At 43.1% G+C, this 115,343-nt stretch carries 93 protein-coding genes (2 of these 93 only partly in view); 48 read left to right on the top strand and 45 right to left on the bottom strand.

The annotated features are described in order from the left end of the window. Positions 1–47, bottom strand: the start of a protein-coding gene (locus DWW91_RS01755; protein WP_122326752.1) for a nucleotide sugar dehydrogenase. The gene continues 1,246 nt to the left of window position 1, outside the view; only the first 47 of its 1,293 coding nucleotides appear in the window; its start codon is at positions 45–47; its stop codon lies beyond the left edge, outside the window. 209 nt (positions 48–256) lie between these two features. Here DWW91_RS01755 and DWW91_RS01750 point away from each other — a divergent pair, with 209 nt between their 5' ends. Genes DWW91_RS01750 through DWW91_RS01735 form a run of 4 tightly spaced genes read left to right on the top strand, consistent with a single transcriptional unit; the run spans position 257 to position 3,775 of the window. Next, on the top strand, positions 257–982 hold the full coding sequence (locus tag DWW91_RS01750) for a glycosyltransferase (protein WP_046145733.1): 726 nt from the start codon (positions 257–259) through the stop codon (positions 980–982). Then, a complete protein-coding gene (locus DWW91_RS01745; protein ID WP_009860685.1) occupies positions 963–1,748 on the top strand; it encodes a polysaccharide deacetylase family protein in 786 nt (261 codons plus the stop codon). The genes DWW91_RS01750 and DWW91_RS01745 overlap by 20 nt, the downstream gene beginning before the upstream one ends. Continuing rightward, positions 1,732–2,949: a glycosyltransferase family 87 protein gene (locus DWW91_RS01740; RefSeq protein ID WP_233584378.1), complete on the top strand. Its 1,218-nt coding sequence runs from the start codon at positions 1,732–1,734 to the stop codon at positions 2,947–2,949. Before DWW91_RS01745 ends, DWW91_RS01740 begins: the two co-directional genes overlap by 17 nt. 58 nt (positions 2,950–3,007) lie before the next feature. Beyond that, entirely contained in the window at positions 3,008–3,775 is a 768-nt protein-coding gene (locus tag DWW91_RS01735; RefSeq protein WP_009860683.1) for a DUF5672 family protein, read from the top strand. Between the two features lie 51 nt (positions 3,776–3,826). Here DWW91_RS01735 and DWW91_RS01730 read toward each other — a convergent pair whose 3' ends face one another. Next, positions 3,827–4,525, bottom strand: coding sequence for a glycosyltransferase family 32 protein (locus DWW91_RS01730; RefSeq protein ID WP_122326751.1), 699 nt, complete (start codon positions 4,523–4,525; stop codon positions 3,827–3,829). 222 nt (positions 4,526–4,747) lie between these two features. Between DWW91_RS01730 and DWW91_RS01725 the strand changes: the two genes are divergently transcribed. Then, a complete protein-coding gene (locus tag DWW91_RS01725; protein ID WP_009860681.1) occupies positions 4,748–5,620 on the top strand; it encodes an FkbM family methyltransferase in 873 nt (290 codons plus the stop codon). A gap of 13 nt (positions 5,621–5,633) precedes the next feature. Then, positions 5,634–6,395 (top strand): glycosyltransferase, encoded by a 762-nt coding sequence (locus DWW91_RS01720; protein ID WP_009860680.1) that lies wholly within the window; start codon positions 5,634–5,636, stop codon positions 6,393–6,395. Here the strand turns inward: DWW91_RS01720 and DWW91_RS01715 are convergent. The 4 genes from DWW91_RS01715 to DWW91_RS01700 form a co-directional block, all read right to left on the bottom strand. Continuing rightward, positions 6,383–7,300 (bottom strand): lipopolysaccharide kinase InaA family protein, encoded by a 918-nt coding sequence (locus DWW91_RS01715; RefSeq protein ID WP_122326750.1) that lies wholly within the window; start codon positions 7,298–7,300, stop codon positions 6,383–6,385. The genes DWW91_RS01720 and DWW91_RS01715 overlap by 13 nt on opposite strands. Then, positions 7,297–8,328 (bottom strand): glycosyltransferase family 9 protein, encoded by a 1,032-nt coding sequence (locus DWW91_RS01710; RefSeq protein WP_009860678.1) that lies wholly within the window; start codon positions 8,326–8,328, stop codon positions 7,297–7,299. Before DWW91_RS01710 ends, DWW91_RS01715 begins: the two co-directional genes overlap by 4 nt. Positions 8,329–9,127: 799 nt before the next feature. After that, entirely contained in the window at positions 9,128–9,601 is a 474-nt protein-coding gene (locus DWW91_RS01705; protein ID WP_009860677.1) for a hypothetical protein, read from the bottom strand. Positions 9,602–9,667: 66 nt separating this feature from the next. Beyond that, a complete protein-coding gene (locus DWW91_RS01700) occupies positions 9,668–10,273 on the bottom strand; it encodes a DUF4254 domain-containing protein (RefSeq protein WP_009860676.1) in 606 nt (201 codons plus the stop codon). A 149-nt stretch (positions 10,274–10,422) separates the two neighbouring features. On the opposite strand from DWW91_RS01700, the gene pdxB reads away from it, so the two are divergent. Together pdxB and DWW91_RS01690 are read left to right on the top strand one after the other, a co-directional pair. Further along, the gene (gene pdxB / locus DWW91_RS01695) at positions 10,423–11,526 is read left to right on the top strand and encodes a 4-phosphoerythronate dehydrogenase PdxB (RefSeq protein WP_009860675.1); all 1,104 of its coding nucleotides are present in this window, start codon (positions 10,423–10,425) and stop codon (positions 11,524–11,526) included. Positions 11,527–11,548: 22 nt separating this feature from the next. Beyond that, on the top strand, positions 11,549–12,748 hold the full coding sequence (locus DWW91_RS01690) for an MFS transporter (RefSeq protein ID WP_122326749.1): 1,200 nt from the start codon (positions 11,549–11,551) through the stop codon (positions 12,746–12,748). 7 nt (positions 12,749–12,755) lie between these two features. Here the strand turns inward: DWW91_RS01690 and DWW91_RS01685 are convergent, their stop codons facing one another. Further along, positions 12,756–13,997, bottom strand: a complete 1,242-nt coding sequence (locus DWW91_RS01685; protein ID WP_009860673.1) for a glycosyltransferase — start codon at positions 13,995–13,997, stop codon at positions 12,756–12,758. Positions 13,998–14,410: 413 nt separating this feature from the next. Between DWW91_RS01685 and DWW91_RS01680 the strand changes: the two genes are divergently transcribed. Both DWW91_RS01680 and DWW91_RS01675 read left to right on the top strand, forming a co-directional pair. Then, entirely contained in the window at positions 14,411–15,589 is a 1,179-nt protein-coding gene (locus DWW91_RS01680) for a DUF4925 domain-containing protein (RefSeq protein ID WP_122326748.1), read from the top strand. An 18-nt stretch (positions 15,590–15,607) separates the two neighbouring features. Continuing rightward, a complete protein-coding gene (locus DWW91_RS01675) occupies positions 15,608–18,421 on the top strand; it encodes a TonB-dependent receptor (protein ID WP_122326747.1) in 2,814 nt (937 codons plus the stop codon). Positions 18,422–18,499: 78 nt separating this feature from the next. On the opposite strand, the gene purN is transcribed toward DWW91_RS01675, so the two are convergent. Next, complete coding sequence (gene purN, locus DWW91_RS01670; protein WP_009860669.1) at positions 18,500–19,063, bottom strand: phosphoribosylglycinamide formyltransferase; 564 nt, start codon at positions 19,061–19,063, stop codon at positions 18,500–18,502. Between the two features lie 154 nt (positions 19,064–19,217). Here purN and DWW91_RS01665 point away from each other — a divergent pair, with 154 nt between their 5' ends. Genes DWW91_RS01665 through rnc form a run of 3 tightly spaced genes read left to right on the top strand, consistent with a single transcriptional unit; the run spans position 19,218 to position 21,657 of the window. Beyond that, a complete protein-coding gene (locus tag DWW91_RS01665) occupies positions 19,218–19,454 on the top strand; it encodes an acyl carrier protein (RefSeq protein WP_009860668.1) in 237 nt (78 codons plus the stop codon). Positions 19,455–19,475: 21 nt separating this feature from the next. Further along, positions 19,476–20,741 carry a beta-ketoacyl-ACP synthase II gene (gene fabF, locus DWW91_RS01660; RefSeq protein ID WP_009860667.1) on the top strand — a complete coding sequence of 422 codons (1,266 nt, stop codon included), beginning with the start codon at positions 19,476–19,478 and terminating at the stop codon, positions 20,739–20,741. A gap of 1 nt (position 20,742) precedes the next feature. Continuing rightward, positions 20,743–21,657 carry a ribonuclease III gene (rnc, locus tag DWW91_RS01655; protein WP_046145746.1) on the top strand — a complete coding sequence of 305 codons (915 nt, stop codon included), beginning with the start codon at positions 20,743–20,745 and terminating at the stop codon, positions 21,655–21,657. Positions 21,658–21,661: 4 nt separating this feature from the next. Here rnc and DWW91_RS01650 read toward each other — a convergent pair whose 3' ends face one another. Next, a complete protein-coding gene (locus tag DWW91_RS01650) occupies positions 21,662–22,675 on the bottom strand; it encodes an ATP-dependent 6-phosphofructokinase (RefSeq protein ID WP_122326746.1) in 1,014 nt (337 codons plus the stop codon). Positions 22,676–22,756: 81 nt separating this feature from the next. Here DWW91_RS01650 and DWW91_RS01645 point away from each other — a divergent pair, with 81 nt between their 5' ends. Further along, complete coding sequence (locus tag DWW91_RS01645) at positions 22,757–24,277, top strand: GH3 auxin-responsive promoter family protein (RefSeq protein WP_122326842.1); 1,521 nt, start codon at positions 22,757–22,759, stop codon at positions 24,275–24,277. A 3-nt stretch (positions 24,278–24,280) separates the two neighbouring features. Here the strand turns inward: DWW91_RS01645 and DWW91_RS01640 are convergent, their stop codons facing one another. Further along, entirely contained in the window at positions 24,281–25,042 is a 762-nt protein-coding gene (locus DWW91_RS01640) for a phosphatase PAP2 family protein (RefSeq protein ID WP_122326745.1), read from the bottom strand. Positions 25,043–25,155: 113 nt separating this feature from the next. Here DWW91_RS01640 and DWW91_RS01635 point away from each other — a divergent pair, with 113 nt between their 5' ends. Continuing rightward, the gene (locus tag DWW91_RS01635) at positions 25,156–25,992 is read left to right on the top strand and encodes a copper resistance protein NlpE N-terminal domain-containing protein (RefSeq protein WP_122326744.1); all 837 of its coding nucleotides are present in this window, start codon (positions 25,156–25,158) and stop codon (positions 25,990–25,992) included. Between the two features lie 126 nt (positions 25,993–26,118). Further along, positions 26,119–28,305 carry a PAS domain-containing sensor histidine kinase gene (locus DWW91_RS01630; RefSeq protein ID WP_122326743.1) on the top strand — a complete coding sequence of 729 codons (2,187 nt, stop codon included), beginning with the start codon at positions 26,119–26,121 and terminating at the stop codon, positions 28,303–28,305. A gap of 38 nt (positions 28,306–28,343) precedes the next feature. On the opposite strand, the gene DWW91_RS01625 is transcribed toward DWW91_RS01630, so the two are convergent. Further along, a complete protein-coding gene (locus DWW91_RS01625) occupies positions 28,344–30,125 on the bottom strand; it encodes a right-handed parallel beta-helix repeat-containing protein (protein ID WP_233584386.1) in 1,782 nt (593 codons plus the stop codon). A 155-nt stretch (positions 30,126–30,280) separates the two neighbouring features. Here DWW91_RS01625 and DWW91_RS01620 point away from each other — a divergent pair, with 155 nt between their 5' ends. The 4 genes from DWW91_RS01620 to DWW91_RS01605 all read left to right on the top strand — a co-directional run bounded on the left by DWW91_RS01620 (position 30,281) and on the right by DWW91_RS01605 (position 34,720). Continuing rightward, complete coding sequence (locus DWW91_RS01620) at positions 30,281–32,251, top strand: heavy metal translocating P-type ATPase (protein ID WP_122326840.1); 1,971 nt, start codon at positions 30,281–30,283, stop codon at positions 32,249–32,251. Between the two features lies 1 nt (position 32,252). After that, positions 32,253–32,663, top strand: coding sequence for a Fur family transcriptional regulator (locus DWW91_RS01615; RefSeq protein WP_010801335.1), 411 nt, complete (start codon positions 32,253–32,255; stop codon positions 32,661–32,663). Positions 32,664–32,749: 86 nt separating this feature from the next. Continuing rightward, on the top strand, positions 32,750–34,225 hold the full coding sequence (gene cysS / locus DWW91_RS01610) for a cysteine--tRNA ligase (protein ID WP_122326742.1): 1,476 nt from the start codon (positions 32,750–32,752) through the stop codon (positions 34,223–34,225). Between the two features lie 87 nt (positions 34,226–34,312). Next, a complete protein-coding gene (locus DWW91_RS01605) occupies positions 34,313–34,720 on the top strand; it encodes a PaaI family thioesterase (protein WP_009860656.1) in 408 nt (135 codons plus the stop codon). Between the two features lie 115 nt (positions 34,721–34,835). Here the strand turns inward: DWW91_RS01605 and DWW91_RS01600 are convergent, their stop codons facing one another. The 5 genes from DWW91_RS01600 to DWW91_RS01580 all read right to left on the bottom strand — a co-directional run bounded on the left by DWW91_RS01600 (position 34,836) and on the right by DWW91_RS01580 (position 43,137). Next, on the bottom strand, positions 34,836–37,259 hold the full coding sequence (locus DWW91_RS01600) for an ABC transporter permease (protein ID WP_122326741.1): 2,424 nt from the start codon (positions 37,257–37,259) through the stop codon (positions 34,836–34,838). 135 nt (positions 37,260–37,394) lie between these two features. Further along, a complete protein-coding gene (locus DWW91_RS01595; protein ID WP_009860654.1) occupies positions 37,395–38,069 on the bottom strand; it encodes an ABC transporter ATP-binding protein in 675 nt (224 codons plus the stop codon). 17 nt (positions 38,070–38,086) lie between these two features. Next, the gene (locus DWW91_RS01590; RefSeq protein WP_122326740.1) at positions 38,087–40,492 is read right to left on the bottom strand and encodes an FtsX-like permease family protein; all 2,406 of its coding nucleotides are present in this window, start codon (positions 40,490–40,492) and stop codon (positions 38,087–38,089) included. A 14-nt stretch (positions 40,493–40,506) separates the two neighbouring features. After that, on the bottom strand, positions 40,507–41,754 hold the full coding sequence (locus tag DWW91_RS01585; protein ID WP_122326839.1) for an efflux RND transporter periplasmic adaptor subunit: 1,248 nt from the start codon (positions 41,752–41,754) through the stop codon (positions 40,507–40,509). 27 nt (positions 41,755–41,781) lie between these two features. After that, positions 41,782–43,137, bottom strand: a complete 1,356-nt coding sequence (locus DWW91_RS01580; RefSeq protein WP_233584377.1) for a TolC family protein — start codon at positions 43,135–43,137, stop codon at positions 41,782–41,784. A 352-nt stretch (positions 43,138–43,489) separates the two neighbouring features. On the opposite strand from DWW91_RS01580, the gene DWW91_RS01575 reads away from it, so the two are divergent. Both DWW91_RS01575 and DWW91_RS01570 read left to right on the top strand, forming a co-directional pair. Then, complete coding sequence (locus DWW91_RS01575) at positions 43,490–44,839, top strand: sigma-54 dependent transcriptional regulator (RefSeq protein WP_010801328.1); 1,350 nt, start codon at positions 43,490–43,492, stop codon at positions 44,837–44,839. A 5-nt stretch (positions 44,840–44,844) separates the two neighbouring features. Next, positions 44,845–45,915, top strand: coding sequence for a PAS domain-containing sensor histidine kinase (locus tag DWW91_RS01570; RefSeq protein ID WP_044215006.1), 1,071 nt, complete (start codon positions 44,845–44,847; stop codon positions 45,913–45,915). Here DWW91_RS01570 and DWW91_RS01565 read toward each other — a convergent pair. From DWW91_RS01565 to DWW91_RS01555, 3 genes are all read right to left on the bottom strand, one after another. Further along, the gene (locus DWW91_RS01565; protein ID WP_044245328.1) at positions 45,884–46,774 is read right to left on the bottom strand and encodes a DUF3108 domain-containing protein; all 891 of its coding nucleotides are present in this window, start codon (positions 46,772–46,774) and stop codon (positions 45,884–45,886) included. The two genes, DWW91_RS01570 and DWW91_RS01565, sit on opposite strands and share 32 nt — an antisense overlap. Then, on the bottom strand, positions 46,707–48,626 hold the full coding sequence (locus DWW91_RS01560; protein WP_122326738.1) for an Ig-like domain-containing protein: 1,920 nt from the start codon (positions 48,624–48,626) through the stop codon (positions 46,707–46,709). Before DWW91_RS01560 ends, DWW91_RS01565 begins: the two co-directional genes overlap by 68 nt. A gap of 87 nt (positions 48,627–48,713) precedes the next feature. Continuing rightward, positions 48,714–49,991: a DUF2851 family protein gene (locus DWW91_RS01555; protein WP_122326737.1), complete on the bottom strand. Its 1,278-nt coding sequence runs from the start codon at positions 49,989–49,991 to the stop codon at positions 48,714–48,716. A 110-nt stretch (positions 49,992–50,101) separates the two neighbouring features. Between DWW91_RS01555 and dapB the strand changes: the two genes are divergently transcribed. Genes dapB through DWW91_RS01535 form a run of 4 tightly spaced genes read left to right on the top strand, consistent with a single transcriptional unit; the run spans position 50,102 to position 53,726 of the window. Continuing rightward, positions 50,102–50,818, top strand: coding sequence for a 4-hydroxy-tetrahydrodipicolinate reductase (gene dapB, locus DWW91_RS01550; RefSeq protein ID WP_010801324.1), 717 nt, complete (start codon positions 50,102–50,104; stop codon positions 50,816–50,818). An 18-nt stretch (positions 50,819–50,836) separates the two neighbouring features. Next, positions 50,837–52,234: a signal peptidase I gene (gene lepB / locus DWW91_RS01545; RefSeq protein WP_009860644.1), complete on the top strand. Its 1,398-nt coding sequence runs from the start codon at positions 50,837–50,839 to the stop codon at positions 52,232–52,234. A gap of 5 nt (positions 52,235–52,239) precedes the next feature. After that, on the top strand, positions 52,240–53,097 hold the full coding sequence (gene lepB, locus DWW91_RS01540; RefSeq protein ID WP_122326736.1) for a signal peptidase I: 858 nt from the start codon (positions 52,240–52,242) through the stop codon (positions 53,095–53,097). A gap of 2 nt (positions 53,098–53,099) precedes the next feature. After that, positions 53,100–53,726: a WbqC family protein gene (locus DWW91_RS01535; RefSeq protein ID WP_009860642.1), complete on the top strand. Its 627-nt coding sequence runs from the start codon at positions 53,100–53,102 to the stop codon at positions 53,724–53,726. Between the two features lie 3 nt (positions 53,727–53,729). Here the strand turns inward: DWW91_RS01535 and DWW91_RS01530 are convergent, their stop codons facing one another. From DWW91_RS01530 to DWW91_RS01515, 4 genes are all read right to left on the bottom strand, one after another. Beyond that, positions 53,730–54,005: an HU family DNA-binding protein gene (locus tag DWW91_RS01530; protein WP_009860641.1), complete on the bottom strand. Its 276-nt coding sequence runs from the start codon at positions 54,003–54,005 to the stop codon at positions 53,730–53,732. 249 nt (positions 54,006–54,254) lie between these two features. After that, positions 54,255–55,346 carry a 2-aminoethylphosphonate--pyruvate transaminase gene (gene phnW, locus DWW91_RS01525; RefSeq protein ID WP_122326735.1) on the bottom strand — a complete coding sequence of 364 codons (1,092 nt, stop codon included), beginning with the start codon at positions 55,344–55,346 and terminating at the stop codon, positions 54,255–54,257. A 28-nt stretch (positions 55,347–55,374) separates the two neighbouring features. Beyond that, positions 55,375–56,157 carry a phosphonoacetaldehyde hydrolase gene (gene phnX / locus DWW91_RS01520; protein ID WP_046145755.1) on the bottom strand — a complete coding sequence of 261 codons (783 nt, stop codon included), beginning with the start codon at positions 56,155–56,157 and terminating at the stop codon, positions 55,375–55,377. A 30-nt stretch (positions 56,158–56,187) separates the two neighbouring features. Then, positions 56,188–57,528: a DUF5690 family protein gene (locus DWW91_RS01515; protein ID WP_046146458.1), complete on the bottom strand. Its 1,341-nt coding sequence runs from the start codon at positions 57,526–57,528 to the stop codon at positions 56,188–56,190. Positions 57,529–57,723: 195 nt separating this feature from the next. Here DWW91_RS01515 and DWW91_RS01510 point away from each other — a divergent pair, with 195 nt between their 5' ends. Continuing rightward, entirely contained in the window at positions 57,724–58,602 is an 879-nt protein-coding gene (locus DWW91_RS01510; protein ID WP_044215106.1) for a hypothetical protein, read from the top strand. Between the two features lie 231 nt (positions 58,603–58,833). Here DWW91_RS01510 and DWW91_RS01505 read toward each other — a convergent pair whose 3' ends face one another. After that, entirely contained in the window at positions 58,834–61,089 is a 2,256-nt protein-coding gene (locus DWW91_RS01505) for an inorganic phosphate transporter (protein WP_009860636.1), read from the bottom strand. Between the two features lie 234 nt (positions 61,090–61,323). On the opposite strand from DWW91_RS01505, the gene DWW91_RS01500 reads away from it, so the two are divergent. From DWW91_RS01500 to DWW91_RS01470, 7 genes are all read left to right on the top strand, one after another. Continuing rightward, positions 61,324–61,839, top strand: coding sequence for an RNA polymerase sigma-70 factor (locus tag DWW91_RS01500; protein WP_180334977.1), 516 nt, complete (start codon positions 61,324–61,326; stop codon positions 61,837–61,839). Positions 61,840–62,311: 472 nt separating this feature from the next. Further along, positions 62,312–63,442, top strand: coding sequence for an OprO/OprP family phosphate-selective porin (locus tag DWW91_RS01495; RefSeq protein WP_009860634.1), 1,131 nt, complete (start codon positions 62,312–62,314; stop codon positions 63,440–63,442). A gap of 83 nt (positions 63,443–63,525) precedes the next feature. Beyond that, on the top strand, positions 63,526–64,512 hold the full coding sequence (locus DWW91_RS01490; RefSeq protein WP_122326734.1) for a FecR family protein: 987 nt from the start codon (positions 63,526–63,528) through the stop codon (positions 64,510–64,512). 178 nt (positions 64,513–64,690) lie between these two features. Next, on the top strand, positions 64,691–68,050 hold the full coding sequence (locus DWW91_RS01485) for a TonB-dependent receptor (RefSeq protein ID WP_009860632.1): 3,360 nt from the start codon (positions 64,691–64,693) through the stop codon (positions 68,048–68,050). A gap of 14 nt (positions 68,051–68,064) precedes the next feature. Then, positions 68,065–69,903: a RagB/SusD family nutrient uptake outer membrane protein gene (locus tag DWW91_RS01480; RefSeq protein ID WP_122326733.1), complete on the top strand. Its 1,839-nt coding sequence runs from the start codon at positions 68,065–68,067 to the stop codon at positions 69,901–69,903. Between the two features lie 100 nt (positions 69,904–70,003). Next, positions 70,004–72,007 carry an FAD-dependent oxidoreductase gene (locus DWW91_RS01475; protein ID WP_009860630.1) on the top strand — a complete coding sequence of 668 codons (2,004 nt, stop codon included), beginning with the start codon at positions 70,004–70,006 and terminating at the stop codon, positions 72,005–72,007. 51 nt (positions 72,008–72,058) lie between these two features. Next, the gene (locus tag DWW91_RS01470) at positions 72,059–75,061 is read left to right on the top strand and encodes an FAD-dependent oxidoreductase (RefSeq protein WP_122326732.1); all 3,003 of its coding nucleotides are present in this window, start codon (positions 72,059–72,061) and stop codon (positions 75,059–75,061) included. Positions 75,062–75,121: 60 nt separating this feature from the next. Here DWW91_RS01470 and DWW91_RS01465 read toward each other — a convergent pair whose 3' ends face one another. After that, positions 75,122–77,086 carry a family 20 glycosylhydrolase gene (locus DWW91_RS01465; RefSeq protein ID WP_122326731.1) on the bottom strand — a complete coding sequence of 655 codons (1,965 nt, stop codon included), beginning with the start codon at positions 77,084–77,086 and terminating at the stop codon, positions 75,122–75,124. A 138-nt stretch (positions 77,087–77,224) separates the two neighbouring features. Between DWW91_RS01465 and DWW91_RS01460 the strand changes: the two genes are divergently transcribed. From DWW91_RS01460 to DWW91_RS01430, 7 genes are all read left to right on the top strand, one after another. Then, positions 77,225–77,938 carry a ThiF family adenylyltransferase gene (locus tag DWW91_RS01460; protein WP_009860627.1) on the top strand — a complete coding sequence of 238 codons (714 nt, stop codon included), beginning with the start codon at positions 77,225–77,227 and terminating at the stop codon, positions 77,936–77,938. A gap of 5 nt (positions 77,939–77,943) precedes the next feature. Then, positions 77,944–78,597 carry an ABC transporter ATP-binding protein gene (locus tag DWW91_RS01455; RefSeq protein ID WP_009860626.1) on the top strand — a complete coding sequence of 218 codons (654 nt, stop codon included), beginning with the start codon at positions 77,944–77,946 and terminating at the stop codon, positions 78,595–78,597. 22 nt (positions 78,598–78,619) lie between these two features. Further along, positions 78,620–79,990: a sodium-dependent transporter gene (locus DWW91_RS01450; protein ID WP_009860625.1), complete on the top strand. Its 1,371-nt coding sequence runs from the start codon at positions 78,620–78,622 to the stop codon at positions 79,988–79,990. Between the two features lie 84 nt (positions 79,991–80,074). Continuing rightward, positions 80,075–80,374: a hypothetical protein gene (locus DWW91_RS01445; RefSeq protein WP_010801310.1), complete on the top strand. Its 300-nt coding sequence runs from the start codon at positions 80,075–80,077 to the stop codon at positions 80,372–80,374. Beyond that, positions 80,347–80,682, top strand: a complete 336-nt coding sequence (locus tag DWW91_RS01440) for a type II toxin-antitoxin system RelE/ParE family toxin (protein ID WP_010801309.1) — start codon at positions 80,347–80,349, stop codon at positions 80,680–80,682. The genes DWW91_RS01445 and DWW91_RS01440 overlap by 28 nt, the downstream gene beginning before the upstream one ends. 5 nt (positions 80,683–80,687) lie before the next feature. Then, entirely contained in the window at positions 80,688–81,413 is a 726-nt protein-coding gene (locus DWW91_RS01435; protein ID WP_122326730.1) for a helix-hairpin-helix domain-containing protein, read from the top strand. Between the two features lie 37 nt (positions 81,414–81,450). Further along, positions 81,451–82,218 (top strand): AAA family ATPase, encoded by a 768-nt coding sequence (locus DWW91_RS01430; protein ID WP_010801307.1) that lies wholly within the window; start codon positions 81,451–81,453, stop codon positions 82,216–82,218. A 2-nt stretch (positions 82,219–82,220) separates the two neighbouring features. On the opposite strand, the gene DWW91_RS01425 is transcribed toward DWW91_RS01430, so the two are convergent. Together DWW91_RS01425 and DWW91_RS01420 are read right to left on the bottom strand one after the other, a co-directional pair. Next, positions 82,221–82,727 carry a flavin reductase family protein gene (locus tag DWW91_RS01425; RefSeq protein ID WP_009860620.1) on the bottom strand — a complete coding sequence of 169 codons (507 nt, stop codon included), beginning with the start codon at positions 82,725–82,727 and terminating at the stop codon, positions 82,221–82,223. A gap of 40 nt (positions 82,728–82,767) precedes the next feature. Continuing rightward, the gene (locus tag DWW91_RS01420; protein WP_122326729.1) at positions 82,768–85,095 is read right to left on the bottom strand and encodes a TonB-dependent receptor; all 2,328 of its coding nucleotides are present in this window, start codon (positions 85,093–85,095) and stop codon (positions 82,768–82,770) included. Between the two features lie 295 nt (positions 85,096–85,390). Here DWW91_RS01420 and DWW91_RS01415 point away from each other — a divergent pair, with 295 nt between their 5' ends. After that, positions 85,391–85,900, top strand: coding sequence for an RNA polymerase sigma factor (locus DWW91_RS01415; RefSeq protein WP_010801305.1), 510 nt, complete (start codon positions 85,391–85,393; stop codon positions 85,898–85,900). Positions 85,901–86,044: 144 nt separating this feature from the next. On the opposite strand, the gene DWW91_RS01410 is transcribed toward DWW91_RS01415, so the two are convergent. Continuing rightward, positions 86,045–88,405: an ABC transporter permease gene (locus DWW91_RS01410; protein WP_122326837.1), complete on the bottom strand. Its 2,361-nt coding sequence runs from the start codon at positions 88,403–88,405 to the stop codon at positions 86,045–86,047. 519 nt (positions 88,406–88,924) lie between these two features. On the opposite strand from DWW91_RS01410, the gene DWW91_RS01405 reads away from it, so the two are divergent. Further along, positions 88,925–90,325, top strand: a complete 1,401-nt coding sequence (locus DWW91_RS01405) for a sodium:alanine symporter family protein (protein ID WP_122326728.1) — start codon at positions 88,925–88,927, stop codon at positions 90,323–90,325. Between the two features lie 89 nt (positions 90,326–90,414). Here DWW91_RS01405 and DWW91_RS01400 read toward each other — a convergent pair whose 3' ends face one another. The 17 genes from DWW91_RS01400 to DWW91_RS01320 all read right to left on the bottom strand — a co-directional run bounded on the left by DWW91_RS01400 (position 90,415) and on the right by DWW91_RS01320 (position 111,138). Further along, positions 90,415–91,635 (bottom strand): pitrilysin family protein, encoded by a 1,221-nt coding sequence (locus tag DWW91_RS01400; RefSeq protein ID WP_009860615.1) that lies wholly within the window; start codon positions 91,633–91,635, stop codon positions 90,415–90,417. Between the two features lie 100 nt (positions 91,636–91,735). Beyond that, positions 91,736–93,283 (bottom strand): ATP-binding protein, encoded by a 1,548-nt coding sequence (locus DWW91_RS01395; protein ID WP_122326727.1) that lies wholly within the window; start codon positions 93,281–93,283, stop codon positions 91,736–91,738. 137 nt (positions 93,284–93,420) lie between these two features. Beyond that, positions 93,421–96,240: a pitrilysin family protein gene (locus DWW91_RS01390; RefSeq protein ID WP_122326836.1), complete on the bottom strand. Its 2,820-nt coding sequence runs from the start codon at positions 96,238–96,240 to the stop codon at positions 93,421–93,423. A 249-nt stretch (positions 96,241–96,489) separates the two neighbouring features. After that, the gene (locus tag DWW91_RS01385) at positions 96,490–96,948 is read right to left on the bottom strand and encodes a hypothetical protein (RefSeq protein WP_122326726.1); all 459 of its coding nucleotides are present in this window, start codon (positions 96,946–96,948) and stop codon (positions 96,490–96,492) included. Then, the gene (locus DWW91_RS01380) at positions 96,917–97,171 is read right to left on the bottom strand and encodes a hypothetical protein (RefSeq protein WP_122326725.1); all 255 of its coding nucleotides are present in this window, start codon (positions 97,169–97,171) and stop codon (positions 96,917–96,919) included. Before DWW91_RS01380 ends, DWW91_RS01385 begins: the two co-directional genes overlap by 32 nt. Before the next feature lie 68 nt (positions 97,172–97,239). Further along, positions 97,240–97,833: a DUF4412 domain-containing protein gene (locus DWW91_RS01375; RefSeq protein WP_122326724.1), complete on the bottom strand. Its 594-nt coding sequence runs from the start codon at positions 97,831–97,833 to the stop codon at positions 97,240–97,242. Positions 97,834–98,050: 217 nt separating this feature from the next. Then, complete coding sequence (locus DWW91_RS01370) at positions 98,051–98,869, bottom strand: GLPGLI family protein (RefSeq protein ID WP_122326723.1); 819 nt, start codon at positions 98,867–98,869, stop codon at positions 98,051–98,053. 223 nt (positions 98,870–99,092) lie between these two features. Further along, complete coding sequence (locus DWW91_RS01365) at positions 99,093–100,589, bottom strand: transglutaminase domain-containing protein (RefSeq protein WP_122326722.1); 1,497 nt, start codon at positions 100,587–100,589, stop codon at positions 99,093–99,095. A gap of 51 nt (positions 100,590–100,640) precedes the next feature. After that, complete coding sequence (gene lepB, locus DWW91_RS01360) at positions 100,641–101,528, bottom strand: signal peptidase I (RefSeq protein WP_122326721.1); 888 nt, start codon at positions 101,526–101,528, stop codon at positions 100,641–100,643. A gap of 3 nt (positions 101,529–101,531) precedes the next feature. Further along, the gene (locus DWW91_RS01355; protein ID WP_122326720.1) at positions 101,532–102,398 is read right to left on the bottom strand and encodes a DUF1573 domain-containing protein; all 867 of its coding nucleotides are present in this window, start codon (positions 102,396–102,398) and stop codon (positions 101,532–101,534) included. Further along, positions 102,395–104,740 (bottom strand): hypothetical protein, encoded by a 2,346-nt coding sequence (locus tag DWW91_RS01350; RefSeq protein ID WP_233584376.1) that lies wholly within the window; start codon positions 104,738–104,740, stop codon positions 102,395–102,397. Before DWW91_RS01350 ends, DWW91_RS01355 begins: the two co-directional genes overlap by 4 nt. Before the next feature lie 19 nt (positions 104,741–104,759). After that, on the bottom strand, positions 104,760–105,218 hold the full coding sequence (locus DWW91_RS01345; RefSeq protein WP_122326719.1) for a hypothetical protein: 459 nt from the start codon (positions 105,216–105,218) through the stop codon (positions 104,760–104,762). A 17-nt stretch (positions 105,219–105,235) separates the two neighbouring features. Next, complete coding sequence (locus DWW91_RS01340; protein ID WP_122326718.1) at positions 105,236–106,414, bottom strand: DUF4221 family protein; 1,179 nt, start codon at positions 106,412–106,414, stop codon at positions 105,236–105,238. 246 nt (positions 106,415–106,660) lie between these two features. After that, positions 106,661–106,909, bottom strand: coding sequence for a hypothetical protein (locus DWW91_RS01335; protein ID WP_122326717.1), 249 nt, complete (start codon positions 106,907–106,909; stop codon positions 106,661–106,663). Positions 106,910–106,973: 64 nt separating this feature from the next. Further along, positions 106,974–108,803, bottom strand: coding sequence for an O-antigen ligase family protein (locus DWW91_RS01330; protein WP_122326716.1), 1,830 nt, complete (start codon positions 108,801–108,803; stop codon positions 106,974–106,976). Positions 108,804–108,874: 71 nt separating this feature from the next. Continuing rightward, positions 108,875–109,249: a DUF3244 domain-containing protein gene (locus tag DWW91_RS01325; RefSeq protein ID WP_122326715.1), complete on the bottom strand. Its 375-nt coding sequence runs from the start codon at positions 109,247–109,249 to the stop codon at positions 108,875–108,877. 200 nt (positions 109,250–109,449) lie between these two features. Beyond that, the gene (locus tag DWW91_RS01320; protein ID WP_122326714.1) at positions 109,450–111,138 is read right to left on the bottom strand and encodes a hypothetical protein; all 1,689 of its coding nucleotides are present in this window, start codon (positions 111,136–111,138) and stop codon (positions 109,450–109,452) included. A 523-nt stretch (positions 111,139–111,661) separates the two neighbouring features. Here DWW91_RS01320 and DWW91_RS01315 point away from each other — a divergent pair. From DWW91_RS01315 to DWW91_RS01295, 5 genes are all read left to right on the top strand, one after another. Continuing rightward, positions 111,662–112,456 carry a DnaJ domain-containing protein gene (locus DWW91_RS01315; protein WP_122326713.1) on the top strand — a complete coding sequence of 265 codons (795 nt, stop codon included), beginning with the start codon at positions 111,662–111,664 and terminating at the stop codon, positions 112,454–112,456. 58 nt (positions 112,457–112,514) lie between these two features. After that, the gene (locus DWW91_RS01310; RefSeq protein ID WP_009860606.1) at positions 112,515–113,126 is read left to right on the top strand and encodes an SIS domain-containing protein; all 612 of its coding nucleotides are present in this window, start codon (positions 112,515–112,517) and stop codon (positions 113,124–113,126) included. Between the two features lie 19 nt (positions 113,127–113,145). Continuing rightward, positions 113,146–114,069, top strand: a complete 924-nt coding sequence (locus tag DWW91_RS01305) for a carbohydrate kinase (RefSeq protein ID WP_010801291.1) — start codon at positions 113,146–113,148, stop codon at positions 114,067–114,069. A gap of 76 nt (positions 114,070–114,145) precedes the next feature. Beyond that, positions 114,146–115,204, top strand: a complete 1,059-nt coding sequence (locus tag DWW91_RS01300) for a tyrosine-protein phosphatase (protein ID WP_010801290.1) — start codon at positions 114,146–114,148, stop codon at positions 115,202–115,204. Between the two features lie 123 nt (positions 115,205–115,327). After that, positions 115,328–115,343: the beginning of a DEAD/DEAH box helicase gene (locus DWW91_RS01295; RefSeq protein WP_122326834.1), read on the top strand. Its footprint extends 1,766 nt past the window's final position; 16 of the gene's 1,782 nt are visible here — the first part of the coding sequence; the start codon lies at positions 115,328–115,330; the stop codon falls past the right edge of the window.

The raw sequence follows: 115,343 nt of genomic DNA, 5'->3' as shown, positions 1-115,343 counted from the left end.
AACCCGACATATCCCAGGCCAATAATTGCAACCTTTATATTTTCCATTTATTTTATTCTTCTTTTCCGTTCTGAAATGATAGGCAAAGATACAACTTATTTCTGTATATTTATTTATACGCCAACACTGTAAACGTCTGTCAATATCCGTACAAATTAGTTTAAACATCAATACAAGTAATTTAATATCATATCTTTGCATCAGATATTTACGTAGAGCATCTGTTTACCTATAGAGTTGATTAAAGAAATAGAAGATGAATTGCAGAGCTGATATTGATCTTATTTTACCTTGCTATAACCCACCTTCCGGCTGGGAGCAAAAGGTTATCAGGAAATTCAAAGAGATACAATCCTTGTTTAATCCTGTAAATTTTCACTTGCTTATTGTTAGTGACGGTTCTAAACGCGGATACGAACCGGAAGTAGTTGCCGCATTAAAAAACGGAATCCCCGGAGTCCAAGTAATTGACTATCGTCCCAACAGAGGGAAAGGATACGCTCTGCGTGAAGCCGTGCGACATTGTCAATCGGAATATATCATATATACCGACTATGACTTCCCCTACACAGATAGTTCTTTCAGACAGGTAATCAACACATTACTCAACGGAGCAGATATCGTTGTTGCCATAAGGGACAGGAATTACCAAAAAAATTTACCGCCTTTCCGGAGGTTTCTTTCCGAATCGTCCCATATATGCAACGCTGTTTTCCTTCGTTTAAAAATACATGATACTCAAGGCGGACTCAAAGGATTCAACCGCTCAGGCAAAAGGATTTTTTTATCAACAAAAGTTAATAGCTTCTTGTTTGATACTGAGTTCATATACAAGGCTCAACGGAAAAAAATGAACATACAGGCCGTACAGTCACGTATCAGGGATGGCTTAACAGTATCCGACATGGGATTCAAAGTGCTAAAACGTGAAATGGTAAACTTTTTTTCAATTTTACTCAGCAATGATCTTACTCAGTTTTGATATTGAAGAATTCGATGTTCCCCTGGAACATGGGATAGAAGTGCCATTTGAACAACAAATGGCTGTGTCTATCGAAGGGACCAGAAAGATATTGGCTTGCCTTAAAAGACACCAGATACATGCCACTTTCTTCTGCACGGCCAATTTCGCTGCTCACGCTCCCGAAATCATCGTGAACATCCTACAGGACGGTCATGAGATCGCCTCACACGGATACTATCATTCTTCATTTGAAATGGAAGATTTGAAACGCTCCCGCGAATTTCTTGAGCAACAAACCGGGCAGCCTGTAAAAGGATTCCGTATGGCACGTATGATGCCGATTGATGAAAAAGAAATAAAAAAAGCAGGATATACATATAATTCTTCATTAAACCCGACATGTATTCCAGGAAGATACAACCACCTGGATAAACCCCGCACGTGGTTTTACAAAGATGACGTCCTGCAACTTCCTGCATCTGTTTCTCCTGTTTTCCGTTTTCCTCTATTCTGGCTGGCCTACCATAACCTCCCGGCTAAAGTCTATCGGTGGTTATTTCAGAGAACGTTGAAACACGATGGCTACATTGTTACTTATTTTCACCCCTGGGAATTTACCAATCTGAAAAAATGGAATTTACCATTTATCATAACCAATCATTCGGGAGAAGGTATGATAAAACGATTGGACGATTTGATATCCTTCTCTATAAAAAAGGACTATACTTTTATGACCTTTTCTTCATTTCAACAAAACATAATACAAAATGGGAATAGTAAGTAGCAGACCTCAAATAAACAGTAAACTCAAATTTGTAACCTCCTTTCTACATAATCCTAAACTGAAAGAAAACAAAACGATTCTTGCGATATGGCTGGTTACAGCAGCAATTACAGTCATAGCCAAGTTGATTATCGGAAAGTTCAACAATTACAAGATATTTGAAGGTGTTTACAATCACGCGATACACGGACTCACATTATACGGTCCTTATCCTGAAGAATATGGCGACGTCAATCTTTACGGAATCATATTCAGTTTTATCATTTCACCTTTTGCCATTCTCCCCCAGTGGTTGGGAATGATATTATGGGTAATGGCCAATACAGCCCTGCTATTTTACGCCATACAGCAACTGCCCCTGTCAAAAAATCAAAAAGCGATAATATGCTGGACTGCTTATATCGAATTGATAACAGCCCAGTTAGTCCAGCAATTCAATATATCTGTCGCTGCCTTTATCCTGTTGGCTTTTGCTTTTATCGAAAAGAAAAAAGATTTTTGGGCAGCATTTGTCATATTGCTCGGTACATTTGTAAAAATATATTCAATTGTCGGACTGGCTTTCTTCTTTTTCTCAAAACACAAGATAAAATTCTTACTATCTTGTTTATTCTGGACGATCCTTTTATTCATATTCCCGATTCCTTTCTTTGGATTGGAATATACGATAAGCCAGTATCAGGATTGGTTTATAGCCATCACTGAGAAAAACTCACATAATATGTTCGCCATTTCACAGAATGTATCTTTACTGGGATTAGTCAGGAGAGTATCCGGAAATCCCGATTACAGCGACTTATGGCTGATAGTTCCCGGACTCATTTTATTTTTTATTCCATATCTGCGTATCAGGCAATACAAAAGTCTCTCTTTCCGTTTCCTGCTACTAGCCAATGTACTGCTTTTCACAGTCTTGTTCAGTTCCGGAAGCGAGGCTAGTTCTTATGTAACGGCCATGCTCGGAGTTGGAATCTGGTATGTCAACTCACCTGCTTCAAATAAAAAACTGAACTATTGGTTGCTTATACTAACCATTATCGTCGTCGCTATTTCTACAACGGAATTAACACCTCCCTTTTTCCGAAGGGCTATAGTTCATCCATATGTAGTAAAGTCATGGTTCTGTATTCTAGTCTGGTTAAAGATTTGTTATGAAATGATTTTTCTTACATTCGATCAGAAATCACTCAACCATGATTAGATCAAATTATTTAGTTTTAGTTATCTTTGGACGCAATAACAAGTTATAGTAGTAAATTGTGGAGTTAGTAAAAGTAATCATACCCATCTATAAAAATACGTTCACTGCGACGGAAAAACGTTCGTTGATGCAGGCATACGATATTTTAAAGGCTTATCCGCTGGTTGTAATAAAGCCCGAGTCTTTGGACCTTTCGGAACTACAGGCTGAATTTCCCAGATTGACATTTACGTCATTCGATGATGCTTATTTTAAAGGGATCAGTGGTTACAACCGGTTAATGCTTGCTTCCGGTTTTTACGAACGGTTCCTTGACAGCACTTATATACTGATCTACCAACTGGATGCCTTTGTTTTCCGGGATGAGTTAAAGGAATGGTGCAGCAAAGGCTATGATTACATCGGTGCTCCCTGGCTGCAAAAACCGGTATATCGCTTTCCCATTATCTCCGCCATTATGCATCTGGCACATATGTACCACCGGCAAAAAGGAGAGCCATCCAAACAAGACCTCTACAACAAAATCGGGAACGGAGGATTATCATTACGCAAAACCGACAGCCACTACCGGGTAACCCGCGAACAGGCAGACCGTATCAATTTCTACCTGGCGCAAGACCGGCATCACCTCTATAATGAAGACGTGTTCTGGGCAACAGAAGCAACAGGGTTCATTTATCCGGAAGCTATGGAAGCAATCCGATTCGCCTTCGATAAATATCCGGCTTACTGTTATAAGCTGACAGGCGGACAGTTACCTTTCGGATGCCATTCATGGTATAAACGGAAAATGAAAAAGTTCTGGCAACCGATTATCCACTTTTAGATATCCCAAGCCGATAAGAGTCTTTTCAGACTCTCCGTATCCAATTTTTTTCTACCGTTTGAATAATGCAAAACGAACCACAAGGCATATATGCTTTAAAAATCGCTCAATTTTTCTACCGAAGCGACGTTTTCGCCAACTGCCATACACCTGATGGCAGGCAAAAGCCTCAGGATATCTGATTGTTTTACACGGAGAAACGTAGCAACTTGGATAGATAATTATATCATCTCCCAAACGCTGCTCGACATCTTCCCGCTTATATCCTTTTTTCTCAGCAATCATCGTCATAATCTTGGGTGAGATCAACATATCGAAAGATCCGTCAGGCAATAGAAAATGACGTTGGTTGTAATATTCAAAAACCTCCTTACAATAAGCATTTCCCTGTTCTCCAATCAGGAAAGCAGCCTGTAAAAAAAGCGTACCCCACAGCTCATTAAACGTTGCAAAACCATGCTGAGGTATAAAAGAATCGAAACGTTTCTCTACAAGCATATCGCTATCCATGTATATTCCTCCCTCTTTATAAATCGCATAAAAACGTACAGCATCTGCCGCAAAAGCCCATTTCTTAGCACGCAATGCCTCCGCTATAAAATCACAGCCAATAGCCATCGCATCAGCATAGGTCCAGCGCCTTACCGTATAATCCGGCAATATTCGTTTCCAACTTGCCAAACAGATTTTTATTTCAACAGGAAAAGGATCATCACTAAACCAGCACAAATGAATTACTTTCGGAATCATACATATATAGTTTATAATATGAAAAGAATGCCTATCTCTTCTCTCTTTTACCCCACAAAGGTAGAGAATGGATTCTTAGTTGCAAAATATTCAGTAAGAATATGCATGCCTTCCAACCTACCATACAAAAGAAAATCATTATCTTTGTCCGGATATTATGTACAGACAGAATTCATCTCATTCCAAGAATAAATATAATAAACCTATCAAAACAGATCAATCATGTTCGCTTTATCTTCTTTTTACAAATGTCGGATTTTACCCCACGGCCTCCGCAGAAAATTATTCAGAAAAGTCATCCTGTCTTATTTCGATTCTCTTCCGCAAAATTCATTATCCAATGAGCAGAAAGAAGCAATCGGATACTTAAGATCACATCCTATAACAACATTTCTTTCATCATTTACGGAGCAGTACAAAGCGAAAGACATTCAGGTTTTCACGGATGACGACTCTCAGCTAAAATACGTCCTGCACGAAGAGAAAAGACTTTATTTCAAACGTAAATGGTCCGTAAAGCGGATACAGCGTGCCTACAACGCCCTGCAAGCAGAACAAGACATAGCTTCTCCTCACCGTTATACCGATGGAAATTTCAATGTTAAAGACAATGATATTCTATCAGACATCGGAGCTGCGGAAGGGAACTTTTCGCTCAGTGTAATAGATAAAGTACAACATGTTTATCTTTTTGAAACAGATAACGACTGGATAGAGGCTCTGGAAAAAACATTTGAACCCTGGAAAGAGAAAGTATCCATTATTCACAAATTTGTCGGAAATAAAGATACCGATACCTGCATAACTCTCGATTCGTTTTTCTCTGACGACTCCTCTGTGAATTTTATAAAAGCCGATGTTGAAGGAGCAGAACGAGATCTATTGTACGGGGCAAAACGTCTGATAAATGAAAATAAATCCATGCAAATTGCGTTATGTACTTATCACCGGCATGATGATGAAGTTGTATTAACGGACATATTGCAGGGTAACGGATTCAAAACAAGTTTTTCAAAAGGCTACATGATCTACACACACAATCATGACATGCAGCCCCCTTATTTACGCAGAGGATTAATCAGAGCATCTAAATAAATTATTACTCTATATGCTAAAGAAACTGACTACAGCCATCGCGAATTATTATTATTTCCTCAAAGGAAAGATAATACCATCCCACATATCAAACGGGAAGGACATCCCTATTATCATCAATAACTTCAACCGGTTGACAACACTCATCCAATTGACGGACAGTCTGACTTCAAGAGGATATACGCGTATTTATATATTGGATAACGCTTCAACCTACCCGCCTCTGCTGGAATATTACCAGACATGCCCCTTTACCGTATTCCGGCTTAAAGAGAACCTCGGATTCAAGGCTTTGTGGAAATCAGAGTTGAAGAAGAAATTTTGTAATGACTATTATATCTATACGGATTCAGATGTCATCCCCATAGCTGATTGTCCGGACGATTTCATCGATTATTTCCTGAAAGAACTGAAAGCGCATCCGTTTGCCCGCAAAATCGGTTTTTCATTACGGATCGATAATCTGCCGGATCAGTACGAGCATAAGCAAAAAGTAATTGACTGGGAAAAACAATACTATGCCCGTCCGACCGAAAACGGTTTATTCCGGGCTCCCATCGATACGACTTTCGCCCTTTACCGACCGCATGTCGGACTGAGCAGAAGCCGGTCGGTTGAGGCATACCGCACGGCATACCCTTATCAGGCTGAACATAAGCCATGGTATAACGATTCTAAAAATCTGTCGGAAGAAGAATCATATTATATCAGCCACTGCTCACAGATAACAGGCTGGACCTCCCAATCACAAAAAAAAGAGGATCAATCCTCCTGAGAGCTTTCAGGAAAGACTTTACGGAAATCAAACGGCAATATGCAAGAGGTATAAATCCGGATACGTTTTTTATGGAAACGATCTCGCACAGCCTTCGTGAAAAGAGGACAATGACTGAACAGATTCGCCATGACGTACTGGAAATAAGGTTGGGTAAACCAATTTCCACCCTCTTTCCTCCAGGCTTTACATGCCAGATGGGAAGCGTACTTTTTATAAACACGATCACTGTATTGATTAGTCTGCCGTACAAAAGAGTCCTCATCCAACCCGCGAATCCGTGCATATTCACAGGTGACACATGACAATGCTTCACAGGAAATGGCCAACCGTGAAAAGTTCCTGATCGCATCCTGTACTGTTATTTTCTTAAATTGCATCCGGTTGATATCTACCAGAGTGAAACGAAAAGTTTCCTGTTCCTTATAATACAGGATATTTCCCGGTGATAAATCTATATGAAAAATTCCAGCCTGATGCAGACTGGCTATAAAAACACCTAATGCAGTCAACAAGGTTTTATCCTTCAGCTGTCCGTTCATGTATTCCCGGATATCGGAAGCTCCGCTATACGCAGAAACACTATAGCTATGATTCAACAGGCCATGTTTATATTCTTCTATGTATCCAAGAGGTTCCGGCGTGTTGCTCCCCCGCTTCAATATCTCGAAAGCATATTCATACGAACGCCTGGCCTTTGATTTCCGGAATAACGTATAAATAACCCGATTGACAAAGAACGGGACCTTGAAACTCTTCACCACCAGTTCACATCCTTCGATATTAAACCGCTTCAACACGTTTCGTCCCTCATATATCGTGGTTCCTTCCGTCTCAAAACGGTCGGATAAATGACAAAAAAAATCTGCCAGGAAAGGATATGCCGGATTCGTTACTACTTTCATTTCTGCAAGGTGGAATTTATCTTATCCACAATCATCTCCGGTGTAATCTGTGTCATACAGGCCCAATCCCCCCTGAAACAAAGCTTCTGGCCGAAGACTGAACAGGGACGACAAGGAAGATCGAGTTGAACGGCATTTTTCGGGTCCTGATGATAACCGTAAAATCCGGCATAGGGATGCGTTGCTCCCCAGACCGAAATCACTTTTGTATCGACCAGAGAAGCGAAATGCATATTGGCTGAGTCCATGCAAAGCAATACGTCCAACCGGCTGATCAAGGCAAGTTCATTATCCAGCGAATAACGGCCGACGACACTTTTTACACGCGGATACTGGAATGCCCATTGCTCCAAAACAGCTTCTTCATAACCACGACCTCCCAACAGAAAGATCGTATAATCTTCATTTTCCGACAAGCGGGCAACAACCTGTTCCATATCGTCCACCGGATAGATTTTTCCGCGATGCTTGGCAAACGGGGCAATTCCAATCCATTTACCGGTCTTTGTTCCGGCCACGGCTTCCATAGCCGACAGATCGGCCGGCTTCGATTCATAAAGGGATGTGAAAGTTTCCGTATAGTTCAGACCGGCAGCACGGAATACATCGGCATAGCGTTCTATCACCGGACGCAAGGGTTTCAGTTCCTTATGATTACGCTCGGTCAGCCGTTTCCGTTCCTTCCTTGCTTTATCAACAACATAAACCTTTTTCCCTTTTATCCGGAACATACCTCGGATAATCATGGTACGGATCACATTATGCAAATCCAATACGACATCATACTCATACTTGACCAACGCAGAAGCAAACCGGAGCAATCCGCCCAATGTCTTTTCTGCCGCCTTCGTATTGATACCGATCACGTCCACATTTGCCGGACGGTTCATAAAAACAGGTATCAGGAAAGCCTGCGTAAGTACAGTAAACGTATGTTGGGGGTTTGCTTTGGCGGCAGAGTAGATCACTGGAACCGTCATAGCAACATCGCCAATAGCAGAAAGTCTTATAACAAGTATTTTTGCCATGTAATGAATTTAATACATTTTCATGATTCGTAACTTCTATCAATACTGTTCACAAAGATATAAATTATTTCCGGAATAAGTTATCTGAATTCATTACATGCCGTTGTCATATTGTCACGGCAATCATTGTTACGACAGGATATCGTCGTATTTATCAAAATGTCAAATTACCCCTATCGCCAATAAGCTGTATGTAGTCCTGACCAGACACAGCGCTTTTTATCTCGCCCAGAAGAAGATAGCAAATATCCTTATTCAGGCTTTCACTATATAAATACAGCTTTTTGATCCATCAATAGTCTATACCCATAAATGATGATATAAAAGATTAAATAAATATATGAATTAGATATTTAAATCCAATACAACTTTTCGTTACATCTGAAATCTAAATCTGCTGTACAGCATAGTTTTTAAAGGGAAAAAGGCTCATCAAAAAAGTTTCACCGACTGAATTTAACAAATATTTCGTCTTAAATAAACTCTCATCTCATTTAAAATGAAAAAAAATTCGTTTTAAACGAGATGATAATTTGTTTAAAACGGTGATTGGAAATTCATAGAAACAGGCACGATGTTAAATATTGTATATTCAACTCTCCTGTTTCAATTATTCTGACAGACATCACAGTCACAGCAACCGCTTAAAACAAGACAATAAGACACCTTATTCCTAAAAACAACATCAATTTGCCATCAAGATCATTCAGTATAATTCGCTTTTGCGACAGAGAAAATTATCGAAACCGGGCAAAATACCTCATGCAGAGAGTCGCATAACAAGTATTTTTGCAATGAGTTAATTAAATGTTCCGCTATAATAACATCGGGTTAAATAATAGGAAGGTTCATAATAAGCACTTCCATTATAATTATCTATCGTACGGCATATTTTATCATTATATACACGTAAAATAGCATCTGCATAATCCTCCCAGGAATAGAGAGTTGACAACACGAGGCGCATATAAACTTTTCCCATATCCTGCTCGGTCGGAATATGATCGACCAATGCCGGATTGACATTTGTCACATCATAATTACCTTCCTGCAACCGGAATTCATCAATCAAACGTTCAACGACAGCCTGCTGGTTTTCGCTGTGCATAACATTTGCCAGGGATAATTTCTCGGCCAGCGCCTGTTTCCCCATACAATTCACGACATACCGGTTCGGCTGTTTCAAACGACGTGCAATACGTTCAATCAGGCTACAGACATAGAAAACATCCTCTTTCGTTATTACTTCATCCGGAAAGAATACATTTTTCATAACTCGTAACTCCTTTCATATATTAACGACTCCAGTGCTGCTGCCATGATATACTTTCATTCCGTTTTATTTTTTCCCGTACAACACAGGGTTTAATGCCGGGTCATTGTACATTTTCATTTGTTTATACACCTTCATGTACTTACGTCCGGCTTTAATATCAGCCAGTAACTGGTCCAAAGCCGTTGACAGGTCAACCTTCTGTTCCAGCAACACGTTCAGCTTTTCTTCACATTTCGTTTTATGCTCGGGAGTTGCATCGGGACGGCTAACCTCTTCGGCCATATGATAAATCTTCAATGTCAGGATAGACAACCGGTCGACCGCCCATGCCGGACTTTCCGTATTGATCGTCGCATCCGGCAATACTTTCACTTCTTTGTATTTATCCAGAAAGAAACTGTCGATCAATTCCACCAAGTCGGTACGATCCTGATTAGACTTGTCTATACGGCGTTTGATAGCCACTGCCTCCACCGGATCGATTGCCGGATTACGGATGATATCTTCCAGATGCCACTGTACCGCATCAATCCAGTTTTTCAAATAAAGATAAAACTCTATACTTTTTACCTCATACGGATTATGCATGGTTGCATCCACATCATCAGAAACATGATACGCTTTCGTAGCCTGTTCAAATATCCGGTAACACTGTTCGCTGAAATTCATAAATAATCGTTTTGCTTTCTGTAAATACTGTTGACAAAGGTAGAAAATCTTTTTCGATAATCTATCAATGGATATGCTGATTTCAAGCCATCACCTACCAGTCTATTCCGCAAATAATCTCTATCTTTGCCCTGCAAAAAGCATATAAAATGAAAATAGTAGCTGACAACACGGTCCCATACCTAAAAGGCGTAGCCGAACCAATCGCAGAAATAAAATACCTCAACTCAAACGAGTTTACTCCTTCAACCATCCACGACGCAGATGCTCTCATTGTACGAAGCATCGACAAATGTACGCGCGAATTGCTCCAAGGTAGCCGTGTCAAACTGATCACTACAGCGACTATCGGCTTCGATCATATCGACATAAAATATTGTGATGAAGCAGGTATCACCTGGAAAAATGCACCTGGCTGCAATGCTGTCTCGGTTGCACAATACTTATTGGCTTCACTTATCACGATAGCCCTTCGCAGAGGAGAAACGCTTCAAGGAAAAACGATCGGGATAGTCGGTGTAGGGCATGTCGGGAAAGAACTGGAAAAACTGTGTACGGCTTACGGTTTACATATCTTGCGTAATGACCCGCCACGAGCAGAAGAAGAGGGAGCGGCAGGATTCGTTTCGCTGGATACGATCGCAGAAGAAGCTGATATCATCACCTTCCATACACCGTTGACAAAAGAAGGACCTTTTGCAACCCGTCACCTTGCCAACGAAGTTTTTTTCAACAAAACACGTAAAAAGCCCTGGTTTGTAAATGCTTCAAGAGGAGCTGTACACGATACGACGGCATTGATAAAAGCTCTGAAATCAGGAAAAATCAGCGAAGCAGTGATAGATTGCTGGGAAAACGAACCGGCGATCGACCGGGAACTGTTAAGTCTTACAGCCGTTGCCACCCCCCATATTGCCGGCTTCTCCGCTGATGGCAAAGCCAACGGGACTCGTACCTGCCTGGAAAATATCGAACGTTTCTTCGGTGTGAAAATAGAGAAATTAAGAGAAGTTATGCCGCCAGAGCCTGCCGATCCTGTTATCGATCTCGCCGGAGTGACGGAACATCGTATCGAACACGCAATACTTAAAAGTTTTAGTCCGCTTGGTGTAGACAGAGCACTGAGGGAAACGCCGGAAAAGTTCGAATGGTTCCGGGCAAATTATCATCATCCCCGGGAGTTTGCCGCTTATACGGTAAAGAACGCGACAACAGAAGAGCGGGAACTTTTTGATAAGTTAGGTTTCAAATAATACCATTCTACTATTCACTGCTATGGCGAAAGACAAGTTATTATCACCCGGTTTTTGCTACATATTAACGGCTAATTTTCTGCTGTTTTTTGCATTTTACCTGATACTGCCAATCCTGCCCTTCTATTTACAGGAACGGTTTATGACAGATAAGTCGATGATCGGATTTATTCTGTCCTGTTATACGATAGCCTGTCTTTGTATCCGTCCGTTTTCCGGATATCTGCTGGATACCTTTGCCCGTCGCCCGTTATATCTGCTGGCGTATGCCATATTCATGGTTATCTTCGCCGGATATATGATTGCCAGCGTCTTGTGTATTTTCATTGTGCTGCGTATTCTTCACGGATTCGCATTCGGGATGGTCACGGTATCGGGTAATACGATCGTGATCGACATTCTTCCTTCTTCACGTCGTGGCGAAGGAATTGGATATTACGGGATGGCGAATAATCTGGCAATGAGTTTCGGTCCGATGATCGGATTGTTCATGCATAACAGTTTCAGTTATGAAGTGATTTTCAGTTGCTCACTGGTTTCCTGCTTCTTGGGATTTATCATGGCTTATCTGGTTAAAACGCCTTACAAGCAACCGGTAAAGAAAGAACCGATTTCGCTCGACCGCTTTTTCCTGGTCAAAGGAACTTGGGCTGGAATTTCACTGCTAATGCTTTCCATTCCTTACGGGATGACAACCACCTATGTGGCAATGTATGCCGACGAGATCGGTATATCTGTCAATTCAGGACTTTATTTCACCTTTATGGCGATCGGACTCGCGACTTCCAGGCTGTTTTCCGGCCGGCAAGTAGATAAAGGGCGTATCACACTGGTTATTACACTGGGGATGTATCTGGCATGTGCCAGTTTCTTTGCGCTCGCTTCCCTCGATGCATTGATGAAATGGAATCCGACGTTCACTTCCTATTTATATATAGCCATCGCTTTATCACAAGGTGTTGCTTTCGGAACCATGTTCCCGGCATTCAACACCCTGTTTGTCAATCTGGCACCCAACAGCCAGCGCGGAACGGCAACTTCCACCTACCTCACTAGCTGGGATGTCGGTATCGGAATCGGATTAATGATCGGCGGAAGTATCGCACAGGAATTCGGTGGATTCAACCACGCTTATCTGCTTGGAGCCTGCCTGACAGTTTTATCCACTTTCTTTTTTATCTTCAAGGCTGGACCGCATTTCAACAGGAACAAATTGCGGTAAAAAAGGGTTATCGTGCCAAAGATTCTATATAATTACAGATGTTTTCGATTCCTTTTTCACTTTCAATTTGCTCACTGAGCATCGCTGCATTCTTTTTATATTCGGGATTGCTGATCAAGTCACCCATTTTTTGCTCCAGTTCACTTTCCGATACCTTTGCGATCTTCACTCTTTCCGGGCCGACTCCGAGCACCTGGACCCGATACCCCCAATAAGGCTGATCCAGAAGTAAAGGAGTGATCAGCTGAGGTTTCCCGGCACGTGCCACACTATGCGTCGTTCCGCTCCCACCATGATGAATCACGGCGTCGCAATGAGGGAAAATCAGATGATGCGGAATCGGCTTTTGCATCAGGAACAATTGTTCATTCCCCTGCAACGTCTCTCCGGTCTTTGCCCAACCTGAACCGACCACCAGCCGGTATTGCTTCCGTTTGCAGATACGGGCCAGCATACCGCAAAAGCGCTCCCGGTCGTTCGATGTACAGCTACCTAACGTAAAAAAGAGAACCGGTGTCTGTTCCTTTTTGATAAAAGCCATCAATTCCTGATAAGCCTCTTCATCATATTCAAAGGTATCATTGAAACAATACCCGCCTATATTCCAGCGAAAACGTTTGTCCCAGACGGGATCGGTATGTCCCAGATATCGACTGTACAATAAGAAGTTATCACTATTCTTTGCGGCATCCTCCCCAAAGTTACTGATTGGAGCCAATCCGTATTTCCGACGGTTCTTGTTTATCGTATCCTTCACCATATAGTTGGATACCCGGTTCATCATCAGCCAAAGCAATTTAGGTGTAATGATCGGATTGGGTTTCGGATAAGGAAAAGCAGGAGGCGGCATTTTCTCGCCCGGAAGAAAAGGAGCAAAAGAAGTGCGGACGAACGGCTTCTTGCAATACGCGGCAATCCCCGTAGCGGCAAATTCAGTATTAGCAGCTACAAGAACATCGTTCTGTTCCAAAAGCGGAATTACCTGCACAAACTGTTTGTCTATCGCCTCGCGCGTCCACTCGACAATCCTTTTAAAACTCTGTTTATTCTCGGCTGCGTCGGCCATCATCCCGCCAATATTATCAAAATCCTGCAAAACGACTTTTACAGGATATTTCTTTGCCATTTCCTCAAAAACATGGGGAATATTTACCGTTACCTCATGACCCCGTTTAACCAACTCGCGGGCTACAGCCAGATAAGGCAGTACATCACCTTGCGATCCTCTTGTTACAAGCAGTATTTTCATTCTTCAATATTTTACACGTAGTTTTTTCATCACAAATCAGACTTCTTTGCCTTCTTTGCTATCCGGGAGACATTGTTCTTTTACCTCACAAGCCTCACTTACCTTTTTACCTGCTACCTTCCTTTTAAAAAGCATCCGGACCAAAAAGGCTAAAAATCCTAACAATATACTCATTAACATAATGAGAGCAAAGAAAGGAGATATAAACATATCCGTCAATGTCTATTTTTCACATTCGATATTCTATTATTAATAATGTCATTTTACCATACACTAATATACAGATAGTTATTACACCTCCGAAATGTCGATTCTTAATAATGGAATATTGATTCTGAAAGATAGCTATTGTTTGGTACAAAGTTATATCAGTACTTTGTATCATCAAAATTAAACAATAAAAAGAAAAGTAAATGAACAAGTATTTATTGCGCAACTTTCTTTATGTTATCTGCATGGTCCCCTTCCTGTTTGCCTGCGATGACAATGATGATGAGGGCGGTTCCGAATTAAACGGAATCTATTCCAATAAGTTGAGCACACCGGAAGGTGGCAATACACTGAACCTGACTTACAGTGGACGTGAGTTCATCGGTAAGGACGTCTCTTTCAAACTAACCGGTAACAATGCGGCAACCATTACACTGCATTACATCCTCCCCGGGGAAGCCGCAACATTGCTGGAGAACGTAGCAGTTACTTCCGGAAGCAACAGTTACTCTTTTTCAGGAAACGGAACCGGAAACAACGGCACTACTTTCGCTTACAGAGGGAATGTTGAAAAAGGCAAGATGACATTCGATCTGACCGATGTAAAAATCGCATCGAACCAACTGACTTCAAATGGGACATGGTATCCGGTGCAAGGTGGGGAATCTATTGAAACAGACCCTGTTTTGGGAGAATATACTTTGATGCGCCATGCCTTTCATATGGTAACTGACAATGCTCTTCTGGGACAGGTAGTTCCCATACTGGAGCCTATTGCAGGAAACCTGATCTGCTGGTTTATCAATGAAGTCTCTTTCAATCCGGATGGCAATATCACAGCCCGCTACGCCACCATGCCGGAAGGCAAAGCTATCGGAGATTTGATAAGCATTCCCCCGGACAGAAAAGACAGCGAATGGCTCACTTCGCCGATCAATCTGGCTTCTTATTATGTAAAAGACGACTCGGAACTTTATATAGTCCCCAACATCGATATGATTCTTTACCAGATTCAACAGAATAAGACTAAGGCAGACGGCGGCCTCGACGCTTCCGTTATCGCAGCCATTTACCAGCAGCTTAATAAATGGAGTACTACCGGTATCCGGATGAATATCCGCAAAAATTCGGAAGCCCCTTACAGCAGCATGGGCGGACAAATCGCTTATAAGGGAGATATATTCCTATATCTGGATAAAGATGAAATTGCAGCTTTCCTTCCGCTGTTACCCTTAATAAAAGATCTTCTTCCGGAAGAAATAATTGGCGGACCAATGGGACCGATGATAACATCTTTGCTTGAAATGCTTGCCAGTAGCCTGCAACAAACAAAAACACTGGAACTAGGCATGATGCTAAGCAAACAAAAGGAGATACAATAATAAATAAAGAGTACAGACATGAAAAAATATACAATACTATTTTTACTTGCCTTCCTGACCGGTCCTGCTTTCGGACAGATCATGAAAGGATTCGTATATGACAAGGAGACCAATGAGCCATTGGCGGGAGTCAATATTACCTATAAAAGGATCACGGGAGAAACAAACGGTACAATTTCCGAAGCAGACGGTTCTTATCAGATCAACCTTCCGGAAGGGGGTGTCGACCTGCTGTTCAGTTACATCGGTTATGAGAACGAACAGGTCCCGGTAGTAATCAACCGGAATGAAACGAAGACAAGAAATATATTCATGCAGGTAAAAGCCAACCTGTTGGGAGATGTGGTAGTCAGTGCCGGACGTTTTGAACAAAAACTAAGCAATGTCACCGTCTCCATGGATTTACTGAAGGCCGAAGATATTACCAAGCAAGCGCCAACCGACCTGAGTGCCACACTGAATACAATGCCGGGAGTCGATATCAACGACAAACAGCCTTCTATCCGTGGTGGTAACGGCTGGACCTACGGCGTCGGTTCACGAAGCCTTGTGCTGATCGACGGAATGAGTGCGCTTACTTCGGGTACAGGAATCATTAACTGGAATATCGTTCCGCTGGAAAATATCGAACAGGTAGAAGTTATGAAAGGGGCCTCTTCTGTACTGTACGGTTCGTCTGCCCTGAACGGTGTAATCAACATCCGGACCAAACGGCCAAGCCTGACACCGGTAACGACCTTGCGTGCTTATTTAGGTATTTACGGCGATCCCGACAACGAGGAATACCGGTGGAGCGACAAATCTTTTTGGAAAGAAGATAAATATGAGGTAGAGCCATTCCTGCGTAAAAACGTATTCTCCGGTATCCGCAACCCGATTTATGAAGGGATAGACTTCTCACATGCCCGCCGCATCGGAAACTTCGACGTATCGGCCGGACTGAATATGTTTACCGACGAAGGATATAAAAAACAAGGTTACAACAAACGGTTTCGTGCCGGCGGTAACCTGACTTACCATCAGCCGATGAAAGACGGCAATTTGCTGAACTATGGTTTCAACGTAAACTTCATGAGTGACAAATATGCCGATTTCTTCCTCTGGCGTTCGCCGAAAGATGTTTATGAACCGTCTCCCATTGCCAATATGGGACGCGAAGCAAATACTTTCTACATCGACCCGTTCTTTAATTTTACAAACCCGAATAATAATACCTCCCACAAGGTAAAGGCCCGCTTCTATTACCGCGGTGACAATATTGCAGACGGCTCGAACAGCGGGAAGTCGATCACGGACATTTTGGGAAATATGGGTACTGATGTCAATGCCATTACCGGTATTGTGCAAAACGTACAAAACGGCGATTACAGCATGCTCTATCCAATCATCCAGCCGGCTTTGCAAGGCGACCTTAACGGACTGGTAAACGGAACAACCAATCTGCTGGGTAGTATTTTCCCGACAGCGACTACAGCCGATTACTGCGACCTGCTTTCATGGGTGATGAAACGTGGTATTCCTAGCAGTACCTCCGACCTGATCCCTTGGTTGTCCAATGCGATCAACCCGAAAGCTGACCCGGTAACCATCGACAAGAATTATACGTATTATCTGGATTACCAGTTCAACAAAAAATGGGACAACGGTACACAGATCACAGCCGGAGCCACTTACGAACATATGCGAAGCACCTCTGTAACGACAGGCAATCACGATAGCGACAATGCAGCCCTGTTCTTCCAGTATGACCAACGCTTTTTCGACCGTCTGAGCGTGTCTGCCGGTATGCGTGCCGAATATTATCGTGTGGATGATTTTCTTCGTGAAGCCGACACAAAGATATTCGGAGCTAAAGTACCTGTCAAACCTATCTTCCGTGCAGGTTTGAATTACCAACTGGCTGATTACAGCTTTATCCGGGCCAGTTTCGGACAAGGCTATCGTTATCCTTCTCTGACCGAGAAATATGCCCGCAAGGATATCGGTGGAGTCGGTGTATTCCCGAACAATGAAGTAAAGGCAGAAAAAGGGGTAAATGCAGAACTGGGTTTCAAACAAGGATATAAATTCGGTAATCTGATGGGATTCTTCGATGTGGCCGGTTTCTATACGCAATATACGGACATGATCGAATTCCGTTTCGGCTTCTTCGACCCCAACTCTTATGCCTATGCCAACAGCACACAGGAAATCCTGGGTATCATTGCCAAAGGTCAGATGCCGGGTATCGGTGCACAATTCTACAATGTATCCAAAGCACGCATCTATGGGGCAGAGATAAGTACAAACGGTTTCTACAACTTCAATCCCGACACCAAGTTATCTTATAACCTGGGATATGTTTTCATCGAACCCGAGGATATCGATTACAAGGAAAAGAACGAAATCGAAGCACAATATAACGACCCTCTCCGTGCCAAGGAAAAATCCAACGACTCCAAATATCTGAAATATCGTCAGAAACACACGGTGAAAGGTGTGCTTGATCTCCAGTGGAAACGCCTGAACCTGGGTATGAATGTGACTTGGAAAAGTAAGATGCTGGCAGTCGATTATCTGATGGTAGACGAGCGCGAAAAAGAACAGCCGGATGCCATGGAGTATATCCGTCAGCTGCTGTATGGAAATATCGGCGGAGAAACGCTTAATACATACTGGAAAGAAAAGAATACGGACTATTGTGTAGTCGACCTGCGTGCCGGCGTAAAGATAACGAAAGACGTATCATTCCAGTTTATGATCAACAATCTCTTTAATAAAGAATATTGCACACGCCCGATGCTGGTATCGGCACCACGTACTTATGTGATGCAATTGAACATGACATTCTGATTAAACCACTAATAGATGAAAAGCCCTGCCGGATCAAGAAATTACCGGTAGGGCTTAATTTTTTATACCTTTTTCTTACTATTTCAATAAGTCATCAATCACATGCGGATAATGAGCATATTCCAATGCATGCACTTTAGTAGCCACTTCTTCAGGGGTATCGGCAGGCAACACCTCACATTTAGCCTGGAAAATGATATCACCTTCATCGTAATTCTCATTTATATAATGTATCGTTATGCCTGACTCTTTCTCGCCGGCAGCAACGACAGCCTCATGCACATGCATCCCATACATTCCCTTTCCGCCATGTTTAGGTAACAGAGCCGGATGAATATTGATGATTTTACCCGGATAAGCTGTCAGTAACGCATCTGAAATCTTATTCATAAAACCAGCCAGAACAATCAAATCGATCTGATATTCCGCCAGTTTCGCCAAAATGGGGGTTCCTTCCACAAATTCGTCGCGGGAAAACACAAAAGACGGAATTCCCAGATTATTGACGCGTGCATGAACGCCCACATTCTTATTATTGGACAAAACAACCGCGACTTTAACGGTTTCACTTTTAGAGAAGTACCGGGCGATATTTTCCGCGTTTGTACCCGAACCGGAGGCAAAAATTGCTACGTTTTTCATATTTTTCTATGTTTTAGTGCACACGAAAAGAAAAAATGTGCAGTTTTCCGCATTTTTAGTGCATTAAATTTGTTTTGTAACATAAAAAATTCTTTTCTTTGCACTGCAAATTTAAAAAGTATATTCGTATTTATTAATCTAAATTGAAAAAGTTATGTCTGAAGTTGCATCTAGAGTAAAGGCTATCATCGTTGACAAATTAAGTGTTGAAGAAACAGAAGTTACAAACGAAGCGAGCTTTACTAATGATTTAGGAGCAGACTCTCTTGACACTGTAGAATTGATTATGGAATTCGAAAAAGAATTCGGTATCTCAATTCCTGATGATCAGGCAGAAAAGATTACAACAGTAGGCGATGCAGTCGCTTATATCGAAGCTAACGCGAAGTAATCAATCCTTTTAATTAAAGGTATGGAATTAAAAAGAGTTGTAGTAACAGGTCTTGGAGCCATTACTCCTCTTGGTAATACCCTCGCAGAAACCTGGGAGGGCCTTATCAACGGGAAGAGTGGAGCGGGACCTATTACTCATTTTGATGCATCAAAATTTAAAACGCACTTTGCCTGCGAAGTTAAAGGTTTTGATCCGTTAGAGGTGATGGACCGTAAGGAAGCTCGCAAATGCGACCGCTATAGTTTATTGGCTATCAGCGCAGCCAAACAGGCTGTTGCAGATGCAGCTATGGACTTGGAGAATGAGAATAAAGATCGTATCGGTGTTATTTTCGCTGCCGGAATCGGTGGTATCAGGACTTTTGAAGAAGAAGTTGCCGGTTATGAAAAAACAAAAGACACCATCGGTCCGAAATTCAACCCATTCTTCATTCCTAAAATGATTGCAGATATTGCAGCAGGACATATTTCAATGATGTACGGTTTCCGTGGTCCGAACTTTGCGACTGTTTCAGCATGTGCATCTTCAACCAATGCTATTGCCGATGCTTTCAATTACATTCGCTTAGGAAAAGCAAATGCAATTGTTACAGGTGGTGCAGAAGCTGCTATTGCGGCTCCCGGTCTTGGCGGTTTTAATGCGATGAACGCCCTTTCAACCCGAAACGAATCACCGGAAACAGCTTCGCGCCCATTCAGCGCAAGTCGTGACGGATTTGTAATGGGTGAAGGTGCAGCCTGTCTGATTCTTGAAGAGATGGAACATGCATTGGCCAGAGGCGCTAAGATCTATGGTGAAATTGTTGGTGCAGGTATGTCGGCAGACGCTTACCACCTGACAGCTTCTCATCCGGAAGGTCTGGGTGCAAAACTGGTGATGAAGAATGCTCTTGAAGACGCAGAGATGAAACCGGAAGAGATAGACTATATCAATGTTCACGGCACTTCTACCCCGGTAGGAGACATCTCGGAAGCGAAAGCTATTCTGGATGTATTCGGCGAACATGCCTATAAGCTGAACATCAGTTCAACGAAGTCTATGACTGGACACTTACTGGGTGCAGCCGGAGCATTGGAAGCAATTGCTTGTATTATGGCTGTTAATGAAGATATTGTTCCTCCGACTATCAATCATGAAGAAGGAGACAATGATCCTGAAATCGATTACAATCTGAACTTCACGTTCAATAAAGCACAAAAAAGAACGGTTAACGCAGCACTGTCCAATACCTTCGGGTTCGGTGGCCACAATGCCAGCATGATTGTAAAAAAATTTGTGAAGTAAAGTGTTTACACAATTATACAAAAAGATAAGGCTCCTCAAACATAAGAATAAGGAGCCTTATTCTTCTTTATATAAAATACTGGGATTTTACCCCGATAACATCCACGTTTACGAACAGGCTTTCCTGCACAAATCTTCCTCTGTGGAAGCCAGCGATGGAAAATGGCTGAACAACGAACGACTGGAGTTCTTGGGTGATGCCGTATTGGATGCCGTCGTGGCAGACATTGTATACAAACATTTTCAAAATAAACGGGAAGGTTTCCTGACTAATACCCGTTCCAAAATCGTTCAACGCGAAACACTCAATCGCGTAGCCGTTGAACTGGGACTCGACAAAATGGTTGTCTACTCAGCCAAACTGAGTTCTCACAATAATCATATGTATGGCAATGCATTGGAAGCACTGATCGGAGCAATCTATCTGGATCAGGGATACCGTATGTGTTATCATTTTGTAGAAGATGTAATCATCAATAAATACATTGACCTGGATAATATCGCCCGTAAAGAAGTAAACTTCAAATCCAGTCTGATAGAATGGAGCCAGAAAAACAAACTGGAAATTACATTCGAATTGATAGAATCGTTCACCGACAATGACGGCAATCCGGTCTTCCAAACGGGCGTCACACTGGCCGACACACAAATAGGCGTCGGTATCGGTTATTCCAAAAAAGAGTCACAGCAGAACGCTGCTAAGATGGCAATCAAGAAATTGCGTACGGATAAAGTATTCCAGCAATTCATTTCCGAACTGAAAAAGAAACAGACCGGCGAAACAACTGCCGAACATGAGTTTGAAGATCTTCCGGAGGAAGATTCGGCAACGGAGCAGGAACAGGCTCCGGTCAAGCAAGTGACCAATAACAGCCCGCAGTGTATCGATGCCACAATCAATGAAGAAGTTCGGTAATTAATTACTTACCGAACGAAATCCCCATTCTTTCTCCCTGAACGATCAGGTCGTGCTCCGGAGTGACCAGTTTTAATTTACCAGCCACTTCCGACAAGGCTATTGATTCCACATTATTTCCTTTCATGCAGACCATACGCCCGAATTGACGGTTGGCAATCAATTCCGTCGCATGTCCTCCCAGACGGGTAGCCAGGTTACGGTCGAAAGGGGAAGGATTACCGCCACGCTGGATATATCCCAGCACCGTATCACGAGATTCTATTCCGGTTGCCGCCTCAATTGCACGGGTGATATAATCGGAAGGACGCTTCTTATCGGGCGTTTCCACTCCTTCGGCAACAACAACAATCGAATAGGGTTTGCCACGATGGGCACGGTCGAGAATCGTCTGGTTTACTTTGTCCATATCATATCCCAGCTCGGGAAGCAGTATCACATCCGCTCCTCCCGCCATTCCGGCATAAAGAGCAATCCATCCGGCATGATGCCCCATAACTTCCACTACCATGACCCGTTTATGCGAACTGGCAGTAGAATGCAAACGATCGATCGCATCCGTCGCAATATTGACAGCCGTATCGAAACCGAACGTTATATCCGTTCCCCACACATCATTATCGATTGTTTTAGGAACACCAATGATGTTCAGACCGAGGGCCGAGAGCATTCCGGCTGTCTTCTGTGTACCGTTTCCACCGATACAGACCAGACAGTCTAATCCTAATTCTTCATAATTCTGTATAATAACCTGAGGTTTTTCACTTTCACCGGAGGCAAGTAATTTACGGAATGGTTTCTCGCGGGAAGTACCCAGGATCGTTCCGCCCAGGTTCAGGATACCGGAAAGACTACGTTCGTCGAACGATTGAATATCTTTGTTCAACAAGCCAACAAAACCACTATGAATTCCGATCACTTCCATACCATAATGCATTATGGCAGTTTTACCGACACCACGAATCGTTGCGTTTATACCGGGACAATCACCTCCCGAAGAAAGGATACCTATTTTCATTGTTTTGTTAATTATGTATACGACAAAGATATAAATAAAAAGAGAATGCCTACATTTGCAACCGATACAAATAAAAAGAGCATGGATATTTTAACAAATACAATATCACTACTCTTCCGCCCCCGTCAAAAGGAGATAGAAAAATATGGGCAGGAGACCGACCGGTTGCAACGCAAGCAGCTACGGTCGTTATTATCGGCAGCCCGCAACACGGAATGGGGGTTGAAATATGATTATAAAAGTATCAAAAGATATGAAGATTTCTGCCAGCGTGTCCCGTTGCAGATATATGACGACATAAAGCCTTACGTCACACGGATGATTAATGGAGAAAGGAACATACTCTGGCCTTCGGTAGTCAAGTGGTACGCCAAAAGCAGTGGCACCACGAACGACAAGAGTAAATTCCTTCCCGTCACTCCGGAAATATTGCAGGGCTGTCACTACAAAGGTGGTTTCGACACGGTTGCCCTCTATCTGAGAAATAATCCGGAAAGTCATTTTTTCTCCAAAAAAGGATTGATTCTGGGCGGTAGCCACAGTCCTTCTCCTCTAAATCAAAAATCCCATTGCGGCGACCTGTCCGCAGTTCTGCTACAGAACCTGAATCCGCTGGTCAACCTGATGCGTGTTCCGGCTAAACGGATCATTCTGATGGATGAATGGGAAAGCAAAATAAAAGCGATCGTAGACAGTACGTGGAATAAGGATGTAAACAGTCTTTCCGGTGTTCCTTCATGGATGTTGGTATTAATCAAGTCTGTTCTGAAAAAGACCGGACGGGACTATCTGACCGAAGTCTGGCCCAATATGGAAGTATTTTTCCATGGAGGTATCAGCTTCGAACCTTACCGGGAACAATATAAAGCCCTCATTCCTTCGGACAAGATGCATTATATGGAAACGTACAATGCTTCAGAAGGATTTTTCGGCATACAGGATGATCCGGCGGATCAGAGTTTGCTGTTGATGCAAGATTACAGTGTATTCTACGAGTTTATCCCTATGTCGGAAGTCGGTATGCCCAATCCGACCATTCTGCCGCTGGAAGCAGTGGAGACAGGAAAAAACTACGCGATGGTCATCACGACCTCCGGCGGACTATGGCGTTATCAGATTGGAGATACGGTGCGTTTTACCTCTCTTTTCCCGCATAAATTCGTCATTTCGGGAAGAACTAAGCATTATATCAATGCTTTCGGAGAGGAGTTGATGGTAGATAATGCCGACAAAGCGATCAGTAAGGTCAGCCGGCAGACCGGAGCTATCGTCAAAGAATATACAGCAGCCCCTCTTTTTATGCTCGACAAGGCGAAAGGCTGTCATCAATGGTTTATCGAATTTGAAAAGATGCCTCCTTCCATGGAAGAGTTCGCTTCATTACTGGATAAAACATTACAGGAATTAAACTCGGACTATGAGGCCAAACGTTACAAGGAAATATCTCTTCAACCGCTGGAAATCACAATCGCTCATGAAGGTGCCTTCTACGAATGGCTCAAAGAAAAAGGTAAATTAGGCGGCCAGCACAAAATTCCACGCCTCAGCAACGACCGGACACATATCGAACAATTACTGGCTATCAATAAGCAGTTATCCTGATTATCAAAACGAATAAGAGAAATAAACTCCTCCTCCCTGCTCATTAAAGGTCGGAGCAATCACCATATTTTGAGCTGCTTTGCGGTTTATCTTACGGGCAATGGCGTTACGAATAGGAAAATAGGTGAGATAAGCCAGTTCGACGGACAAAATACCGAATCCGGCCCCAGCGACGACATCGGCTACCCAATGCCGGTTATTATATAATCTGGAACCCGCAACAAAAAGGGCCAGGGCATATCCTGAATAAGCCAATACAGGACTGCTATCCTTAAACTCCTTATAGGCCATATGCGCCCCTAAAAAAGCATTCGCCGTATGTCCGGAAGGAAAAGAATAAGGGCCTCCGTCCGGGCGTATTTCTTTTACCGTATATTTTAAGGTGCGTGTCATAACGGCATTCATCCCTTCCGCCAGAGTGACAAGGAAAAGCTGATCCACCCAGTTATGCTTTTCTTTCCCCATCAGGTCGCAGACAAATACCCAACCCAGCATCCCCCACTCCATATAATCATCGAGATGAATTTTCTTCACATCGCTTTTCCGCGAAAAAAGATGAAAATCATTCATACCGTCAATAGCCGTACCCACTGCCCCGACTGTAATCAGCGAAGCCGGAAGTATCAGATGTTTCGCATTGAATTTGTACTCGATAACAGGCATCTTCTGTTTTAAACTGTCAGACAACACTGTTTCATTCTGCGCACAGAGAGGCGACAAATATGCTATTATCAGAAAAATTACAGTAAAAAGAGCTGTTCTCATTCCTTGCAGGCTTTATCTTTTATTCAAGCCACAAAGGAACAAAAAATAACTTATCTTTGTTTCTTATAGTGTAACGATATCCGTTTATAAACAAATTAAAAACATTCATTCTGATGAAAAGAACAAACAACGGGCCTATCCTATCCGCCCTTATCCTTTGCACAGGCCTTCTTTTTTCCTGTGGACAACAGAAAGCGAAACAAGAATCCCTGGCTGAAAACGAAGCTAACGAAATGGTTGGAAATGATAAAGATGAACACGGTTGCATTGCTTCTGCCGGTTATACCTGGTCGGAAGTGCAACAAAATTGCATCCGCCTTTTTGAATCGGGAATACGACTGGAAGCCACCGATGGTAAATCATCCGCTTATATCGTTTTCAGCCCGGACTCATTAAAGGCTGAGTTATTTTTCTCAAACGGTACACCGAATGAAATACTCGACCGCCGCTCACTTCCCGCCGGCGGTTATGCCTGGAATATAGAAGACGATGACACTAAGAATATACGTCTCGAAGATGGTATATGGACAATCAGCCAGCGCCAAAAAGAAATATACCGGCAAGACAAGGCGGAAAGCGATGACTCCCTGGGTAAAATGCAAACGCTCACTTATGAAGGTGAGTTGCCTTGCGCCGACTGTCCGGGCATCCGTTACGACCTGACAATCCGTAGTCGTGAACATAGCGGCGATGGTACATTCTCTCTTTCACAGACTTACCTGGAAGCCGAAGACGGTAAAGATGCAACATTCGTCACTACCGGCAAACGGCTTACATTACGTGGAATACCCGGAGACGACAATGCCACCGTCTGGCAGTTAATTTCCGATAATGGCGATGAAAGGATGAATTTCCTTTGCGAGAATGATTCTACAATCACTTTGATTGGAGATGATTTCAAAAAAGCAGAATCCGGACTGAACTATAGTTTAAAACGAATAAAGAAGTAATTCTCCCGTACGCACTAAAAGTTGTGAATTTCATCGGGTTTTAATATATTCTATTCTATTTTTTTAATCAGAGAGAAATATATTCAGTAACTTTGCCGACCGGTCAACCTCCGAAATTTATAGGCTATGGCGAATGATGAAAACTCTCTGACAGGCATGAAGCAGTTCCTGGAACTCCTTCCTGATACAGTTTTAATAGTTAATAAAGAAGGTTTTATTGAAGACCTGCTTAATTATCAGCCCGAAATATCTTTGTTCCTTACGCCTCAACAGCAAAAAGGGCAAACTATCCGGGAGCTGTTCTGCTACAAGAATTTAAGAGGTGATTCCGGAAACGAACTCCTGAATGCATTTCTGGATACGATGGAAACGCGTAAATCGAATATAATTCATTACGAAGTTGAAAATGAAGGTCATATTGGTTATGCCGAAGGATATATAATTCCTTTCGAAGATTATACTTTCGGCATATTCCGAAACATGACCAAACGGGTAGAAGCCCAGCTAGAGACTATCAATGAAAAGAACAAACTGACAATGGCCTTAAAAGCCGGAAACCTGTCGGTATGGTCTTATCTCCCCGAAAGCGACACCTTCGATTTATCTGATGAAAATACGGTGCCACAGCCGGGAATGAAACTATGGGATGTCACCAAACAACTGGTTCCCGAGGACAGAGAACGTCATGTCAAACTGGTCACTGACATTGTTGAAGAGAAACACAAACAAAGCATCGAACAATTCCGCCTGTTAACACCGGAAGGAGAAATACGCTGGTATGAGATTTATTCAATGGGCATACGTGGAGAGAACGGGAAGATAGACCGTCTAATCGGTACCCAAAAAGATATCACAGACCAGAAAAATAAGGTACAGGAACTGATAGAGAATCGTCAGCAGCGTGATTTACTCCTGCAAATCACAAATATGATTATCTGGGAATATGATAATCAGACCGGCATATTTTCTTCTGCCGGAGAATCCGTATTTTTCAATCAGGATACGACAACAAGAGATATTTATAAAGCAATTGCCCCCGAACATCAGGAAACCTATTTAAAAGCATTCGACGACATTCTGAATAAACGTTCCGAATTTTTGAATATTCAATTCTGCATAAAAGATCTTAACAGTTCATACCGATGGGTCAGGCTGATCGCCAAAGTATCCAAATATGATAAGAATGGAAATGTTCATAAACTGATCGGGACACGCGAAGATATAACGGAAGAGATAGAGCGGGAACAAAAGCTGCGCAACTATATACAACGTAGCGAACTGGCAATCCAGGCCGCTAATATTATCCAATGGGATCTGGATATCAAGACACAGGAATATACCCGGCTGTATCCTGATCCGGTCGCTCCCGGAAACTTCATCCGGGGATCATTCAATTTCACGGTTCACCCGGACGACCGTCTTATTTTACAACAGGAACAGGATAAACGTATCCGCGAATGTAAAGGATACAGCAACCTGCATTTACGGATCATGCTGGACGGAGACACGGATTACCGCTGGACAAATACCTTCTCCGTTCCGCTTGAATATTATCCTGACGGAAGTATTAAAAGCGTAACGGGTCTTCTGATCGATATCACACATATTGAAAAAGTAGAAGAAGGCAACCGGATGAAAATGGCTTTCCTTGCTAATATGAGCCATGAAATACGGACACCGTTGAATGCCATTGTCGGCTTCTCCCAGCTTCTCGCCCAGACAGATGATCATGAGGATAAAGATGAATTTATCCGGATTATCGAAGAAAACAACGATTTGTTACTACAGATTATCAACGACATACTCGACATATCCAAAATCGATGCGGGGAAAATGACCTTTAACTACAGTGATTTTGATATTACAGAAGTCATTGCTGATTTGAAGCAGGTCTATGATTCGCACTTACCATCACAGGTAAAACTTATCTGTAACCTGCCTTATAAAAGGTACATTATCCATTCCGAAAAGAACAGGCTGATACAGGTAATCACCAACTTACTGAACAATGCAGCCAAATTCACCTCGGAAGGCTCGATTACAATCGGTTATGAAGTCATTCCAAACGGATTATCTTTCTATGTTTCCGATACAGGAAAAGGGATAGACAAAGAGAATTTAAACCATGTATTTGAACGGTTTGCCAAATTCGACAAGTTCGTCCCCGGAACCGGGCTCGGCTTATCTATCTGCCAAATGATTGTCAACAAGCTGGGCGGAGAAATGTCTGTTGAATCGGAATTAGGGAAAGGAAGTACGTTCCGGTTTACAATAGCATGTGATATAAAATCATCAGACCTTCTCAAAAAATAGATTTTGAAAAGGTCTGACAATGCTATTCAAAAGGCAGATTAATTCTCTACCTTCACATCGCGCTTCTCGTCGAAGCCGCCGTCAAACTGATTATCCTTGATTTCTGAATGAATCACACGCTGGAAGAAGAAACGGTGTTTGTTCCAGTGGAAAGCCGGATATTGATTATTCTGTTTGATTGTGTTGTTACGAAAAATCAGACCGTCTACCGATTTAGCATACAGGATCGGGGCATCGAATGTTTCAAACTCGTTATTCTCAATGACTATATTACTATGGAAATACTTTTTCTGGTCTTTCAGGTCGGGTATTTCCGGATAGATGGAAATAACGGCATTCGTGAACTGGAACATATTCGTCAATGAATTGATGAATTTATTGTTACGAATCTCCACATCATGGCAGGCACCGGTCTCAAACCAACCATTACAGTCACCACAGAGCAGAATGGCCGTACCGGATGTATGGTCGAATACATTCTTTTCAACAATCGTCTTCTTCGGCGTGCTGAACAGGGAACCACGGGCACGGTTATTACGGATTACGTTGTCTGCAAAATAAACTTCAGGAGTCCACTCCAAATTCTCGACACCGAATGTTCCTTTCTCACTGATAGCCGGATCAATCGGTTTCTCAAAAACAATCTCAAACACTTTAGCTCCGTGGGCACTTGGCTTATCCAACGCTTTGATGGCTGTAACCTTATTCGGGTCGCCGATTATTTCCATTGTTTTCGAGTCGATAAACTGTACGGCATTCCCCGGGAATCCCCATTCAAAGCCATAGCTTTGCGGATGCATATATTCACCTACCAGCGTTTTATCATCTACACGTTTCTGGATTTTCAGATAAGTTCCGTGTACATTGATGGCGTCGTCCATCATACCTTCGTACAAGCCGCCTACAGAAACGATTTTTCCTTTACAACCGGAGAAATGAGTGGCATCTGCCTGCGTCGTGAAGTAACGGGAATCGTTATCACCACGAAGACATACGGAGAATTTATCCAGTGTGATATTCTCACTCATCTGCGCCAGTAATCCCATACCTTCCGCATAATGAACCCGGATGTTTTCAAGTGTTGTATTCGTATCATAAGAAACAAAGATACCCGGTGTCGGACGTCCCCAGCCGCGCATGGCAACAACTGTTCCCGGAATCAGTTTCTTGTTATTCCATTTGGTTGATTTAAGCACGCGGGGAGAAACTTCCGATACGCCTTTAGAACCGACAGCAATATCGCTGGTTGTATAAACAAGGCGTTTGGTATCTCCTTCAAAAGCGATACCCCAGGCCGGAGCATGCTCCCAACCTTCACCTTTGGCATAAAATACACTGTCACGGATTTCATATTCCACCCAGGGAGCCACCTCATAGGTAATGGCACCGGCAACCGTATCGTTCTCCAATATCTTCACCTGGCTGATATGCGGATTCTCAAAGTCGATACTAAAATTCTTCAAAGTACAGTTTTCCGAATTAATCAATGAAACAGGTAACATACGGCCATGAAAAATCAATTCCGAACCTTGTGCATCGAAAATGACATTCTTCATGTTCTCAAAAGGCAGTCCCACCAGCTTCGGATTATCCTGGTCGTGGTTGGAGATAAAATACTCCTTTTGCGCTGCACCTTCGGGATAGAAATCATAGCGACCTTTAGGGAGTACGATTGTTATCGTATCATCGCCTGTATGGGAAGCGGCTATCTGTTCCAAAGCCTTCGCCATCAAAGGAGAAGCATTATCTTTCTTGTCGGGAGTCAGGCCAAAGTTCGACAAGTCATACTGATTCTTTGTCTGGGAGCAGGAACAGAGCATGGCCAGACAGCATAAAATACCAATAAGAGTACGAGAGTTTTTCATATTATTCATTTTCTAAACATTAACCCGACAAATATACGGATTCTTTGCAACTTTGTTGCACCTCATAACACCTACCTTTGTATCAGGAAAATAAATAAAACATGACAGATATGGGACATTGCAGTTGTAATCATTGCCATACGGAACGTAAAAGAAAAATTTCGCCTTATCTTCTTCCGGCAATTTCCTTCGGGATGCTACTGGGAGGAATTGCGATGCAGATAGCGGAGGCCGGATTCTTCGACCAGACCGCTCGATTTATATGGTATGCACTCGCTTATCTGCCGGTCGGGCTTCCGGTGATGAAAGAGGCGGTTGAAAGTATTCGCGAAAAAGAAATATTCAGTGAATTCACGCTTATGTGTATCGCTACACTCGGCGCATTCTATATCGGGGAATACCCGGAAGGCGTGGCTGTTATGTTATTCTATTCCGTCGGCGAACTGTTTCAGGAAAATGCATTGTCGAAGGCCCGTAAAAATATCAGTGCGCTGCTCGACGTCCGGCCCGAAACAGCAGTTGTTATTCGTGATAACGAACGTGTCCCGTTAGCTCCGGCCGATGTAATTCCGGGAGAAATCATAGAGGTGAAAGCCGGAGAAAGAGTTCCTCTCGATGGTAAATTACTTAGCGGAGCCGCTTCCTTCAACACCGCAGCACTTACGGGGGAAAGCGTTCCGCGTACGATTAGTCCGAATGAAAATGTCTTGGCCGGAATGATTGTGACCGATAAGGTAATCCGGCTGGAAGTAACCAAACCATATAACCAAAGTGCCCTGGCACGTATTCTTGAACTGGTGCAGAATGCATCCGAACGGAAAGCGCCGGCCGAATTGTTTATCCGGAAATTTGCCCGCATTTATACACCAATCGTAACCGGACTGGCTTTTCTGATTGTCCTTATACCTTATCTTTATTCACTGGTACAGCCGGACTTCCTGTTCATCTTTAACGAATGGTTATACCGTGCGCTGGTATTTCTTGTTATCTCTTGTCCCTGTGCATTGGTTATCAGCATTCCATTGGGATATTTCGGAGGGATCGGGGCGGCTTCGCGGCAGGGAATCTTGTTTAAAGGAGGTAACTATCTCGACGCCATCACCAAGATAAATACGGTCGTATTCGACAAGACAGGTACGCTCACCAAAGGAGTCTTTGAAGTACGGAGCCTCTCTACGGAAAATAACATTCCTGAAAAAGAACTGCTCCGAATCATTGCTTCCGTCGAAAGCCGGAGCAACCACCCTATTGCCAAAGCGATCCTGGCATACGCCCAAGAGCAGCAGGTAACAATCGACACAACCATCGATACGACCGAACTGGCAGGTTACGGATTAAAAGCAATAGTCGACGGAAAGGAAGTATTAGTAGGTAACCCCCGTCTGCTGGACTCGGAAGGTGTTTTGTTTCCTCCTAATGAAACAAGTGTTTCACCATATAGAAACAACTGTTTCATTAGGAAGAAACAAAATCCGGATACCGTGGTTGTCTGTGCAATCGACCGGCAATACGCCGGTTATATCCTGCTTGCCGATACGCCCAAAGAAGATGCAGTGGAAGCTATCAAACAATTAAAAGACTTAAATATTAATAACCTGGAAATATTATCAGGCGATAAACAAATTATTGTTTCTAAATTAGCTACACAATTGGGGATTCCCCAGGCCTACGGCGACCTGCTGCCGGAAGGAAAGGTCGCCCACCTGGAAGCATTGAAGCAGGACAAAACAAACAAAATCGCTTTCGTCGGCGACGGGATAAACGATGCGCCAGTCCTTGCATTAAGCGACATAGGCATTGCCATGGGAGGCCTCGGAAGCGATGCCGCCATCGAAACGGCCGACGTCGTAATACAGACCGACCAGCCCAGCAAAGTGGCAACGGCGATCCGCATCGGAAAGTTTACACGTACTATCGTGTGGCAAAACATAGCATTGGCCTTCGGTGTCAAGCTGATTGTTCTGATGCTGGGAGCCGGAGGGATTGCTACCATGTGGGAAGCGGTTTTTGCCGATGTCGGTGTTGCTTTGCTGGCAATCCTCAATGCCGTACGAATATTAAAGACGACTAAAACAGATTGATATGGATGCTTATTTAGATATATTGAAACAAAGAGAAATCAGACCGACAGCCATCCGCCTGCTTATCCTGAAAGCGATGATGCGGTTTGAAAGGGCTTTCAGCCTGCTCGATCTGGAGAATGAGTTGGACACGGTAGACAAATCGACCGTATCGAGAACTATCAACCTTTTCCTGGATCATCACCTTATCCATTGTATCGACGACGGTTCGGGTTCTTTGAAATATTCGGTTTGCGGTAACGGTTGCAATTGTTCCGTCAGTGAACTTCATGCGCATTTTTATTGTTTGAAATGCCACAGGACATTCTGCCTGCGGAATATTCCGGTGCCGATGGTCGAATTACCCCGTAATTTTACGCTGGAAAGTATCAACTATGTATTAAAAGGTTGCTGCGAAGATTGCTCAAAATAGACAAAGGCATTATCTTTGCATTCTGTCTTCCTCAGTATTACGATGATACAGGCAAAGACAAAGCAACTTTTAAAGTATGAACAGATATGGAACATCCATTAAGTATTTACAACACGCTCACAAGAAAGAAGGAACAATTTATCCCGTTGCATGAACCCCACGTAGGCATGTATGTCTGTGGTCCGACGGTCTATGGCGATGCGCATCTGGGACACGCCCGCCCGGCTATCACATTCGACCTGTTGTTCCGTTATCTTACACATATAGGATACAAAGTACGTTATGTACGCAACATTACCGACGTAGGCCATCTGGAGCACGATGCCGATGAAGGCGAAGACAAAATTGCCAAGAAAGCCCGCTTGGAACAGTTGGAGCCGATGGAAGTGGTGCAGTTCTACCTGAACCGTTACCACAAGGCGATGGAGGCCCTCAACGTGCTTCCTCCCAGCATCGAACCGCATGCTTCGGGCCATATCATCGAGCAAATCGAACTGGTAAAGAAGATTCTTGACAACGGATATGCTTATGAAAGCGAAGGTTCCGTTTATTTTGACGTAGAGAAATACAACAAAGACCATAATTACGGTATCCTTTCGGGCCGTAATATCGAAGATATGCTGAATACGACCCGTGCGCTGGACGGCCAGGACGAGAAGCATAACCCGATCGACTTCGCCCTCTGGAAATGTGCGCAACCCGAACATATCATGCGCTGGCCTTCTCCGTGGAGCGACGGTTTCCCCGGATGGCACTGCGAATGTACGGCGATGGGCAAGAAATACCTGGGACAGCATTTCGATATCCACGGGGGTGGCATGGACCTGATCTTCCCGCACCATGAATGCGAGATTGCACAGGCTGTCGCTTCACAAGGGGATGATATGGTTCACTACTGGATGCATAACAATATGATTACCATCAACGGACAGAAGATGGGTAAATCGCTCGGTAACTTTATCACGCTGGATGAGTTCTTCACCGGCGACCACAAAATGCTGAGCCAGGCTTATTCGGCCATGACAATCCGCTTCTTCATCCTCCAGGCGCATTACCGCAGTACGGTGGATTTCAGCAACGAAGCCCTGCAAGCCGCAGAAAAAGGATTGAGCCGTCTGATGGATGCTTACAACCACCTGCAAAAGCTGACAGCTTCGGATGCTTCGACAGTAGATGTGAAAGACCTTCGCAAGAAATGTTATGACGCTTTAAATGACGACCTGAACTCTCCGATTGTCATCTCTCATCTGTTCGATGCCTCCCGCGCCATCAATTCCGTAAAGGATGGCAAAGCGACTATCTCGGCTGAAGACCTGAAAGAGTTGAAAGAAGTATTCCACACTTTCGTATTCGATATCCTGGGAATGAAAGACGAAGCATCTGCCGGAGGTGACAATTATGAGACATTCGGTAAAGCTGTAGACCTCTTGTTGACTATCCGCCAGCAGGCAAAAGCCAATAAGGATTGGGCTACTTCCGACAAGATTCGTAACGAACTGACTGCCATGGGATTCGAGATTAAGGATACCAAAGACGGAGCAGAATGGAAGCTAAATAAATAATCAATCAATCGGTCAATGTGCCAATATGCCAATCGGAATATACTTTATTGGCACATTGGCATATTTTCAAATTAGCATATTATCGTAATGACAATAAACGAATTTCTTCAAGGCGACAAATTTGCCTTATTTGCCGGGGTAGAATTACTGGAAACGGGCAATGGTTATGCCAAAGCCCGTATGGAGATAAAACCGATGCACCTGAACGGTGGCGGTGTCTGCCAGGGAGGTGCCATCTTTACGCTGGCCGACCTGGCGTTTGCGGCAGCTACCAACAGTCATGCCCGGCTGACATTGTCCATCACTTCCAATATCAACTTCTTCAAAGCCGAAAGCAAAGGATTCCTATATGCTGAAGCACGGGAAGTATTCAGCCATAAACGGCTTGCCAACTGCGAAGTAAATATCACGAATGAAGCCGGAGAACTGATTGCAACGTTCAGCGGCTCCGGATACAGGAAAGACACGGAACTTCCGTTTGCACCGATAGAATAAAACGAAATGTCAATCGACAAACAGGTATAAAATACATTATCTACCTGAATAGTAGACGTGAAACAATGTGCCAATATGAGGAATGCTATTTCCATTGGCATATTGGCACATTATTTTACTCGTACCGCAACGACCGGGCAGGTTTGCTAAGGATTGTTTTAGCAGTCTGCCAGCCTATGGTCAACAGGGAAATCACACACAACAAAATCACCGGAACCAGGAAGAACCAGGCTTTCCAGTCGGTGCGGAACGAATAATTGCTCAGCCAGCCGTCCATGACCCACCAGGAGAGAGGAAGAGCTATCACTATCGCAATGCCGATCAGGACAAAGAACTCACGTCCCAGTTCATAGAACAGCTGTATTTTGGAAGCACCCAAGACTTTACGTATACCCATTTCACGAACACGGGTCGAACAGGAGAACATCACCAGCACCCAAAGTCCCATGCAGGAGATGAAAATCGCCAGTATCGCAAAGAGAGCTACAATCAACCCGAACACCTCATCCTGCCGGTATTGCTGGTCGAAGAACTGGTCGAGGAAGAAGTAATCATAGCTGGAATCCGGGAAATAACGGTTCCAGACCGTCTCCGCCTGCTTCACCAACTCACGGGGATTGGCATTCTCCATCACCACGGAGATATAACGCTGCTTCATCCAGCTCAGTTTGTCGTGAAGGGCGAACAGGATAGGTGTATAGCCTTTATTCAGGGACTGCTGATGATAATCTTTCACCACACCGATAATCTTCATCGGCTGGTCTACCGTCTCCACGGAAAGACGTTCGCCAATCGCGGCATCGGCCGAGGCAAAGCCCAATGTACGGACGGCTGCTTCATTCAGGACGATATTATATACATCACCACCGAAATCCTCCCCGAAACCACGGCCGGCAACAAACTTCAGGTCGTAGGCATCCAGATAATAGTAATCGCAACTGAGCATTTCCAGCAGGCGGGTTTGCTTTGTGGCATCACTCAAACGGACAATAGACAGGAAATCAGCCACCTCCGTCCCGGGAACGGCACCGGAAACCGTCACATTCTTTACGGAAGGCAACGCCTTTAACTCCCTTTTCATCGCTGTCAGCTTCGTAGACAGTTCCTCGCAATGCGCCGGAAATTTCAACACCAACGTCTGGTCCACACGGACACCCAGCGAGGCCTGACGCATAAACTGCAACTGTGCATACACGATCAGCGTCCCGCAGAGCAAAGCCATCGACGCCGTATATTGCAAAACAACCAGTACCTTACGAGTCGTCGCCGCATTCTTCGTATGCGTGAACTTCCCTTTCAGCATCCGGATTGGCTTAATACCCGACAAAATCGTCGCCAGATAGAAACCGGACAGGAACACGCCCAAGGCGAAAATCAACAACAGCATCCACCCCAACGAGGTCGTCACCCACACAGAGAATCCCAGGTCACGCCCGGTCAGGCTGTTAAAAGCAGGCATCAACGCCTCCATCAACCCGATAGCCAGGATAAAGGCAATCCCGTTCGTTATCAGCGATTCGAACAGGAACTGCGCCACGATTTGCCGGCGGCTCGCCCCCGAAGCCCTTCGAATGCCGATCTCTTTGGCCCGTTCCATCGAGCGGGCAACCGTCATATTGATATAATTGATCCAGGCAATGCACAGGATCGCCAACGCCGTACATATCAGCACCAGCATGGAAGAACTGTTCCCCTTCGTCTCCGGCTCATACGCCTTCTGCGGATTCAGGTGGATATCGCGCAGGTTGGTCAATTCGATTGCCCAGGTCTTATTCTTCAGCGCCTCTTCCGTCTTGTATTTCTCCGCCATTGCGGGGAAGGCTTCTTCCACCTGTTTCTTCAGGGCGGGCGACTTCAGAAGGACGTATGAGTACACTTCGTGGCGATACCAGTATTCATCCATCCATTTCGGAAGAGTTTCGTAGGAGATCATCATACTGTAACGCACATGCGAATTGACGGGCATATCTTTCATGATGCCGGTCACTTCGCACGCCTCTTCGCCGATATTGCTGCGGAAAATCAGTATCTTCCCAATCGGGTCGGCCCCTTTGAAGTATTTATTGGCGATGCGCTCGGTTATCACCACCTTGTTCGGCCCGTCGAGGCAGGTATTCTTATCCCCTTTCAGTAATTCATAATCGAAGAAGTTGAAATAATTCTTCTCGGCATACCCGATGCCAGTCTCACGGTAGAGCAGTTCGTTGTATTTCACGACCTGCTCCGGATAGTACTGGCTGCCGACGCGGGTATAATCCTCCACGCCCGCCAGGTTACGTTTCATAGCGGTGGCGTAGCCGGCCGAACTGCTCGCCCAGTTATCCGTCAGTTCGCCGTTTTCGTAGAAACGTGCTTCCACGCGGAAGATGCGGTCGGCACGGCTGTGCATATCGTCGTAGCTATATTCGAAAGCCACGTAGGTCAGAATCAGCAGGGCGGCCGCCATACCGATTGCCAGGCCGATTATATTGATTGCACTGAAGCCTTTCTTTTTCGTCAGGCTGCGCAGGGCACTGTTCCAATAGTTTGAAATAATCATAGTATTCTGAATCTGTCAATAAAATATTAGTACTTCACTTTATCCTGTCTGTGATGACGGTCATCGTCAACTCTCATTGACGACAGTCGTCAACGGTAACTGACGGTAATCATCAACCTCCGTTGATGATTACCGTCATCGTTTCTCCTCCGATACAATCCGCCCGTCCAGCAAATGAATGACCCGGTGGGCAAACTTCGCGTCCCGCTGGGAGTGGGTGACGATAACGACCGTCGTTCCCTGCCGGTTCAGTTCGCTGAGCAGTTCCATTACTTCGAGGCCGTTTGTCGAATCCAGGTTACCCGTCGGCTCATCCGCCAGAATCAGGGGACAGTCGGTTACCACTGCACGGGCAATAGCCACACGTTGCTGCTGGCCACCGGATAATTGCTGCGGGAAATGGCCGGCACGATGGGCGATATTCATACGTTCAAGCACCTCCATCACCTTCTTTTTGCGTTCGGACTTCTTGCTGTTCAGATAGACAAGGGGCAGTTCTACATTTTCATAGACCGTCAGTTCGTCAATCAGGTTGAAGTTCTGGAATACAAAGCCGATATTCCCCTTACGGAAAGAAGTCAGTTGGCTCTCGCTCATCTTATCGATCTCCTTTCCATCGAAGAAGTATTTGCCCGAAGTTGACGAATCAAGCGTTCCCAGGATATTCAGCAAGGTGGACTTGCCACAACCCGAAGGCCCCATGATAGCCACAAACTCGCCTTTCTTTATCTCCAGGCTTACTTCATTCAATGCTTTGGTCTGTACGTCTTCCGTGGTGAAGAGCATAGACAGATTCTCTGTTTTAATCATATGTTCCTATTTATAAATTATTCACTCCTTAAAATATACATCGGTTTCAGGCGGATGATGCGCCATACCTGCCGGGCAATCGTCCCGAAAGCGATACACATCAGTAGCACGAACGCCACCGCATAACTCCACCAGGGCAACGGGATATGAAACGCATAGCTTTCAAGCCAGCTATTCATCAGGAAAGCGGACACGGGAATACCTATCACGGACGCAAGTACCGTAAGGAGCAATAATTCACGCGTCAAAACTACAAAAAGATTCCTTTTACCCGCTCCCAGCACCTTACGTATTCCCACTTCCTTCACCCGCGAGAGGGTCGAGAAAAGCGTGATTACCCACAATCCCAGGCAGGCGACAAAGACGGCCAGCAAAGACGATGCGGCAAATATCCATCCGAAATTCCGGTCTTCCTTATACTGGTTCCTGTTGAAATCGTCGAGGAAGAAATAAGAGAACAACGAAGTCGGGAAGAAATCGCGATAGATTTGTTCTATCTCCGCCAGACGGGCCGGACCGGCCACACCGTCCATGCGGATGGAAATATAGGGTGTCCCGATAATCGGAACGCGGTCTTTCAGGAAGAAGATGATTGGCTTATAAGGGACGGCCAGCGACTGCTGGTAATAGTTCCTCGCCACCCCTATCACCTGGAGAGGGTCTTGCAGCACTTCCATCGTCAGTTGTTTGCCTAAAGCCGCTTCCGCAGAAGGGAAACCCAGGAGGCGGACGGCCTCTTCGTTCAGCACGACCTTATTCAGTTCATCTCCATACTCTTCCGAGAATCCCCTGCCGCAGACCATCTCCGGCGAATAGGTGGCCAGGTAATCGTAATCGACAGCGAACATCTGAATCAGTTTCACCTCGGACGGGTCGCTGCCGAACGGACGGTTGGCAAAATAATTGGCGACCTCCACCCCCGGCACGGCACCGGAAACAGTCACCTGGCGGACATACGTCTTCCGCTTCAGTTCTTTCTTGAAGCTTTCCATCCTGACGGACAGTTCATCTGTAAAAGAGGGATATTTCAATACGATGATCCGGTCTGTCCCGGGAGAAGCGGCCTCCTTCTGCATGTAGCGAACCTGGGAGATAACGACAAACGTGCCCGTTATCAAGATAAAGGAGGCGACAAACTGCACGACAATCAATGTTTTCCGCATCTTATTGCCTTTCCGGCTATGCAATAACTTCCCGCGTATAATATCCGACGGACGGATGCGTGTCAGCAGATAGGAAGGATATAAGCCGGTGAAGAGCGTCCCCAGCCCGGCAATAACTGCTACGGCCAGCCAAAACTGCGGTTGTACTAATATATCGGCACCAAAATCATGTTCCGCCCAGGTATAGACAAGCGGCAGCAATACCTCCAACCAACCGAGCGCAATCAAGGTTGCCAGCAGGTTGACGATGCCGGCCTCCGTCAGTCCCTGCAACAGCATCTGCCGGCGGGAAGCACCGAAGGCTTTACGCACTCCGAACTCTTTTCCCCGTTCCAGGAAACGCGCCACCATCAGGTTCAACGCATTGACCCAGCCTGTCAGCAACAGGGCAATCGCCATCACCGAAAGGATATACACGGCGGTACGGCTGCCTTTCGTCTCCTTCTCATACGACTTCTGCGGAGTCAGGTGAATATCTTTCAATGGGATTAACTCCACCTTCCAGTCCTTATGCTTCAAAGCTGCGGTTTTGTATTTATCTGAAATAGCGGCAAAGGCGTTTTCTATATCTTCCGGTTTTTTCCCCGGTTCCAGGCGGACATACGTATAGACGCCGTGAATATACCAAATATCCTGCCGTTCCTTCGGTATCGTGGAATAAGACAGCAGGAAATCATAATGCAGATGCGAATTGGCCGGCATATCGGCAATAATGCCTGTCACTTCGAAATGTTGTTCGGCTGTCGACGTGCGGAAGGTCAGGATTTTGCCCAACGGCTCCGCCTCGCCGAAATAACGGTGGGCGGCACTTTCCGTCAGCACGGCGGTATTGGGACGGGTCAGCTGGCCGTCTCTCTCCCCTTTCAGAATAGGGAAACGGAAGAGGTCGAAAAAGGTTGGTTCGGCAAAACAATAGCGGCTTTCGGCGAACTGCTTATCCTGGTAGGTAACCACCTGTTCCCGGTCCTGGGCGGTCAGCCGGACGAACTTTTCGATGCCCGGTATCTCCCGGCTCATCACCGGACCGTGGCCGAATGCGGTCGTCGCCCAATTATCCGTCAGCGTTGCTCCCTCATACAAACGGCTTTCGACACGGTACACGCGGTCGCCGTCATGGAAAGAGTCGTAGCTCAGTTCGAAACGGACATAGAGCAAAATCAGCAGGGCGGCAGAGATACACACCGACAGGCCGAAGATATTAATGACCGAAAGTGACTTGCGGGCGCGCTGGCTTTTTATGACTTGAGAGAGATAATCCATCTTTATCCTTTCTGTTATCTGATAATCAATCGTTCGTTTTCACCGAACAGTTCATAGCCGGAGATAATCACTTTCTCTCCCGGTTTCACTCCTTCGGTCACTTCATAATACTGCGGATTCTGGCGGCCTATCTTCACCGGACGGCGACGGGCGACAGTCTCGTCCTCATCCACGACATATACATACAGGCCGCCGCTTGCCTGGTAGAAGCTGCCACGGGGAATCAGGATGGCCTGTACGGGATCACCCAGTTGCAGGTTCAGGTGATAGGTCTGCCCGGCACGGATATTCTCCGGACGTCCTCCGGTAAAATGAAGGTCGGTACGGAACTGGCCGTCGCGCACTTCAGGGTAGACTTTCGTCACTTCCATGTCGTAGGTCTTTCCTTCACGCTCGAAGCTGGCGGGGAGGCCGGGCATCACCCGCTCCACATAATGTTCGTCAATCTTGGCCTCCACCTTCAGTTCGGGGGTGATGACCTGCCCGATACGTTCCCCCTGGGCGATAGACTGCCCTATCTGTGCTTCGAGATTACCCAGCTGGCCGCTGACGGGCGCTTTCACCTTCAGGTTCTCCAACCGTTCGCGGACAAGGGAGAGGCTCCGTTTCATGTTCCGGATATTCTCATCCAGGCTCTCCAACTGGCTGCTGCGGAAAAGGTCGTCCTGGCGGATACGCTGGTCCAACACGACAAGCTGGTCGCGGGCGCTTTCGTAGTCCTCCTTTGCCAGCAGGAAATCTTCACGCGCCAAGAGTTGTTTGTTATACAGGCGTTCGTATTGCCGGTAACGGCGGTCCTTCTGTACCAGTTCTTTGTTGAGGCTGATACGGTCCTGTTGCAGGCGCAGATGTTCCTGTTCCATGCTGATGCGGGTGTTACGGAGTTCGTTCTCCTGATAAGCAAGGTCTGCCTCGCTTTGCAGGATACCGATATTCAGCAGCGGGTTACTCAGGCGGAGGATTACATCGCCGGCCTTGACCTGCGCCCCTTCTTCTATCAGGCGTTCTTCCACCCGGCCACCCTCGATGGCATCAAGGTAGATGATACGGTCCGGGAGCACCTGCCCTATCACACGGATATAATCATTAAACTCACCCTGGACGATGGTGGAGATGGTCAGCCGTTCCTTGTCCACTTTCATGGAGGAAGAGGTATCGCGGAAAATAAAGTAAAGCAGGCAGACCAGGAGGAAAGTGCCTCCTGCCATCGCATACAGATGTTTCTTCTTCAAACGGGATTTCCGTTCGATAGGGGTGTCCATGTTGTTATTCATATCTGTTCTTTGTTGTTATTTTACTAAAAATGAACCGGTACGGTAGAACTCGACCATCCGGTGTTTCAGGTCATATTGCAGCCGGGTACGGGCCAGTTCTGCTTTGGCCTGGATATACAGGTTACGCTTCTCCATCAGTTCGAAGACGGAAACCATCCCTTCCTCCCACTTCTCCTCGTTCTCTTTGAGGGTGGTTGCAGCTGCCTGCAATTGCAGTTTCGCCTGGTGATGTTCCTCTGCCGAAGCCTGTAAGGAAAGGCAGGCATCTTCTATCTCCTTATATAAGGATATTCGTTGCTGGTCGTTGTTATTCCTTATCTGTTGCAGGCGGAAACGCTCTTTCCTGACTGCCGTAAAGCGGGACAAACCGCTGAATATAGGGAAAGATACCCGCAGACCGATATATTTGTTCCAATTGTTTTTCATCTGCTGCCCGAACGAGGAGATATGTCCGTCCGCATCGCGTTCCGTGTCATAGTAACTCGAATAAAGACTGAAATCCGCCCGGATGGAAGGCGAGAAAGCTCCCGACGCGATGGCAAGCGACTTTCGCGACGCCTGTTCCCGCAAATCCATCATCCGGAACTCGGGAAGCGTAGTCTCCGACTCTGCATACACTTCCGGAGCCGAATAACCGGCAAGAAGCGGCAACTCACCGTCATCCCCCTCTCTGTCACTAACGGATAAAGAGTCCGAATCGCGCATCTGCAACAACTCTTTTAGTGCAAGAAAAGAAAGACGCTCCGTCTTCTTCTTCACCGTCTCCTGATAAATATCGCTCTGCAAACGGGCTTTCACCTCCTGAAGGTCAGAGGGTGAACGAAGGCCGAGGTCCACATATTCAAGCATCTGCTCATGGTAACGCTCGCTTAGCTTACGTTGTTCGGCAGCCAGGGCACTCATCTTTCTGTCAAAGATATATACATAATAAGCATCCATCACCTCGAAAGCCACCCGGTTCTCCTCCGCTTTCCCGGCAACGCTGCTCAGTTGCCTGTTCAGCCGGGAGAACTGTGCCCGGTTGATACGTTTGAACCCGTCGAAAACAGGCAATGATATATCGACTCCCAGCGTACTTTCCACGAAAGAAGAGGTGGTATACAAATTCGTTTTCGGGTCAACCGAACGTCCCATCCGTTTCCCGAAAGCCCCGCTGGTACTGACCGAAGGCAGGAAATCTCCTATCGCCGCCGTAAAGTCTTCGCGAGCGATACGGGTATCCAACCGGCTGTTTTTCAGTGCCAGGTTCCTCTCCAGCGCATAGCGCATGCAAGAGTCGACACTCCAGGATTCCTGTGCACCTGCTCCCACTACCGAACCAAACAGCAACAGGCAGGCTAACCTCCATCCATATTTAATTGTTATTTGCATTTTCATCATGTACATGTAAAAGCAAAAGGCGTGCCACATTTCATACTGACTGATTATCATATTCCACAAAAGAAACAGCCTCGCAAAGTGTAAAATATATGGACGCCCGATTGTCAAAAATATGGACGCTGATGTGTCAATCATAAAAAAACAGGCCCTGCTTCTGTGCCGGATACGGGGCCAGCACAGTAGTGTTACCCTCACCAGCACTACTGTGCTGACTGCCTTAGCATACGAGTGCTAATCGGATTAGGACTATAGTGTTATATTATCCTGTTATTAGTGTCAAATATTTTGACGCTCATTTGCAAAGTACCCCGGAAGCCGATACCTTTACGGAAAAATTAATCGTATGCAAACCGGAACAGTTCTCATTGTAGATGATAATAAAAGTGTACTGACTTCGCTCGAATTATTATTGGAAGATGAATTCGAACGGGTAGAGACCGCCTCCAACCCGAACAGCATCTTATCCGTGCTGGATACGATGCCGGTCGACCTTGTCATTCTAGATATGAATTTCTCCGCAGGCGTAAACACCGGAAACGAAGGCCTGTTCTGGCTACGCCGTATCCAGGAAATAGCCCCCGAACTGCCGGTCATCATGCTTACCGCCTACGGAGATGTGGAACTGGCTGTCAAAGCCTTGAAAAGCGGAGCCGTTGATTTTATACTCAAACCCTGGGACAACGAAGTCCTGCTCGAAAAGATACACGCCGCCTTACAAGCCGTAGAACGGGAAAAGGTCAAACAGAAGACCGATCGTAACCGACCCGACCGCCCTGTGGAGCCAGCCATGATCATCGGCCACTCCGCCGTTATGATGAAACTGATCAAGGTCGTGACCAAGGTTGCCAAAACGGATGCGAACATCCTTATCACCGGCGAGAACGGTACGGGTAAAGAAATGCTCGCCCGCGAAATACACCGCCTGTCACTCCGCAGCCGCCGGGAAATGATCAACGTGGACATGGGAGCCGTCAGTGAATCCCTTTTCGAAAGCGAACTGTTCGGACATGAAAAAGGTGCCTTTACCGATGCCCGCGAAAGCCGGCCGGGTAAATTCGAGGCTGCCAGCGGAAGCACCCTGTTTCTGGATGAAATAGGCAACCTCCCGGTCGGCCTGCAAGCCAAACTGCTCGCCGCCCTGCAGAACCGCGAAGTCACCCGATTGGGAAGCAACCGTAAAATCCCGATCGACATACGTCTGATCGCCGCCACCAACCGCGACCTGCCGGAACTGGTGAAGCAATCTCTTTTCCGGGAGGATCTCTACTATCGCATCAACACCATACAAATAGAGATACCGCCTCTCAGGAACCGCCGGGAAGATATTCCCCTTTTCATCGACTACTTCCTGAAAAAGTATACGGCCCTGTACAACCAGCCTGGTCTGACTATCCATCCACAGGCAGCCGCCAAACTGGAACGTTACGACTGGCCGGGCAACATACGCGAACTGCAACATACCATCGAGAAAGCAGTGATCCTGGCCGAGAAAAATGTAATCCGTGCCGCCGACCTCTTTATCCGTCCCGGAAAATCCGTCTCGTTCTCCGATGCCCCCAACCTGGGAGAAGTGGAACGCAAGACGATCGAGGCGGCTATTACCCAGAACGACGGCAACCTGACCGCTGCCGCCGAGCAACTGGGGGTAAGCCGGCAGACCTTATATAACAAACTAAAACGGTTCAACCTGTGAAACGAATGTTCAGCACACGCATCTATCTGAAGATAGTCTTCCAGGTCGCGCTCATCCTCCTTGTTACCGGCGTGGGACTAACGGGTATTATCACCGGTAAAGCCATCATACTGGGATGCGTCACCCTACTGATCGCCTTATGGCTGGTCGGGATCCTCGTCTATTTCCTCAATACATCGAACCGCCGTATCCAACTGTTCCTCGATGCCATCGAAGACAATGAGTCGATGCTTTACTTCCCCGAAAACAGCGGACCGGAAGAACAACGCCGCCTGCATACGGCATTCAACCGCATCCACCGCCTGATGACGGAGAGCAAGCAGAAAGAGTTCGAACGCGAACTGTTACGGAAAGAATACGAGGCATACGACAAGTTGATGCACGTCCTGACCCACGAGATCATGAACTCGATCGCTCCGATCGTCTCCCTCTCAGGCACGCTCCTCTCCTATTACCGGAGCAACGACACGACGAAAAGCTGCGACGAGATCAACGACGCCACCATCCGGAAGACGGTCCGCGGACTGGATACGATCAAGAGCCAGGGACAGAGCCTTATGAACTTCACCAATTCATACCGCCAACTGGCACGGTTGCAGGCTCCCAATCCCAATCCGTTCTCCCTCTCCCGCCAGGTACGCAACATCGAACTGCTGTTCCAGTCGGACCTGCAACGTTTACAGATCGGTCTGACTGTTTACCTCTGCCAGGACGAAATAACAGTCAATGCCGATGAAGAACTGCTCTCACAGGTCTTGATCAACTTGTTGAAAAATGCGATGGAAGCATTGGAAGGACAGGATAACGGTGAAATCTCACTCACGGTAAAACAACCCGGCACCACGACCCTGATCGAAGTAACGGATAACGGGCCGGGCATCCCCCACGATATGCTGGAAGACATTTTCATTCCTTTCTTCACCACCAAGAACAAAGGTACGGGTATCGGCCTGAGCCTTTCACGCCAGATCGTACGGATGCATGGCGGCGAACTCCTGGTCAGTTCACAACCTTACTCCGAAACACGTTTCACTCTCTCACTGCCTAACGCCGGGGAATTTCCACCCGCGAAGTAAGCGGGTAACGCAATCCTTTGGATGATTTGTAATAGACCTCGGCCGCTCCTATCTTCAGCTTGGCACGAATCTTGACCGGGATATGGTTTTCATCGTCCCCGATCCATATTTCGGCGGCCGCCTTGCTTTGGGTGAAAGCGTCGTCAAAAATATCGATATAGAAATGTCGGGTACGGTATTTCAGTGTCTCGTTGCGTTCCACGATCTGCTGCCCGGTATAGCGGAAACTGATGTTGATCCGGTCCCGTCCGATCACCACATGAAACGGAAATTCATCGCCCTGTTTCATGTTATCCCAGTCCAGCGAGCGGAGATACATGGTGGCACCCAGCATATCGAACATACATTGTTCAGAAACGATCATCGTGTCGATCTTCGTCCGTGAAGGCGTATAGCGATGGGAATGGGCCGAAGTCTTCCCTTTACTATAAGAGAATTTCAGGTCGTCGATCAGATAGTAGTCATTCTCATTCACCCGTTTCTCGCTACGGAGCAACAGCATCTCGGGGGTGAAATAACAGTCGATCGTATCGCGCATGGAGAATATCTTCTCAAACATGCCGGAAGTTCGGAATAACAGGTTATAATGATAAGCCGGATTATCCTCATAGCGGGTATCTTTAATGGATAAGGTTGCCTGTCCGGCGCGTGGCATCAGAATACCCCATTTGAAGTACAATTCATATTGCACCTCCTCACCGGCATTGAACCGCTCTTTCACCGGAATAGTCTGCGCACCGGCCACTCCGGAAAGGAGCAACAACAGGACCGGCAGACATAAACCGGTTCCTTTAGAACGGCATGCCCATGCTGCCGCCCATACCGCTATTGCGCGAAGAAGACTTCTGTTGTCCTTCATCTTTGTAATTTCTTTTCTTCTTGGTTGCCTCTTTCGGCTTATTCTTTGTAATCTCGATAGGTTTCTGTTTTGCCCATGGGGTTGCCTTGACATTCCAAGTCTCTTCTACCTGCCAGTTCTGCAATACGTTGTACTGAACTGGCGAATAAAAGACTTCTTCCGGCTGGCGTTTATCGGCATAATTGCCGGTATCCCATTTGCCGTTGTCATTCAGGTCGACCACCAGGCGTGCGTAATACTTGTCCGGTTTCAGGTCCATGAAAAGGACACCGCCGTTCTTCACCTTCGCCTTCCGCACCGGGGCATCACTACCGTTCAGCAATTCCACATAAGCGGTCGTATCAATTCCTTCTACATTAATATATAAGTGTCCGTATTCATCCTCTTTCTTGATCTTGAACTCAGCCGAATACGGTTCGTTCCACTTGCCATAAAGACTGAAGATCGTTGCGGAGTCCACCGACAGGCGATACTCCTCGGCATATTTCCACGGACGGCGAATGAAGTAATTCAGGCTGTTGGCAGAGTCCGGGAAAAGCTCGAAATCAACCGGAGTCCATACCGTATCGACCTTCTGGTCCAGATAGAAGACTTCCTTCGGCAGTTCGAGGATCGGTTCATTGAACGTAACGGATACGGTATCGAACAAGTCCATCGAACCGGGTGCGTCGATCTGCATACCCAGGAAGACGATCGGTTCCGGCTCGTCATCTTTCTTCTTTTTCTTCTTTTCGGGACGACGGCGCATCACAAACTGAAGCGTATCGGTTTGCGGTCGGAGAACATTCAGCGAGTCGCTCTTCGGATACGACAGTTCCACCTGCAACGTATCTTGTTTCCATACCAGCGAATCGGTCAGCCAAAAATTAACGCCTTTTCCCGCCTCCGTTTCCTGTGTAAAGAACCAGTCAGGATTCTCCGGCGTAAAGTTAAGTGGCTTCGGAAGCGGTACGGTATCGAGCGGAGCGTTGAACCGTATGGTCAGCAAGTTTTCCTGCTGCCGCTCCGGTTTCAGCAGATACTGGCGCACGAAGTTTTCCTTGAACAGACGCAATTCGATATCATCCGGGAAATAACGCGTATAGGCAACCGTACGGATCGTATCGATAGTCAGGCTGTCTTTCCAAAGCGTATCCTGCCGGGTGGTCAACTCCAGCGAAGGGATGATAATGGAGTCGTTAAACGCAATCTCCTCGCCCGGCTGGTCGAATTTATAGTCGCGGTTGACATCGTTCAGACCGAAAATACGGTAACTGCCTGGAGAGATATTGCGAATGGTGAACTGTCCTTTATCGTTCGTGCGCGAAGTACGGTCGAAAGGCAGTTTCACAAATGCCGAATCCTCCAGGTTCTTATGCAGACCGATCGTGATACCGGGCATAGGTTCCAGGTTTTCGGCATTCAGCAAGATACCCGATACCTCCAGCGTATCGATCACATCACCGGTAGAGAAGGCAAAGGAGAAATTCTCGAATACATTCTTCTCGTTATTATCGGAGATCGAGTTGGTGAAGTCGATCGTATAAGTCGTATTTTCTTTCAGTGTATCTTTCAGTTCGACCACGACCTTCTTTCCCGCGGCACGGATCACAGGTAATTGCATCTGCGGCGGCGTGATGATTACATTCTCCGACGGCTTGTCCAGCTGAACCAGTTCATCAAACAGAATCTCCACCTTCTTCCCCTTATAATTCGTCTGATTAGGGGCAGGCAGACTGCTTATGAATTTAGGGGGGGTCTCGTCGTAAGGTCCCCCGTTCGGAGAAGCCATATTGGCACACGAATACATGGTTACCAACAGAAACACTCCGCACAGTACCAGCAATAAATCTTTTATATATCTGTTACCCATTCAATCGCTTTTTAATCAGATGGCAAAAATAGGGAAAAATCCGGTGACTAATAGTGATATATACGCTAAATAAGAAATCTTTGCATTCTATAAAGAGGGAATACCCCGTTTCAGATACCTGTACCCGATCCGGCAATACAAACATTTCTTCTTCTCGCAATACTCCCGTTTCAATTGAATCAGCGCCTGACTGTCGCCTGCATGGCAGACTTTTATCCCTGCCCGGCTAAAACCCGAAACAATCGTATTCTTCTCCGGAGGAAGATTTTCAAGGATACGGATTGCACGCTCGCAGTATTCGGGTTGCTTATTCCTGACTCCGTAAGCGAAAAGAATGGGAACTACCGTATTTATCAACAATATACACAAAGAATTCTCCCCGACTGTTTTCTCTTTTATAGCGGAAGCGCTCCGGAAATGATAATGCGTCTCCCAATAAGCGGAAGGTGTGACATGCAGACATTGCTTAATCTCACCGATACTGCCTGCCGTCAGGATAACAGAAAACAAGGTATCGTATTGCATCCAGACAGCCGCCAGTTGCGCCAACTTCAGACAGGGGAAATTGATGGGCCGGGTACGAAGGTTCCTGAATTGAGAACAGTCCAGCGGAGTCAATCCGAATTTATAGCGAAGAAACTGATACTCGCGTTGCAGCAAACGATAATAAGGGCAATCGATTGCTTCATTCAGCATCCCGGCCTGTCCGAACAGCATCGCTTCGACCTGCGAACTGCTGCCGCGTTGCTTCTGAATATACCTGAGCGGTAAGCTCTTGGCAAGACGCTCGAAGATGTCGTTATTCACACCGAAACCGAAATTGCGGGTTAAAGTAATATAAAAGACTTCGTTCCAGTCACCGGCATACTGGTCCAGCAAACGGAATATATCGGCCGTTTTCCGTTCCAGCCGTTCGCCGAGCAGAGCCCCCAGCCACGATGTAATGTGAACGGGCTCCATTTGAGGGATATATCCGGCACAGGGAAGAGAGTTGTCATGATGGAGCAACCAGTCGATATTCCGCACAACCGACTCCGGCACTGCCAGTTCCATTTGCGGAATAACCTCTCCGTTCATCCGGTAAACGATACAGTCCGACACCTCCACAATATGGAGAACAACGGCATCATAAGCCTTGTCCTTATCATGGCGATGAAGCAGCCAGTCGGAGGCTTTGTCATGGATTTCAACACACCCAGCCCACAAAGTACCGTCTATTTTCATCTTTGCATTGAAGAAGTCCGGGCCCGCGTCGGTATTGGGTGTTCCGGGGTCAATGACCGATACTGTACGTCCGTCAGTAGTAAGAAGCGAAGTCGTTGGATACAGTCTGTATTTCCAAACATAATGTAATAAACGTTCCATATTCTTTTCAGAGTTAAGATTTATGCCACAAATCTAATTCATTTTCTTTATATTTGCACCCCTGAAGGCTAAGTTATTAGCTTATTTATTCATTTTATTCTGAAAAGATTATGAAGATTGCACTTATCGGTTACGGAAAGATGGGTAAAACCATCGAGCAGATTGCATTGAACAGAGGACACCAAATCGTCTCTATCGTAGATATAAACAACCCGGAAGAATTTCAGTCAGCTAATTTCAAGAGCGCAGATGTAGCCATCGAGTTCACGACTCCGGCCACGGCATTCGACAATTATATGAAGAGTTTCGCTGCCGGCGTTCCCGTTGTTTCCGGCACAACCGGCTGGCTGGACCGTATCGGCGAAATAAAAGAGAAATGTGAAAAGGAAGGCAAGACATTCTTCTACGCTTCCAATTTCAGCATCGGAGTAAATATCTTTTTCGCCCTCAACAAGTACCTGGCGAAAATCATGAATAATTTTCCTTCCTACAATATCAGCATGACGGAAACGCACCATATCCACAAACTGGATGCTCCGAGCGGTACCGCTATCACACTGGCAGAAGGAATCATTGAAAACGTAGACCGAAAAGACCGTTGGACACTGGAAACAGCCGAACAGCCAACCGACCTGCCAATCCACGCCATCCGCGAAGGCGAAGTGCCGGGCATCCACGAGGTGACCTATGAGTCGGATGTCGACTATATCAGTATCAAACATGACGCCAAGAGCCGCGCAGGTTTCGCACTCGGCGCTGTCGTTGCCGCTGAATTTACCGCCGGGAAGAAAGGCTTTCTGGGTATGGACGATATGCTTAAATTTTAATTCCACATTAGTCAGCAAATGAAACAAATTTCCAAGAAACAATGGATTAAGTTCGGCATCTCTGCCGTGCTGTATATACTCTTTTCAATCTGGATGCAGAACCTCTGGTTGTTGCTCGGGTTGATTGTACTCGTAGATATTTTCCTGACCAAATATATTCCCTGGGGAGCCTGGAAACGGTCAAAGAACCCAGCAGTACGAAATGCGTTGGAATGGGTGGACGATATCCTGTTCGCACTGATTGCCGTCTATTTCATTAATCTGTTCATCTTCCAGAATTATCAGATTCCGAGTTCTTCGTTGGAGAAATCTTTATTGGTAGGCGATTATCTGTTTGTAAGCAAGCTGAGTTACGGTCCGCGTGTCCCGAACACGCCGCTGTCGTTCCCGCTGGTACAGAACACGCTGCCGTTCTTCAACTGTAAATCATATCTGGACTGGCCGGAATGGGGTTACAAACGGGTGAAAGGTTTCGGTCATGTAAAACGCAATGATATCGTGGTGTTCAACTTTCCTGCCGGCGACACAGTCGCCCTGAAACAGCAGAATCCGAGCTATGACGAACTGGTTATGCAGCACGGACGCGAACGTATCTGGATGGATAAAAACACCTTCGGGGATGTAGTCTACCGTCCTGTAGACAAACGTGAAAACTATGTGAAACGTTGCATCGGTATGCCGGGCGACACCATAGAAATACGCGACAACCAGGTATATATCGATGGTAAAGCAGCAGAGAATCCGGAGAATATGCAGTTCTGTTACTATGTCGAAACGGATGGTTCCCCTATCACGGAAGAACAGTTCCGCCTGATGAACGTAAGCAAAGAAGACCGGATACTGGTTTCCAACAACGGATATTACCAGGATTTAATGTCTTTCCTCGGTTTCGAATCGATTGCCCCCGGACAGTACAATCCGGTCTATCGCATGCCGCTGACCAAGAAGGCACTGGCGATAGCCGAGAAACTGCCTATTGTAAAAAAGATTGTAATCGAACCGGATGCATTTTCGGGGTTGACTTATCCGGCATGGTATGAAACAGGTTGGACACGCGACAACTACGGTCCTCTGTGGATTCCGAAGAAAGGGGCGACAATACCGCTGAACGAACGCAACATAGCTCTATACGGCCGTTGCATCAAAAACTACGAAAACAATACACTGGAAGAAAAAGACGGTACATATTATATCAACGGAAAGCCGGAAACAGACTATACATTTAAATATGATTATTACTGGATGATGGGCGACAACCGTCACAACAGTGCCGACAGCCGCTCCTGGGGATTTGTTCCGGAAGACCATATCGTAGGAAAGCCTATCCTTATCTGGTTGTCACTGGATAAAGACCGCAGCCTGTTCGACGGTGGTATCCGCTGGAACCGTCTGTTCCGCATGGTGCATCCGAATTAAGAATAATGACAAAGCGCTCCTTCATATCCGCAGTAAAATGGCTGGTGACAATCGTGTTGCTGGTGGGGGGCGTTATGGTAATCCGTTATTTCTGTATGGAGTCGTATCGCGTATCGACCGACTCCATGGAAGTTGCCCTGCATAAAGGCGATTATATGCTGGTGAACAAGCTCCCGCAAAAAGACAACCCGGGGCGCAACCGGGTAGTTCTATTTACCAGTCCGCTGCTGAAAGATACGACATCGAGCCCATTATTTCTGAGCCGTTGTATCGGTATGCCGGGCGACACAATCCGGATTAGTAATGACGGATACCGGGTAAACGGAAGGCTGATTCCTCATTCCCCCCGGTCACTCAATACTTATATCGTGACACAGGCGGCACAGGAGGAAGTACTGGCAGCACAGAAGAAACTGAATATCCCGCTCAGGGAGATGAAAGAAGAATCGTTCGGCATCTCCTTCAACCTGACTTCCTTTGAGGAATATCAGATACGAGAAGAATTATCGGAAGATGCCAACATCCGTTTCCTTAAAAACCCGATGGATACGTACGAACTGGTTGTTCCCCAAAAAGGCAGAGCCTACCGCCTCAATGCAGCTGCACTCACCGCCTGCCGTGAAGCCATCCGGGCCGAAGCCGGCGACAAGGCCGTGTTCCGTGACGGGAAGTTATTCCTGGACGGTCGGGAAACAGATTTCTTCTTCTTCAATCAGGATTATTACTGGATGCTTTCCGACAATGCCAACGAAGCGGTGGATTCGCGTCACCTAGGATTCATCCCACGCAACCATATCATTGGAAACGCCTGGTTCTGCTGGTACAGCAAAGACCGGCAACGAATTTTTAAACCCGTAAACTAATCATGCAACCTGTATATATTTCTTCAGCCTACCTGGGCCCGGTACAACAATACTGCAAACTCTACCAATTTGAAGAGGTACGGATAGAAACAGCCGAAAACTATCTGAAGCAAACCTACCGCAACCGCTGTACAATCGCGGCTGCCAATGGTCCGCTGTCACTCTCCGTCCCCATCGTCAAGCCCGACACGCTGAAATGCCCGACTAAGGATATCCGCATATCCGACCACGGGAACTGGCGCCACCTGCATTGGAATGCACTGGTCTCGGCTTATAATATGAGTCCGTTCTTTGAATATTATGAGGAAGATTTCGCACCGTTCTACGAGAAGAAATATGAGTTCCTGTTTGATTTCAACGAGGAGCTGCGCATGCTGGTCTGCCGGTTGCTGGACCTGCAACCGAACGTTGTCTATACGGAAGCTTACATGCCGGAAGTACCGAACGATTTCCGGGAAATCATCCGCCCGAAACACGAAGGGGAAGATTCCGCCTTTCTCCCGCAACCCTATTATCAGGTATTTCGGGATAAATTCGGATTCCTCCCCAACTTAAGTATCGTAGACTTACTATTCAATATGGGACCGGAAGGAATACTCGTCCTGCGGGATTCCATCGCCCACCGATAGCAGTTACTTGTTCAGGTCTTCAAAAAGGAACTTACCAACGCTGAACTTCACACTCAGACGTTTCGGGATAATAACAACCTCACCTGTCTTGGGATTGCGGGCCGGACGACTGTTCTGCTCTCTTGGAGAAAGAGTACCAAAGCCTTTCAGCACTATTGGGTCCCTCTGGCGAAGTGCATTAGTCGCAACAGAACAAAATGCTTCAAGCATTGCATCTACATCTTTCTTACTACAACCACTTTCAGCAGCTATAGCTGCAATTAAATCTGACCGTTTCATTTGCTTTTATTATTAAATTACTACCATCCATCAACTAAATAGGCACTGATGAATCAATTTCGAACAATCTCCTGAATAACTTGATTTTTAATGGGAGCAAACGTACTCAAAATTATTATCATATACAATATAAAAGCAATTATCGGTTCATTATTCTTGCATTTTTTTCAGATTGGGCTAATTATAACCGGAAGTGAACGGCAACATCCGGTTATAATATAGTATATCAACCGTTTTCAGAGTTATATTCTATTTGTAGTCAGTATCCCGGATTGCCTCCAGCAACTTCTCCATATCTTCCGGAAACACATCGCCGATATTACCGATACGGAAAGTATCCGCATCGGATATTTTACCCGGATAAATCACAAATCCTTTCTGCTTCAGAGCAGCATAGAATGCATTAAAATCAAAGCCTGCATGCGGATAAAGGAAAGAAGTGATAATCGGACCCTGGGAAGCATCGGGAAGCAAGGTCTTGAAACCTTGTGCACGCATTCCGTCAACCAATGTACGGTGGTTCTTTTTATAACGTTCGTAACGGGCGGCAATACCTCCTTCTTCGTTCAGCTCTTTCATAGCCTGGTAAAAGGCACGGACTACATGTGTGGGAGACGTGAAACGCCATTTACCTCCACCCTTCTCCATCGTTTCCCACTGGTCATAGATATCCAGTGACAATGAACGGGCCACACCCTTGCAAGCCATCAGCTTTTCCCTCTTTGCAATGATAAAACCGAAACCGGGAACTCCCTGGATACATTTATTGGCACTACTCACCAGGAAGTCGATATCCAGCTTCTTCATGTCGATCGGTACACCGCCAAAGCTGCTCATGGCATCGACAATAAAAGTGATGCCCTTGCCGCGAATGACTTCCGCCACCTCTTCAATCGGGTTCAGCAGGCCGGTCGTCGTTTCGCTGTGTACCATCGAAAGATGAGTAATGCCCGGATTCTCTTCAAGGGCACGGCGGGCAACTTCGCCTGTTATCAGTTCCGTTTCGTGCAAAGAGACCAGGACATGGTCGATATGGTAATATCCGGCAATCTGCGCCATACGTTTTCCGTAAGCGCCGTTGGCAAGGATAAGCAATTTGTCGGTCGGTTTCACGGCGGCTCCGATGGTTGCTTCCACACAGTAGGTTCCGCTGCCTTGCAGGAGCACATCGGTATATTCGTTTTCATCCAGTCCGGCGATAGCCAGCAGACCTTTACGGATTGGGGTTACGATTCCTCCATTATAATCTTTATCCCAGGTACACCAATCCTGGAGCATGGCTTCGCGCACGGTCTGTGACGTACTTAATGGGCCGGGTGTCAGCAAAAGATAATTTCTCATATTTAATGATAGCTATTATGTCCTTATTTTATCTGTTAATTTTCTCAATGCAAGCAGGAAGTTCCGTGATGTTGTCCAATACGAAATGGGCACCGGCAGCCAACATGCGTTCACGCACTTCGTGTTTCAGTCCGGCCAGTTCGTCGGCAGAGCGGCGGTTGTATTCTTCTTCCGAAAGCCCCATCTCGTTGCTTCCCGTTATAAGACCGACAGTCCATACTTTCGCATTCACTCCCTCTTTAATATCGGCAATCGTATCACCCACCTTCACCACATTATCCACCGACGGGATAGCCAGGTCAATCATATTCTTATAAATCATATAGGGAGCCGGACGGCCTGCGGGGACATCATCGGGAGTCACCAGGTTGTCCACCACATAACCTTTTGCGGCGGCACCCGGACGGACCACGTCCATCATAGCTTGCGTATAGCCGGTTGTCGAACCAATCTTCAGTCCGTCTTCACGTAACAGTCGGATAGTATCCAGTACACCGGGTATCGGAGTCGTAAAGTTTTTCAGGGAAGCGAACAGATGCTTTTCGAAACTCTGATACATCTCGTTCACGTCGTCCATATTCCAGTCGCGGCCATAACGTGCACGGAATTTATCATTCACCTCCGGCATATTCAGAATAGCCTTGATATGGTCTATTTTAAGAAGTCCCATCGGCTCACGTGCCTGACGGTAAGTAATGTCTATTCCTTTTTCTTCCGAAAAGACTTTCAGGAAGGCGTTCAAAGGAGCGAAACAACCAAAATCGACGGCCGTTCCGGCCCAGTCCATAATTACACACGAAATCTTCTTCATAACTTTATATACTAGTTTTTATTATTTCTCTCAGGCTACGGTGATGGCATTCTGCGGAGTGGCTTCAAGTGTCTCTTCCCTGGCGGCTGTCATACCCGTTTCTTTACGGAAACGTTGATGCAAATATACGAAAGAACAGATGAAAGTGATACAACAAAAGATGCCAACATAACCGGCTAGTTGATTATAAAATACCGCCCAATTAATATGGGGGTTACAAAACTCTTTCAGGATAAGAACCAATACGGTTCCGGTGTATCCCAGGAAGTCTGTCGTCACGATAAAGAACCCTACATTTCCACGTATCTTGAAACAGGCGATGAACCGGTCGAAAAAGATAGTCTGGAAAGTCAGATAGGCAATATACAGGCACAGGCTCTGAATAAACAGCCATGTCACAGGCGACAGACGGAACCGGTCCTGCCCGAAAGAAACGACCGACATTGCAATCATTCCCACGATGATAAGACCGAACAGGACGGATAATGCTTTCAGATTGTCTTTCACAAAGACCATCAAACCAAATATCCCCAGGATAATCAATGTCACCACACTGTCAATCTGGGCAAAAAGCCAGGGAGAATAAGCAGTGACATCTATGATATTCACCAGGAAGTCTTCTTTTATATCCCGCAGGACTACAATGGCTATGTTTGCCACGAAAAGCATACTGAGGAAAGGCATAAAGCTCTTAAACAACTCCCAGCGCTGCTGTCCGTTCAACGTTTCGCGTTCAGACTTCATGGCGATGTCTTCTTTGTTAGGCTCCGGAAGTTTGTTCAGCGCACAACCGAGCAACAACAAAAGGGGAAGCGCAACGCCACCAATCAGGGCCGGCATCCAGAACTCGTTCACATGGAGATGGTTCATGACATACAACCCGACAGACTTGGCCGTACCCGAACTAATCACCATACTGACTCCCAGCAGGCTTGCCAGAATATCCGTCACCCGGCGTCCTTCGATAAAACTGAAAATGACTCCCCACATACATCCCAGCGACAACCCGTTCAGAAACATGGCAGCCACATTGAACGGCGTGGAAAGCAATCCGAATAAAATAAGCGAAGACTCCGCCAGCAGCACAGAAGTGAGGATAAACTTAAACCGTTCTTCCGGTTTCAACTCGGAAATCAGCTTAATCCCTATGAATTTGGAAATAACATATCCCAGTATCTGTGAGATTGTCACCACCACTTTATAATCCAAATCGAAGAATTCCGCATTTTCAAAGGAGGCAGCCGTAAAAGGTTTGCGTAATGCATATACTAATGAATAGGATAACAAGGCGGCACCTCCGGCCCAAAGGATAAAAAGGAAATCGGAAAGACGTTTCCGGGTTGTTTCGTTGATATGTAACAAATTATTCATCATGCTGTCGTTTTGTTTTCGACGGCAAAAGTATCCCGGAGATGTTACAGGAATATTACTGAACACATGAATATGTATTATTAATATATAACTAAATATCAATAAATTATAAAGAAATATTTATGTAACATTCATGTAACGGAAATGCAACAAACGGGGCGTTATTTTGTATTGTATTAAAGAAAATGTTACATGATGAATGACTTCTCAGAACTCTACAAAAGGATTGAATATTTAAGGAACAACGGTACGAAGATGAAAGAAATAGCCGATTGGGTGGGAATGGCTCCGAGCGTATTGTCATCGCTCTATACGACCGTCTTGCCCGCCTATTTTGAATCGGCCAAAACAATGCCGCAGGAAGAGGCGCTCGACCAGGCGCTATCGCTGGTTAATAACGTATCCAAAAGAAAACTGCTTTCAGGACTGGAAAACACGCTGAACCGACTCGACGAACTGGAACCGGCGGCATTGCACACACAGAAAGGGATTCCTTTCATCGAGTCGCTCAACGAGGAATTATCTCTTTCCGCCCGGAAGACGACCAACATCTGCGGGTTATATACCAGCTATAGTCTCTCTTCCTCCAGCGATTGCCTGAAATGCGAACCTTATATAATCACATTGTCCGACAATAAAGACCATATCCGTATCGGCCGGCTCAATGCATACGATGAAGTGCAATGGGGCATCGGGGTAAACGGGGACCCTCAAAACTTCTATTGCATGTTCAGTGAAAATCCGGTTCCCCCGTTAACGCTGGTTACTGTCTATCTGCAAATTCCCATGTTCAAGAATCCCCGCCAGCTGCGCGGTTTATATCTGGGACTGGATTACAACCGCAATCCGGTCGCCCGCCGTATCGTCCTCATAAAGGAATCGGAAAGTACGGACATCGAAGAGTTTCTGGCAATGAAAAACGGCCTGATAGCCAAAGAAGACTTCACGCCCGAACAACAATCCTATTACGACTACACCTGCCAGACCGGCGATTACATCAAAATGTGCACCGTCCCTTCTCTCCGCATGGACGAAAGCGACCTGATAAAAGAAAAGAAGATGCTGGCATTATAAAGCCGGCATCTTCTTCCCTGACAGTTCCTTTATAAACTCCGTATAGTTTCCTTACAATTTCCTTATTAGGAAACTGTAGTTTCCTGCCTTGGAAACTCGCGTTCCCTGCCTAGGAAATTACAGTTCCCTGCCCGGGGAACTACAGTTTCCTGAAACAGAAACTACGAGGAAAATGTAATCGGCTAGCGGATAACATTATAAGACATTTTGCCCGGGTACCGTTTTTCATCCTTATTCCTTTTGGAATTTACGGCTTACTTTCACCAGATTTGCAGTAAACGATACAACGTTCTGCGCTTCCTGCACCATATTCAGATAGACCATGCTTACCTTCGTACTTCCGCTCTGTCCCTGTATACGTTTCAATTCACCTTTCTTCAGGGCGGTGAGCTGGTTGGTCAAGGAGACGGATTCGACTATGACATCGTCCAGACGATGATAATCGTTCGTTTCAATCATGACAGCGCAACGTTTCAGATAAGTAATGATGCTCTCCGTCATTTTGCTGAAATCTTCTTTCTGAATATCGTTGAGCGGACTGAAGTTATTATCCACATGCTCCTTGCTGGGTTCTGTCAGACGGCGGACACTGAAGATAATCTCGCTGGCGAAATCATTCCCCTGATAATAATACAATCCCTTTTCGACGGCAATATCGTGTTCCAGATGCGTTACGCCCAGCGTACCGACACGTTTTACTTGCTTCAGATGTATCTTTTTCTCTTCTATTTCATTCAGGACTTTACGCAGCTCCCGGAGATTCTCATTCATGAAACCATGGACGGAGCGGTCGAGTGCATCCGCAGTAAACAGCAATACCGACTGTAATTCTTCGCGGCTATGTTCACGAAACAAAGAAAGGGCTTCACGGCTGTCTGTCGTATCACGCAGTTTGGCAACTGTCGTGTTCACTTCTTCCTTCAGGGCTTCTTTCTTCATCTTTTTCTTATAAGCAATCTGGCTACGTATCAACATATAAACTGCCAGGCCGACCATCGCTGCCATCGCTGCAATGCCTCCGAAATGAATAACGATAGCAACCAGGAAGCAAATCGTAAAAGCAGCTCCCGCCGTAATAAACCATCCGCCTATAACCGACAGCACACCGGTAATACGGTAAACCGCACTTTCCCGTCCCCAGGCACGGTCGGCCAACGAACTACCCATTGCCACCATAAAAGCCACGTAAGTCGTTGAAAGCGGCAGCTTCAGAGAAGTACCCAACGCAATCAGCAATCCCGAAAGTACCACATTAACCGAAGCACGGACCAGGTCAAAGCTGGCTTTGTCTTCCAGAATAATTTCATCATTATTAAAACGGCTGTCAATCCAGTCCTTTACTTTCGGCGGAACCACACTCAGAATCGTACTGGAAGCATTATTGCAAGTGCGGACCAGCATACGTGCCACCGGTGATGTTCCGAAACTCTCGTTTCCTTCCGACTGGCGGGATAAATCCAGCGAAGTCTTCACCACATTATGCGCTTTCTTGGAAGTAGCCAGTGCAATCACCATCACCAGCCCCGAACCGACCAGGAAATACCAGGGTGTCTGAGCCGGAGCAAGCAGCGAACCCATCAGGAATGTATCCGTCGTCGTCGTTCCCCCCTGCGCCATCAAATCCATATAGGAAGAATAGCCAACCAGAGGAACACCGATAAAGTTCACCAGGTCATTTCCGGCAAAAGCCAATGCCAAGGCAAAAGTACCCAGCATCACAATAATCTTGAATACATTCACCTTCAGCCAGTGAAGGATTTGCATCAGGATAGTAAAGAAAATAAAAGCACCCCACACCACCATGCTGGTATTGCCGTAAATAAGCTCTTTCAGATTGCCGGTCATAAAAGAACTTTCCTTCAACCCTTTTATCAGCATAAAATAAAGGATGGAAGTAGCCGCCAGGCCGCCAAACAGCGCTATAAAGTATTTTGTATGTTTCTTATAATTAAATGTAAAGATGAGACGTGAAATATACTGTACCACGCTTCCGAAGAAGAAAGCAATCGCTACAGAAAGGAAGATGGCGAGAATCACGGTAAAAGCCTTATCGGTATTCAGCAAATCCCCCAACTGCAAAGCACCGTTGGAATTGGCTATCTTGACCAGTGACAGGGCCACCGTACCTCCCAGCAATTCAAACACAAGCGAAACGGTCGTCGATGTCGGCATCCCCAATGAATTAAAGATATCGAGCAGTACGACATCGGTCAGCATAACAGCCAGCAGGATACACATAATCTCAGAGAAAAAGAAGTGTTGCGGCTGATAAATCCCATGCCGGGCAATATCCATCATACCGTTAGACAAAGAAGCGCCGACAAAAATACCGATTGCGGCGATGACCATAATAGTTTTAAACGATGCGGCCCTCGAACCGATTGCAGAATTCAAAAAGTTTACTGCGTCATTACTGACTCCGACCGACAGGTCAAATACCGCCAGCACGAAAAGAAAAATTACGAGGAACAGATAGAATGTTTCCATAAATGAGTGTTACATATTCGACAACAAAGGTCTGAAACAATTATTTCACATGTGTTACACAGATATTACAAACATGTTACAATTGTTAAAACGCCCTTATTATTAAAACAAGGGAGAAAAAAGAAAGTTATCACACTAAGGGTTTTTCTTCTAAAATGCGACTACAATATCATAGTTATTAACTTTCAATCATTGACCGACCATAAAGATGACATACTGCAATGGCTCTGTGAAATGGCATTGACCGATTCCCAAGCTGCTTTTAAATCGTTATACCTGACTTACTTCCAAAGGTTAATACGATTTACGAGACTCTATGTTTCCTCCACAGTGGAAGCAGAAGAAATTGTTTCCGATACTTTCCTGGCAGTATGGAATAATAGAAAATCTCTACTGAAAGTAACGAATTTCGATTCTTACATTTATTCTATCGCCAGACATAAAGCTATCAGCTATTACCGTTCCATACACATGGAACAAATAGAATTGAACGAACTTTCAATAGACCTTTTCATCCATACGGAAACAACTCCGGAAGACGACCTCATTTCCAAAGAAAAAATCAACCAACTAAATAATGCCATTGAAGCATTGCCGGCAAAATGCAAAACGGCATTCAAGTTAGTCCGTGAAGATAAGCTCAAATATAAAGAGGTAGCAGCTATATTGGAAATTTCCGTAAAAACACTTGAAGCCCACCTTGCTACTGCTATCAAAAAACTACGCGAATTTCTTAGAAAAGAAGAATAAATAAAAAAGTCACCGCTATCCCTCAATACTCCCGAACCGAAACAAACATCAACAGCCTGTTGTTCTTTTCAAAACAACAATATATAGAAATCATCCTTTTATCGGCCAAAAGATAAAGTGGCAGAAAACAAAATGAAATTTGTCTGACCTTTAATACCAATTGCTTGAATTACGAAACAAATCATTGTCACAAATCACATACATTTGTAATATAAAACTTATTGGGAAATAAGGGGGTCGGTTAAGTTAGAGAGGGAAACGCCCGGAGTCAAATCCGGACTTTCCCTTTCGTTTTTTTGTCTCTTTCAAACTACAATATTTCTTTCCATACCAGTAGGGGTATTTTCAAAATTCCTGTCTTAGTAATAAACGATATAACTCGGTCTATAACCAATATCTTTACAATATCACTTCGATTTTTTCCATTTTTTTCGTTCCTTTACAGTTTCAATACTGTAAAGGAACATTTTTCATGAGACGGATAACACCCTTATTTCTACTTATTCTATTTGCTTTTTCAGTTTTTGCAACGCCGGATTCTTCACCTATCGACTGGAAATTATCAGGCCGTTTATTCCTGGATGGCGGTGTTTATATTCATTCTCCCAAAGAGTTACATGCCGGAGCGCATATCGCAGATGTCCGGCTGGCAGCTAAAGTCCGTATCTATTCGAACTGGTATACCAAAATAGATGTAGGCTTTGCAAACAATAAGATAACACTGAAAGATGCATTCACCGAATATGGCAAAGACGGAAATTATTTCCGTGCCGGTTATATGCTCGGCTATTACAGTATAGACCAGTCCACCAGCACAAATGATTTAATTTTCAACACAGCCTCCAATGTGGCGGAAACTTTCTATCCGGATCGCAGAATAGGCATATCCTACACACGTTCCCTTCCTTCTTATTATTTATCAGCCGGTGCTTTTTGCGGTGACGGACTCAGCTTCTCCGAGACAACCAAACCCGGTTATAACTTTTCCGGACGTGTCGTCTGGCGCCCAATAAATTCTCCGGGACAATTATTCCATATAGGCACAGGAGCTTTATTCAAAGTCCCTGATGAAAATACGGAAACCGGTGAACAACAAATCCGGTTAAAGACAAAAGGCGTTACTTATATTCCATCCCCCCGAACGTTAGATTTGACATTCAAACATGCCAAAAATCAGGTTCAGTCGAACGTAGAATGCCTGTTGTTTCAAAAAAAATGGCTGTTACAAACAGAGTTTCTTTACACGAAAATCAAACAAAATTCTTCCCAACCCTCCTATTCCGCCCACGGAGGATATATATTGGGCGGATTCCTCCTAAAAGGGAGCAAATATGCTTACGATGCACTCGATGCAATACCGGTAATGCCTGAAGACCCACATTCTATTCTGCTTGCCTGCCGTTACAACTATACGAACCTGAATGATTTCAGCAGCCATATCACAGGAGGAAGCCAGCACGACGTATCCATCGGCATCAATTATTATTTCAACAAATACATTTCTTCCCGCCTGAACTACGCACATCTTTGGATGGACAAGTATTCTGCATTGGGTAAATGCGAAATCAATATGATGCAGGTTCGATTGCAGGTACGGTTTTAATTATAAAATTAATACTATTTTTTCAATTTACAACTAAGGGTTTTTCCATATACGTTACGACTATAATACTAGAAGTAACAAAGATGGAAAATAAAATAGATCATATTATAGCACGAGTTTTAGCCGGAGAAGCGTCGGCTGAAGATATTCTGTTCATCAGCAACTGGATGAATGAAAAAGAAGAAAATCATAAAACATTCAGTCTGCTAAAAAGTTACTGGAGTGCAGATATTGCATCTAATCAATACGTAAACCCATCTGTTTCATTAGAAAAACTACAGGATAAAATAAACAGACATCAAACTCCCGGGAAACAGTATCTGATTCCGATCCTCCTGTCAGTTGTCGCTTCAATTGTTCTGATTATCACGATCTCATCTTTTTTCAGTATAACCAGTACAAACGGGAAAAGCAAAGAGTATTACACTTATCTCACCAATAACAACAAATCAGAATTCACACTCCGTGACGGAACAAAAGTTACACTAAATAAAAATAGCACACTTACCTATTCAGATGCTTTCGGAAAAAACAACCGGTCAGTAAAACTGGAGGGGGAAGCTTTTTTTGAAGTAACTAAAAATCCTGATAGCCCGTTCGAAGTTTCCCTTGAAGTGGAAAATAAAAACAGGGGAACCATTAAAGTGCTGGGAACAGTGTTTAATGCAAAGATTGACAAAGGATCTGATAAAATCATTACCACACTGATAGAAGGATGTGTATCTTTCGAGGGATCCGGGCAAAAAATAAAATTATATCCCAATCAACAAGCTGCATTCGATTATACAACCGGTAACATTGATGTACACGAAGTTGATATAGAAAAAGAAATCTCTTGGAAAGAAGGTCTGATAAAATATAAAATGATCATGTTCACAGATTTGGCAAAAGAACTTGAAAAAAGATACAAGGTACAGATCATTATTGGGAATAAGAAATTAACGAAACCATCAATGACGGTATCCGGTGGTTTCAGCGAAGAACAAACCTTGGATGAAATCCTGAAAGTAATTTCACGAAGTCTACCTATGAAATGGGAAAATAAGAATAATACATACTATATCAGATAAACTTTTATTAATAAAAACAGAATGCCTATGAAATAGTACCAACATTAACCTAAAAACCGGTCATACCTGAAAGTACAACCGGTTTTCAAATCTTCAATTTTAATTCTCCGCTTCCTCCCCTCCGTGGCCAAACATTGTGGATGAAGCGAATTATCAATCTTTAAATCAGTACAAAAATATGGAAAATGTTTCGTATTACAGGTCTTTCTTAGCCAAAGACTTAAAAAAACTTTTCTCAATTATGAAAATCACGGTCATCTTACTTTTCGTCGCTCTGTTTCAGGCAGTAGCAATAGAATCATCCTATTCTCAATCTGTAACCGTTTCAATCAAAGCAGAGCGAATATCCCTCACTGAACTGTTTTCCCTGATAGAGAAACAGAGCGAGTTTCTATTCTTCTATGTCGATGAAGAAGTGAAAAACATCGATGTCAATGTAAAAGCAACTAACCTGCAGATCGATGATGTTCTGAGACAGGCTTTAATTGGAACAAACCTGACTTATACAATCAACGATCGGAACATTAACATTATCCGCAAAGCCTATGCTGTCCGGCAACAACAGACCAAGCATATTACAGGTAAAGTCATTGATGCAGATGGTGAACCGGTCATTGGTGCAAATGTGGTTGAAAAAGGTACCTCCAACGGTAGCATTACAGATCTCGAAGGATACTTCTCCCTTCATGTTGCACAAAACGCGACACTAAAAGTTTCTTATATCGGATATAATACGCAAGAGATAGTTATAGATGGCAAGAACCAATTCATAATTAAACTGACGGAAGACCTGCAGAATCTAGATGAAGTAGTAGTGATCGGTTACGGTACGGCCCGCAAAATTGACCTGACCGGTTCAACTTCCTCTCTGGGTGGTGACAAACTTCAGATGAAAAACACCCCGCAACTTTCTAATCAGCTGCAGGGACAGATGGCCGGTGTACAGATCACACGCTCAAGCGGTGATCCTACTTCCGGAGCTACCATCCGTGTACGTGGTGTCACAACACTATCAACCAATGACCCGCTGGTAATCGTGGACGGTATCCCGGGTGATATTAACGACATTGCGCCCGAAGACGTAAAAGACATTCAGGTATTGAAAGACGCAGCTTCAGCAGCCATATACGGTTCACGCGCGGCTGCCGGTGTCATCCTGATCACAACAAAACGCGCCAAGGATAAGAACTTCCATCTTTCCTACAGCGTGGAATACGGCATTGATGCACCAACAGCCAAACCAAGGTTTGCCAATGCTGTACAATGGATGCAAGGATACAACGAACTCGCCTATAACGATGGTGCTTCTTCCCTCCACTCGGCCTATTCGGAAGATTTGATCAACAACTATGCACAACTGCGGGCTGAAGATCCTGACCGTTATCCAGATACAGATTTTATGGGAATGGGTATTAAAAGTTCTACGCATCATCAGCGGCACTCCTTCTCCCTCAGCGGAGGTACCGAAAAACTGAAAACGAATTTCAGCCTCAATTACTACAATGCCGATGCCCTTTACGACAAAAAGAACTATGAGCGTTTTAATGTACGTTCAAACAACGACTACAATATCAACAATTGGATCCATGCGAATGTGGACGTGAACCTACTTTACTCCAGCACAGTTACACCACACAGTGCAGAAGGCAGTATTATCAAAGACTTCATGGCCCGTTCTCCGCTCTACAACTCTTATTGGGTCGACGGTAGCTATGCCGATGGTAAGGATGGCGACAACCCTTTTGCGCTACATGATCTGGGGGGAACTGTCAAAGGTCAGAACTATCGTATCAACGGTAAGATTCAGTTGGATCTCACACCGATAGAAGGACTGACCCTGACAGCAATCGCGGCACCCCAATATACTTTCTACAAAGGGAAAGACCATAAAAAGAAATATGACGTGTTCCGGATCAGTGGAGATGCCATTCCCGGATCAGGCTATGCAACAACCAGCCTGAACGAAACACGCAACGACACACATAGTCTGACTATGCAGTTCTATGCCAACTACAAGTTACAATTGAAACGCCACTCCATCGGACTCATGGCCGGTTACGAAGACTACTCCTATAACTGGGAAAATGAAGGTGCATCACGCACAAATTATAGCTTAGTGAACTTTCCCTACCTGAACTTAGGTCCGGAGGATTATCAATACAATAGTGGAAATGCCGGACACAATGCCTACCGTTCTTTCTTCGGACGTATCATGTACTCATGGGCTGACCGTTATATGCTGCAGGCAAATATCCGTTCTGACGGTTCGTCACGTTTTGCCGATGGCCACCGCTGGGGTACATTTCCCTCTGTCAGTGCTGGTTGGGTCATTTCAGAGGAACCCTGGTTCAACAAAAGTGTTATTAACTATCTGAAACTTCGCGGCTCAATCGGACAACTGGGTAACGAACGTATCGGTTCAGAATTCCCCTACCAGGCCAAACTGACTTTCGGAACCGGCTTCATTCCCAACGCCTCCACCGGATCGTCAGACGTAGTGCAAACCGCCTATCAGACAGACTATGCATTCAACACCATCACTTGGGAAACAACTACGACCTACGGTATCGGTGCAGACATCACCCTATTAAACAACAGGCTGCGCGCTTCGGCCGACTACTATTATAAAAAGACGACCGATATGTTGATGGAAGTAGGATTCCCTTCTTATTTCGGCTACAACGCACCACAGAACAATGCTGCCGATATGAACACGAAAGGTTGGGATCTTGAACTCTCCTGGAGCGACCAGATCAACGACTTCCGCTACGGTGCCAGCTTTAATATCTCAGACTACCGCTCAAAAATGGGTTATATGGCCAACCGCCAAAAAATCGATGGAACCAAGATTACCGAAGAGGGTTCATATTATAATGAATGGTATGGCTACAAAAACCTGGGGATCATACTGAATGATGCAGCTATGTATGACGAGGACGGTAACCCGATAGCTGTCCTGACCAACAACGATAAGGCAGGAAACATCCGTTATCTGGATATTGACAAGGATGGTAAAATCACAGCATCCAACGACCGCGTACGTTTAGGTAACTCGTTACCGGAACTGCAATACGGAGGTTCACTCTGGGCTGAATGGAAAAACTTCGATTTCAACCTATCATTCCAGGGTATCGGTCACCAGCTTGTTTACTGGTCATGGCCCGGTACACCGTTCAACTATCAAGCCTATGCCTGTCCATTGAATCTGATCGAAAACCATTGGAGTCCGACAGCTACAGATGCCGAGAACGCAAAGGCGAAATATCCCAAGTTGACGACCAACAATACCAATATTTATGCCAACAGCGACTTCTATCTCTTTAACGGAGCCTATATGCGTATAAAAAATATCACTTTAGGCTACACCATTCCGTCAGAAATCACGAAAAAGTTCTTCGTCAATAAACTGAGAGTCTATTTCAGTGCAAACGATTTGCCTGCTTTTTCAAAGTATCCCGACGGATACGATCCGGAATGGGATCGCAGCAGCGACCTCATTATGTCTTCCTATATTTTTGGTCTGAATGTTTCATTTTAATTAGAGAATCCAGTATGAATAAAATAAGTAAATATCTATTTACCGGAATAATGGCACTAAGCATGGCTGCTTGTGCCGACCTCGACCTGAATCCACTATCAGAAGGTGCAAGTGAGAATTGGTATCATGATGAAACCGAAATTGAGATGTCGCTCAACGATCTGTGGCGTCCGGACTTCTTCCCCATCGATAACCTTGACTGGGACGATGACCTTTTGAACCGCAATGGATCCAACGATATCACTCTAGGGACAGTGACTGCTCAGTGGGGTACTGCTTCAACCCGCTGGACCTCACTCTACAAGTCCATTGCACGTGCCACGAAAGTAATCCAATCCCTGGACAACGGAACGGCAAGCGGCCTAAGTGATAACAAAGTCAACCAATATAAAGGAGAGGCATACTTCATGCTCGGATTCGCCTATTGCGAATTGGCAACCTATTGGGGAGATTGTGTCCTGAACAAAGGTATGACCCTGGACGAAGCCTATGTAGCTGTTCGTTCCCCTAAAAGCGAAGTACTAGCTTATGCCTATGAATGTTTAGACAAGGCCATAGAATATCTGCCCGATTCCTACGCAACTCAACAAAGACCGACCAAAGGGGCAGCTCTCGGTTTCAAAGCTCGTTTCGCGCTCTTCCACGGCGATTGGCAGACCGCAGCCTCGGCTGCAGAAAAATGTATGAATTTAGGCATTTATAAACTGCATGACAATTACGCCGAACTATTCAAAGCCAACAGTTCATCAGAGTTAATGTTTTACTTCAAAGGTGATTTGACACTAAAGAAAGGGTATGGTCTTTTTGGAAGTGTCAAAGACTACGTTATTCGTAAGTTAGGCGGTTTCGCCAATCAAGGTCCTTCGCTGGAGTTGCTTTGTTCTTATACTTGTATCGATGGCCTTCCCATCGACAAGTCGCCACTCTATAATCCGAAGGATCCCTTTGCCAACCGTGATCCACGTCTTGCGATGACAATCCAGCCATTCAAGACAAAATACTCTGCTGATTATGCCGAATATGAGCTGTCGAAAGTAGACGGGACTTTTCCCGAAAAGTATCCGGACTACATTACACTTGGTTATGAATATAACCCCAGTCCTTATGCAAACAAAGTGTATGAAGTCTCAACCGGCCAAATGGTGCTCAACAATGATGCCAAAGCCTCTAACCAGCACTCCGCCTACAACGGGCTGATGCTCCGCAAATTCGTGAAAGATAACTGGAAAGATTACAACAGTTACGGTGGTGTTTCAGACAACTGTTATCCCTACCTGCGCTACGCCGAGATACTGATGACTTACATAGAAGCGAAGAACGAGATGGGACAATGTACACAGGAGGATTTGGACAAAAGCATCAATCTGGTGCGTGAACGAGCCTATCGCGGAGCTACCGGAGCTTATCCACATGTAGAAGTTACATCCCAAGCCGCATTACGGAAAATCATCCGTATGGAACGACGTTCAGAATTTGCGTTTGAAGGACTTCGTTACCGTGACTTAATACGCTGGCGTATTGCCGATAAATCACATAACAAGCCGATGTATTACCTGCCACGCGCCTGGTCCGGTTCTGCGAGCTGGAACGGTCTGACCGGTAGTGAATCCAATCTGGAATTGTCTTCAGACTTCAAAATTTTACTGAAGAACTGGGATGAAGGCAACTATCCTATCGGTGGTATACCGACGATTGACGAAAACGGTCTGCCCAACCTCTCTCCGATGGAAACAGCCGGATATATCACTACATTCTATAAAATGTCTTTCGATGCGCGGAAAAATTATTTGTGGCCCATCCCGGCCAACGACATTTTAGTCAACAATAATTTGACACAAAACGACGGTTATTAATTCTTCAGACCAATATGCACCCCGGTTGTAACACATGTTTTCCTAAAGGATTTTCAGATTACAGCCGGGGTATTTTTCTTTCATTTTTAAATGTAATACAATGAATCTAAAGTATATTGTTATAATATTGGCCTTCTGCATAAGTCTCTTCTCCTGCCAGTCGGGAGATCATGTAGGAAGTGAATTTGTAAAAGAAGTGGATGTCTGTGTGTATGGCGGTACCTCAGCTGGCGTAGTTGCTGCTTACTCTGCCAAAAAGATGGGGAAATCCGTTCTCCTGATAGAACCCGGCAAATATCTGGGAGGCATGACAACCGGTGGTCTCGGAATGACTGATATCGGGAATAAATATGCCGTTACCGGGTTAGCCCGTCTTTTCTATCGCCGTATAGGAGAGCATTACAATAAATTCGAACAATGGACTTTTCCGCCAAGTCTTGCGACTGCAACTATGAATCGCTTCATAGAGGATGCAGAGTTAGATGTACTGTATTATCGCCGTATAACAGACGCACAAGTTCAAAATAAAAGAATAAAAAACATCACCCTGGAAGATTCCAAACAGCCTGACAAAAAAACTCTGATACAAGTTAAGGCCAAACAATTCATCGATTGCTCGTATGAAGGAGATTTGATGGCAAAGGCCGGAGTTTCCTATTTTGTCGGGCGTGAAGGGAATGAGAATCAGGATGAAACGCTTAATGGGGTTCAAATGTCTGTTTACCACCAATTCCCGGATGGAATCGACCCTTATTTGAAGGAAGGAGATCCAACCAGTGGCTTATGTTGGGGAATCCAACCAAATACATTAAAAGAAAGAGGAAGTGGAGATAAACTTGTCCAGGCATACAATTTCCGTTTATGCCTCACCGATAATAAAGAAAATCAACGCCCATTTGAGAAACCTGAAAATTATGATCCGGATAAATACGAGTTATTGGCACGTGCTATCCGCAAAATGGATTTACACATAGACAATTATCTGTTATTCAATTGGGGCATTATGCCGGATAATAAATATGATGTAAATAACCGTGGACCGTTATCGACCGACATGATCGGAATGAATTACGAATATCCGGACGGTGACTATGCAACCCGGGAAAGAATCTGGCAGGAACATGTGGACTATACAAAAGGACTGCTCTATTTTCTTACACACGACGATAGAGTTCCCTCCGAACTACGCGACCAGGTTTCCAGATTTGGATGGGCAAAAGACGAATTTGTAGATAATGACAACTTTCCGACACAATTATATGTGCGCGAAGCTCGCCGCCTGAATGGCGAATATATTATGACACAAAAGAATTGCCAGGGTGAAGAAACTGTCAGCGATGCCATTGGGATGGCAGCCTATGGAATGGATTCACACAACTGTCAGCGAATTGTTACAAACGGTATGGTAAAAAATGAAGGAGATGTCCAATATCATGGTTTCCCACCCTACCCTATTTCCTATAAAAGCATTACTCCCAAGCAAAGTGAGTGCACAAATTTGTTGGTTCCGGTTTGCGTATCTTCCACTCATATCGCTTTCGGTTCAATACGCATGGAACCTGTTTTCATGGTATTGGGACAATCTGCAGCAATTGCATCCGCACTTGCTATTGACAGCAACACAAGTGTACAGAATATTAATATTTCCGAACTTCGTCGCATCCTGAAAGAAGATCCTTATTTGGATGGTTCTACACCGGAGATTCTGGTTGATGACAGTGATATTGATAAGATCAGCCGGAGAGGACGCTGGAATAAAGGTTTTGGAGCTCATTACAAAAACAGTTACTTGCTGAGTTCAAATGAAAATAACAACAGCTCTTTTTCATTTATGCCTGTTATTAAAAAAAATGACACCTACGAAATATTTTTCTACTGTACACACCTTCCCGACTCCAGCATGCCGGATCTAATGGCATTTGAAGTATCATATAAAGGAGGAACTGAAAAAATAAGTATTACACCTAAAGAGAAAAAAGGCTCGTGGGTTAGCTTGGGAACCTTTACATTCGAAAAAGGGGAAGCTGTTGCAATCACTATTGACGGAAGCCAATCAAAAGGCGCATTATTTAGTGATGCAATTCTATTAGTACCAAAGAAATAAATATTTACTTTTATATACTGCTTACACAGACCAATATTAAAAAGATACATTATGATTACACGACGAGATTTTTTGAAAATAACAGTTGCCGGAGGAGCACTAGCTTCACTAAACAACCTCGAAGAGGCAAAAGCAACTATCTATCAAGTTGTACCTGACACAGAGTTTTGTTATGAAGGTCAACGTAAAATACCCATAATAGCAAAAACGTCCATTATAGTAGTTGGAGGTAGTTCACGCGCAATTGCTGCAGCCGTTGCTGCGGCAAAAACAGGTTGCGATGTATTCTTAATCGGATATATGCCTTATTTGGGAGATGATATATGCGGCAGTTTTCTTTTTGAACACAACAAAGATGAGAAACTTCAAACAGATCTTTCCCGGAAAATTTTCCCCGGAAAAGAATATCCGACTCCGCTCAGCGTAAAGACTGTACTGGAAAATGAACTGATAGATAACAATGTCCGGTTTCTTTACAGTAGTTATGTGACCAATGTATTGACAGATCCGGCAGGATTACCTGGCGGAGTCGTTATAGCCAACCGTTCGGGAAGGCAAGCCATACTTTGCAAAGCGATCATCGACACAACCCACCATGCAACTGTCGCCAACTTACTCGGAGCTGAACAAACACCTTTTAAACCAGAAACATTAGAGTTTCAATACACAGTTGTCGGCAACGCAAAAAAAGAAGCTTCCGAGATCAGCAATGCGGAAGTTCTCCCTCTGCCTTTTAAAGTGAACAACAAAAGTTATCCAATTACACGTTACACGTTCCGAATGTCCCTCGACAATAACTCTTATGGCTCCCTGATGAAAATCGAACAAATAGCTCGTTCGGTTACATGGGATCCGGAGCAGGTAGATAGCTCGGATTTACTTTGGTATATCCCAAAGCATACAATCATAGGAAAAGAAAGTTACCGAGAAAGCTCATTGTCTATCCGTAAACTCCCGGAAAAAACATTCAAATCCCAGAATATAGAAAACCTCTGGGTTCTTGGCCCTTGCGCTGATATCCCCAGGGAAACGGCTGCATATGTGATGCGCCCGGTCAATGCCATGTTTTTAGGAGAATTACTTGGAGAACAAATTGCCGAACAAATTAAAAATTCACCGATGCCTGAGAAAATTGCCGTCCGTCAACCGAAAGTAAATGCAACAAATTACGGACAAATCGGGGAAATCCTGAAACCTCTCCGCCCCTCCATGCAGAAAGGCTTTGCCGACTCTCCCGCCGGGGCTCTGCCGGTATTGGGGAATTATGATGTGATCGTTTTAGGTGGAGGTACAGCCGGAGCTTCCGCAGGGATATCGGCAGCCAGACAAGGAGCAAAAACTCTTGTACTGGAATATCTACACGGACTGGGTGGATTAGGAACAATAGGACTGATCGGCTGTTATTGGGATGGTTTCCGGGAAGGTTTTACAGCAACTATTGATAATGGTGTCCATAATATGGCCCCCGCAGACCACCCAAGACAACTAAAAAACTGGAAAGAACAATCGGTATCCGACTGGAAAATGGAATGGTATCGCAGAGAATTACTCAAAGCAAATGGTGAACTGTGGTTTGGCGTATTGGGATGTGGAGCACTAGTAGAAAACAATAAAGTAAAAGGACTTGTTGTCGCAACTCCTTTCGGACGTGGGGTTTTCCTTTCAGAAGTATTGATCGACAGTACAGGGAGTGCAGATATAGCTATTGCTGCCGGATCACCTTTCGATTATACCGGAAAAAATACGCTCGCTGTACAAGGAGCCGGAGCTGGAAAACGCGATCCGGGTGATTTTTATAATAACAATGACTGGCTTTTTGTCGATGATACCGATATTCTTGATGTATCACGTACATTCATACAGGCAAAAAATAAAATGAAAGGATTTTTTGATATCGTAAAAATGCCCCAGACACGCGAACGTCGCAGGATTATCGGAGAGCATATCATTTCCGTCTACGATGTGATAAATCAACGCCGTTATTCAGACACCATATCTTTCCATAAAAGTTCTTTCGATACTCATGGAATGATCATAGATCCTTATTTTATTCTGAATCCACCGGAAAAACGACATAAAATATATGATGCTGATGTTCCTCTACGCAGCTTATTGCCCAAAGGATTGGAGGGCATATTGACAACCGGTCTCGGAGCCAGTGCCCACCGTGATGCCATGCCCGTTATTCGCATGCAACCTTGCTTGCAGAATCAGGGATATGCAGTAGGTTATTTAGCTGCTTTGTGTGCAAAAGAAAAAAAACCGCTCCGTAAAGTCGACATCAAAAAAGTCCAAAAACATCTGGTTAAAATAGGAAATCTCCCGGAACGGGTATTAACGGATAAAGAATTTAAAGGTTTCAGTAATTCGGCAATGAAAAAAGCAGCTATCAATGTAACCGAGAATTACAAAGGACTTGAAATTTTACTGACTGATCCTGATCGTTGTCTTGAAGTGGTAAGCAAACAACTCAGTCAGGCAACCATACCTAAAGAAAAAATGATCCTTGCCAGTATTCTTGGTATTCTTGGAAATAACAAAGGAAGCTCAATTCTGACTGATACCGTCCATCAACATACTACATGGGATGAAGGATGGCATTATACTGGTATGGGACAGTTCGGAATGTGCCTGAGTCCATTGGATGCACTGGTTACAGCCTTAGGCAACTCGAAAGATTCTTCTGCTCTTCCAACTATTTTGGAAAAAGCAAAACAACTGGAGCCGGAAGATTATTTTTCTCATTTCCGGGCTATTGCTATGGCAACAGAAGCAATCGGCAGCAAAGAGGCAATACCTATTCTTGCTATGATGTTGTCTAAACCAGGTGTTCGTAATCACGCAATCCTGTCGTATACAGAAGCAAGAGCCAGAACCGTTCCCGGACAAAATGATACTTCCACCAGAAATCTGGCTCTGAAAGAGCTACATCTTGCCAGGGCTCTGTATCTATGTGGTGACCATAACGGTATGGGGGAAGCAGTGCTTCGCAGGTACGCAAACGGTTTACAGGGGCATTATGCACGTTACGCTAATGAAATATTAAATAAGTAATAATACACTATACTAAAATGGGGCAAAAGTTAATAACTCATACTTTTGCCCCATTATTTGTCACTTACAATAATTCAGCACTTCCAAATTAGTAATTGTACTCTTGAAATTTCCGGCCTTTTCCAGCGGGAAAACCAATGTACGAACATAGCTCATGGAATCTTTTCCTCCGTTGAAGAAACGTTTCTGGATATTCAAATCTTCCTTCAACTGCCCGTTTACATATAAACGAGTCGATTTCTCATCTCCGCTGATAGCAATTGAAGCCATTTCATCGGGGTAGAACTGATAGTTAAACGTATTCAGATAACCGTCACGAGCAAATCCCAGCTTGCCAGAAACAGGATCGGACAGATAGAAGACGGCATCCGGCGAACGGAACAACTCTGTTCCCCGCTCTTCGGGAACTGATGTGATATTAAAAGAAACAGTATACTGATAACCTATTTCCTTCAGCCCGGTCTCGGTTCCCGGCTTCAATGTTTCCTGATTATATACAGCACGCGGTGTTTTACCGATACGCCCGGCTACATTGACTCCCGGACCTTCACTCAAGGAAAGGCGAGCCGCATTGAATGTTTCATAAGGTACTTTACAGTCTTTTCCAGTCCACATCTTCACAGCCAATGTCTGCAAAGCCGGGAATACGCGGTAGTGAATATCCTTCGTACTGATTCCGTTACCGGCATGGTCATTCCATACAGCAAACATTCCTCCTTTAATCTGTTTATGCTTTTCGGGGAAAACCTCTTTTCCGATGTGCGCCGGAGTCCATTTCTTATATAACATTTCCGTATTCAAATAATCGTAATAATAACCGGCTGCCGGAACGATATACAGATAGCCATCGGGCACACTAACCAGATCGTATCCCTGTTTGATCATTTCTTTCGGATCAGCATAACCATTGTACCAAGCACTCATCAGCACATTTTCCGATTTCACAGGAGTATCGCCTTTGGCATGTGTCAAAGCACCCCAAACACAGGCCTGCTTACCGAAACCTTCCACGAAACGAATATAATGATCGGTGAATTCGCGGAATTTCTCCACTACATCTTTCTTTTTATTTGAATATTCGTCTGTTCCGATATGTACCCGTTTACCAACAAATACAGGATTCCTGCCTTCCAGATATTCCCGGAACAGACTGTCGACAAACTGATAAGTCTCCGGCTTGAACAAATCCAGATGATCCATGCCATATTCCTCACTACCGATTTCCGGGCGATAATGTGTCAATGCCAGAGAATGAGCGGGGACATCTATTTCCGGAATGATTTCTACGCCCAGACTATCGGCCATCAACTGGAAATCAATAAATTCTTTCTTTGTATAATAGCCGTCACGTGACGTCAACCCCGGAAAGAACTCGCTTTCCAGACGGAATGCTGCATATGTTTTGTTCCAGTCATGTTCAAAATACTGTTTGAAAGCGTTATCATTCAGGTGAACCTGTAACGTATTCATTTTATAATAGGCCATCATCTTAACGTAATCGCGCAAGAAGTTCATCGGGATAAATTTACGGCCGCAGTCCATCATAAAACCGCGGATCGCATAATCCGGATAATCGCGCATTGAACCTTTTGACAAAGCCAGATCACTGTTTTGCTCCGTCATCTGAAGAAGCGTACGGGTTGCCCAGTATAAACCTTTGGCTTTAGGAGCCGATACGGTTACACGGTCAGCAATTTTCACGGCATATCCTTCTTCACCCAGTTGTTTGTCTCCGGATATGGAGAAAACAAAGTCACCGGCAGAGGCTCTTCCCTGCACAACAGCCAACTTACGCCCGAACATTGTTTCATAATCTTCGGCAAACTGATTGGCTACACGGGCAACGGCAGGATCTTTACTCGCATAAACAATACGGGAAGTAGCAGAAGGAGTAAACATTCCCTGAGCACCTCTCCATTCCTGTAATTCAGGTATCACGAACGGTTTCTCGTTATTGGCAGCAAAACTTTTCCCTAAAAAGAGAGTACACGCTGCAACCAGCATTAAATAGCGTTTTATCTTCATTGTATTTTAAATTTAAGCGTACAATATTACTGCTTTTTACTCATCTGCACAAACCGGAAATGAAGGAATAGTTAAAAGATGACTAATAAAAAGGCGGTTTCTGATTGATTTATTACTTTTGTGCTCAAAAACATATAAATGAGTTACAAATGGAACACACGGACGGAACTCTTACTGGGGGCCGAACGGATGGAGTACTTGTCACATTGCCATGTGTTGGTCGTAGGACTCGGAGGCGTCGGAGCTTATGCAGCCGAGCAGATATGCCGTGCCGGGATAGGACATATGACCATTGTTGATGCGGATACGGTGAACGACAGCAATATTAACCGCCAACTGCCGGCTTTACATTCTACCTTGGGGATGCAGAAAGCAGAAGTTGTGGGACAACGTTTACTGGATATCAACCCGCGATTGAAGCTGACAATACTCAATGAGTTCCTGCGTGACGAACGGACAGAAGAGGTTCTTTCTGCCCAAAAGTACGATTTCATCGTGGATGCCATCGATTCACTCAGTCCGAAAGCATACCTGCTATATCATGCTTACCGACGTGAAATTCCCATTGTTTCATCCATGGGTGCCGGAGCAAAGATCGATCCGTCGCAGGTGAAAATAGCTGACATTTCCAAGACTTGCAACTGTGCACTGGCAAAAGCGGTGCGCAAACGGCTTCGGGGAATGGGACTAAACAAAGGTATTCCGGTCGTTTTCTCAACAGAAATCGCCAATCCGGAAGCCGTAGTGGAAGTGGAAAACGAACAATGTAAGCGGACGACTACCGGGACAGTTTCGTATATGCCGGCTATTTTCGGCTGTTATCTGGCTTCCTATGTAATAAGAAATATTTAATCAACATGATACAAACGCAGGGTATTACTAAAAGTTTCGGGAATTTACAGGTATTGAAGGGCATCGACCTGACGATCAATAAAGGTGAAGTTGTAGCTATTGTCGGCCCCAGCGGTGCCGGAAAAACGACGTTGCTCCAGATTATCGGGACATTGGATACGCCGGACAACGGTAAGTTATTTATTAACGAAACAGAAACAGGCAAACTTTCCGAAAAAGAACTGGCTGCCTTCCGAAACAAGAATATCGGCTTTGTATTTCAGTTCCACCAGCTGCTACCGGAATTTACAGCGTTGGAAAACGTAATGATCCCGGCACTGATTGCCAGGGAAAAGGCGTCCGATGCAGAAAAAAGAGCGAAGGAAATACTTGATTTCATGAAACTATCGGACCGAATGACTCATAAACCGGCTGAATTATCCGGTGGCGAGAAACAACGCGTTGCCGTGGCCCGTGCATTAATCAATAACCCCGCCGTCATCCTGGCTGACGAACCTTCGGGCAGCCTGGATACCAAAAACAAAGAAGAATTACACAGCCTTTTCTTCGAATTGCGTGACCAGATGCACCAGACATTTGTGATCGTAACGCACGATGAACAACTGGCTGCCAACACCGACCGCGTAATCCATATCAAGGACGGGGTTGTTTTATTATAAATAGAAAGAGGACAAATAATCTATGGCAAATAAAGATAGAGTAACTTTTGGAAGTAAAATCGGAGTAATATTAGCAACTGTAGGGTGTGCTGTAGGTTTGGGTAGTATCTGGCGTTTTCCTTATATGGTAGGATCGAACGGTGGAGGCGCTTTCCTGCTGGTCTTTATGATATGCACTGTTTTACTGGGACTTCCTATCATGATCACCGAATTTTTTATCGGCCGCCACTCACGCAGAAACGCTGCCGGAGCTTTTAAGGAGCTAGCGCCGGGAACACAATGGTCGCTGATCGGCTATAACGGAGTCTTGGCTGCATTTCTTATATTAGGTTTCTATTCCGTCGTTTCCGGATGGACGCTGGAATATATCTGGCAGGCAATGACCGGCTCTTTGTCGGGAAAAACTACTGCCGAATTTACCACCGAGTTCGAAGCCTTTTCCTCCAGCGCACTCAGACCGATCGGCTGGACAATCGTATTCATCGCAATCACACATTTCATCATCGTCTCAGGGGTTGAAAAAGGAATTGAAAGGGCATCCAAGATCATGATGCCGGCCTTATTCCTTATACTGCTGGTATTATGTATACGGTCCATAACCCTACCGGGGGTAAACGAAGGATTATCTTTCCTGTTCAAACCGGACTTCGAGAAGATCACCTCCTCCGTTATTTTAAGTGCTATGGGACAAACATTCTTTTCTCTGAGTATCGGAATGGGGTGTCTGATCACCTATTCTTCTTATTTCGGGAAAGATACGAATCTGCAATTAACAGCGATACAGGTGACTGTTCTGAACACTTTTGTCGCATTACTGGCCGGCATCATGGTATTCCCGGCTGTATTCAGCTTTGGTATTGAGCCAACTGCAGGCCCGGAACTGGTGTTCATCACCCTTCCGAATATCTTCGAACAGCTACCTTTCGGAAATATATGGTCTTTCATATTCTTCATTCTACTAGCTTTGGCAGCTTTGACCTCTACCATTTCCCTACATGAAGTGGCAACGGCCTATGTACATGAAGAATATCATATGACCAGAAAGAAAGCGGCCTGGATCGTTTCTGCCGGTGTTGCCGTCATCGGAGCCCTTGCTTCTCTCTCTTTCGGTCTATTGAAAGAATATACCATCGGCGGACTGATCATTTTTGATGCACTGGACTATCTTACGGCAAAAATTATGATGCCTATCGGCGGAATGATGATCTGCGTATTTGTCGGTTTACGCATCGAAAGAAAAGTATTGAAAGAAGAATTGACGAATAAAGGAACAATCACCTTTTACTTCTTCAATACGTATGCGTTTTTTATAAAATACATCGCTCCCGTAGCAATCGGCCTGATCTTCCTGAACGAATTGGGACTGATCAAAAAGATAACCTCCTTGTTTTGAAAATAAAAAGGTATAAATTGTTTGCTTATCAACAGGTAACTTATATCTTTGCAAAAGAGTATTCATCATTTAATAATTATAAATATGGAAATCAAAACCGTCTCAAAGAAAAGAAAGTTACTTCCTGGATTAGACATGACTCAGGAAGAGTTTATTGCCCGCGTTCGTAAAGCCGAAGAAGGACCATTTTATACATTGGAAGAAATCAAACAAAAAATGCAGGAATGGAAGGGACTGAAATTCAATCCAGCCATTGAGGGAGGGGAATTAACTATTGACGAATTTAAATCAATGGTAAAAGTTGCAGAAAAAGGACCTTTTTATACTTTGGAAGAAGGACAAGAAATGATAAGACAATGGAGGGAACAAAGAAGAAACCGGTAGTCGTTTCGCTTCTCTTTTTTTCTTCTGTTGACCAAATCTTTGAATATGGAAAAATAAACTTTGGAGAAAAAAAAGCTATCGAATACGAAAACCTTATTTATGAAACTGTTCGACAATTAACTTCCGGTTATTTGTTAAATGCAGAATATCCTTATCTTCCCACAAAAGATAAGCGATACAGAAGGGCCATACTTCCCGCTCATTTTATTCTTTATCGAATAACAAAAGATCGGATAGAAGTTCTGAACATCTTACATCAAGCTGTAAGTATTACTCAAGCTAAAAAAAACAGAAACATTAAACCGTAACAACTATGAACTGGCGTGATTTACTTTATTTCTCCAAAGGAGAACGCAGAGCGTTGACTCTCCTACTTTGTCTGATTGTTGCTTCCTGGATCATTTTACTGCTGACGGATGAAAAAACCGATTACACACCTGTCAACAATAACAGACTATCTGAACCAGTAAAAACGGCTCAAAATATCCCTGTAAATAGTCCTGATCCGGAAAAGGTAAAAACTCCTGCATCCGGGAGAAAAAACAATTCCTCCCGAGAGAAAAATAAATTTCATTCGGGAGAAACCAAAAATACATCCGAAAGAAGGACTTTTCCTAAAACAGAAAAATACCCTGTCGGAACTGTTGTCGAACTAAATACTGCCGACACCACAATCCTGAAAAAAGTTCCCGGGATCGGAAGCACTTTTGCCCGCCGAATCATTAAATACAGAGAACTGCTGGGAGGTTTCTATACGGTAGAACAACTTCGTGAAGTGTACGGTCTTGATGAAGAACGATATAATGCGATGAAATCGTGGTTTTCGGCAGATATGTCCCTGATCTGTCCGTTAGAGGTTCATAAAATGTCCTTTAAAGAACTATGCAAACATCCGTATATAAATTATCAGCAAGCCCGCATCATCGAGCAACTACGGAAACAAAAAGGGAAGTTATCCGGCTGGGAAAATCTTCAATTACTGGAAGAATTTACTGAAACAGATAAAGAAAGACTGACTCCTTATTTATCATTTGAATAAAACAGGAAGTTTATATACATTTGTAAAAAAGAAAGCTATGATTTATCTCAAACAAGCACAATTACTCAACCCTGCCGAAGTGGAAGGCCCGGTAGAAGAGCTCAAATATCCGTTCAGAGCCGCAGCAGTACGATACATCGAATCGATTGTTTTCCGAAAACCGGTCACTTTCCTGGTCGGTGAAAACGGTGCCGGTAAATCAACCCTGCTCGAAGGCATCATGTTCAAATACGAAGAACGGGATGAAGACAGCCAGGGCATGCTATATGACGGAAAAGAAGCCTGGAAATCCTATTCAAACGTATTGCCCCAATGCATCCGCCTCATCGAAGAACGGAAACCGTTCGACCATTTTTTCTTTCGGGCAGAATCTTTCTTTGAACATGCAGCCGAAATAGATGCCAAATCGATGAAAGACATACTAAACTATGGCCGCGATTATTCTATGGCAGCTTACGGAGGACGCCGCCTCCTCGAACAGTCGCATGGTGAAAGTTTTCTTAGCACTTTTCTGAATTATGCGGGAAGAAATACCCTTTTCATCCTCGATGAGCCGGAAGCAGCCCTATCGCCTCAACGCCAGCTGGCTTTACTGGTCCGGATACAAGAACTGGTGGCACAAGGCTGCCAACTGATTATTTCTACGCATTCTCCCATCATCATGGCTTATCCGGGAGCAGATATCTATTCCATAGATGAGGATGGAGCACATATTACTCCGTATGAGGAAACACAACATTACCAGTTAACGAAGTATTTTCTGACTCATACGGAACAAATGCTCAGGGAATTGGGAATAAAGTAAAATTACTTTTCCCAGGCATTCACGATTTCTGCCACATATACATTATGCAGATTACCCGCCAATGCGCTGTACCATTTTTCATACAAAGCCGGATCGATGAAACTATTTTTATCCATCTTTGTCACATAAAGCGTTTTGCACTCCAACGTCAGGCGTGACTCTTCAAAACAGGGATTTCCGAGCTCCGTGAAATAAGGAGTCAGGCCTGTAGCCGCCACTTTATCCATATCACGGCCTGACTTGGAACCACAAACTTTATGAGCATCTTTGTGTTCTTCTCCCAGGAAAGAGAGCGTAAAACACCCCTTTTCATCGACAAATTCACGGGTATAACGCTCCGGACGGATGAAGACAAACACCACCGGTTTGTTCCAAAGGAAACCTACGCCGCCCCAACTGGCTGTCATCATATTAAACTTATCCTTATCACCGGCACTTACCAGCATCCACTCCTTCCCGATAATTTCAATAAAGTTATCCTTTATCAGATTGGGTTCAATTGCTTTCATACTTTATACTCTTTAATTTCCTTCAAAGATACAAAGAATATTATTTACCTGTACTCATTACGCCCGAATCACTGTCACTGTTGTTCAAACGTTTCTGTCCGGCCTTATATGTACGTCCGAAAGAGAAATTATACGATACCGAAACAACAAAAAGACGGGAACTTTCCTTGATGTAAGAAGTTTTTTTGCTGGAAGCATATTGATTCCAATTCTCGGATTGTACTTTCCAGTTATCGGAGAAAGGATTAAATGCCCCAATACCTAAAGAAAGGTTCTTGAAATTATATTTCGCCATGAACATCTGAATATTCTCGCCCCCTTCCAACGTTTCACCCCAGAACCTGTTCCAGTTCGTATTCATCTGATACATCAACATGAACTTCTTCCACGTAAGCGACGCCTGCATATTACAATACCAGTTCGTATAGCGGTGAGAATACGTATTGCCATTGCTGATATAATGATTCACACCACCGGTAAAAGAAAATTGCAAAATATCCTTGATCGGCCCTACCCGAAACATGGCAAAGCCCACCACACGCTGCCAGTTTTTCTGATTGTTCCAAGTTTGGATAATCTTATTGCCCTCCTGGTATTTTTCATCCATAATAGCATTAGGTACATATTCATACGTACCGTTGACGAGCGCATAAAAAATACCTTTCTGATATTCGTAATTAAGATCCAACAGGTAGCTCATATAAGACTCCAGTCTCGGATTACCGCGTTGCAGCTGAAGGGAATCGATCACCTGCTCGACGGCATTCAGGTTGCCTAAAGAAGGAGACAGATTGCCGACATACCCCTTCAGGCGTATAAACGACTGTCCGGGTAAAGCATATTGCAAAGTAAAACGGGGATTAAATGTATAAAACTGATCCGAATCATCCGTCCCCTCCTGTTTGTAGTACAAACGTGCCAATTCTACTCCCAACATATAATCCAATTTTCGGACTTTGCCTTTGAACTCACCATAAATAGAACTAGCAGACTGATCCATATGTGTCTCATAATCATGTCCGTTTCGATACTCATTATCGGAAAAAGATTGCGTATGCCAAACACCGCCACTCAGACTATTCCCGTTAGCCAATTTCTTTTCATAGATCGCCTCACCGATCAGGGAATATTTCTTTCCGGAAACACGGTTATTGATATCCGTCAGTAATTCCTCCCCCCGGCTTTCCTGGTAGAAACGATGGGAAGAAGTGCGGTTATAAGTTCCCACCACATTGAACACCAATGTCTGGTCGTTCTTCAGATTACGCTGATAATACAAGTCCAAAGCCGGAACCTGATTATCGCTACTATTCAAGTCAACCATGTCTACATAATCATCCGGATTGTCCTGGTTGGAGAGAATTCCCCGGTAATCCCAGTGCGGCTGATGATTGTTCCAATAACGGAACGTAGCGTTGAACAGATACTTTTCAGGATCCTGCACACTGTAATTCAGGTTCAGGTTATGCATGAACATACTGGCATGACTCGGATCGCCAGTCTCTTTTCGATGCAGCACTGTTCCATCCGCCAAATGAAAAATCTCTTCATTATCTCTCGACATGCCATAGAAATCGCGTGGCCCGATCCGGTAAGAAGCACCGAACTCCGATTTCTTATGATTGATCTTTCCCGAAACACGGTGTTCGCCCCATAAAGCATTCACCCCCTGGCTCATATCCACACTGAAATTTCCTCCCGTTTCAGGCCGGCGAACAATATAGTCGAGCACGACTTCCGCATTCCTATAACGCAAACCCGGATTATCATGAAACTCAATACGAATAATATCAGTCGGCAATAAAGCTTTGATTTCATCCAACTCCACTTTTACGCCATTGATACGAAGCTGCACTTCACCGTTTCCCGGCACTTTAATCTCATTCGACATCGGGTTAACTGTTATCTTCGGCAACATCAACTGTTGTAGCAAATCCATTCCGTTAGTAGATGCTTTTACCTGCCGATCGGAAGGGAATATCAGTTTGCGATCGGAGCGACTGCTTGTATTAGACGCACTGACCGTGACGCCATCCAACGAGACGGCCGCATCTTCCATCAAGATCTCTTTCAGGTCGATACTTTTATTAAATCCATCCAAAGCAATATATTGTGTTTCATATCCAAGGCTGGATACAGCCAGTAAATAATCGCCTGCTTTCACCTTATCCAACATAAAACGCCCTTTTCCATCCGTAGTCGTACCGGTTATAAAGACAGAATCTGCCGTCTGCAACACAACGTTGGCAAATTCAAGAGGAGCTTTATCCCGACCATTCCTCACCATACCTTTTATTTCCAAATTTTGGGCAAAAACTCCCTGTATCATGCAGCCGAGCAGCATGATGGCAAATAGAATCCGTTTCATACGTTTATAATTTATTTTTCCGGCAGGGTGGCCATGCCTGCCTGTCGTTTATTTCTGCAAGTAAGACGAAGCTACTTCAAAAAAAGTTACACGAAAAACGAAAAAAAATCTCATCGCCCCACATAATCGTATACCGAAATCGTTCGGCAAATGTTCGAAATTTACCGATATATAATTTCCAGACTCTTTATCAAACAATACCTGAAACAATGCGTACCACATTGAACATCACAAAAGCAACATAAAAAATAGATTTGCAACAAAATCAAATCAACAACAATAAAAAACTAGTATTATGGACAGCTTACAATTTCAACAAAAACTAATAGGAATACAAGATCGCCTGATGAATTTTGCTCTCAAACTAACAGCAAACAGAGAGGATGCTCTGGATCTTTTACAAGACACAACGCTGAAGGTGTTAAACAGTCAGGAAAAATTTACAGACAATGTTAATTTTGCAGGTTGGGTTATGGTCATCATGCGCAATCTTTTTATCAATAATTATCATAAGATGGTACGTGCACAAACTTCAGTAGATCAAAATGTCGATTTGTACAACCTGAATATTACCTGCGACTCCATTTCCGGTTCTCCCGACAAGATTTATCAGATCAAAGAGATCACAAAAGCGATTGCCGCTTTAAATGAGGATTACAAAATCCCGTTTTCTTTATTCGTAAACGGCTACAAATATCAAGAAATAGCAGATAAACTGAATCTTCCCCTAGGCACAGTGAAAAGTCGTATCTTTTTCGCTCGTAAAGAATTACAGAGTAAACTGGATGGCTTTCAATATGCATGATACACCCCCAAAACACTTACCTCAAAAAAACAGGAATGCAATATAATGATGCTCGCACCTGGGTATCGAAGGCTTCGATATCCAGGTATCAAGCAACATTTGTTACCGGAAAACATATGTGCAAACCAGTCTAACCGAATCCGTTTATTCCGATTTCAAACTATCTACCGGATTGGCATTTGCCGCCCGCCAACTCTGGAACGTCACTGTTCCGATCGTAATGCTCAACACCACCAATAAAGCAACCGGAAATACCCACCAATACATCGGTGTTTTATATGCGAAACCTTCTAACCATTTCTTAATACCATAGTAGCCTACCGGCGCTGCTAAGGCAAAACAAACCAGTACGATATACATATAAGAGCGATTGAGCATTTCTAATATTTCCCCGTTAGTCGCCCCATGTACCTTGCGTACACCGATTTCTTTTCTACGATACTGTGTATCAAATACGACCAAGCCGAATACCCCTACAAGTGATATGATAATCGCCAATATACTGAAAACCATAATCAGACTGCGCAAGTTCTCTTCCTTATGATACAATTGATTAAATATCTCATCATAAAACTCAATATCATAAGGATAAGACGGGTCCATGTCGGCCATTGTTTCACGGATATGAGAAACAGCTCCAAGTATGTCTGTTCCGGCCTTCAAGCGAATATAAGAAACTGTCAAAGGGATAGGCATATTACCTGTCACAAAAGCAATATTATTCTCTCCATTGCGAAGCGAAGTAAATTTCACATCACCGGTAAGACCTACAATACGACCAGCCAACCACGACGTAACCCGGTCGCCAACTTCCATATCCGCACTCATTTTCGCTGTATGGTTAAAGATATATACGGCTTCTTCCGACAACTCATCTGCTGGTGAAAAATCACGCCCTTCTTCTACCCGAATTCCCATAACACGAAGAAAATTGGATGAGGCATATATCTGAAAAAATTGTATTTCTTTTTCCTTTACAGAACCGGAGCTGGTACTGTAACCATCTTTCGAACCTACTTTCTCCATAGCAAAAGCAACATCTTCGATACCCGAATATTCTTTCAGTCGATTTACATACGTTTCGCGCGATTTGTTATAGATTTCTCCGTTCAAACGGACAACGGCAATCTGCTCCTTGCCGAATCCCAAAGAATAACCACGCATATAATTGTTTTGAAGACGTACAAAAACAGCTCCGATAATCAACAGAATAGAAACGACAAACTGAACACCGATCAAAACCGTACGCAACTTACGCCCGGAAGGTGAAAGTCCGAAACTCCCTTTCAAAACCAATGCCGGAGGAAAAGAAGTCACATACCAGGAGGGATACAATCCGGCGACAATACCGGTAATCAGCGCTATAACACCGGTCAATAATATAATAGACAGGTTACTTACTATCTCCAAATTTGCCTCCACAAAAGGCAAAGCCTCCGTACGTCCCAATATCCATATCATAAACAGGCCCAGTACCCAAGCTATCATACTGATAATTGCCGCCTCCACTAATAACGCACAACGCAATACGGCATCCGAACTACCCAATACCTTTTGAGTGTTGATGCTTCTAATGCGCATAGGCGTCAGCGATGTACTGAAATTGGTAAAATTGATGGCAGCCACAATGATGATTAGCAAAGCAATAAAGAATAACAACCCGGTAACTTCCTTATTTCCACTCCGAAAGATCGTCCCGTCCTGGCTTTCATTCATATAATAAATACTTGTCAACGGGGTCAACTTGATACCTCCATCTCCCTCCAAACCTACTTTGGCATAATCAAAATGGGTATTAAAATTATCCGTTACAGCTTGTGCCGACTCCGGCGTATCAAGCAAGAGGTAACAAATATAATTGCTGGCATCGAAATTGTCCCGCTGATAGGTTTCACCGATTGCCGTATAGATCAGGTTACGCATCTGGCAGTTTCCCGGAAAATCTTTATAGACCGCCCCAACCGTATACTCACGGTTGTCTTTCGACTGAATTGCTTCTTCGGCATGAATGGCTTTTCCTACAGCGGGCTGTTCACCAAACATTTTGAGAGCCATACTTTCCGGCAAGATTACTTTTTCCGGGTCTTTCAGACAATCCCGTTCTCCTTCAATAATCTGAAAATCAAATACCCGGGTAATAGCCGGATGGCAAGTTTGTATCAACTCCCGATAACCAATCTTTTGTCCGTCTTCCATCACAGAAAAATAGACTTCCGGATTATACGGATAGATCAGACTACCGGCTTCGATATGGGGCGATGACCGGATAACTTCCTCCACAAAAGCACGAGGCAGAATCGTACCGAAAGTACCGGGAAACGTCAAATCCAAACGATATACCCGATCTGAAGTCGAATGGCAATGATCAAAATTCCGTTCGTAATCTACCTGTATCAGGATAACAATAAAAGCGGCAAAAGCAACGGCCAACCCTGTTACATTCAAAAAAGCCGCCATCTTAAAACGTCGTAATACACTTAGAGAATTTCTTAATATCGTTTTCATATGATTTATCATTTCCTCCTATTATCCAAAATATATGCCAAAAACATATCTGATTGTTTATCACATAATTGTATGCACCATATAAAAATACCAATGTCTAATTTTTATACACCAGTGTCTAATAATTTGACATTCAAATAGTAAATCATGAAAAATAATTCAAACTTCATGCTCTACCGGGTTGATGTTGGTTACATGCCGATAGCGAATAATCCAAAATTGTGTTCACGCAAAACCGGTTAAATATGCATAAAGATTCTTGTCGGTTTTAACACCGAAATGCTCCATATAACCTCCGTATTAGCTCCAGTGAACCTCCTGTGAAGGTCCAGTGAAGGTCCAGTGAAGGTCCACTCCCTACGATTGGGGGTAAAACGGAGGTAATTCTTTAACAAATGGGCCATTTTCCGAGGGTAAATGTTAATGCGATTTTAACACGATTTTTTTCGCTGTTGTTATAAGGAGTGAAGAGGTGGTACGCAAAAAAACTTTATCTTTGAAACAAAACAAGCCAAACACATGGATATCGTAAACTCATGGATTAGCATCATCAATGATGTATTATGGTCATACTTATTAATAATCATGCTGTTGGGCTGTGCAATATGGTTTACCTTCAAAACCCGTTTCGTACAGTTCCGCATGATAAAAGAAATGATAAAATTGCTTGGAGATTCTACCGGAAAATCTAAAAACGGTGAAAAACATATCTCTTCTTTTCAGGCATTTGCCGTATCGCTGGCCAGCCGTGTCGGAACGGGCAATCTGGCGGGAGTAGCTACGGCAATTGCGGTTGGCGGTCCTGGAGCCGTATTCTGGATGTGGATCATTGCTTTATTGGGAGCCTCCAGCGCCTTCGTCGAATCGACATTAGCACAATTATATAAAAGAAGAGGAAAAGACTCCTTTATCGGAGGGCCGGCCTATTACATGGAACGCGGCCTCGGGTTACGATGGATGGGCGTGTTTTTTGCTGTATTGATCTCCATCACTTTCGGCTTCGCCTTCAATTCGGTACAAAGTAACACTATCTGCGCAGCCTGGGAAGGGGCCTTCGGATTCGACCACAGGGTTATTGGCGGCATACTAACCATCCTGACCATCCTCATCATCTTTGGAGGTATTCAGCGAATCGCAAAAGTGAGTAGTGTTATTGTTCCCGTAATGGCTCTCGGATATGTTGCGCTGGCATTGGGTATCGTTCTTTTCAATATAGGAAAACTTCCGGCCGTGCTTGAACTCATCATCGGCAATGCTTTCGGATGGGAACAGGCCATCGGCGGAACGGTCGGAGCTGCTTTGATGCAGGGAATCAAACGGGGCCTGTTCAGTAATGAGGCAGGTATGGGGTCGGCTCCGAACGTAGCGGCAACAGCCGATGTATCGCACCCCGTAAAGCAAGGTCTTATCCAGACATTAGGTGTTTTCACCGACACACTGATCATCTGCACCTGTACGGCCTTTATCATCCTTTTCAGTGGTGCCCCGCTCGACGGGAGTGTGAACGGCGTACAACTGACGCAACATGCACTGACCAATGAGGTTGGAAATATCGGCAGTATCTTCGTCGCTGTAGCCATTTTGCTGTTCGCATTCAGCAGCATTATCGGTAACTATTATTACGGAGAGGCCAATATACGATTCGTCACTCAAAAGAAAAGCGTGTTGTTCACCTACCGCCTGTTAGTCGGTGGAATGGTTATGTTCGGTGCTTTGGCAAGCCTCGACCTGGCCTGGAGCCTGGCCGATATAACAATGGGACTGATGACGATCTGCAACCTGATTGCCATCTCCCTGCTCGGTCGTCAGGCATTCCTCTTACTCAACGATTACATCACCCAGAAACGAAAAGGAATAGCAAGTCCCGTATTCACCAAAAACAGCATCCCTGAGCTAAAGGACAAGGCAGAATGTTGGTAAAAAACATCATACATTTTGTATGATATAAAATGTATGATAAAATAAACTGAAAAGTTGTTCCATAGGCTGGAACTGACTTTCTGAACTTCTTACTGATAAATCAGGCTAAACAACCGCTCCGGCGCGAACACCTCATTCGCCACCTCCTGTATCTCTTCGGCAGTCAGGCTTTCGACCTTGCTGAAAACTTCCGGAAGGGTATCATACCGGTTATAGTGGAGGAAGCTCTTTCCCAAACCGAGGAAAAGTCCTTCTTTATTATCTCCCGAAACACCCAACTGACCGATAACCTGCTTTTTGGCAGCAGCCAGTTGCGTGGCGGACAACTTGATGTCACGTATCTTACCTAACTCTTTATGAACCAGTTTCAGAGCTTTCTCCATATTCTTCGGATCCGTACCAAAGTAGATGCTAGCCAGGCCTGTATCGGTATAAGAAGTAACATTCGATTCCACATTATAAACCAATCCATGCTTCTCACGGAGTGAAACATTCAGACGGTTATTCATGCCCGGACCACCCAGCATATTATTAAGCAGGAACAACGGTATCCGTTTTTCATCATGCATACTATAAGCACGACTACCGATCAGTACATGCGCTTGGTGCGTATCCTTATGCACTTTCTTCACACACGGAAGAATTCCGGCAGGTGCCACCCGGTTGCGGGAAGCAATCGGGAAAGCGATATCCGACAACAGACTTTCCGCCAGTTTAACGATCTTCTTGAAATCCACACGCCCCATCGAAAAGAATACCATATTTTTCGGTGCATAAAAACGACGCATAAACGAACGGCCCGATTCAGAATTAAAGGTCAGAAGAGAAGCCTCATCTCCCAATATATTATGTCCCAGCGCATGCCCGTCATAAAGCAAATTCTCGAATTCATCGAAGATCAGTTCCGAAGGGCTGTCCTCATACGAATTAATCTCATCCAGGATCACATCCACTTCTTTCTCTATTTCCTGTTGCGGAAACTGTGAATGGAAGATCAAATCCGTCAGTAATTCGAAAGCACGCTGATAATGTTCTTCCATAAAGATAGAATACACAAATGTCTCTTCCTTGGTCGTATAAGCATTCAGTTCTCCGCCTACATTCTCCATCCGGTTCAGGATATGCCAGGCTTTCCGCTTTTCGGTACCCTTAAACATCATATGCTCCACAAAATGAGCCAGACCAAATTCGTTCGATTCTTCATCCCGGGTTCCGGCATTTACAGCAAATCCACAGTACGAAACCGGCGATTCCATCGGCAAATGTACCATACGAAGACCATTAGGTAAAATATGTGAGAAGTAATGCATTGTTATCTTTCGCTTAATTGACGTGCAAAAGTACAATAATAAAAGGAGAAAGGAAGAATGCCTGATAAATTTCCGTGGTAGACAATCTTTAAAGTTATGCTCAGACCACCTTCCATCCTTCGATATTCCTTGTTTTAGAACTGAAATTTACAGCTAGCTTGACCAATTTACGAGGATCGTGAGCAAACGGCTCGGCATAACCTTTCTCTTCGATCTGGCGAATCGCTTCTTCTAATGTTCCGTTCAATTTGAACTCCATTATATAAATGTAAGCCGGAGTTTTCAGGATTAAATCCGCCCTTCCACGATTGGTGTGATATTCAGCATCAACATAAAATCCCATCAAGCAACTTATAATATAAAGTACATTTTGGTAATGTTTCTCCAAATCGCCGACCAAGTCGTAAGGAATGTTACTGAAGAAGGTTTGAAGCCTGGAAAAGAAAGAGTCGTAATCGCCAGTTTCCACTTCACCTACAAATTTACGGATATTGAAAGTCGTATCCGTTTCCTTTACATCGGCATAATAAGGCAACAGGTATTTAAAAAAGCCTTCTTTGACCTCCAAATTCGGGAAACCCAACGTATATAATTTGAAGCGCTTATCATATCCTTTGATGGTCAGATATCCACTTTGATAAATTACCGGTATCGGATTTTTCGAAAAGGAATCAATACTATCCAACACATCGGAGTCTGTTTCCACCTCTTCCAATTCCCATAAATCATAACGGGATCTTTGCAAAAGGTACACCAGAAAACTTGGTGTTCCCGTTGCAAACCAATAATTATCGGGGCGCATGGCATAAAACGTATTCAGTAAGCTGAAAGGATTATAGATACCCTCCGAATTTTCGGTAAAATGATAACCGTCATAATTATCCCTTAGCAATTCAACAGTTTCATCATAAGTCAGATCCTCTTTGGTTGCCAATGTATGGATATCCAAATCAAAATAATGATGTATCTCCTTTTCAGTCATACCACAAATAGCTGCGAAATCAGGGTTCATTGAAATGTCGTTCAAGTTATTCAAATCACTGAAAACACTTATTTTCCCAAATTTGGTCACCCCTGTCAAGAAAGCAAATTTGATATAACTATCCATGCTCTTCATCACCCCGTAGAAAGGCTTCAATTGGTTTCGGTACACCTGTTGTAACCTGTCATCTTCGATAGCCTGCAACATCGGTTTATCATATTCGTCCACCAAAATAACTACCCGTTGCCCCGTTTTCTCATATGCTAAACGAATGACATGAAAAAAACGCTCTTCCGGAGCACGATCGCCATAATGGCTTCCATATTCACGCTCCCAAATTTCCAAATGTTTGTTCAATTCTTCCAGCAGGGAATTCTCATCTTCATAATTTCGTGCATTCAGATCGAGATGAAGCACAGGATAAGTCGTCCAGTCTTTCTCCAATTGTTCGATATCTAACCCCTCAAAAAGTTCTTTTTTCCCGGCGAAATAGGCCTGAAACGTAGAAATCAATAGACTTTTTCCAAAACGTCGCGGACGGCTCAGAAAATAATATGAACCGGTTTTCGCCAACCTGTAAACATACCGGGTTTTATCTATATATACATAATTGTCCTTCCGTATCTTCTCAAAACTCTGTACTCCTATCGGATAATTTCTTTCCATAACTCAACCGGATTAAACATTCAGACAAAGATAAGGATTTAGACCAGAATTCGTTTAATAATGCCTATTTTCATTTAAAGAACCGGGAAGTATTTTAAACACTTCCCAGATCCTCTATATCAGTTTTTTATATAATCCTATTTAGCCGGTTCCATAAATACTTCCAGCATATTCCCCTGCGAAAGTATCTTTTGAGCAATCTCCTGTATCTGCTTTGAAGTCATACCGTCAAGCACTGCTTTATTAGGTGTATGGCGATCCAGATTATGGAAATAGTAATCATCGACCACACGCAACCAATAACTGTTTTCTTTCAGATTCTCCGCATATTTCTTCTGCATATTTTCTTTCGTCTTATTAAAATCTTCAATACGCGGACCATCTTTCGCGATACTCTGAAGTTCCTCACGTACAATTTTATTCATTAAATCAGCCTTCTCTGGGTCCGTATCGAAATATGTTTGCAAAGCGACCTCTCCTTTCGGGAAATAACCCAACTGTGAAGAAACGCTGACGCCATACGTTCCACCGGCTTCTTCCCTGACCTTCTCCACATAAACAATATCAAGTATTTGTTTCAAGGCGGTGAGCAATGTCATATTTTCGGGTGTAAAATCCAGTTGTCCGGAATAAATGCCGACAATAGAAGCTTTAGGAGTCTCCATCGAACGAGCAAAACGCTTTTCCGTAATTCCCTTTTGCATATGAGCATATACATCTTCCCGACCTTTCGGTTCCTTGCGACCAAGAGATGGTAAAGTCGCCAGATATTGTTCTATCAACGGCTTGATAGCATCCGTATCTACATTTCCGACAAATGTGAAAATAAAATCGGATGCATCCGCATAACGTTCTTTATAAAGATCCATCATCCGGGCATAGCTTATATGATCAAAATCAGACAACTGTACACGCATTACACGGGGATTTCCATTATATAGATAAGTGCTCAGTGTATCACTGAATGAAACCATCGGATTGAGATCCAGGTTTGTCAACTGTGATTTCATTCTTTCTTCAAAAGAAGCATACGCATCATTATCCATACGAGGCTTATTAAAATAGAGATAGATCAACTGGAACATTGTTTCAATATCCTGCGGAGAGGAAGACCCATCCACTTTCTCACAATCCGGACCAAGAGAAACATAAACATTAACTTTCTTTCCCGCAAGTTTTTTAGCTAAATCCGTTTTGCTGAAATTTCCAACACCACCCAGATTGATTGCACTATTTATCAACTTCTGATTCGCAATATCTTCATTGCCGAACATAGTCGTACCTCCCGGACTGGTGGCTGTCATTAATACCTGGTCATCTTTAAAATCTGTCTTTTTCAGTAAAACCTTAATGCCGTTGGACAAAGTCAGTTCCGTTACACCCAGCAACTCATTTTCCTTAGATGATACGATCTTGCCGGGTGCAGGCAATTCCTCTATCAAAGGTTCATCAGACACCGTTTCAACATAAGGCGTCAATTCCTCCTGACGTGCTTTATTAAATACATCCAGCAATTCTTCTTTCGTGGGATATACAAGTCCTTCTTTTTCCGGGCCGGATACAGATATAACAACATTTTTCTCTCCGATTATATCCTGAATATATTGATTGACCTGTTCAAGAGTAACCGACGGTGCTATTTGGTTGATCATAACATATTCATTTTCTATCCCAGAGATGGAACCCCCGTCTGTAAAATGGCCCACATATCTGTTTGAGTAAGTTCCGTTTTTCTGTTTATCCCGTTCTTTATAATTCGATTCATAATTCTTCAACACATTCACCCGGGCACGTTCATATTCGGAAGCGGTAAACCCATATTTGTTCACCCGCTCTGTTTCGCGCGTAATGGCAGCAAGCGCATCAGTAACCTTTCCTTCTTTTGCAGCACAGAATACATTCCAGGCATCTTTTGTTTTAGCGACAAAGTAATTACCATCATATCCCGAAGCTCCCAGGAACGGAGCATCCGGTTTTTGCAGGATTTCACGGAAACGTTCGTTCATCATGACACTGGAGACATTTTTTATGTAGTTCATCACTATTCCCGCTGCCGATGCTTTTACCTCATCCGGCATTTGATCATGTTTAAAGAATATGTACACATAAGGAATTGTCGCCTCTTTGTCCTGTGCAACCGAAACCAAAGGTTCCTCATTATCAGGAACCGGATACAGAATACGTTCTGCCGGATTTACAGGCTTAGGCACATCGGCAAACAGCGTCTTTAATTGAGCCTCAATCTTATCCGGATCAATATCACCCACCACAATAACAGCCTGCAAATCGGGACGATACCATTTTTTATAATAAGCGCGTATCTCATCATGTTTAAAGTTATTGATCACATCAATACTTCCTATCGGCAAACGATTGGCATACTGGCTACCCGGATACATAGCCGGAAGCTGTTGTTTCATCAAGCGCATGCCGGCATTTCCGCTGGTACGCCATTCTTCACGTATAACGCCACGCTCCTTATCGATCTCCTCACCATCCAACGAAATACCGTTAGACCAATCATGAAGCACCAACAGACAGGAGTCTATAATACCCTGACGCGTAACAGGCGCATTCATAATCATATACACAGTTTTATCAAAGCTAGTATAGGCATTCAGATTCTCGCCAAAACGGACACCGACTGTTTCCAGATAGTTAGTCATCATTTTTCCGGGGAAATTTTTTGTTCCGTTAAAAGCCATATGCTCCAGAAAATGAGCTAATCCGGCTTGGGAATCTTCTTCCAGTATGGAACCTACCTGTTGCGCAATATAAAAATCGGCACGGTTTTCCGGCAATTTATTCTGCCGGATATAATAAGTAAGCCCGTTATCCAACTTCCCATATTTTACCTTCGGATCAACGGGAAGAGGTTGCAACTGTTGTGCACAAAGCTGTTGTAAAGCAAATACTGCCACAAACAGCCAACATAATGTTAGATTGAGTTTTTTCATGCGATTATATTTAATATTAATATTGGTTCGAAAAGTACGAATAAAAATCCGGATATTATTCATAAGAGATTGATTTTATTCGTTTTCAAAAAATAATATTAGACCTCCAGATTCGAGAAACCCAACGTATATAATTTGAAGCGTTTATTATATCTTTCGATGGTCGGATTTAGACCAGAATTCACATTGACAAACGTAATTTCTTCCAGATTCAAACCGGAACACAGAAGATATGAGACTTTTGCTTTGTCAATGGTCAAAAAAATGATATTTCCGATAATTCATGAAAGCAGAAAGTATCATGAAAACCACAGAAATCGATATTATCCCTAAATAGCCTTTAGCCTGAAAATAAGACATTTCGATCCAGCCTGAACAATATCCTATAAATAAAAGTAGTGCCGTAAACAGCAAACCATCAACCAAACCTGTATATAGCAGAAACAAACGTTTATTTTTGTCATACAACTTGTATTTCCATCCATCCAAATTGATCGCCTCCCTTTTCTCCCATCCTAACAAAAGCCCTAATAAACTCATGACAAATAGCGATACAAAAATAGCTAACCCAATAAATATCGACTTATCATGGATTATTTCCGGATTTTTAAAATAACCATATAGAAAATAACCACAGTATCCCAAACTAATGAGAAGAGCTATTTTCCATTCAAGACTATAACTCCTTTTTATCATTTTCAATTTCATGACCTTCCGTTTTAGTTTTCCATTCTCTTCGTATTGACAAAATGCCTGCAGTCAATACGCAAACAGCAGATATTACGGCAGGCCAAACCCCTTTTGATGATGGATCCAGAATCAAATTACTGATACCGACCCCCATATATATAAGCTCCAAAATCATTATAACACCCCAGACATACATTGCAGCTGTTACTTTTTGTTTTAAAAAGTCGGCTATCTTTATCATCGCTTGAAAATTATGTTATTTTGTTAGTTCAGGTTGACTACCCCAATCACTACATTCGGATAAAATACCTATTCAGGCAGTTTTATACCATCCGGTATAGTAAATTTATCAGTCGCCACAGCGGAAGTCTCGTCTATCGTTTTCGCTGTTTCAACCATAACGACCATTCCGTTAGAAGATGTTTCAGATTTAAGCACAAGCCCCTTCCAGACCCAGACAGACATCTGAACTGTCTGCCCCATCTGCGTGATTTCCAAACCATACTTTTTACAAGGTTTTCCGGCAATATCTTCTTCGCCTGTTTCTTTGATCTTATATTTCTCTACGATTTCAGGAGTTAACTGCAAATAATTGATCGGCTTCTCAGGTAATTTCATTTTCATGGCTGTTTTCATATCCAGATCTATATTGATCGCTGAACTCCCATCCGCAATGGTTCGTATATGTTTTTCCACACCAGCTACCCCACCCGTCTTCATAGTGAGTTTCGTAGATTCTTTCTTCCCATAATCATCCATATACCATGTACATTCAACTTTCTGTCCCATGGCAACCACATCTTTTTTAATAATAGCTGACTTAATCCCATACTTCGCTTCCTGAGCATTCAATACAATTACTGCAAATAGCAACGAAATTGCAAATAAAATTTTCGTCTTCATAACTTTTCAATATTTATGTTTTTCAATATAGATTTACAATTTAAACCCATAGAATCCAAAGCCTCTACCAGCAAACCCGAGCTTCTTCATCATAAGTAAAATCATCTCTTTCTTTCCGCGAGTATGGTTATGCAGTAAAAGTAATGTATTTCCTGACACATTATCATACGTCAACCAATGTTTTTCAGCAGATTTCTTGTTTAAAGACATCCAGATATCATTCTAACTCTAAAGGATTATACTTGTCTGTACACTGAAGTTTACTAGTTCCTCCAATAAGAATAAAATAATGATCATAAATATCAGTCCACAGTTTTAACAATTCTATCCTATCTATATTATCATAATTGCTATAATCATAAGATTCAATTGAAAATTTTTCTTTAGCACTATCTATACGTATACACTCATATACAAATTCTTTCTTAACATCATATATCTTTAAAATTATTCCTGGCAATCCTCCAAATTTCCATGGTCCATTACTCTGATTGAACTCTTTACTAAACCAAGCTATATATTGTCTTCCACGGAAAGAACAAACAGCCTTTTGGCATAATCTATTTTTTATATATAATGTATCCTCATATATCTTCCATAAAAAATTCGGAATTTCTTCAGAATACTCATAGTCTGAAATATAAAGCGGCATATGTGCATATTCTGTCAGCATATTATTTTTTAAGTTTTTATAAATTTCTGACCACAAATATTTTCGCGCTAAACTAGGTCTCATAAAATGAGGAACAACAGAAGAATTAGGATTATTTAATACATAATCAGTAAACAAAGAATCGGATAAATAGACATTATAACTATAATATTTCGATACATTATCTCCAATTTCCAATATATGTATATCCTCACTTTTAGATGTATTTTTAGAAGCATTTACTGTATACCAAATTTTCAAATTCCCAGAATCAACAAAGGATAAAGATCTAATATCCCTTGCTCTACCAGGGAAAAAGTACATTTGAGCATTTGTATTAATAGATATAATAAGAAAAACAAATAACAAAAATTTCATTTTCATAACTTTATCTATTAAAATTAACAATTTACAAACTCTCACCACCAAACCTGACAACCATTCTCATAAGTAAAAATCCTCTCCTCTTTTCCTCGTGTATGGTTATGGAGTAAAAGTAATGCATTTCCTGACACACCATTATACGTCAACCAATGTTTTTCAGCAGGTTTATTACCTAAAGATATCGACATCTAACAAGAAACATAATAGTCCTAATTATATTTGACTAATATGTTTTTATGCTATCATTCTTTATATAGAATATTCGTTGATTAAATATCCGTTCCGGTATTGTAAACCATAATAAGGCATTATCAGGCACCTGATCATATATTTGAGTTGTATCCGTTGATTCCGTAAATGATATTGGAATAAAACGTTTCTCTACGATGTCCCAATAAAACAATGTATGATTTATATCAGCTTTCCTTTTTTCCAACACACACATCTTTCTGTGTTGCAACTGTGGAATAAACTTATGTATTTCACCTTGTACATTTACATAAAAAGGAGCTGTTATATATCTTAATTCTTTTCCTTCAGGACAATCAGCTATTATAAATATATTATCTCCAACTACATTATCGAAAGTACATACATCGTTTGAACAACAGCCTATTGCGAGTGGTTTCCATTCATAATAGTTATATATGCACAAATACACCTGATCAGATTGTTCATAACGGATATTATCATCCTCATTAATCGAAACTTTTATATTAACCGTCTTATCCAGATATTCATTCGTTACATCATATAACAATGGATTTTTAAGAAAAGTATTATACTTGTCATCTTCTATGTTCTTATTATAATTTACCGGATCAAAACGAAAACGATAAACTTTGGCAGGTCTTCTGTGGCGTACCTCAGAAAATAATTTAGCATGTACATCAGGCTGGTCCTCTCCCGGACCGAAACTATAAAATCGTCCCTCATCAAGGACTGTACACCAACTATGTCCTAAATCCATTTTCGGCCAAATTGTAAAATCCACTGCTATAGGAATACCTACAGCCCGCATAATGAATGTTCCTAAATTACAAATTCCATCACATTGACTGAGACCTATACAATAAGTTTCTTCAATAGTAGGATAAAAAGGAAGTCCAGTATCCTGGTATCTTATAACCGTTTTCAAATGTTCATTCAAAAGAGTACAAGCTTCGAGCGGTGTAGTTACTTTTGCTGAATCAAGTATGGAAATGAACCGTTCCATTATCTCTTTCCTAAGAAATGATACCTTTTCTGTTTGTGTCCTATATGGCAATATATATCGACAAAAATCACTAAATGAGACATTCCTGGCCCAAGGTTTTTGCCAAACAGAAAACGCTAATTCAATATTGTTGACAAGAAAAGCACTGTCAAGAGCAGTTATATCAAATAATTTGTATTGTTCAATCCGATAACCGCATTGGATTAATGAATCACAATGCTGCTTTACTTGATCTTTACCTGAAAACAGAGTTAAGTTCGGTCTATACTTCTTCCCTTCAGGAGAAACATAATGCTCTTCCTTCGAATAGTGAAAAGGCATATTCTTAATTAAATAACAGGCAGCTTTCAATTTTAGTGAATCATTTCTATAGTGGTTTAATACAGCTTCCAGCTCTATTCGATTACTTCCGGATAGTTCCAAAGCTTGCTCCAGTTCCTTGTCCCCAGAATGAGAGCAAGACAACAAACAAAAGAAAATAAAACATATATAATACTTTTTCATAAAATCTCGTATTATTTATTTCACAGATATAATATTGTCCTTATCAGTTTTTCACTTAATATTTTTTAGAAAACGGTTCCAACGCATCTTTCCTGTATCCTGATTAACTGATTTCCATATAATCCAAGCCTTCCCAACGATGAACTTTTCAGGAACCAATCCCCAAAAACGGGAATCAACCGACCCCAGGCAATTGTCTCCTCCCATGAAATAGTAGTTATTCTTAAAACGATAATCTTTCATGGGACAATCACCTAAATAAACTTTGCCATCTTTATATAGCAAACTGTCCTTTTGTTCCCATTCAATTAGTCTCTTATAAAGCAGATAATTTGTTCTATTCATTGAAAGTATATCTCCCTTTTGGGGTATGTACATCGGGCCAAAATCTCTGATATTCCAATGAAGGATACTGTCATACGGAAGAGTATAAAATTGTTCTTTGGGTATTCTGTCAATATCAAAAGTGATAATTCTTTTCTGAGACTCAATATTTCCAACCCAAATATCACTATTGTTAATCTGATAAATTCCATCTTGGATAGTAAGTGTATCGCCTGGCAGGGCTATGCAACGCTTAATATAGTATTTTAAGATATGCATTTCTATTTTGTCCCACTGATCCCATTCAGAATAGGGATAATTAAATACCAATACATCATTTCTCTTCATACTTCTAATACCAGGAACTCTATATATTTCAACCTGTTCTCCTTTCATTGAAGCTAGTATATTAAATAACCTGGGACCGATTATCGGTTTCAAAACCCATACAAGATCGCCTTTAATCAATTCAGGAGCCATTGAATCACTGGGTATCCTAAAAGAAGCGATTAAAAACACCTGAACTAAAACATACAACAGTCCAACCAGTGACAAACCCAAAACACAATTGATTGTTCTGTTTATCCAATGTCGTATCTGATTATTTTTTTTCATGAATTACAAGTCGGTAATATTTCCTTGAACATTTATTACGATCGGCTTATCAAAATTACCGCTAATCTTTACTACCTTACTTAAAAATCCGGTTTCATTGGGTATTATCTTGAGCTTGACTACTATATTGTTTCCGGGATTAACCGGTTGTTTATCGAATGAAGTAGTTATACAACCGCAACTGGTATTGACATCAAAAATCACCAACGGGTTATTTCCTGTATTCCTTATTTTTACAAAAACTTCTTTTATATCAGTCTTATCGAATGTACCTAAGTCAAAAATTGTCTGTTCTGTATTTACTGTTGTTTTGATTGGATTGTTGAACGCTTTTTTCCCTGCAATTTTTTCTATGTACAAATCTCTGGTCTCTAAATCGAGAATAGGATTTCCTGCCACAATAACATGATTATTTTCATCTAACAGAAATGAGACATCGGATGAAAACTTGTTGAGTTTATTAAGGAGATCGTCAGAATCTACACAAACCGGATAGTCGAAATTCTCACTTTGAATCAAATATCTCATTTCTTCGATATCTTTTGGGTAAATGAAAAAAAGGAAAGGTATGGTATCACTTGTTGCAGACTCTACCGAAATCATAAACTCTTTCCATCTATTTAACTGCAATTTACATCCCATACATTCAGTTGTATCGGCATAGATCAGAATTTTCATGTTAAACTTCGAATAATCAAAAATAGTTGTATCCGTTAATAAACGGGTAAAAACTGATTTTTCAGGGAAAAGAATTTCTTTTCCGTACCATCTATCAAGAACAGCATCCACGGTTTTCTTATTCTGTTGTTTACAAGCAACAAAAAGAGATAACCCTAAAATAATTATTGTCAATCTGTGTATTTTCATCATTTCCTTATTACTCTAAACTCACACTTGCCCGTACCTAACAACCCTGCCCCATCTACACCTTCCGCTACACAGGTGAATCCGGTATTGATGTCAGAGCAGTAGAAAGAGACAATAACTTCACCTTTCTCATCGGTAACAACGGAAGGTTCCCATAACAGAGTGTTACGGGCATCCGGAATAGAGGACTGCATATCAACTTCATCTGGCTGGTAAAATTCTCGCGCAGCATAATAACCTTTAGTGCGCCAAAAATTGTTCATCCTTAATAATTCCTCTTCACTATAAATCGCACCTTGATAAATAACCCACTGGCTGTCTACTGGTTTAAAACACCAGCCACCTTTTGCGTTGCATTGAAAGTATTCATTTTTTTGTATATGATACCTGTGTCCAATAACAGGAGTTGTTCTAGGCTCTCCATCATCTACCACACATGGGCAATAACGAGGATCATGGTGATGCGTATACCCTTCTTTATAATTTTCCAGCCACCCATCGGCGCACACCCACGGACCTAAATCTTTCTGTGCCAAACTATCCAATCGTCCCATAAATTTATCTCGAAATGGCTTTCGCCCTTTTCCTGTTATAGTTATCTCATCTAATAAGATTGTACTATCCTGACTTACAACTGGATGAGTAAAATTCTCTTCTTTTTCATATTGGAGAACATCAATCACTGGATAGGTATTCTCTCTTTTCCCTCTAACTGTATCAATAGCTGAAAACAAATCATTTATTTCAAGTACCGGTTTAAGTTCCTCTAATATCATAGGTTTTAAATACACATAACCGCCTCGAAGCTCTTTCATCATATTTTGATCAACTGTAAACCGCCCGGCAGAATCCGTCCATACAAATAAAGAATTGCCTTCCGGACCGGAAACTTGTATCAGTTGTTCCGATTTTTGATCATTTACATTTTTTTTATTACTCCTTACCGTCTGCGTACCAGTTATCTCGTCTGTTAAAAAAATATTTCCTTGATAGGCAGGATTTGTCATGTCCCAAATGTAACGCCGCCATCCCTGCGTCAATAATAACAAATCCAAAGCCTCACCCCGGTCTTTATTTTTTTCGTTAAAATAATAAGCCGGATCATATATCTTTCCCCGTATCTGAGATAAGAGATAGCAATGGGTCAGGATATTTACCGGATTGCCAGAATTATCGTATGCCTGATCGTAAATGCTAATACCCAGATTTGCCCTTACAGGCATGCTTTCCTCATCTGTAACCCGGACTTTCACTGTTGCCTTTTCACGGATAGCATAACTTTTTTTGTCCGGTTCAATAACGATATGCAGCTTTTTTTCCGGGTAGACATACACCAGTCTTTCAGCTATTGGTTGCATAGCGTCGTTGAAAAGAGTGAATTCTGCTATTCCCTGATAAAAGAAATTATTCAGCGGAATTGTTATTTTAAGATAGTCTTTCAGTACACCTTTCGCCATACAACAAACCATTCCGCGCATTTGTCCGATTAGATAAATCTGCTGATCCGGCAATCCTTCACTCTGAGTAACAATGAAATCCAAGCTCTTCTTATTCTGTTTAGAGAGCCTAAGAATCATCCCCTCAGAATGAATTTCAGGCAAATCATAATTTTTCCCGTTTTTTAGTTCTACCTGATACTTCTTTCCCTGGAGAGGTATAAATAATATAGTCCCCATTCCGTCATGTGTACTCTTCACTTCACTTAACGGTTTACCGTCCTGACATAGCATCCCCTCAATACTCACGGGATTTCCTTTTCCGTCTGTCGCTTTGAAAGCTAGTTTGGAGAGGATACCATAAACAAGATTTCCACCTTCCGGAAATAATTCAAACCGAAATATACTGTCTTTAGATAATGCAGGAATTCTGATATGAGATATATTCTTTACTATTTTGATTTTACGAGAAGAAGCCATCCCGATAGTGTCATTCTTATAAAAAGAATATTTTGTATAACCTTCCAAAAAATAATCGCCTTCCTGTAGCTTTTCATCTACATAAACATGTCCGGAGACAATACCGTTTTCTATCAAATATTTTTCTTTCCAAACAACACTGTCCTTAAAATCAATCATTTGCAGATAAAGTGTTTTACTTTTATCTGACAGTCCCATAGTCTGTGCATCTAACTGATAGCCTTTGAACCAAATATCTTCACCTGTTTCATAAATGCCTTTACTGGTTTGAAGATAAATCTGTTCAGAAGGCATTACAGAATATCTTGATTGTAAACAGTCCACTATAGTATCCATAGATTGTTGTGAACGAACGACAAAGCAAAACGAAAGCATAATGCTCAACAAAATAATATATTTTCTATGTATGGCTACTATATATTTCATCATTTCTCAATATAAACATTTTTTACTTTTTATTTTTTTCCAGTGTAAAAAAAGCAGCAGATGTGGGAGATTGAAAAGAATAATTTAAAAGTTTACCATCACTCAATTGTATAATACAAGGATAGATTCCATTCTTTGTAGGTAACTTGAAATGATTATCTCTATCTATGTAAATATTGGGATAGTCATTTATTTTTATATTAGTTTTTTGCTGAAAAATTTTCAAAGAAGATATATTTGTCAGTACAAACAAAATATCAGTATTCGTTATGTTTTCTTTCATAAAAAACTCACCCTCCTGAATACAACCATGACAACCAAGACCTGGTAATACTATTATCCATTTGCATTGAGAAGTAATATTTAATTGTTTAATAGAATTTATTAAAAATTCTTTTTCCTTTATATCTGTACGATCTTTACAGGACACTCCAAAAACTATTAAAAGGACTAAGAATATTTTTAAGATATATTTTTTCATAATGCAAATATTTATTACTAAATTACTTTCGGAATAAAAATCTTGAACGTTAGATAATCTTCGTCTATACCTTCACCACTAGTATATTCAATATTCAACCCTTCAAGCGTAACAAAAGAGTTTGTCCAATTCCATTCTTTTTCTACTCCTATAGTAGTTTCACCCAAATAATTGAAATTTTCATCCATGATAATAATATCCACAGGTTTTTCACCTGTAGACATTCCAATCGCAGCATCTGGCATACCTTGCAGTAGGAAACGATAATACATTTTACGATAAGGGTCATAAAGAATCGCTCCATACATATCTTCCTGCATGTAATTTTCCATTATCAACTCATTGGGAGTACGTCTTTGTTCATGATCAATAGAATGAATAGTATTTGCAAAATTACTTCCCGCATATAACTTTGTTAAGTTCTCTGATTTGAAATCATAAAAAAACAAATCATGTGATACAGGAAAACTAAAAATCAATTTCTCATCATGAGATAAACAAGGATAAACCATGGTTGCAAATCCTCCTTCCCAATTATAATTACAGCCATATAATACATTAGGATATTTATGATGATATTCTATTTGCTTTGTTTTTAAATCAATATAGGCTGTAAATAAAAAGTTGTCTATATTTTCTGAAGGAATTGCAAAAGGAGCAAAACCAGTTAATATCAACCTCCCCTGTCTTTCTATAAAGGGATTTACAGTACTGAGAGAATATTGAGGATAATACAAAGCCCAATTATTATCAGAACTGTTTCTCAATGATATTCTGTCTCTCACAAACCCTGAACTATCAGTTAATGCAACTTCTATTTTCATCATATCATAAACAAAAATTGAATCCATATTCTTTATATAATAACCTATTGGATGAAGTATGCCATTAGCACCCTCGTTATCATAGTGAATACTTCTAATATATGTCGAGCTTAAATAGTCATAAATATATATTGATTTATTATATGAATTGAAAAATGTAAACAACTCAGTTCCAGACTTATCTTTAAACATCTGTGTATAAACCGGTCTCGGAGCTGTTTCTGAATCTAATTGAAATTTTTTTTCTTCTATCTTTACTAATTGATAGTTTGCCTTTAATTTTCCCTTTCCTGCATTTTTGATATGTGCTATATCATGAGAACAAGAAACAAAAACAAAAATCAAACAAACATAATACCATTTCTTGTACATAAATATGTATTATTAAATTATCTGAATCTAAACAATATATAGGGGTTGACAAAAAATAAGTTTATTATCTAATACCCTTTCAATAGATTCTTAGCAGGATAAAATCTAATATTCCAATTTTCAGCCAACCCTTATTAAAATACGTGTACATTGTCAAAAACAACCATTTAGATTTTTAATCTTTATATACATCTGTAATAAGGTTAATTATCAATCGTTTTTAACTTTTCTTTTACGTTTCACCAATCAGGGCATTGAATAAAAATCGCAATCCTGATCTTCTGGAAAAGGATTCAAGGCGCATCTTGTACCAGACCAATTGCAACGCCCATTCTTTACAGTTGGCGGAGGGCATTCAGCATTTGCATCAGAGGCATACGCCAAATCAGCAAGTGTTACATCTTGTGAAGCTTTATCCGTATTAACGGATGCGTTCACGAACATTGCCACTGCAAAGACAGCGGCAGCACCAAGTAATTTTACTTTTGCGTTCATTTTGTTTGTTATTTAAATATTAATACTTCAACGAAGAATCAATGTATCAATTAATCGACACACCTCAACCTCGCTCCTTATGTTTCTTTAAAATATTTTTCATTTCTGTTTGAATCTCACGAACAGCAGTCGATTCAATCTTCACCTCTTTATCCAACAATTCTTTTGCGACAGTAATAGCTTTCTCACTCTGATTCGTCTCATCATACAGTTTCGCCAACAAATACTTTGGATAAAATCGGCTTGGATTCATATACCAAGCTTTTAAATATGCTCGTTCTGCATCTTCTATCCTTCCTAATATTTTGTAATTATCACCTAAAGCTGTATAAACAATGATATTAGGATAGAATGAAACAGCTTGATTCAAAACTTCCACAGCTTGTTTGTGCTCACCTGCCATAGTCAATGTTTTTCCATAATGAGTTAAAAAATCACCGTTATATCTTAACAACGGCCATGCCTTTGTACTTGCATTTATACTTGCTGTATAGTCTTTTAGTTGGGTAAATTGATAAGCTGAATTCCAATTTTTACATGCAATATAATAAGCGGGCAGGCTGGTACAACCAATAAAAATTACTCCCATCGCAAAGATTGCCAATATTAGTTTGAAAACATATTCATCCTTTTGCGGAAAGCCAACCTTCTTCTTCTCCGTACAATCTGCAATATATGCTAAATAACAAACCAAACCGGTTTTGATTGGTAAAATTTGTGCAGGATATGAGAAAAAAGCAAAAACAATAATTCCAGTTATACCGGCTTTCGCAATCCATAATTCATTATTAAACAAATTGCTTGTAGCTACACATATACAAACTAAAACTCCTGCCATAAAGAACAAACCTATTACCCCATTCTCTACAGCATGTTGAATAAATTCATTAAAACAATAGTTGGTATCCCCGGCAACCATCGCTTCAGAAGAGTTTAGCGTGTTTTTAAAATAATCAGCTTGTTCATCCATGTAAAAAGTTTTGAAACGATCAAATCCTACACCAATCAATGGATGCTGCATGAAAAGACCAGATGAAACCTTCCAAATCAATAAACGTCCGTTTGCCGACTTATCATTCGGTTTCATGAGTCCAATAAAACAGACTCCAATCAAAACAAATAAAGAAAGTAATAACACGTTACGTTTTATTGAAGTACCAGTTCTAAATAATTGAATTATAGAATATCGCTTGACTAGTAACACCACAGATGACAAGGCAATTGACAACCAAGCCGCACGTGAATCAGCAGCAACTAATGTCAGTAAGACCAATGAAACCCCGATCCATAATATTATTAGGTTGCCTGTCTCCCCTAAAGGTGAAAGATATTTCTTATTGAATAGAAGACCACCGATCATTATTGGAAAAACACTTGCAAGATAACCGGCAAATGGTCCGGGATTAAAGAAACTTCCCGTCATTTTAAATAATGCATGATTAGATGGCGTGTATCCCCACAATTGGAAGTTTCCATAAACAGATTGAATAATACAGCCTAAAACCATTGCAATTAAAATAATTCCAAATCTTGATGGTTCAATCTGTCGCAATAAAATATATAGAACTACCAATCCACTTAACTCTAAAAGCCTGTTTGAAAGAGGGATATGCTGAAACCAGCCATTTATGAGTATGTATGCTATCCATAAAAACAATATTCTATCTATATAACTAAAAGAGACACAGAAAGATGATTTCGTAATAAACTTCAATGCAATTAGAATACCACCTATTAAAATCACGTACAAGAAAAAAAACATCTTTCCACTCATCGTCCCTTGCATTAGCTCATTTGAACAAACAGAAGGCAACAAGCCAAACAATATGACCAATAGTGCTATTATTGCCCAATCATACCATTGCTTATTATTTGTCTTCCTGAGTATTAACATGTTTTTCAAAAGTATTTTTAATACAATCCCTAAATGAGACAGTGATTTCCTTCAATTGATATATAACAGATTTATAATATGGTAAACTCACCAAACAAACAAATCCCTGTCGCATCAGTAAAATAAACCGTGTATACTCCCGCCTCTTCTCCACTTAAGTTTATATCGACCGAAGAAGTCTGAGATGAAACGACTTGTTGATAAATCTGTCTGCCGTCTGAACTGACAACAGAGATATTGACATCTCGCAGTAAAAAGAGAAAATCAACATGGATTACACTATTATCCTGATTAACCATGAGATGAGAGGGATCTAAAAGGATAGAACGAACTCCACCAGTAGTATTTTTTGCTTTTCTTATTTTTACCTGATCTGCTTTCACGAAAAAAGTCGTACTACAAATCATTGCAAGGGTTAACATTGCACTAATCATTCTTGTTTTCATAACTATTATCATTTAAAGTGACACCGTAAAATTAATAAGATACACATGAATACAGCCCTCTATTAACATATATTTAACCGATATGTTAATTTTATAACCAGCTAATAATCAACATAATACAAAGCACCACTTTAAGAAAAATCAATATTCCCCCTCCAATGATTAATATTTGGCAAATGCAGGTCGATATGCCAACGAATTCACCCCTTATTTCTCAACTTCTCTTCAATGAAAGCTACAATATCAGCGGCATCCGGAGCTTTTATATTTTTCCGTATTTGGGTTTTCCGGGTACGAACCGTATTGATACTTTGCCCCATTATACAAGCGATTTCGGTAGTCTCCATATTAGCCTTCAGCAAACAACAAAGTTGAATCTCTTTCTCATTCAAAATATTGGCATAGGTTAGTTGCAATTTTTCAGCAAAACCATCATATAATAAATTAATCAACATGTAAAAATCTTCCCAATTTACATTGTTCGCACGTTGCTCTCCATAAAACAAACGATTAAATTTTTCAAGAAAATCCTGGTCCTTATCTGATTTCTCATTCAGTTGAGACAAGACTTTCGTTATGTTCAGTTGCATAAGTAATGCCTTTTTTACCATCTTATCCTTTTCTCCATCGGAGCAACCAGATGATGCCAGATTTTCTTTTTCCATCTTTCGCAAAGTATCTACCGTCTCCTCTGCATTCGACAAATCCTGTTTTTTCTTCCGTTTTTTCAAAACAATAAAAATCATGCTAATGATAAATACCACCAAAATAACCAGGCTGATTACAATAGCATTATGTTGTATCATATATAATTTTTCATTCTCTTCCTGATATTTTATATAATTATAGATTTGCTCCGTTTCGGCCAATGAATTTTTACGCTGAAGCCTATAAACAGAATCAACACAGCTGATATATAGCTTCTGATTAAGAAATGCAGCTTTATAATTTTTACTTGCTGTTTCCATTTCAGCCAAGGCTGAATAATAAATAGCTTGCATTTCTATATCATCCGATGCTTCCACTATAGATTTCACATCGTCCAACAAAAAAAGCGCTGAATCCGGCTCATTCAAATATGCATGAATTTCAGCTAAAGTAATCTTTCGAGTTATCATCCTACTACTATCATTGTCAAATGACAATGATTGCTGGAAATAATATTTTGCTTTCGGATATTGGCTATCTTCTCTCAAATAAAGTCCTATATCATTATATATAGCAGCTATTTCCACAGAATCATTCCGCTCACGAGTAAGTTCCAATGCCTTCTCCAAATAAAAATAAGCACTATCCCGATTGCCGTTTATTCCAAACTCGGAACCAATCGCATGCAGTAAAGTTCCTGTATATTTCTCTCCGGAGGTTTGACCATAAATAGCATACGATGTTTTATAAGCCTCCAGCGATTTATCAAAAGCATATTGCCTATCATGCAACTCACCCAAATAATAATTAGCCATCATCCCCAAAAGATGGTCAGGTATCTCCCCCGCATATTCGGCCGCTTTCAGGAAATACAATCCGGATTCAAATAGCTTTCCGGCCTCTTCATAGACACGGCCTGCATAATAATTCGACCAGCCTTTTTGAGAAGCATTGCCTTGTTCTTTATAGTATACCAATGATTTTAAAATAAGGGTGGTATCATAGGATAAATCCATATAACATTTATCCTTCGCCTTCGTATACATCAACTGATAAGCGGCAAAGTCTGCCTGGTTCAATGTTTCCGGATGAGGGAAAGACGATAAAAGTGCCAATGCACGATCCGGGTCATTCTCCATCAGAGAATCTGCCTGCTGTAATACTTTATCGAGTTGCCCTGAATGACAAGACAAAAGGCCAATCACAATAATAATAAGGTAAACTTGCTTAAACGGTTTCATATTCAGAGCATTTAGATCAACGATTTTCGTTATGTGGCAAATATAAGATTTTATATTACATTAATATGTGGATAGAATCAATTTCTTTCGCGGAATTTCAAGGTTTCCCTTTCATCGGTTAAAATAAACCCGTAATGGTTTTGAAGAAAGCAAAATTTTCTTGCAACACAGCAGTTTTATCCTTATCTTCGCTTGTCAAAGTTATTACTTCATTACCAACCAGTTACTCCATTCTCTTCATTGAGACAACCGTTACATTTCAGCGGCCGATAATTATCAGCCGTATGGTTGATAATTATGAACCAAACGGTTGATGATTGTCGGCCAATCGGTTGATGGTTATCAACCATTGATTAGCTGCCGTAGTAATTCTGTTTAGTACGTATAGTAAATCCAAAAACATCGGGATCTATTTTATATTTGTTCGGGAACAAAGAAACGGTTTCTCATCCTCCTTATACATATCATATATCATCCCAATAAAATAATTCATATCTTTGCCGGAAAAGTATACAAAAATCGTATGGGAATAGGAAAATGGATCGGCGGCATTATCGGATTTATGGCTTTAGGGCCTTTGGGCGCTCTGGCCGGAATCGTATTCGGCTCTTTGTTTGATGAAGGAATCAATCAGGCGGGACAGGCATACGGCGGAAGAAGTTATGAAAGTGAACCCTCCCCGGAAGACAGATATACGGGCCAGCGGAACAGCTTCCTTTTCTCCATGCTCGTGATGGCATCGTACATCATCAAAGCCGACGGGCGGATCATGCACAGTGAAATGGAGTTTGTGCGCCAGTTCCTCAGAAGAAATTTCGGAGAAATGGCCGTATCCCAGGGGGAACAGATTTTACTGAACCTTTTCGAACAACAGAAACGCATGGATCGTGAAAATCCGATGGCTTTCAAAAATACCATCCGGGAATGCGGAACACAGATCGCATACAACCTGAGTTACGAAGAACGCCTGCAACTCCTGGCTTTTCTGGCCCAGATCGCCAAAAGCGACGGGCATGTATGCGCGGAAGAGATAGAAGCTCTCAAAGAAGTAGCCTTATCCATGGGATTATCGGACAGAGAGGTCGAGTCGATGCTTAATCTGGAAACAAATACGCTGGAAGAGGCTTACAAGGTTCTTGAAATAACACCGGAAGCAACCAACGAAGAAGTACGTGCCGCCTATCGCCGGCTTGCCCTGAAACATCATCCGGACAAAGTGGCTGCCTTAGGAGAAGATATCCACAAAGCGGCCAACGAAAAATTCCAGCGCATCAATGATGCTAAGGCAAAAATTTATAAAGCCCGGGGAATGAATTGATTTTTTTAATCGTATTTTTGTACACTGTTAGGATAATTGTATAATTAATAAAGTATCTATGTCACACGAAGCAATCGCCTGCATCCTGCAACAGGAGGCTGAAGCAGTACTGAATATCCCGGTAACCTCCGGCTATGAAGAAGCAGTAACTCTTATTGTCAAATATGTTCACGAACTGGGAGGAAAACTGATTACCAGTGGAATGGGAAAAGCCGGCCAGATTGCCATGAACATTGCTACCACCTTCAGTTCGACCGGTACGCCGGCCTTTTTCCTGCATCCCAGCGAAGCACAACATGGCGACCTGGGTATCGTGCGTGACAATGATATCATGTTACTGATCTCCAATTCCGGAAAGACACGCGAATTGCTGGAACTGGTAGAACTGACACGCGGTCTGGTGCCCGACATGAAATTTATCGTTATCACCAGCAATTCGGAAAGTTCGCTGGCAAAAGATGCCGACGTATGCCTGCTTACGGGAGCTCCGAAAGAAGTGTGTCCGCTGGGACTCACTCCGACCACTTCAACGACGGTGATGACCGTTATCGGGGATATTTTGGTGGTAGGTACGATGAAAAGGATCAATTTCAACAATAAAGACTATGCCAAACGGCATCACGGCGGTTACCTCGGATCGAAAAGCCGCGAACAGAGCAAGAACGAATAGACTATAAACAGCCCATTATATGAGAAAAGTTATTGGCATCGGAGAGACGATTCTCGACATTATCTTTAAGAACGACCAGCCGCACACAGCCGTGCCGGGCGGATCAGTCTTCAACGGATTGGTGTCGCTGGGGCGTCTGGGAGTCCCGGTTTCTTTCATCAGCGAAGTCGGCAACGACCATGTAGGTGAGATCATCCGTAGATTCATGGAAGAGAATCATATCTCGACAGAATTTGTAGACCGTTTCCCGGACGGGAAGAGTCCGATATCGCTGGCTTTCCTCGACAATGAAAACAATGCCAATTACACTTTTTATAAAGATTATCCCAAACAACGGCTGGAAGTACCGCTACCGGTCATCAATGAGGACGATATCTTTATTTTCGGCTCCTATTACTCCCTGAATCCGGCTCTGAGAGAACGGATGGTTGAATTTCTGGAATATGCGAAAGAACGGAAAGCGATCATTTATTATGATCCGAACTTCCGGAAAGCGCACGCCCATGAAGCGATATACCTCACTCCCACCATCCTCGAAAATCTGGAATATGCAGATATCGTACGTGGTTCGGACGAAGACTTCTTCAATATTTTCAGAAAGACAGAGGTAGAACGGGTCTATGCCGACCATATCAAATTTTACTGTGAACGGTTCATCTCCACACACGGGGCAAACGGGGTGAATCTGTACACAGGCAAATTGTCCGAACATTTCGATACCGACATGATCAATCCGGTCAGTACTATCGGTGCCGGAGATAATTTCAATGCCGGTATCATTTACGGATTATTGAAATATAATATCGGATATCATGATCTTTCGACCATGAGCAAAGAAACCTGGGAAAAGATTATCCGCTGCGGCATGGACCTTGCGTCTGAAGTATGCCAAAGCTATGATAATTACATTTCTAAAGAATTTGCAACCTCATACCGCCAGTAGTCTTAAATATCATTAACTCCGGTACGAAAAAGGGCAGGAATTATTATCTTTGTAATGTATGTATGCTAGAAAGACGATGTTAGTAAAGATTTTTTCTCTGTTTGCTTGTGTTACGTTGATAACGGGTTGTTCCTCCAACAGTCCGGAAATACGGACGCTCTGCCTGCGCGATGATATAGGGAATTATATTCTGAAATGGGAAACCGAACCGCAAATGGAAGGTATACTTAAGATGTATGTTTCCGACGATCCCGAATCGTTCAACAGATCTCTTCCCGCAGGATATGCCAACATAAAAGACGGTGTCACGACTTATATCACCAACGATAATATGTCGCGTAAATATTTCCTGTTGTCTTTCAACGATAAATATTTCAAGACGATCGGTGCCCGCTCCGTATCGATGGACAGCCTCCAGAATCTACGGGAAATCGGTGGCTACGGGACTGCCCACAACCATAAAACGACCCGCTGGGGACAGGTATTCCGTTCCGGACAACTCAGCTCCCTGAGCGAATGGGATTCGATCCGTCTGAACAATCTGCATATCAAAACGGTTATAGACCTGCGCGGGAATGATGAAGTAGCAGCCAGTCCGCTACGTTATTCCAATGCAAACATCGTACACATCCCTATTCCCATAAAGAATATGGATCATGTAGTTGCCCGCATACAGGAAGACCGGATGCGTAAAGGAGACGGAATCCTGTTCATGCAGGACACTTATTTGCAGTACGTTACTGATTACAGCGAACAATACGCTAAGGCGCTCGATGTTTTTCTGGATAAGGATAATTATCCGATCCTGATTAACTGCTCGATGGGAAAAGACCGTACGGGTTACCTGACCGCCATACTGCTGTTTGCTCTCGGAATACCGGAAGAAACGATCATTAAAGATTACATGGCTTCCAACGAGAATATCAATATCGGACATCTGGCCTATATGGCACGCGACCTGAGTACAAACGCACAGGAAACGATCACCACTTTGGTCACTGTCAACGAAGGGTTGATCGACCTGGTCCTGAAACGGATCCGGAAAGATTACGGCTCGGTAGACAAATATCTGTCAAAAGGATTACATCTGACAGATAAGAAGCGGGATACATTAAAAGAAATTATGTTATATTAATGTGAATCCGAATTATTTATCTACCTTTGTACCCTCTGAATTTATTATATACACATATATCACATTTTGAAAACATTTGAAGAATTAGGAGTTGCCGCCCCCATATTGAAGGCAATTCAAGAAATGGGTTACGAATCGC

Source organism: Parabacteroides sp. AF17-3 (assembly GCF_003635445.1).
In the GTDB taxonomy this organism is placed as follows: domain Bacteria; phylum Bacteroidota; class Bacteroidia; order Bacteroidales; family Tannerellaceae; genus Parabacteroides; species Parabacteroides goldsteinii.
This window is presented reverse-complemented; position numbering and strand designations above follow the sequence as displayed.

Bases quoted from the DNA above. Each gene is read 5' to 3' on its own strand.
- fabF (WP_009860667.1), top strand. From the start codon at position 19,476: ATGGAATTAAAAAGAGTTGTAGTAACAGGTCTTGGAGCCATTACTCCT.
- DWW91_RS01620 (WP_122326840.1), top strand. From the start codon at position 30,281: ATGGGACATTGCAGTTGTAATCATTGCCATACGGAACGTAAAAGAAAA.
- DWW91_RS01725 (WP_009860681.1), top strand. From the start codon at position 4,748: ATGTTCGCTTTATCTTCTTTTTACAAATGTCGGATTTTACCCCACGGC.
- DWW91_RS01645 (WP_122326842.1), top strand. From the start codon at position 22,757: ATGGATATTTTAACAAATACAATATCACTACTCTTCCGCCCCCGTCAA.
- DWW91_RS01355 (WP_122326720.1), bottom strand. From the start codon at position 102,398: ATGATGAAAATACACAGATTGACAATAATTATTTTAGGGTTATCTCTT.
- DWW91_RS01485 (WP_009860632.1), top strand. From the start codon at position 64,691: ATGGAAAATGTTTCGTATTACAGGTCTTTCTTAGCCAAAGACTTAAAA.
- DWW91_RS01570 (WP_044215006.1), top strand. From the start codon at position 44,845: ATGTTCAGCACACGCATCTATCTGAAGATAGTCTTCCAGGTCGCGCTC.
- DWW91_RS01500 (WP_180334977.1), top strand. From the start codon at position 61,324: ATGGCATTGACCGATTCCCAAGCTGCTTTTAAATCGTTATACCTGACT.
- DWW91_RS01410 (WP_122326837.1), bottom strand. From the start codon at position 88,405: ATGAAAACGATATTAAGAAATTCTCTAAGTGTATTACGACGTTTTAAG.
- dapB (WP_010801324.1), top strand. From the start codon at position 50,102: ATGAAGATTGCACTTATCGGTTACGGAAAGATGGGTAAAACCATCGAG.
- DWW91_RS01555 (WP_122326737.1), bottom strand. From the start codon at position 49,991: ATGGAACGTTTATTACATTATGTTTGGAAATACAGACTGTATCCAACG.
- DWW91_RS01475 (WP_009860630.1), top strand. From the start codon at position 70,004: ATGAATCTAAAGTATATTGTTATAATATTGGCCTTCTGCATAAGTCTC.
- DWW91_RS01745 (WP_009860685.1), top strand. From the start codon at position 963: ATGATCTTACTCAGTTTTGATATTGAAGAATTCGATGTTCCCCTGGAA.
- DWW91_RS01700 (WP_009860676.1), bottom strand. From the start codon at position 10,273: ATGAATTTCAGCGAACAGTGTTACCGGATATTTGAACAGGCTACGAAA.
- DWW91_RS01395 (WP_122326727.1), bottom strand. From the start codon at position 93,283: ATGGAAAGAAATTATCCGATAGGAGTACAGAGTTTTGAGAAGATACGG.
- DWW91_RS01420 (WP_122326729.1), bottom strand. From the start codon at position 85,095: ATGAAACGGATTCTATTTGCCATCATGCTGCTCGGCTGCATGATACAG.
- DWW91_RS01715 (WP_122326750.1), bottom strand. From the start codon at position 7,300: ATGAAAGTAGTAACGAATCCGGCATATCCTTTCCTGGCAGATTTTTTT.
- DWW91_RS01440 (WP_010801309.1), top strand. From the start codon at position 80,347: ATGGAGGGAACAAAGAAGAAACCGGTAGTCGTTTCGCTTCTCTTTTTT.
- DWW91_RS01460 (WP_009860627.1), top strand. From the start codon at position 77,225: ATGAGTTACAAATGGAACACACGGACGGAACTCTTACTGGGGGCCGAA.
- DWW91_RS01375 (WP_122326724.1), bottom strand. From the start codon at position 97,833: ATGAAGACGAAAATTTTATTTGCAATTTCGTTGCTATTTGCAGTAATT.
- DWW91_RS01425 (WP_009860620.1), bottom strand. From the start codon at position 82,727: ATGAAAGCAATTGAACCCAATCTGATAAAGGATAACTTTATTGAAATT.
- DWW91_RS01495 (WP_009860634.1), top strand. From the start codon at position 62,312: ATGAGACGGATAACACCCTTATTTCTACTTATTCTATTTGCTTTTTCA.
- phnX (WP_046145755.1), bottom strand. From the start codon at position 56,157: ATGAAGAAGATTTCGTGTGTAATTATGGACTGGGCCGGAACGGCCGTC.
- DWW91_RS01330 (WP_122326716.1), bottom strand. From the start codon at position 108,803: ATGTTAATACTCAGGAAGACAAATAATAAGCAATGGTATGATTGGGCA.
- DWW91_RS01560 (WP_122326738.1), bottom strand. From the start codon at position 48,626: ATGGGTAACAGATATATAAAAGATTTATTGCTGGTACTGTGCGGAGTG.
- DWW91_RS01635 (WP_122326744.1), top strand. From the start codon at position 25,156: ATGAAAAGAACAAACAACGGGCCTATCCTATCCGCCCTTATCCTTTGC.
- DWW91_RS01515 (WP_046146458.1), bottom strand. From the start codon at position 57,528: ATGAATAATTTGTTACATATCAACGAAACAACCCGGAAACGTCTTTCC.
- DWW91_RS01455 (WP_009860626.1), top strand. From the start codon at position 77,944: ATGATACAAACGCAGGGTATTACTAAAAGTTTCGGGAATTTACAGGTA.
- DWW91_RS01415 (WP_010801305.1), top strand. From the start codon at position 85,391: ATGGACAGCTTACAATTTCAACAAAAACTAATAGGAATACAAGATCGC.
- lepB (WP_122326721.1), bottom strand. From the start codon at position 101,528: ATGAAAAAAAATAATCAGATACGACATTGGATAAACAGAACAATCAAT.
- lepB (WP_122326736.1), top strand. From the start codon at position 52,240: ATGACAAAGCGCTCCTTCATATCCGCAGTAAAATGGCTGGTGACAATC.
- DWW91_RS01680 (WP_122326748.1), top strand. From the start codon at position 14,411: ATGAACAAGTATTTATTGCGCAACTTTCTTTATGTTATCTGCATGGTC.
- DWW91_RS01640 (WP_122326745.1), bottom strand. From the start codon at position 25,042: ATGAGAACAGCTCTTTTTACTGTAATTTTTCTGATAATAGCATATTTG.
- DWW91_RS01445 (WP_010801310.1), top strand. From the start codon at position 80,075: ATGGAAATCAAAACCGTCTCAAAGAAAAGAAAGTTACTTCCTGGATTA.
- DWW91_RS01405 (WP_122326728.1), top strand. From the start codon at position 88,925: ATGGATATCGTAAACTCATGGATTAGCATCATCAATGATGTATTATGG.
- DWW91_RS01530 (WP_009860641.1), bottom strand. From the start codon at position 54,005: ATGAAACGGTCAGATTTAATTGCAGCTATAGCTGCTGAAAGTGGTTGT.
- cysS (WP_122326742.1), top strand. From the start codon at position 32,750: ATGGAACATCCATTAAGTATTTACAACACGCTCACAAGAAAGAAGGAA.
- DWW91_RS01480 (WP_122326733.1), top strand. From the start codon at position 68,065: ATGAATAAAATAAGTAAATATCTATTTACCGGAATAATGGCACTAAGC.
- DWW91_RS01490 (WP_122326734.1), top strand. From the start codon at position 63,526: ATGGAAAATAAAATAGATCATATTATAGCACGAGTTTTAGCCGGAGAA.
- purN (WP_009860669.1), bottom strand. From the start codon at position 19,063: ATGAAAAACGTAGCAATTTTTGCCTCCGGTTCGGGTACAAACGCGGAA.
- DWW91_RS01605 (WP_009860656.1), top strand. From the start codon at position 34,313: ATGACAATAAACGAATTTCTTCAAGGCGACAAATTTGCCTTATTTGCC.
- pdxB (WP_009860675.1), top strand. From the start codon at position 10,423: ATGAAAATAGTAGCTGACAACACGGTCCCATACCTAAAAGGCGTAGCC.
- DWW91_RS01390 (WP_122326836.1), bottom strand. From the start codon at position 96,240: ATGAAAAAACTCAATCTAACATTATGTTGGCTGTTTGTGGCAGTATTT.
- DWW91_RS01705 (WP_009860677.1), bottom strand. From the start codon at position 9,601: ATGAAAAATGTATTCTTTCCGGATGAAGTAATAACGAAAGAGGATGTT.
- DWW91_RS01665 (WP_009860668.1), top strand. From the start codon at position 19,218: ATGTCTGAAGTTGCATCTAGAGTAAAGGCTATCATCGTTGACAAATTA.
- DWW91_RS01675 (WP_122326747.1), top strand. From the start codon at position 15,608: ATGAAAAAATATACAATACTATTTTTACTTGCCTTCCTGACCGGTCCT.
- DWW91_RS01385 (WP_122326726.1), bottom strand. From the start codon at position 96,948: ATGAAATTGAAAATGATAAAAAGGAGTTATAGTCTTGAATGGAAAATA.
- DWW91_RS01580 (WP_233584377.1), bottom strand. From the start codon at position 43,137: ATGCAAATAACAATTAAATATGGATGGAGGTTAGCCTGCCTGTTGCTG.
- DWW91_RS01435 (WP_122326730.1), top strand. From the start codon at position 80,688: ATGAACTGGCGTGATTTACTTTATTTCTCCAAAGGAGAACGCAGAGCG.
- DWW91_RS01565 (WP_044245328.1), bottom strand. From the start codon at position 46,774: ATGAAGGACAACAGAAGTCTTCTTCGCGCAATAGCGGTATGGGCGGCA.
- DWW91_RS01710 (WP_009860678.1), bottom strand. From the start codon at position 8,328: ATGGCAAAAATACTTGTTATAAGACTTTCTGCTATTGGCGATGTTGCT.
- phnW (WP_122326735.1), bottom strand. From the start codon at position 55,346: ATGAGAAATTATCTTTTGCTGACACCCGGCCCATTAAGTACGTCACAG.
- DWW91_RS01470 (WP_122326732.1), top strand. From the start codon at position 72,059: ATGATTACACGACGAGATTTTTTGAAAATAACAGTTGCCGGAGGAGCA.
- DWW91_RS01365 (WP_122326722.1), bottom strand. From the start codon at position 100,589: ATGAAAAAGTATTATATATGTTTTATTTTCTTTTGTTTGTTGTCTTGC.
- DWW91_RS01345 (WP_122326719.1), bottom strand. From the start codon at position 105,218: ATGAAAAAATATATCTTAAAAATATTCTTAGTCCTTTTAATAGTTTTT.
- DWW91_RS01505 (WP_009860636.1), bottom strand. From the start codon at position 61,089: ATGGAAACATTCTATCTGTTCCTCGTAATTTTTCTTTTCGTGCTGGCG.
- DWW91_RS01310 (WP_009860606.1), top strand. From the start codon at position 112,515: ATGTCACACGAAGCAATCGCCTGCATCCTGCAACAGGAGGCTGAAGCA.
- DWW91_RS01630 (WP_122326743.1), top strand. From the start codon at position 26,119: ATGGCGAATGATGAAAACTCTCTGACAGGCATGAAGCAGTTCCTGGAA.
- DWW91_RS01510 (WP_044215106.1), top strand. From the start codon at position 57,724: ATGAATGACTTCTCAGAACTCTACAAAAGGATTGAATATTTAAGGAAC.
- DWW91_RS01350 (WP_233584376.1), bottom strand. From the start codon at position 104,740: ATGATGAAATATATAGTAGCCATACATAGAAAATATATTATTTTGTTG.
- DWW91_RS01690 (WP_122326749.1), top strand. From the start codon at position 11,549: ATGGCGAAAGACAAGTTATTATCACCCGGTTTTTGCTACATATTAACG.
- DWW91_RS01465 (WP_122326731.1), bottom strand. From the start codon at position 77,086: ATGAAGATAAAACGCTATTTAATGCTGGTTGCAGCGTGTACTCTCTTT.
- DWW91_RS01450 (WP_009860625.1), top strand. From the start codon at position 78,620: ATGGCAAATAAAGATAGAGTAACTTTTGGAAGTAAAATCGGAGTAATA.
- DWW91_RS01600 (WP_122326741.1), bottom strand. From the start codon at position 37,259: ATGATTATTTCAAACTATTGGAACAGTGCCCTGCGCAGCCTGACGAAA.
- DWW91_RS01685 (WP_009860673.1), bottom strand. From the start codon at position 13,997: ATGAAAATACTGCTTGTAACAAGAGGATCGCAAGGTGATGTACTGCCT.
- DWW91_RS01335 (WP_122326717.1), bottom strand. From the start codon at position 106,909: ATGAACGCAAAAGTAAAATTACTTGGTGCTGCCGCTGTCTTTGCAGTG.
- DWW91_RS01575 (WP_010801328.1), top strand. From the start codon at position 43,490: ATGCAAACCGGAACAGTTCTCATTGTAGATGATAATAAAAGTGTACTG.
- DWW91_RS01340 (WP_122326718.1), bottom strand. From the start codon at position 106,414: ATGTACAAGAAATGGTATTATGTTTGTTTGATTTTTGTTTTTGTTTCT.
- DWW91_RS01585 (WP_122326839.1), bottom strand. From the start codon at position 41,754: ATGGACACCCCTATCGAACGGAAATCCCGTTTGAAGAAGAAACATCTG.
- DWW91_RS01430 (WP_010801307.1), top strand. From the start codon at position 81,451: ATGATTTATCTCAAACAAGCACAATTACTCAACCCTGCCGAAGTGGAA.
- DWW91_RS01740 (WP_233584378.1), top strand. From the start codon at position 1,732: ATGGGAATAGTAAGTAGCAGACCTCAAATAAACAGTAAACTCAAATTT.
- lepB (WP_009860644.1), top strand. From the start codon at position 50,837: ATGAAACAAATTTCCAAGAAACAATGGATTAAGTTCGGCATCTCTGCC.
- DWW91_RS01300 (WP_010801290.1), top strand. From the start codon at position 114,146: ATGTTAGTAAAGATTTTTTCTCTGTTTGCTTGTGTTACGTTGATAACG.
- DWW91_RS01650 (WP_122326746.1), bottom strand. From the start codon at position 22,675: ATGAAAATAGGTATCCTTTCTTCGGGAGGTGATTGTCCCGGTATAAAC.
- DWW91_RS01595 (WP_009860654.1), bottom strand. From the start codon at position 38,069: ATGATTAAAACAGAGAATCTGTCTATGCTCTTCACCACGGAAGACGTA.
- DWW91_RS01320 (WP_122326714.1), bottom strand. From the start codon at position 111,138: ATGAAACCGTTTAAGCAAGTTTACCTTATTATTATTGTGATTGGCCTT.
- DWW91_RS01720 (WP_009860680.1), top strand. From the start codon at position 5,634: ATGCTAAAGAAACTGACTACAGCCATCGCGAATTATTATTATTTCCTC.
- DWW91_RS01315 (WP_122326713.1), top strand. From the start codon at position 111,662: ATGGGAATAGGAAAATGGATCGGCGGCATTATCGGATTTATGGCTTTA.
- DWW91_RS01615 (WP_010801335.1), top strand. From the start codon at position 32,253: ATGGATGCTTATTTAGATATATTGAAACAAAGAGAAATCAGACCGACA.
- DWW91_RS01730 (WP_122326751.1), bottom strand. From the start codon at position 4,525: ATGATTCCGAAAGTAATTCATTTGTGCTGGTTTAGTGATGATCCTTTT.
- DWW91_RS01305 (WP_010801291.1), top strand. From the start codon at position 113,146: ATGAGAAAAGTTATTGGCATCGGAGAGACGATTCTCGACATTATCTTT.
- DWW91_RS01370 (WP_122326723.1), bottom strand. From the start codon at position 98,869: ATGAAAATGAAATTTTTGTTATTTGTTTTTCTTATTATATCTATTAAT.
- DWW91_RS01400 (WP_009860615.1), bottom strand. From the start codon at position 91,635: ATGCATTACTTCTCACATATTTTACCTAATGGTCTTCGTATGGTACAT.
- DWW91_RS01625 (WP_233584386.1), bottom strand. From the start codon at position 30,125: ATGCTCTGTTCCTGCTCCCAGACAAAGAATCAGTATGACTTGTCGAAC.
- DWW91_RS01590 (WP_122326740.1), bottom strand. From the start codon at position 40,492: ATGGATTATCTCTCTCAAGTCATAAAAAGCCAGCGCGCCCGCAAGTCA.
- DWW91_RS01750 (WP_046145733.1), top strand. From the start codon at position 257: ATGAATTGCAGAGCTGATATTGATCTTATTTTACCTTGCTATAACCCA.
- DWW91_RS01325 (WP_122326715.1), bottom strand. From the start codon at position 109,249: ATGAAAACAAGAATGATTAGTGCAATGTTAACCCTTGCAATGATTTGT.
- DWW91_RS01535 (WP_009860642.1), top strand. From the start codon at position 53,100: ATGCAACCTGTATATATTTCTTCAGCCTACCTGGGCCCGGTACAACAA.
- DWW91_RS01380 (WP_122326725.1), bottom strand. From the start codon at position 97,171: ATGATAAAGATAGCCGACTTTTTAAAACAAAAAGTAACAGCTGCAATG.